Below are 113,816 nucleotides of genomic sequence, written 5' to 3'. Positions count from 1 at the left end.
CGGTGAGCTGGCCGCTATCGGCTTCATCAACGCCGAACATGAGAAGCGCGGTCTCGGTGCGGCCCGAACCGAGCAAGCCTGCAATGCCCACAGCTTCGCCGGGCTTGATGGCGAGATCGAATGGCGCAACGCTGCCTTTCTTGCCGTAGCCTGCAAAGCGGATCGGCGCGACCGTGTCGTCGCTGACCTCCTCGGTCAGCTGACGGCGCACGGTTTCCTGCAACTGGTGGCCGAGCATCATGGAAATGAGATCGGTGCGCGGCAGTTCCGACAGGTTGCGGCTGCCGACCAGACGGCCATTGCGCAGTACGGTGGCGCAATCGGCAATCGCATAGACCTGATCCAGAAAATGCGTGATGACGATGATGCCGAGTCCTTCGGCCTTCAACTGGCGCAGAACCGTGAACAGCATTTCGACTTCGCGCGCATCAAGGCTGGCGGTCGGCTCGTCAAGGACAAGCACTTTGCCCGACAGATCGACGGCGCGCGCAATCGCGATGATCTGGCGTATGGCCACGGAATAGGCCGACAGCGGCGCGCTGACGTCGATGTCGAGACCATAACGCGCGAGGAGCGCCGTTGTGTCCTTTTCCATGCGCCGACGATCCACGAAGCCGAAGCGGCGCGGCTGGCGACCGAGAAAGACATTTTCGGCGACGGTGAGGTTTTCCAGCAGGTTTACCTCTTGATAGACGGTGCCGATGCCGAGCGTCTGCGCTTCCGCTACGGAGGCAGGCGCAATGGGCTGGCCGTCAAGCAGGATCGACCCGTCAAAGCCATGATAGGCGCCGGTCAATATCTTGATGAGGGTGGATTTGCCCGCACCGTTTTCACCAAGCAAGGCATGGATTTCGCCGCGTTTGAGCGCGAAATCGACATGGTCAAGTGCGGTGACGCCCAGAAAGGATTTGGTGATCGAGCGAGCTTCGAGAAGCGGTATAACCGACGCCGGTTGAGCGCCTGTTTCGGGGCGAGCCATGGCAGTCTTCCGTTTGCGAATTGCAACGATACCCTTCGCCAAAACGGGCCGAAGGGAAACCGGGCCGCCGAAAGCTGGCGGCCCGAATGACACGAAGATTAGTAGCCGAGGCCCTTCTTGGCTTCGTATACGGCCTTCGGATCGTCAGCCTGTGTGTAGAGCTTGGATTCCGTCTGGATCCACTTCGGCGGAACGGTGCCCTTATCCTTGAACGCCTCGATGGCGTCGAAAGCCGGACCGGCCATGTTCGGCGTGAGTTCCACGGTGGCATTGGCTTCGCCATTGGCCATGGCCTGGAAGATATCCGGCACGGAATCGATCGACACGATCTTGATGTCGGTGCCCGGCTTCAGACCGGCTTCCTTGATGGCCTGAATGGCGCCGACGGCCATGTCGTCATTATGGGCATAGACTGCGCAGATATTCTTGCCGCCGCCTTCAGCCTTGATGAAGCTTTCCATGACTTCCTTGCCCTTGGTGCGGGTGAAGTCACCGGTCTGCGAACGGGAAATCTTGATGTTGTCGTGACCCTTGATCGCTTCCTCAAAGCCCTTCTTGCGGTTGATCGCAGGCGACGAACCGGTCGTGCCCTGAAGTTCGACCACATTGCAGGACTTGTCGCCGATATCCTTCACCAGCCAGTCACCGGCAACCTTGCCTTCATGGACCTGATCGGAGGTCACGGCGGTGAGATAGAGATCTTCCGGCGAATCAATCTGGCGGTCGAGCAGGACGACAGGAATTTCAGCTTCCTTGGCTTCCTTGAGGACCGCGTCCCAGCCGGTGGAGACGACCGGGGCGATCAGGATCGCATCGACGCCCTGTGCGATGAAGCCGCGCACGGCCTTGATCTGGTTTTCCTGCTTCTGCTGGGCATCGGCGAATTTCAGCGTATAGCCGCGCTTTTCAGCTTCCTGCTTGGTCAGGGCGGTTTCTGCGGCGCGCCAGCCCGATTCCGAACCGATCTGCGAGAAACCGACAGTCAGCGATGCGGCGGATGCGCTTGAAATCAGTGCGAGCGAAAATGCGGCTGACAGAGCCGCGAGACTGCGTTTCATAATATTTCCTCCCAATAAGGCCCTCCCGGCCTTGAGGGATATGAAGCATATAATATTACTTTATGGCAAGCACCTTTGAAGAAAATTGCGCGATAATCGCCTGCGACAAACAGGCATTTTGATTATTAGAATATTAAAATCAATGAGTTGAATCTTGTGGAGGGTGTTGAAGACTGCAAGCCTGTGTATGTGGGGTCTTCGCTTGCTTGACAAAGGCGGCCTTGGCAAAATAGTCATATTAATAAGGTGAGCCGTCGCAAGGCATGAAAGTGTTTTCAAACGGCCGGTATGGAGTTTCCGCGATTCGTCGCGGTCTGGGAGGTTTAATGTTACGTCTGGTACAGTTCCGCGATGCGGGCGGTGAAACGCGTGTGGCTGCATGCGGTGATGAGGGTGCGGCCCATATCGTCAAAGGCGCTTCGACGACCTATGAACTGGCCTGGGCGGCAATTGGCGCGGGAATCAGCCTTGCAGAGCAGGTGGAGCGCAATGGCAAGGGCGAAGCCGTCGATATCGACGCCGCTCTGGCTGCGGGCCGCGTGGGCCTGCCGATCACCCATTCCGATCCAGCACATCTGATCGTTGCAGGCACGGGCCTCACGCATCTTGGTTCTGCTGATGGTCGCGACAAGATGCACAAGGCTGCGCAGGCTGCCGAAAAGCCGACCGATTCGATGCGCATGTTCCTGATGGGCGTCGAGGGCGGCAAGCCGAAGTCCGGTCAGACGGGCGTGCAGCCGGAATGGTTCTACAAGGGTGACGGTTCTGCGCTCGTCGCCACCGGTGGCGAACTGGTTTCGCCTTCCTTCGCGGAAGATGGTGGCGAAGAGCCGGAACTGGCGGGCATTTATCTGATAGGCCCGAATGGTCAGCCGCATCGTATCGGCTTCTGCCTTGCCAATGAATTTTCCGACCATGTGACCGAAAAGCAGAATTATCTCTGGCTTGCCCATTCCAAGCTGCGTCAGGCATCGCTTGGACCGGAGCTTTATGTGGGCGCACTGCCGGATCATGTCGAAGGCGTTTCGCGCATTCGCCGCGGCAATGACGTGATCTTCGAAAAGCCGTTCCTGTCCGGCGAAGCGAACATGTCGCACACAATAGCCAATCTTGAACATCACCATTTCAAATATGAGCTGTTCCGCCGCCCGGGCGATATTCACGTGCATTTCTTCGGCACGGCGACCCTGTCCTTCTCGGAAGGCGTGAAGACGCAGACCGGCGACCAGTTCGAAATTTCCGCCAAGCCGTTCCGTTATCCGCTGGTCAACAAGCTGGCTCAGGCGACGGCCAAAGACGTTGCCGTGAAAGCGCTTTGAACATGGCTATCCAATCCAACATCGCCTTAGCAATCGTCGGTCTCGGCAAGATCGCGCGCGACCAGCATCTGCCGTCCATCGAGGCGGTGGATGGTATCGCGCTTGCCGCTGTCGCCAGCCGCAATGCCGGACTGGATAGCGTGCCGTCGTTCAACGATATCGAGCAGTTGCTGGCATCCGACGTGGCCATCGATGCCGTGTCGTTGTGCACGCCGCCGCAGGGTCGCTTCGCCCAAGCCTATGCCGCTTTGAAAGCGCGCAAGCATGTGATGCTGGAAAAGCCGCCCGGCGCGACCATTTCCGAGGTGCAGGCGCTGGACCGTCTGGCCAAGGCGGAAGGGTTGTCGCTTTACACCACCTGGCATTCGCGCGAGGCGGCTGCGGTGGAACCGGCCCGCGAGTTTCTCAAAGATGCCGTGATCCGTTCGGTTGCCGTTGCGTGGAAGGAAGACGTGCGCCATTGGCATCCCGGCCAGCAATGGATCTGGGAGCCGGGCGGGCTCGGTGTATTCGATCCGGGCATCAATGCGCTGTCCATCGTGACGCATATTCTGCCGGAACGCTTTTTCCTCACGCAGTCGGACCTCTATTTCCCGGAAAATCGCGCCGCGCCGATAGCGGCTGACCTTCAGTTCCAGACGGAAAGCGGCATCCCGGTTTCGTTTGAGCTGGATTGGCGCCAGACTGGCCCGCAGACCTGGGATATTCGCGTCGAAACCGACAAGGGTACGCTTCAGCTCAGCCATGGCGGCAGTCGCCTGACTATTGCTGGCGATGAAAAAATGGCTGAGCCGGACCGCGAATATCAGCGCCTTTACAAGCATTTTGTGCAATTGATCGGTGAGGGGCGTTCGGATGTCGATCTCGCTCCCCTGACTCATGTGGCCGATGCGTTCCTGTTCGGAAAGCGCCACGCGGTCGAAGCATTTGTAGATTAGGAAACGGGGTCGTTCGCGGCCTCTTACCCAGCAGGACAAAGACATGAACAAGCCCGTCACTCCGAAAACGCCAAAGTTCCGCTCGCGTGCATGGTTCGACAATCCGGACAATGTCGATATGACGGCGCTCTATCTTGAGCGCTACATGAATTATGGCTTGAGCCAGGAAGAATTGCAGTCGGGCCGCCCGATCATCGGCATCGCGCAGACGGGTTCGGACCTGTCGCCCTGCAACCGTCACCATCTGGAACTGGCCAACCGCGTCCGCGAAGGCGTGCGTGAGGCGGGCGGCATCGTCATCGAATTCCCGGTGCATCCGATTCAGGAAACCGGCAAGCGTCCGACCGCCGGTCTCGATCGCAACCTTGCCTATCTCGGCCTCGTGGAAGTGCTTTACGGCTATCCGCTCGACGGCGTCGTTCTGACAATTGGCTGCGACAAGACCACGCCTGCCTGTCTTATGGCTGCGGCGACGGTCAATATTCCGGCGATTGCGCTTTCGGTCGGCCCGATGCTGAACGGATGGTTCCGTGGCGAGCGCACCGGTTCGGGCACCATCGTCTGGAAGGCGCGCGAATTGCTGGCCAAGGGCGAGATCGATTATCAGGGCTTTGTGAAGCTGGTTGCGTCCTCGGCCCCCTCCACCGGCTATTGCAACACGATGGGCACGGCCACGACCATGAACTCTCTGGCCGAAGCGCTCGGCATGCAGCTTCCGGGTTCCGCCGCCATTCCGGCACCTTACCGCGACCGGCAGGAAGTGGCCTATCTGACGGGCCGCCGTATCGTCGAAATGGTCTATGAAGACCTCAAGCCGTCGGATGTTCTGACCAAGGATGCGTTTGTGAACGCGATCCGCGTGAATTCCGCCATTGGCGGTTCGACCAATGCGCCGATCCATCTGAACGCACTCGCCCGCCATGTCGGCGTTGAGCTGACCGTGGACGACTGGCAGAAATATGGCGAGGAAATTCCGCTTCTGGTCAATCTCCAGCCAGCCGGTGAATATCTCGGTGAAGATTATTACCATGCCGGTGGTGTGCCAGCAGTCGTCAACCAGCTGATGGGGCAGGGCCTCATCAACGAGGATGCGCTGACCGTCAACGGCAAGACCATCGGTGAAAACTGCAAGAACGCCACCATTGAAGACAGCAATGTCATCAAGACCTATGACCAGCCGCTGAAGAAACATGCCGGTTTCCGCGTGCTGCGCGGCAATCTGTTCTCGTCTGCGATCATGAAGCTCAGCGTTATTTCGGACGAATTCCGCAATCGCTACCTTTCCGACAGCAAGGACCCGAATGCCTTTGAAGGCAAGGCGGTCGTTTTCGACGGACCGGAGGATTATCATCATCGCATCGACGATCCGTCACTGGAAATCGACGAGCATACGGTTTTGTTCATGCGCGGCGCTGGCCCGATCGGCTATCCGGGCGCTGCGGAAGTCGTCAATATGCGCGCACCGGATTACCTCTTGAAGAAGGGTATCAGCTCGCTGCCATGCATCGGCGACGGTCGCCAGTCGGGTACGTCGGGTTCGCCGTCGATCCTCAATGCTTCGCCGGAAGCGGCGGCTGGCGGCGGTCTGGCCATCTTGCGCACCGGCGACCGCGTGCGCATCGATCTCGGTCGCGGTACGGCGGATATCCTGATCTCGGATGAGGAACTGGCCGAACGCCGCAAGGCTCTGGAAGCCGCTGGCGGCTACAAATATCCGGAAAGCCAGACGCCTTGGCAGGAAATCCAGCGTGCCGTCGTCGGCCAGATGGAAACGGGCGCGGTTCTGGAAAACGCGATCAAGTATCAGGACATCGCGCATACGCGTGGCCTGCCGCGCGACAACCACTAAGGCTTGTTCGGATGGCTCTCGATAAAAAGCCGTTTGCAGCCGTCGCCGACTGGGGCACAACCCGGTTGCGGCTCTGGACGCTGGATGCGGACGGTGCCGTGCTGGGCGAAAGCCGCGGCGATGACGGTCTGCTGCGGGCGAAGGAAGCCGGTTTCGAGCCAACGCTTGAACGGCATCTGGCTACGCTCAGTGCGCCCGACGATCTGCCTGTGGTGATCTGCGGCATGGCCGGATCGCGCACCGGCTGGATCGAAGCGCCCTATATGAGCCTGCCTGCCGGGCTGGACGGCATCGTCAGGGCTGCGGTGCGCGTGCCTGCGCGCCGTCATGTCATCATGCTGCCGGGCGTTGCGCGGCGGGATGAGGCGGCGCCGGACGTGATGCGCGGCGAGGAAACAAAACTGCTCGGCCTCGTGCATCGCGGCACGCGTGATGCGGTGGTCGTCATGCCCGGCACCCACGCCAAATGGGTGCGGATCGCCGATGGTGGTCTTGCCGATTACCGGACTTTCATGACGGGCGAATTGTTCGCGCTTTTGAAAGACAAGTCGGTGCTGGCCGGGGCGCTGGAAGGTGCAGGCGCGGTTGACCCGCACGGCGCGGCTTTCGCGGCAGGTGTGAAGGCCTCGCTCGAAACGCCTGAACTGATCGCCAATGCGCTGTTTTCGGTTCGCGCGGGCTGGCTTGTGCATGACCGCAAGCCGACCGACCAGCTGGCGCGGCTTTCCGGCCTGTTGATCGGGCTGGAAGTTGCAGGCGGACGCACGCTTTATGGCAAGCCGCAGCAGGTGCTGCTTTTGTCCGATGGCATGATGGGTGCGCTTTATGCCAGCGCGCTTGACATTGCCGGGCTGGCCGTCAAGCGCATCGAGGCGGACGAACTGGTGCGCGACGGTCTGTTCATGGCGGCAAGACACGCTTTTGCGGGAGTTTTACAATGAGCGCGCGTGTTGCATGGCCAAAGCTGCGCTATCCGCTGGTCGCGATCCTGCGCGGCATTCGTACCGAAGAAACCGAAGCAATCGTCGAAGCGCTGATTGAGACGGGTTTTGAAGCCATCGAAATCCCGCTCAATTCGCCGGACCCGTTCGTGTCGATTGGCAAGGCTGCAAAGCTTGCACCGGCCAATGTGCTGATCGGTGCGGGCACTGTGTTGAGCGTCGAGGATGTGGACCGGCTGCACGATGTTGGCGGCAGGCTGATGGTCAGCCCCAATGTCGAGCCGGACGTCATTCGCCGCGCAAGCGGCCATGGCATGGTGACGATGCCGGGCGTGTTCACACCGACGGAAGCCTTTTCGGCAATCCGCGCAGGCGCATCGGCACTGAAATTTTTCCCGGCCAGCGTGCTGGGCGCAGATGGGATCAAGGCGGTTTCCGCCGTCTTGCCGAAGGATGTTCCGCTTGGCGCTGTGGGCGGCGTTTCGGAAAGCGATTTCGCAACCTATGTCGCGGCTGGCGTGAGCTGCTTCGGCCTTGGATCGAGCCTTTACAAGGCTGGTTTCACCGTGGCCGATGTGCGCGAGCGCGCCCGGCGCGCTGTGGCTGCATGGGAGGCAGTTGCGGGCTGAAGGAGGCGCGCAATTTGTTAGGGTTTAGGCATTTTTGAAGAGGGGTTAAACCCTTGTTCAGAAATGGACTTGGAGGCATTCCGCAATCTGCAGGCCAACAATTTGGGCGGGGCGCGGGAGTTTGGGAGAACGGCAGGTTTCGAGGCGAAGCCTGTCCCAATTTTTGGGAGTGTAACAATGGCAGGTATGAAAACTCTAACCCTGGCAGTCGCGATGGCCGCGCTTGCCTTCACGGGCATGGCCCGCGCCGAAGACAAGGGTCTTGTGGCGGTTGCCATGCCAACGAAGTCGTCGGCGCGCTGGATCGCCGATGGCGACAACATGGTCAAGGTTCTGAAGGAACGCGGTTATCAGACCGACCTTCAATATGCTGAAGATGATGTGCCGAACCAGCTGGCGCAGATCGAAAACATGGTGACCAAGGGCGCCAAGGTTCTCGTCGTTGCGTCCATCGACGGCACCACGCTGTCCGACGTGCTGGCCAAGGCGCACGACGCAGGCATCAAGGTTATCGCCTATGACCGTCTGATCCGTGACACGCCGAATGTCGATTACTATGCGACCTTCGACAATTTCCAGGTCGGCGTGTTGCAGGCACAGTCGATTGAAAAGGCACTCGACCTGAAGAACAAGCCGGGCCCGTTCAATATCGAACTCTTCGGCGGCTCGCCTGACGATAACAATGCCTACTTCTTCTACAATGGCGCAATGTCCGTGTTCCAGCCTTACATCGACAGCGGCAAGGTTGTGGTCGCCAGCGGCCAGACCGGCATGGACAAGGTTGCAACGCTGCGCTGGGACGGCGCAACGGCTCAGGCCCGTATGGACTCCATCCTGTCCGCTTTCTATTCGGACAAGCGCGTCGATGCAGTTCTGTCGCCTTATGACGGCATCTCCATCGGCATCCTGTCGTCGCTGAAGGGCGTCGGCTATGGCAGCGGCGACATGCCGATGCCGATCGTTTCCGGTCAGGACGCCGAAGTGCCTTCGGTCAAGTCGATCCTCGCCGGTGAACAGACCGCGACGATCTTCAAGGACACCCGCGAACTGGCCAAGGTCACGGTCGATATGGTCGATGCGCTGATGAGCGGCAAGGAACCGGAAGTCAACGACACCAAGACCTATAACAATGGCGTCAAGGTTGTCCCGGCCTACCTGCTCAAGCCGGTGATCGTCGACAAGTCGAACTGGAAAGAAGTCCTGATCGACAGCGGTTACTACAAGGAAGACCAGATCAAGTAATCTGGTCCTGACAGGGCGTGTCGGCGTGCCGTCCAGCACGCCCGACACCGCCCCTTGCATATGCGCGGTTTCGGGCCGAAAATCCGGTAGTTTTCCGGCTTCGTCCGAAACAGCATCGAATTTCTGTAATGCCATTGCCTCAATCCCAGGCTTACCTCAGTTTTGAACTGGGGTAGGCTGCTAGATTGACAGCGTTGTCTTTTTTAGGCTGTGCTTTGAAAGAAGGCTTTCGCCTGTGCGCAATGGCATTCGGAAAACCTGCGGCATCGCGTGAAGCAACCGGAACGGTTCTTCGGATGGGCAGGTTCAACAGGGTTTGGAGCGTCGTGGTCAGCACCCGGAGGGATGCGGGGCGCTCTATCGGGAGTGAGCGATGAATGTAGCCAATCCTGTCCCGCTTGAGGAGCAGGGCGGCCAGCTGAATGCGGCTGGCAAACCTATTCTTGAAATGCGCGGCATCAGCAAATCCTTCGGGGTCGTGAAGGCGTTGAGCGACGTCAATTTCACGGTCATGCCGGGGGAGATTCACGCATTTGTCGGCGAAAACGGCGCGGGCAAATCCACACTCATGAAGGTGCTGTCGGGCGTTTATCCGCATGGCAGCTATGAAGGCTCGATTTTCTTCGACGGGGAAGAACGACAGTTTCGCGACATCAACGATTCCGAAGCGCTCGGCATTGTCATCATCCATCAGGAACTGGCGCTGATCCCACTGATGTCGATTGCGGAAAATATTTTTCTGGTCAATCCACCGGCCAGCCATGGCGTCATCGACCGCAGTGCGGTGCATATGCGCACGCGGGAACTTTTGAAAAAGGTTGGCTTGTCGGAATCGCCCGACACGCTGATCACCGATATCGGCGTCGGCAAGCAGCAGCTGGTGGAAATCGCCAAGGCGCTGTCGAAGCGCGTACGCTTGCTGATCCTCGACGAGCCGACGGCCAGCCTGAACGAGACGGACAGTGCAGCGCTTATGACGCTCCTGAAAGAGTTTCGCGCGCAAGGCATCACGTCGATCCTGATTTCGCACAAGCTCAATGAAATTCGCGAAGTCGCCGACAAGATCACCGTGCTGCGCGACGGCAAAGCCGTGGCGACGCTCGATTGTCATGCAGGCGAGGTCGAGGAAGACGATATCATCCGCAAGATGGTCGATCGTGATCTGGAAAGTCGCTATCCGAAGCGCGAGCCGAAGATCGGCGATGTGATTATGGAGGTCGACAACTGGTCGGTCTATCATCCGCTGCATCCGGAGCGCCATTCGGTCAAGAACGTGTCGTTCCAGGTCAAGGCGGGCGAAATCGTCGGCATTGCAGGCCTGATGGGCGCGGGCCGCACCGAATTCGCCATGAGCCTGTTCGGGCGCTCCTGGGGCACGAATATCACCGGCGAGGCCCGCATCAATGGCAAGGCTGCGGATATTTCCACGGTGGCGCGGGCGATCAAGTCCGGGCTTGCCTATGTGACCGAGGATCGCAAGAAGCTCGGCCTCGTACTGGGCGAAAACATTTCGCGCAACATATCGCTGGCTAATCTGCGCGGTGTCAGCCCGAAGGGCGTCATCGACGATATTCGCGAAATGAAGGTTGCCGGTGATTATCGCAATCAGATGAGCATCCGCAGCCACAACGTCTTTCAGCAAACGGGCACGCTTTCCGGCGGCAACCAGCAGAAGGTGGTGCTGTCGAAATGGCTGTTCACCGGGCCGGATGTGCTCATCCTCGACGAACCGACGCGCGGCATCGATGTCGGCGCGAAATACGACATTTACACCATCATCAATTCACTGGCGGAGAGCGGCAAGGGCGTGGTCGTCATTTCTTCGGAAATGCCGGAACTGATCGGCATCTGCGACCGCATCGTCGTCATGCATGAAGGCGCTTTCGTCGGCGAAGTCGCCGGCGAGGAAGCCACGCAGGAAAACATCATGCGCGCCATCATGCGGAACAAGGGAAAACGGCAATGAGCGAGACTATCATCGGAAGCAACCAGACCAGTAGTGTGGGGCGTTATCTCAAGAACAATCTGCGCGAATCCGGGATGCTGCTCTCGCTCGTCGCGATCATGATCTTCTTCCAGATCGTCACCGGCGGCGTGCTGATGAAGCCGCTGAACCTGACCAATCTGGTGTTGCAGAACAGCTATATCGTCATCATGGCGCTCGGCATGCTGCTCATCATCGTGACCGGCCATATCGACCTGTCGGTCGGTTCGGTGTGCGGTTTCATCGGCGCGCTGGCCGCGGTGATGATGGTGAAATGGGGCGTGCCTTTCCCGATTGCCGCCATTCTCTGCCTGCTGGTCGGTGGGCTGATCGGCGCGTTGCAGGGTTTCTGGGTCGCCTATTTCAACATACCGTCCTTCATCGTCACACTGGCGGGCATGCTGGTGTTCAAGGGCCTGATGCTGGCCGTGCTCGGCGGCCAGTCGGTCGGTCCGTTCCCGGTCGTGTTCCAGAAACTTTCCTCGGGCTTCATTCCTGAAATCATCGGCACCACCGCGGGCGGCGTCTATCTCACCTCGCTGATCATCGGCGTGCTTCTGGCCGGTTTCATGATCTGGCAGAATGCCAAGTCCCGTGCGCGCCATATCGCCCATGAGGTGGAAACGGAGCCGTTCAGCCTGTTCGTCATCAAGAACATCCTGTTCTTCGCAGCGATTGCCTATCTGTCGCTCTTGATCTCCATGCATCGCGGCCTGCCGAACGTGCTGATCATCATGGCGGTGCTGATTGCAGCCTATGCGTTCCTCACCAACCGCACGGTGATCGGTCGCCAAATCTATGCGGTCGGCGGCAACCGCCATGCGGCCAAGCTCTCCGGTGTGAAGACCGAACGGCTGACCTTCCTTGCCTTCGTCAATATGGGCGTGCTGGCGGCCCTAGCCGGTCTGGTTTTCGCAGCGCGTCTCAATACGGCAACACCCAAGGCCGGTATCGGTTTCGAACTGGACGTGATCGCGGCCTGCTTCATCGGCGGCGCATCGGCCTATGGCGGTGTCGGTCGCGTGACGGGTGCGGTGATCGGCGCGCTGATCATGGGCGTGATGAACAACGGCATGTCGATCCTCGGCATCGGCATCGACTATCAGCAGGTCATCAAGGGGATCGTGCTGCTGGGTGCCGTCTGCATCGACGTCTACAACCAGAAGCGTTGATATTTCGGCTCTGGCGGCCTGCAAATGGCGTTGTTTTGCGCTTCCGGTGCTCACGTACCTTTAAGTACGCTGCGCGCCGGTTCTCAAACTCCACCATTTTCGGCTCGCCATAACCAAAATACGCCTGATGTTTCGCCTTTGCGGGGGCTGGCGAAGCTCGAAACCGCGCCGGAAGCAATTCCGGCGCGGTTTTGTTTTGAGCGCGACGCATGTCCCTCATCCTGAGGTGCGGAGCGAAGCGAAGCATCATCCTGAGCTTGTCGAAGGGTCGAAGCACGAGGGCAGGCGCTGTGGGTTTTCCCTCAGCCCTTCGATCCTTCGACAAGCTCAGGATGAGGAGGGAGGGAAAATGGGTGCGTCACAACTCAGATCGCGGTGCGGCGTGCGTGGTTGAGATAGATCTCGCGCAGGCGCTGGGCGACCGGGCCGGGCTTGCCGGTGCCAATAGTCTTCTCGTCGATCACGGTGATCGGCGTGACGAAAGTACCTGCGCTGGTGAGAAAAGCTTCCTTGGCCGCATAGGCTTCATCGATGGTGAAGAGGCGCTCTTCCAGCTTCATGCCGGTCTCGGCGATCAGTTGCAGCAGCGACAGGCGCGTGCAGCCGGGCAGGATGGCATTGCTGTTGGGGCGTGTGACGACGACATCATCCTCGGTCACGATATAGGCGGTGGACGATGCGCCTTCGGTGACATAGCCGTCCTCGATCATCCAGGCTTCGTCGCAACCGGCATTATTGGCGATTTCCTTGGCGAGCGCTTGCGGCAGCAGGCACACCGTCTTGATATCGCGGCGCTTCCAGCGCAGGTCGCCCAGCGAGAGTACGCGCGCGCCGGTTTTCAGCGCAGGCTTGTCGAGCAGGTTCGCTGCCTGCGTGAACAGGACCACCGACGGTTTCAGGTCCTTGCCCGGCACGAAATCGCGGTCGCGACCATCGCCACGGGTGATCTGGAGATAGACCATGCCTTCGGTCAGACTGTTGCGGCGCACCAGTTCGCGCTCGATGGCGACGATTTCGTCTTCGCTCAACGGCATCGGAATGCCGATTTCGCCGGTGGAGCGGCGCAGGCGCGTCATATGCGGGCCGCTGTCAATCAGCTTGCCCTCCAGCACGGCGGTCACTTCATAAATGCCGTCGCCGAAGAGAAAACCCCGGTCGAAGATGGAAATGCGGGCATCGCGCGCGGCAACATAGTCACCGTTGACGTAGACAATACGGTTCTCGAGGTCTTCTGCTGAAACGGCCATTTGGGTTTGTCCTGAAAAGAAAGGGCCGCGACGGATGTCGCAGCCCTTTCATAGAGCATTTCCAGCAAAAGTGCGAAGCGGTTTTGCGTAGGATAATGCGTGAAAACAAATGGATAGAGCAGTTCCGACGTTTCCGTAAAATAGAAACGGCTCTATCCACCCGATATTCTCAAGAAACCGTTATTTTCAGGCAGCCTGTCTGGCTGCTTCAATGGCTTCGCTGCGGATTTCTTCCGTCAGTTTCAGGCGCAGTTCGGAAAATTCCGGGCTTGCCTTGATGTGGTAGGAACGCGGATGCGCGATATCGACCGGCGTGATCGATTTGATCTTGCCCGGCCGCGCCGTCATCGTGACCACGCGCGTGGCCATGAAGATCGCCTCTTCAATATCGTGGGTGACGAAGAGCACTGTCTTCTGCTCGCGTTCCCAGATGCCGAGCAGCAATTCCTGCATCAGACCGCGCGTCTGGTTGTCGAGTGCGCCAAACGGCTCGTCGAGCAACAGGATTTTCGGATCATTGGCCAACGCGCGGGCAATGGCTGTGCGCTGCTGCATGCCGCCCGAAAGCTGTTTCGGCCAGTGATTTTCAAAGCCGCGCAGCCCCACCTTGTCGATATAGCTATCGACGATTTCGCGGGCCTCCTTTTCCGGCGTACCCTTTTCGCGCAGGCCGAAGCCGACATTCTGGCGGATGGTGAGCCATGGAAACAGCGTATAGGACTGGAACACCATGCCGCGATCAGCACCCGGTCCGGTAACTGGCTTGCCTTCCAGCGTCACCGTGCCCGTCGTCGGCTTGTCGAGACCGGCGATGATGCGCAGAAGCGTTGACTTGCCGCAGCCCGAAGGGCCGAGAATGGTGACGAAGTCGTTCTTCGGAATGATGAGATCGGTTGCCTGTAGCGCCAGCGTCGGCTTACCGCCGTGCACGCCGGGGAAGGTACGGCTGACGCCCTTAACAACCAGTTTCTGATCGGTCTTGGGAGCCATTACGCGAACCTCCATGCAAAGAGCCAGCGGTTGAAATATTTGAAGGCAAGGTCGGAAATCAGGCCGATCACACCGATGACGATGATGCCGAAAATGATCTGGCCGGTGGCCATCAGCGCCTGACTGTTGATGATCATATAACCGATGCCCGACGATGCGCCGATGAGTTCGGCGACGATCACATAGGTCCACGCCCAGCCGAGCACGAGGCGCAGCGTTTCGGCAATGTCCGGAGCGCTGGCAGGCATAAGCACGCGGCGGATGATGCCGCTGTTCGATGCGCCAAGCGTATAGGCGGCCTCGACCAGATCGCGGCGGGTATTGGCGACGGTGACCGCGATCATGAGGATGATCTGGAACACCGCGCCGATGAAGATGACAAGCAGCTTTTGCGTTTCGCCGATGCCGGACCACAGGATCAAGAGCGGCACGAAAGCTGAAGCCGGCAGATAGCGCGCAAAGGAGACGAAAGGCTCCAGCAGCGCTTCGATGGGCTTATAGGCGCCCATGGCGACACCGAGCGGGATGGCCACGATGCTTGCAAGCACGAAGCCGCCCAGCACGCGCCAGACCGTCATGCCGATATCGGACAGGAAGCCCTGATTGGCAATGAGGTCATAGCCGTCTTTCATCATGGTGATGGGATCGGCGAGGAAGGTTGAGGAGACGAAGCCGCCAAGCGTGGCGATGCCCCAGAACACAAAAAATAGAATGAAAAACAGGATGCCCAGTAAGATCCGGGTCGTGTTGCCTATCGGCTGCAAAGGCTGCATGACATTGTCCGTTCAGTCGCGCGCCCGTCTTCACAGGAAGACGGAAGGGGAGAGGTCGGTCCGGGCGTCGCCGCCCGGAACTGTTGCAGAAACCGATCTTACTTGATGAAGCTCGTATCCACGATGTCATCGAGGTTCGGCTTCGACTTGATCACGCCAGCCTGCAACAGCAGATCAGCCGCTTCGGCGGAGAATGCCTTGAAATCGCCTTCGAAGAACTTGTGATTGGCGGCCTTGTCCTGCCAGCGCAGATATTCGGCAGAAGCACCGAATTCCTTGCCCGACTGCTTCACGTCCTTGCCCATGATTTCATAGGCCTTGTCCTTGTCGGCAGCGATCAGCTCCAGCGCTTCGAAATAGCTGTCGGCAAGCGCCTTGGCAGCTTCCGGGTTCTTTTCGAGGAAGGCAGGCGTGCAGCCAACCGTATCCGTCACAGCCGGATAGTCGAGCGTGGTGGCGAGAATCTTGCCCTTGTCGGGCGCAGCGCGCACGGTCGAGAGATAAGGTTCATAGGTCATGGCGGCGTCATTCTGGCCAGCCACGAATGCCTGTGCTGCCGGTCCCGGCTCCATGTTGACGACCTTCACATCCTTGGTGGTCATGCCGTTTTTGGCGAGCATGAAGGCCAGCAGGAAGTAAGGCGAGGTGCCCGGTGCGGAAGCGGCAATGGTCTTGCCCTTCAGATCGGCGAAGGAATTGACGTCGGCGCGCACGGCAATGCCGTCGGCACCGTAGGACTTGTCCATCTGAAAAATCTGCTTGGACTTCACGCCAGCCGCGTTCCAGACAATCCAGGTTTCAACGGTGGTGGCGGCGCACTGAATGTCACCCGATGCCAGCGCCAGATGGCGGCTTGCCTGCGGAATCTTGTTCAGCGTGACGTCCAGTCCGTGCTTCTTGAAAATGCCCGCTTCCTTGGCGAGCGTCAGCGGGCCAAAACCCGTCCAGCCCGAAAAGCCGATGGAAACGGCAGTCTCGGCCTGAGCGGCGGAAGCAAAAGCGAATGCTGCCAGTGCAACACCTGCAAACCACGATTTCTTCATGAATAGTACCCCTTTTATGTGATTATAAGCCTATACATATCGATCCGAGCAAATTAGCAGGACCGTCCTTCCTGTCCAGAGATGCCGACAAAGATTTCTTTGCGGGCATTTCTGTTGGAAATTATTTAAATCCCTGATCCGATTGCAATAATCGTAATCAGGAACAGGTCTCCCTTACCCTTTATTTCGATAGCGCTCGCCGCAAGACCGTCTAGGACCACCGCATCATGGGAACCCAGATGCGTGAGCCCGGTATCGGACTTGAGTGCAAATTCTCCTTCTGCACAGAAAATAAGCAGCGTTTCGCCCTTGGCCCTGGTTTCCAACGTCGCCGCAGCTTCGTTGCCGGTGATGCGGCGGACGTGATGTGTATAGCGGCCACGCCGGGTCATGACATTGAGGTCGGTGATGACCGAGCCGATCAGCTGCGCCGACGACTGGCTGTCGGCAGCAAAGGCAAAGGGTTCGCTTTCGCGGGTGAGGGTGCTTTTGTGGCCTTCGACATCAAGCACAATGCCGTCGCCCTCGAGCACCGACAAGCTGCGGTCGATGCCGGGAAAGAGGGAAAACGGACCGTCATTTGCGACGCTCGCCATGGAGACGCGCCAGTCGAAATCATCGACGGACGCCCCTTGCGGGTGGATCGCGATCTCGACCGTCACGCCGCCGCCATTTTTCCACGGCATGCGGCGATGATTTTCAGCTTTTAGAAGAGCGACGGCCATTCGACCTCAGTTCCCCAGAATGCCGGGCAGGCGCAGGCCCTGCTTTTTCGCCCAGTCGAGCGCTTCTTCATAGCCCGCATCGGCATGGCGCATGACGCCGGTGGCCGGATCGTTCCACAAGACGCGCTCCAGACGGCGGTTCGCATCTTCCGTGCCGTCGCAGCAAATGACCATGCCCGCATGCTGGCTGAAGCCCATGCCGACGCCGCCGCCGTGATGCAGCGACACCCAGGTCGCGCCCGAAGCGGTATTGAGGAGGGCGTTGAGCAGCGGCCAGTCGGATACGGCGTCCGAACCGTCCTTCATGGCTTCCGTTTCGCGGTTTGGCGAGGCGACGGAGCCGCTGTCGAGATGGTCGCGACCGATGACGATCGGCGCTTTCAGCTCGCCATTGCGGACCATTTCGTTAAAGGCGAGGCCGAGACGATGGCGATCACCAAGGCCAACCCAGCAAATGCGCGCGGGCAATCCCTGAAAGGCGATGCGGTCACGCGCCATGTCCAGCCATTTGTGCAGGTGCTTGTTGTCGGGCAGCAGTTCCTTCACCTTGGCGTCGGTCTTGTAGATATCTTCCGGGTCACCGGAAAGGGCAGCCCAACGGAATGGGCCGACACCACGGCAGAACAGCGGGCGAATATAGGCAGGGACGAAGCCGGGGAAGGCAAAGGCATTTTCAAGGCCTTCTTCCAGTGCCATCTGACGAATATTGTTGCCATAGTCGAGGGTCGGAATGCCCATGTTCCAGAAGTCGACCATCGCCTGCACATGGAGTTTCATCGAAGCGCGCGCGGCCTTTTCGACGGCTTTCGGGTCGCTTTCCTGTTTCGCGCGCCATTCGGCGACGGTCCAACCGAGCGGCAGATAGCCATGCACCGGGTCATGCGCGGAAGTCTGGTCGGTGACGATATCCGGCTTCACGCCACGCTTGACGAGTTCCGGGAAGATTTCCGCCGCATTGCCGATCAGCGCGATGGACTTTGCCTCGCCTGCCTTGGTCCAGGCTTCGATCTTGGCCAGCGCCTCATCGAGGCTGTCGGTCTTTTCATCGACATAACGGGTGCGGAGGCGGAAATCGGCGCGGGTTTCGTCACATTCCACGGCGAGGCAGCAGGCGCCAGCCATGACCGCCGCTAAGGGCTGCGCGCCGCCCATGCCGCCAAGGCCGCCGGTCAGAATCCACTTGCCGGTGAGGTTGCCGCCAAAATGCTGGCGACCGGCTTCGACAAAGGTTTCGTACGTGCCCTGAACGATGCCCTGCGCGCCGATATAGATCCAAGAACCGGCGGTCATCTGGCCATACATGGCGAGACCCTTCTTATCCAGTTCGTTGAAATGATCCCAGGTCGCCCAATGCGGAACGAGGTTGGAATTGGCGATCAGAACACGCGGCGCATCCTTGTGGGTGCGGAAAACGCCGACCGGCTTGCCGGACTGTACCAGCAGGGTTTCATCTTCATTGAGCGTCTTGAGGGTCGCGACGATGCGATCGAAATCGTCCCATGTGCGGGCCGCGCGGCCAATGCCGCCATAAACCACCAGCTCATGCGGACGCTCGGCCACATCGGGATCGAGATTGTTCATCAGCATGCGCAGCGGCGCTTCGGTCAGCCAGCTCTTGGCGTTGAGTTCGTCTCCGCGCGGCGCTCGGACTTCGCGCTCGTTATGGCGTGGGTTCGACATGGTGTTCTCCTCAGGATTTCAGGTCGTGCGCGAGCTTTTCCAGCCGCTGCAAAAGGGTTTTGAGATGGACGCGCAGCCTGTCCGCCTTGGCCTCGTCATAGGCGAAGGGAACGGCTTCCGTCGCAAGATGGGTCGATTGGGCAAGCTCCATTTGGATGGCGTGGACGCCGGTTTCCGGCTTGCCGTAATGGCGTGTCGTCCAGCCGCCCTTGAACCGGCCATTGAGGATCGACGTGTAACCTTCCGCCTCGCCGGTCACTTCGACGACCGCCGCCTCGATCTTGGGATCGCAGGTCTTGCCCATATCCGTACCGATGTTGAAATCGGGCAATTTGCCTTCAAACAGGAAGGGAATATGCGACCGGATCGAATGGCAATCATAGAGGATGGCGACGCCGTGGATTGCCTTCACACGGCTGATCTCGGCGGCCAGCGCCGCGTGATAGGGGGCGTGAAAGCGGGCGACACGGTCGGCAATGTCGGCTTCGGTCGGCGCTTCTCCATCCTTCCAGATCGACAGCCCGTCAAAGTCGGTTTCCGGGATCAGCGTGGTGGTGTTCTGCCCCGGATAGAGGCTCACACCTTCCGGGTCGCGATTGGCGTCGATGCAATAGCGGTGGAAGGTGGCGCGCACCATGGTCGCGCCGTCGATGAGACCGTCATAAAGCCTGTGAATATGCCAGTCGGTGTCGGCAAGAATTTTGCCATTGTCGTTGAGCCGCGCAAAAATATCCTGCGGCACATCGGTTCCGGTGTGTGGAAGGCCAAGAATGACGGGCGAAGTGCCCTGACGAACTTCGAACGGGCTCATGATCACGCCTCCAGCGCTGGCAGGATGCGGTCCGAAACCGCCCCGGCAAGCGCACCGTCAGCCACCAGCTCGGCGGCATTCTTCAGGTCGTCGGCCATATAGCGGTCGTCCTCCAGTGTCGGCACGCGCCCGCGCAACACGGCGATGACCTTGGCCAGTTCCGGGCTGGTGGTCAGCGGCTCGCGCAGCTCGACGCCGAGTGCGCCGGTCAGCGCCTCGATGCCGATAATGGCATTGAGATTGGCCGTCATCTGCAACAGGCGGCGCGCACCGTGGCAGGCCATGGACACATGGTCTTCCTGATTGGCCGAGGTCGGCGTGGAATCGACCGACGCCGGGTGCGCCATCTGCTTGTTTTCGCTCATCAGCGCGGCGGAGGTGACTTCCGCGATCATGAGGCCGGAATTGAGGCCCGGCTTGCGGGCGAGGAAGGCCGGAAGGCCAAACGACAGCGCCGGATCGACCAGTAGCGCGATACGGCGCTGGGCGATAGCGCCGATTTCGCAGACGGCAAGCGCAATCTGGTCGGCGGCGAAGGCAACCGGTTCGGCGTGGAAATTGCCGCCCGATACGGCACGTCCGTCCGAGAGAACGAGCGGATTGTCGGTAACCGCATTGGCTTCGATTTCCAGCGTGCGGGCTGCCTGCCGCAGAATGTCGAGGCAGGCACCATCGACCTGCGGCTGGCAGCGGATGCAATAGGGGTCCTGCACGCGCTGGTCGCCTTCGAGATGGCTCTGGCGAATGACCGAGCCCTCGAGCAGGCTGCGCAATGCCCGGCCCGCATCGATCTGTCCCTTATGACCGCGCAGCGTATGGATTTCCTCATGGAACGGCGCATCCGATCCCATAGCCGCATCGGTGGACAATGCGCCGGTGATCAGTGCCGTCTGCGCGGCACGATGGGCGCGGAAAAGCCCGGCCAGCGCAAGGGCAGTCGAAGTCTGCGTGCCGTTGATCAGCGCCAGACCTTCCTTGGCGGCAAGCACGACAGGCTTCAGACCGGCCTTTTCCAGTGCTTTTGCGCCGGAGAGGCGCTCGCCCTGATAGAAGGCTTCACCTTCGCCAATCATGGCGGCAGTCATATGCGCCAGCGGTGCAAGGTCGCCTGACGCGCCGACGGAACCCTTTTCGGGGATCATCGGGATCACGCCTTTTGCCAGCATGTCTTCGAGAAGCGTGATGACTTCAAGCCGCACGCCGGATGCGCCACGACCGAGCGAAATCAGCTTCAGCGCCATGATGAGGCGCACGATATTTTCCGGCAAAGCGTCGCCAACGCCGCAGCAATGCGACAGGATCAGGTTGCGCTGAAGCGTGGCGACATCGCCCGCCGCAATGCGGATCGAGGCGAGTTTTCCAAAGCCGGTATTGATGCCGTAAACAGGTTCGTCACCGGCTGCGATTTCGGCAATGCGCGCAGCCGCCTTTTCGACACCGGCATGAAAGGCGGGGTCAATGCGCACGGGAACCGCAACGCGATAGATGGTTTCCAGCGTTTCAAGCGGGACAGAACCAGGCTTGAGGATGATGGTCATGACAGGCTCCGTTGCGGATAGTTAGATATGGCCCTTGAAAACCCGCTTCCACAGCGGGTTGAAGCCAATGCGATAGACGAGTTCGGCGGGGCGCTCGACGTTCCAGATGGCGAGATCGGCGTCCTTGCCGGTTTCGAGCGTTCCGGTCTGGTTGAGAATGCCGAGCGCCCGCGCAGCCTCGCGGGTGACGCCCGCGACGCATTCATCCACCGTCATGCGAAACAGCGTCGTGCCCATATTCATGGTGAGCAGCAGCGAGGTCAGCGGCGATGTGCCGGGATTGTTGTCGGTGGCAAGCGCTATCCTTGTGCCCGCTGCGCGGAAGGCTTCGACTGGCGGCTTCTGGGTTTCGCGGATGAAATAGTAAGCGCCGGGAAGCAGCACGGCGACTGTTCCGGCCTTGGCCATGGCGGCGGCACCATCCGCATCGGTATATTCGAGATGGTCGGCGGAAAGCGCACCATAGGATGCGGCAAGGGCTGCGCCATGAAGATTGGAAAGCTGGTCGGCGTGAAGCTTGACCGGAATGCCATGCGCCTTGGCCGCATCAAACACACGGGCGATTTCATCCGGCAGAAAGGCGATGCCTTCGCAGAAACCATCCACCGCATCGGCCAGTTGTTCAGCTGCGATGGCGGGCAGCATATCGTTGATGACGCGGTCGATATAAGCGGCCTTGTCGCCGTTCATTTCCGGCGGCAAGGCATGGGCGCCAAGGAACGTGGTGCGGATTGCAACGTCGCGTTCTGCACCCAGCCGACGGGCGGCTTTCAGCGACTTGATTTCGCTGTCGCGGTCGAGACCGTAACCGGACTTGACTTCAACCGTGGTGGCGCCTTCGGCGATCAGCGCATCGAGACGGGGCAGGGTTTCACGCACCAGATCGTCTTCGCTGGCCGCGCGCAGGTTCTTGACCGATGAAACAATGCCACCACCGGCGCGGGCAACTTCTTCATAGGAAGCGCCCTGCAAGCGCAGCTCGAATTCATGCGCGCGATTTCCGGCATGGACGAGGTGCGTGTGACAATCGACGAGGCCCGGCGTGATCAGCCGGTTTTCGCAATCGATTCTCTCATAAGACGCATAGTCTTCGGGCAGAGCGGACTGCGGGCCGACATATGCGATCTTGCCGTCCTTAACGGCAAGCGCTGCATTCTCGATGAGGCCAAGGCCGTCCGCGTCTTCCTCCAGCGTCGCAATCCGCGCATTGATAAAAACGATGCCTGAATTCTTGAGCATGAGCGTTTTCTCGCTTCCCCTGTTTTTTGATAATGTATATACATATCAGAGGCGCAGCCAAGAGAAAAAATGCGCGGGAACATTCGAGGAGTTAATTTTCATGTCAGCAGCCAAGTCTGAACAGCGTTTCATCCATGCCGGTCAGGCGCTTCTCGATAATGGCTGGGCTGAGAATGTTCGCATTGGCATTGCCGGTGGAAAGATCACCTCGTTGGAGGCGGATAAAGCGGCGGGAGCTGGGGACGAGCGCCACGCGGCGATCATCGCAGGCGTGCCGAACCTGCACAGCCACGCTTTCCAGTACGGGATGGCGGGGCTTGCCGAAAGTCGCGGGCCGTCTGCCGATTCGTTCTGGAGCTGGCGCGAGATCATGTACAAATTCGCGCTCGCCATGTCGCCCGAACAGGCCGAAGCTGTGGCTCTGCGACTTTACGTCGACATGCTGGAAGCCGGATTTACCCGCGTTGGCGAGTTTCATTATCTGCATCACGACCGCGACGGAACGCCTTACGCCAATCTCTCCGAGATGGCCGACCGCATTGTGGCTGCTGCCAGCGCGGCGGGCATCGGCCTGACGCTGCTTCCGGTTTTCTATGCGCATTCGGGTTTCGGCGGCAGCGCGCCCAATGAAGGCCAGCGGCGGTTTATCAACGATCCCGAGCGTTTTGCGCGACTGATCGAAGGCTGCAGCCGAGCGCTGGCCAATTTCGACGGCGCAGTTTTGGGCGTTGCGCCACACAGCCTGCGCGCCGTAACGCCGGATGAACTGGACGTCGTGACGAAGCTTTTGCCCGATGCGCCGGTGCATATCCATGTGGCCGAACAGGTAAAGGAAGTGGAAGACTGCATTGCCTGGGCGGGCAAGCGTCCTGTCGAGTGGCTTCTCGATAATCAGGAGTTGTCCTCGCGCTGGTGCCTCATCCATGCGACCCATATGACCGACGATGAAACCCGGCGCATGGCCGCAGCCGGTGCTATTGCCGGTCTTTGCCCGGTGACGGAAGCCAATCTCGGCGACGGAACCTTCAATGCGACGGTTTTTGCGGAAGCAGGCGGCAAGTTTGGCGTCGGTTCGGATTCCAATGTGCTGATCGGTATTGGCGACGAGTTGCGGCAGCTTGAATATTCGCAGCGCCTCCAACATCGCGCCCGCAATGTGCTGGCCGAAAGCGAAGCCTCCACGGGGCGCGCCTTGTTCGAAGGCGCGGTGCGCGGCGGCAACATCGCGATGGGTCGCGCCGATGACGGGTTGAAGCTTGGCGCGTCGGCGGATTTTGTCGCGCTGGATATGGCGCGGCTGCCCCATGCCAAGGGCGATGCCGTGCTGGATAGCTGGATTTTTGCCGGTCGAGCCCAGGTCAGTGACGTGTGGGTACGCGGCGTGAAACAGGTGGAGGGCGGTCGTCACCGCTTGCGGGATCAGGCCGAGCGTGCTTTTCAGAAAACGATTGGCGAATTGCTCGGCTGAAGAAATTCCTGCAAAAGTGGGAAACAAAGGGGGAATAGCATGGCGGATGACGGTTCAGCGGCAAAAGACGGCCCGGTGCTTTCACTGCATCAGCGTATTTTGGACGATATTGAATCGCGCATCCTGTCTGGAGAGTGGGCGCCGGGGCACCGTATTCCGTTCGAACATGAACTGACCGAGCAATATGGCTGCTCGCGCATGACGGTCAACAAGGCGCTGACTCAGCTTGCCAAGGCCGGTCTGATCGAGCGCAAGCGCAAATCGGGCAGCTTCGTTTCGTTTCCTCGTTCGCAGGCCGCCATTCTTGAGATTCATGATATTCGCGATGAGGTGGCTGCACTCGGTGCGCCCTACCGGTTCGAACTGCTCAAGCGCTGGGACCGTCTGAGCGGGCCAGCCGACGCGCAGAAGATCGATATTCCGCGCCACACGCAGATCATCGATCTGGTCTGCCGTCATCATGCCGGGCAGCGGGTGTTTGCGCTGGAAGAACGCATCATCAATCTGGCCGCCGTGCCGGATGCGGCGGGGGCGGATTTTTCCGAACACTCGCCCGGTCCATGGCTCGTGGCCTGCGTGCCGTGGAGTAGCGCCCAGCACTCCATTCGCGCCATTGCCGCTTCTCCGGAAAATGCCGCATTGCTCGATATTGCGCCGGGCTCGCCCTGTCTGGTGATTGAACGCCAGACCTGGAATGCCGATCTGCCGGTGACGCATGTGCGCTTCACCTATCCCGGCGACAGCCACGCGCTGGTGGCCAGATTCACGCCGTCGCAGGGGTAATTCCAAAAAGAAAAAAGCTGGCGCAGTGGGAGCGGCGGCCAAGAGGCGGCGTGATCGGGGTGGCGATCACACCGCGCGTTTCACTACGCCTTAAGCGGCGCGCTTCAGGGCGTCGCGGATGACCGAAACGATCGTGTCGATCTGTTCCTTTTCCACGATCAGCGGCGGCGACAATGCAATCACATCGCCGGTGACGCGGATCAGCAGACCCTTCTTGAAGCAATCCACGAAGACGTCATAGGCGCGCGCGCCCGGTGCGTCCTTGCGCGACGACAATTCGATGGCGCCGACCAGACCGAGGTTACGGATGTCGGTGACATTCGGCGCATCCTTCAGCGAGTGCAGCGCTTCCTGCCAATGATCGGCAAGCTGCGCACCACGGGTCAGCAGGCCTTCCTCGGCATAGATTTCCAGCGTTGCGAGACCAGCAGCGGAAGCGACCGGATGGCCGGAATAGGTGTAGCCATGGAATAGTTCGATGGCGTTTTCCGGGCCGGTCATCAGGCCGTCGTGAACCTTGCGGCTTGCGAAGACGGCACCCATCGGGATGGCACCGTTGGTGAGGCCCTTGGCGGTGGTGACGAGATCGGGAATGACGCCGAAATAATCGACCGCGAACGGAGTGCCGAGACGACCGAAACCGGTGATGACTTCATCGAAGATCAGCAGGATGCCGTGCTTGTCGGCGGTGGCGCGGATGCGTTCCAGGTAGCCCTTCGGCGGCAATATGACGCCAGCGGAACCGGACATGGGTTCGACGATAACGGCGGCAATCTTTTCAGCGCCGTGTAGTTGGACCAGACGTTCCAGATCGTCGGCCAGTTCGATGCCATGCGCCGGCAAGCCCTTCGAGAAGGCATTGCGCTCGATATCCAGCGTGTGGCGCATATGGTCGGCGGGAATCTGCGGGAAGACGCGGCGGTTGTTGACCAGCCCGCCAACCGAAATGCCGCCGAAACCAACGCCGTGATAGCCTTTTTCGCGACCCAGAACCATGGTGCGGGTGCCCTGACCGATGGCGCGCTGATAGGCGATGGCGATCTTCAGCGCGGTATCGACCGATTCCGAACCGGAATTGGTGAAGAATACGCGATCAAGCTGCGCAGCCGGACCACCCGGCGCAATCGCGGCGAGTTTTTCGGCAAAGTCGAAAGCAACATTGTGGCCCATCTGGAAGGTCGGCGCGAAGTCCATCGTGGAAATCTGGCGCTCAACGGCTTCAGTGATCCGCTTGCGGCCATGACCGGCATTGCAGCACCAAAGACCTGCCGTCCCGTCGAGAACCTGATTGCCGTCGGTGTCGGTGTAATACATACCCGAAGCGCTGGCGAGCAGGCGCGGCGCGGCCTTGAACTGCCGATTTGCGGTGAACGGCATCCAGAAGTTTTCAAGGCTGGGCGCGTTGGTTTTGGTGAGCATGGGAACCTCCTATTTTCAGGCAGGAGGACACGCTTTCTTGAAGGCAACAAGCCCTTTTCTGCAAGGATTTAAGCTGTTGATTTTATGAGGATGGTTTCAGAAAATTATGCTATATCGAACATGATAAACACAAAGGGGAATGCCCGATGAGCATCGATATCGGCGGAAGGTTACGCTATGTGCGCATGCGGCAGAATCTGTCGCAGCGGGAGCTTGCAAAAAGGGCTGGTGTGACCAACTCGACCATATCGCTGATCGAGGCCAACCAGTCCAATCCGTCGGTCGGCGCTCTCAAGCGTATTCTCGATGGTATTCCCATCGGCATGGCCGAGTTTTTCGCGCTGGAGCCGGATACGCCGCACAAGGTATTCTATCAGGCGGAAGAGCTGGTGGAAATCGGCAAAGGTCCCATTTCCTACCGGCAGGTGGGCGACCATCTGTTTGCGCGCTCGTTGCAGATATTGAAGGAGCGGTATGAACCAGGCTCCGATACGGGCAAGGTGCTGCTGATGCATGAGGGCGAGGAGGGCGGCATCGTCATATCGGGCCGCATCGAAGTGACGGTGGGCAGCGACCGGCGCATATTGGGACCGGGCGACGCCTATTATTTTTCCTCAAAACTGCCGCATCGCTTTCGCTGTATCGGACCGACAGCCTGCGAGGTGGTCAGCGCCTGCACGCCGCCGAGTTTCTGACGGCGCGCAGGCGGGTCTTTTAGTTGTAGCGCGAGATACCGAGATCGTCGGCGCGGATGTCGGGCTTATTGCCGCTGACCAGATCGGCCAGAAGCTTGCCCGAGCCGCAGGACATGGTCCAGCCCAGCGTACCGTGACCGGCATTGATGAACACATTGTCGTAGCGGGTTCCGCCGATGATTGGCGTGGAATCCGGTGTCATCGGGCGCAGGCCCGACCAGAAGGTCGCGGCCTTGAGGTCGCCCCCGGGGAACAGATCGCTGACCGACAGGTCGAGCGTGGCGCGGCGCGCTGCCGGAAGGTCTTTGGTGAAGCCGGACACTTCGGCCATGCCGCCGACACGGATACGGTCGCCGAGGCGCGTGATGGCGATCTTGTAGCTTTCGTCCAGAACCGTCGAGACCGGTGCGCGGCTTTCGTCGATGATCGGTGCGGTGATCGAATAGCCCTTCACCGGATAGATCGGCGCGTTGAGACCCAGCGACTTGATGAGCGCGGGCGTATAGCTGCCGAGCGCGACCACATAGCGGTCGGCTGTCAGAATACCGTCTGACGTTTCCACGCCGGAAACGCGCCCGCCGGATAGAACCAGCGACTTGATATTCACGCCGAAGCGGAATTTTACGCCCATACCTTCGGCAATCTTGGCCAGCGCATTGGTGAATTTGAAGCAGTCGCCGGTTTCATCATGCGGCAGGCGCAGGCCGCCGACGAACTTGTCCTTCACGCGGGCTAGCGCCGGTTCGATTTTCGCGCAGTCGTCGCGGTCGAGCACTTCGAACGGCACGCCGTCCTGACGCAGCACCTCGATATCCTTGCCGATGCCGTCGAGCTGGTATTGCTCGCGGAAAAGCTGCAACGTGCCCTGCATACGCTGGTCATATTCGATGCCGGTATCCTTGCGCAGCTCCACAAGTACATCGCGGCTATATTCTGCCACGCGCACCATGCGGGTCTTGTTGACCTTGTAACGGCTGTCCGTGCAGTTGGCGAGCATCTGCATCAGCCACACATACTGCTTGGGATCGGAAGTCGGGCGAATGACGAGCGGCGCATGTTTCTGGAACAGCCACTTTGCTGCCTTCATCGGAATGCCGGGCGCGCCCCATGGCGAGGCATAACCGGGCGAAACCTGACCGGCATTGGCGAAGCTGGTTTCCAACGCCGGACCTTCCTCGCGGTCGATGACCGTCACTTCATGGCCGAGCTTGGCCAGATAGTAAGCCGTTGTGACGCCAATAACGCCGCTGCCGAGTACGGTAATCTGCATGTTCGCCTCTTATTGTTATGTGTTTTGGCTCGACAGCGCACTATCCACGTAGATACGAGCATAGCGATGACCGAGCGCAGTCAGAATTTCATAAGGGATCGTGTCGCATTGGCTGGCCACGTCTTCCAGCCGCTGGTGCGGGCCGATCAGTTCCACGAGACTGCCGAGCTTGAGCGTGCCTTCCGGCAGCGCGCTGACATCGAGCGTGATGGAATCCATCGAAACGCGCCCGACGATGGGCAGCCGGGTGCCGCCGTAAAAGGCCGAACCCTTGTTGCTGAGCGCGCGGAACCAGCCATCGGCATAGCCCACCGCAATGGTGGCGATCCGCATGGGCGCTTGTGCGATATAGGTGCCGCCATAACCGATGGCCGCGCCCTTATCCACGTCGCGCACCTGAATGACGCGGGCCGACAGTGTCAGCACCGGCACGATAGCGCTTTTGGGGCCGACGCCATAAAGCGCGACACCGGGGCGGGCGAGGTCGAAATAATAGGCTTTGTCGAGAAAGCTGCCGCCCGAATTGGCTAAGGCCACCGGCAGCTTCGGCAGCCGAGCCAGAGCGGCGCGCATGGTCGCAAGCTGGCTTGCATTGGCCGGATTTTCCGGTTCGTCGCCGCTCGCCAGATGGCTGATGATGAAGCGTACGTCAATGCCGTCGAGAAGCGAAAGATTGTCCGCCAGCCGGTCTAGCTCTTTGGCCGAAAGGCCGAGGCGCGACATGCCGGTATCGACCTGCAAAAGTGCTGGCAGTTTCTTGCCGCTGCTGGCCGCGAGTCTGGCCCAGTTTTCCACCTGTTCCAGCGAGTTGAGCACCGGCACGATGCCTTCGCGGGCGCAGGCAGCTTCCGTTCCGGGCTGCAAGCCGTTCAGGACATAAAGTGTGGCGTCAGGGTTCAGGGCAGGCCGCAGCGCGATGGCTTCGCCCAAATGCGCCACAAAGAAGTCGCGGCAACCCGCTTCATAAAAGGCAGGCGCAACGCGATGCGCGCCAAGGCCATAGGCATCGGCTTTGACGACCGCCGCCGCACGGGTCGGCGCGATATGGCGGGCGACGGCAGTATAATTGTGCCGCAAGGCCGCAAGGTCGATGGTCAACACGCCGCCAGCGGCGAGATCGCTTTGCTCTTTCGAAAAATGCATCGACATTTCAACCATATCCATTGCGCAACGGTCATTGCCCTTATCCTCCGAACGCGTTGCCGCATCCCGACAGGGTATCGAAATATATTAATCGAAGACTATTCGAATGTTTTTGCTATCTATCGCAGATTATGCGAATTTTGGCACATCTTGCGCACATTTTAGCTTTTCATTCGAAGAATCTGCATGGCCGCACTCGACAGTATAGACCGGAACATCATTCGCTGCCTGCGCCGCGACGGGCGCATGACCAACAGCCAGCTTGCCGCCGAGGTGGGGCTGTCCCAGTCCGCCTGTCTGCGGCGGGTGCAGATTTTGGAAGAGGGCGGTGTCATCCGTGGCTATACGGCCATTGTGGGTTCATCGGGTGGTGACGAACGGCTGGTCGCAATCGTGCGCATCACGCTCGACCGGCAGACGGAAGAATATCTCAACCGCTTTGAAGAGGCGGTGCGCCGTCACCCGGAAGTGCAGGAATGCTATCTGATGACGGGGGATGCAGATTATATTCTGCGCGTTGAAGCCGAGAATGCGGCGGCTTACGAGATCATTCACAAGGAAATCCTGTCGCGCTTGCCGGGCGTGGCGCGCATCCATTCCAGCTTCGCCATTCGCACGGTGCTGCTTTCGAAAGCGCCGTCATCGCGGGCGTAAAATGCAAAAGCCCGGCATCGCCGGGCGTTTTCAACGCATGTGCTGATCAATGTAGCTGCCACGCATCCCCCCTCATCCTGAGGAGCCTCTCCTGAGCTTGTCGAAGGAGAGGCTCCTCAGGGTGAGGGAAGAAGAGGCGTGGTCGTTTAAAAATCGACCGAGTGCAGGACCGATGCGTCAATGGTGTTGATATCGCGCTTGCCGCAAAGAGCCATGGTGACGTCGAGTTCCTTACGGATGATTTCGAGCGCCAGCGTGACGCCTTCCTTTCCCATGGCGCCGAGGCCATAGAGGAAAGGGCGACCGATGAAGACGCCCTGAGCGCCAAGCGCGCGGGCCTTCAGCACGTCCTGACCGGAGCGGATGCCTCCATCGACATGCACTTCGATCTGATCGCCAACGGCATCGACAATCGGCTTCAGCATGGAGATGGACGACGGCGCGCCGTCGAGCTGGCGACCGCCATGGTTGGACACGATGATGGCATCGGCGCCGGTCTTGGCGGCCATCTTCGCGTCTTCCACATCAAGGATGCCCTTGAGGATCAGCTTGCCGCCCCATTGTTCCTTGATCCAGGCCACGTCGTTCCAGTTCATCTGCGGGTCGAACTGTTCTGCCGTCCAGGAGGACAGCGAGGACAGATCGGTCACGTTCTTGGCGTGGCCGGCAATGTTACGGAAGGTGCGGCGCTGCGTACCCATCATGCCCATGCACCAGCCCGGACGGGTCGCCATCTGCCAGATATGCTTCGGGGTGAACTTCGGCGGCGCGGACAGGCCGTTGCGGATATCCTTGTGGCGCTGGCCGAGAATTTGCAGATCGAGTGTCAGCACCAGAGCCGAGCAGCCTGCCGCCTTTGCGCGACCGATCAGGTTCTTCACGAAGTCGCGGTCCTTCATCACATAAAGCTGGAACCAGAACGGCTTCTTCGTCACCGAGGCAACATCCTCGATGGAGCAGATGCTCATGGTGGAAAGCGTGAAGGGCACGCCGAAAGCTTCCGCAGCCTGTGCGGCCAGCATTTCGCCATCGGCATGCTGCATGCCGGTAAGGCCTGTCGGCGCAAGCGCGACCGGCATGGCCACATCCTGACCGATCATGGTCGTTGCCAGCGAACGGTTGGTCATGTCGACCAGCACGCGCTGGCGAAGCTTGATCTTCTTGAAGTCGTCCTCGTTGGCACGATAGGTCGACTCAGTCCAGGCGCCCGAATCCGCATAATCGAAAAACATTTTCGGGACGCGGCGCTGGGCGAGCCGCTTCAGATCGGCGATTTCAACGATGTTGGACATGACTCTTGCCCCTTGTGGTAAGTTTTCTTGACCAATCGCATGAAGGATCGCGCGACCGAAATCAAGTGCGAAGCTACAAAACACCGACATCAATTGGTCGTCAATTGAAGGGAGCGGCAATTCTGCTTATGCTATTTGCTTCATGGTATGCGTTCGCAGTGCAACAAGGATTTCGAGATGAGCAAGGATGGCAAGGGTTCCAAAACCGGTTTCATCGGCAAAAGCTCAAGTGCTGCCGGTGGCTGGGGCGCTCTGAAAAGCTGCGGCAAGCAGTTGCTTGCCAGCGGCGCGCCTCTGACGGGCGCCCGTGCCTTGCTCAAGGCCAACCAGCCCGATGGTTTCGACTGCCCCGGTTGTGCATGGGGCGATCCGGAACATGGCTCATCCTTCGAATTCTGCGAAAACGGCGTCAAGGCGGTGGCATGGGAGGCGACCGACCGGCGCACCACACCCGCCTTTTTCCGCGAGCATACGGTTTCGCAATTGCGCAACTGGACCGATTACGATCTGGAAAACACTGGTCGTCTGACGCATCCGCTGCGCTACAATGCGGCGACTGACAAATACGAGGCCGTCGAATGGGATGCTGCGCTCGCCCGCATCGGCGAGCTTCTGCGCGCCTTCGACAACCCCAATCGGGTAGAGTTCTATACGTCGGGTCGAGCCTCCAACGAGGCCGCCTTTCTCTATCAGCTTTTCGTGCGGTCCTATGGCACCAATAATTTCCCTGACTGCTCCAATATGTGCCACGAAGCGAGCGGCGTGGCGCTGAAGCAGTCGGTCGGCGTCGGCAAGGGCACGGTGCTGCTGGAAGATTTCGAACAAGCCGATGCGATTTTTGTCGTCGGGCAAAACCCCGGCACCAATCATCCGCGTATGTTGGGCGATCTTCGCCGCGCTGCCGAACGCGGCGCGCGCATCGTTGTGTTCAATCCGATCCGCGAGCGCGGGCTGGAGCGTTTTGCCGATCCGCAAAACAAGCTTGAAATGCTGCATGGCGGCAGCGAAGCGATAGCCAGCGATTATTTCCAGCCACGTCTGGGCGGCGATCTGGCGGCGTTTCGCGGCATGGCGAAGGCAGTGTTCGCAGCCGATGACGCGGCGCTCGCCGCAGGTGAGCCGTCCATTCTCGACCGGGAATTTCTGAGCGCCCATACCGCCGAGCTCGAAGCCTATCGCACTGCCGTGGATGCGACGACGTGGGAGGAGATCGAGGATCAGTCCGGTCTGTTGCCGCAATCGCTGGAGCGGGCGGCAGAGATTTATATGCAGGCGGAAAAGGTCATCTGCACCTGGGCCATGGGCGTGACCCAGCATCGCCATTCGGTGATCACCATCCGCGAGATCACCAATTTCATGCTGTTGCGCGGCAATATTGGCAGGCCCGGCGCTGGCCTTTGCCCGGTGCGCGGCCATTCCAATGTGCAGGGCGACCGCACGGTCGGCATTAACGAAAATCCGCCGCAGGCATTTCTCGATGCGCTGGAAAAGGAATTCGGTTTCGATGTGCCGCGTGAGCCGGGCCATAACGTCATCGGCGCCATTGGCGCCATGCTGGACGGAACGGCACAGGCCTTTATCGGGCTTGGCGGCAATTTTGCCCGCGCGACGCCAGACAGCCCGATCATCGCGAAAGCACTGTCGAGCCAGCGTCTGACCGTGCATATCGCAACCAAGCTCAATCATTCGCATCTGGTGCCGGGTCAGGAATCCTTCATTCTGCCGTGTCTCGGACGCACTGAAATCGATCTGAATTCCAAGGGTGTGGCGCAGATCGTCACGGTTGAGGATTCCATGAGCATGGTGCATGGATCGGGCGGCATCAATTCGCCAGCCTCGCCGCATTTGCGTTCGGAAGTGGCGATCATTGCGGGCATGGCCAATGCGACGCTCGGTCCAAAGCCCGTCAACTGGCTGGAAATGGCTGATGATTACGACCTGATCCGCGACCGCATTGCGCGGGTGCTGCCAGATTTCTACGATTTTAACAAGCGTGTGCGTGTGCCGCGCGGTTTCCACCTGCGCAACACGGCGCGTGAACTGGAATGGAATACGACGAACGGCAAGGCCACGTTCTGGACCGGCGCGCTGCCGGAAGCCATCGAGCATCAGCAGGCGCGGGGCAAGCCGGGCCGCTATGTGTTGCAGACCTTCCGCAGCCACGACCAGTACAATACGACCATCTACGGCATGGACGACCGCTATCGCGGTGTCTATGGCGAGCGGCAAGTCGTGTTCATGAACCCGCTCGACATGGCTGATATCGGTGTCGAGGCGGGCGACCGCGCCGATATTGTCGGCGAATTCGTCGATGGTCTGGAACGGGTCGCGCGCGATTTCCGTTTCGTACCCTATGATATTCCGCGCGGCTGCATCGCTGGCTATTATCCGGAAATGAATGTGCTGGTGCCGCTTGGCAGCTCCGGCGACGAGAGTTTCACGCCGACCTCGAAATCGGTGATCGTTTCGTTCCGACCGGTACAGCCCGTCGCCGCTTGATGGATGAAGCTGCTGCCGACTATATGGCGCTGGTCGAAAGGCTGGTTGCCACGTCCGAAAATCTTTCACCATTTGGCGCGGGCATCATCGCCGCACTGGCGCTGGGCGTTGCCGCCGACAGTCGGACTTTTGGCCGGGTGCTGGGTATCGAGCATGCGCTAGTGCTGCGTGAGGTGAATCTGCTGGGCGCAGACGGTGGCTATATCCTGATTACGCAGCGCGACCCGCGAACCCAGCGCACACGCTACGAACTCAGCCCTGTTGGTCGGCAGCTGGTTGATAAAATCTAGAACCAATCCGCTTCCAATTTAAACAGTCCTTCGGGTGCGTCCTGCTTGACGCGGCCCTATTGCGCCAAGCGTTTGCAAAAATAGCCAGCGGGAATGGGCGCTTGCGTATTTCATAAAAACATCACTTGCTATTGGTTCTATATAGGTTCTATTATGTCGGGCATGAATAGAACCACCTTAATCACATCCATCGAAGAGCGCGGCCTGCACGATCCGCAGCGGACGGGGCCGCTTTATCGCAATCTGGCGCGTATTCTCGGTGAACTGATTGAAGAGGGGAAACTGGCCCCCGCTGTCGGTCTGCCGCCGGAGCGCGACCTGGCCGAGGAGCTTGGGCTGGGGCGCATCACGGTGCGCAATGCCTATAAGGAATTGCTGGCGCAGGGTGCGGTTGAATCAAGGCGCGGCAGCGGTACATTTGTTGCGGAGCGCCCCGCGCGCATCAGCCAGCATTTGTGGCGGCTGACATCGTTTTCGGAAGACATGCTGTCGCGTGGCAAGGAGCCGGGCGCGCGCGTGGTGACGAACCGCCTCGACAAGCCGTCGCCGGATGAAGCCTTTCGGCTCGGCGTCGGCGTGGATACGTCCATTGTGCGGCTCGACCGCCTGCGTCTTGCCGATGGCGTGCCGATGGCTTTTGAACGCGCCGTGGTGCCGCGCCATTATCTGGATACGGATCGTGTCGATGAAGCGTCGCTTTATGGCGCGCTGGCGCGGCGCGGTTACAAGCCGGTGCGCGCCTTGCAGCGGTTGACCGCCGTGACTCTCGATCCCGGCACCGCGCGCCTTCTCGGCGTGCATCGCGGCGCTCCGGCGCTTTTGATTGAACGCATCTCGCATCTCGATGACGACCGTATCGTCGAATACACCCGCTCGCATTATCGCGCCGACGCCTATGACTTTGTCGCCGAACTGAAAATTGGAGAATGACCATGGTAAGCCAACCATCCCTGATGTTGCAGGAAACCGAGCAATCGCCTGCGGTGGTTGCAACGCTTCTGGAAAAGGAAGCCGGCACGCTGGCCGAGATCGCAAAGATTTTCGCGAAGAATGAACCGGCAGTCATCACCACGGCGGCGCGCGGTTCTTCCGATCATGCGGCGACATTCTTCAAATATCTGATGGAAATCACGCTCGGTATTCCGGTCGCCTCCATCGGGCCTTCGGTTGCTTCGGTCTACGGCTCGAAGCTGAAGCTTGCGCGCGGCGTGCATTTTACCGTTTCACAGTCCGGTGCCAGCCCCGACATCGTGGCAGCACAGGCCGCAGCCAAAAAGGGCGGCGCGACGACGATTGCCGTGGTCAATGTGGTGGACAGCCCCCTCGGCAAAGAGGCGGATCTCGTGCTTGCGCTGAATGCCGGTGAGGAAAAGAGCGTCGCGGCCACAAAGTCCTTCATTGCCGCAGTGGCTGCCCTGTCGGGCGTGGTCGCGGCTGCAAGCGGCGATGCCGATCTGCGCGCCGGTTTAGAGCGTCTGCCGGAAGCGCTTGCCACAACCCGCCCCGATGGGCGTGAAGCTGTCGAAAACCTTCTTTTCAATGCGCGCTCGCTTTACACGGGCGGTCGCGGCACGGCCTATGCCATCGCGCTGGAAGCCGCCCTGAAGGCCAAGGAAACCGCCAATATTCATGCGGAAGCCTTTTCGCTGGCCGAACTGATGCATGGCCCGATGCGACTGGTGGAAGAAGGTTTCCCGATTATCTCCTTCCTGCCGCGCGACGAGGCTTTCGACACCAATATTGCGGCCTTGAAGCGGTTGCATTCCTTCGGCGCCAGCATCGTGACCTTGTCCGATGCCGAAACGCCGGGCTTCCGTCTGCCATCGGCCAGCACGGGCAGCCCGCATCTTGATCCGCTGGTTTCGCTCATCAATTACTATCGTGTCATTGAAGCGGTGACGCGCCGCAAGGGTTTTGATCCCGACAAGCCGCGCAATCTCAACAAGGTGACGGTGACGGTATGACAAAAAAATCAGCAATAGCCGGTGCGCGGATTTTCGACGGCGAGCGGTTTCACGATCAGTCTGCCCTTGTTTTCAGCGACGGCAAGGTCGAGGCCATTGTACCGGAGGCGGCACTTGGCGAGGCCCATCAGGTCGAGCGCCTGAAGGGTGGCGTCATTGCGCCGGGTTTTATCGATGCGCAGGTCAATGGCGGCGGCGGGCGGATGCTCAACGATCAGCCGACGCCGGAAACCATGTTCGTGATTGCCGAAGGGCATCGCAAATATGGCACGACCAGCCTGCTGCCGACGCTCATTACCGATACGACTGTCGTGCGTGACCGCGCCATTGAGGCGGCCGTTGAAGCGGTGAAAGCCGACAAGGGTGTCGCAGGCCTGCATCTTGAGGGGCCGCATCTGGCGCCTGCACGCAAGGGCGCGCATCTGGCCGAACTGATGCGTCCGGTCGATGACGCCGATATCGCTCTTTATATCCATACGGTCGAACAGATCGGTACATTATTGGTGACCATGGCCGCCGAACAGGTGACGCCGGAACAGGTGCTCCGTTTGAGCGATGCCGGTGTGGTGGTCAGCATTGGCCACAGTGACACGACGGCGGAAGAAGCTTTCAAGCGTTTCGATGCCGGTGCGCGCAGCGTTACCCATCTCTTCAACGCGATGAGCCAGATCGGCCATCGCGCGCCGGGTCTGGCGGGGGCTGCACTCGACCATCCGGATATATGGTGCGGGATCGTTGCCGATGGCCACCATGTTGATCCGATGGCGCTGCGGCTCGCGCTGCGCGCCAAGCGCGGCGACGCGCATCTGTTCTTCGTCACCGACGCCATGGCGCTGGTCGGCTCCAATGCGGAGAGCTTTGAGATCAACGGTCGCGCCGTGCGGCGCGTACCGGGTGGCATCTGCTCCAAGCTGATCCTGTCCGATGGCACCATTGCCGGTTCCGACCTCGACATGGCCTCGGCGGTTCGGTTCGGCGTGGCGGAACTGGAATTGACGCTAGCCGAAGCCCTGCGCATGGCAAGCCTTTATCCGGCACGTTATTTGCGGCTCGCTGATCGCGGATTGCTGCGTCCCGGCACGCGCATGGATGCGGTGCATCTTGATGACGGGTTGTTTGCCAAGACAACCTGGCGCTCCGGCGTGAAACAGGCAGCCGGGTAAGGGGCAGACCGATGACAGCTATTACCGACCGTTATTTCAACGATCTGATTGCCCGTCTGGCGAGCCTGCGTGACCGCCTGGCCGAACCGATGGAAAAGGCCGCTGACCTGATTGCCACCGCCGCGCGGGCGGACCGTCGGGTCTATGTGTTCGGCACCGGCCATTCCCACATGATGGCGGAAGAGCTGCATTATCGCGCCGGTGGTCTGGCGATCACCGTGCCGATCCTTTGCGGCGCGATCATGCTGCAGGATGGGGCCGTAGCCAGCTCGCATTTCGAGCGCATCGAAGGCGCGGTGCTGCCGATCCTCGACCGCTACGGCATTCAGGAAGGCGATGTGCTGATCGTCGTGTCCAATTCCGGCGTCAATGCCGCGCCGATCGAAGCTGCGCGCTATGCCCGCGAGAAGGGCGCTGCGGTGATCGCAGTCACTTCGGTGACTTATTCCAGCGCGATTGCCAAAGGACGCACGCAATTGCTTTCGCTGGCCGATGTCGTTCTCGACAATGATGCGCCTGCGGGCGATGCCGTGCTGGAAGTGGAGGGCAGCGCCCTGAAAGTCGGGCCGGTTTCAACGGCACTGGGCGTTACGATCCTGAATGCGATCTTTGCCGATGTTGCGTCCCGCCTCGTGGATGACGGCAGTGCGCCGATCTATCTCAGCGCCAATATGCCGGGGGCAAGCGACGTGAACCGGGAACTGGTCGCGCGGTACAGGGACCGCAATCCGCATCTTTGATCAAATAAGAGCAATCTTTCCTCCAAAGTTGCTTGATAGCGCAATCCGGTCAGTGCATTACGCATTCTGGCATGGCGGAGACCGCATCGTGAACTAGTTTCAAGGCGCGCGCTTTGGCCTGCGCCTTCGAAAACTGAGGAAGTCCGATGCATAATTTTGTCCTGACCGTCACCTGCAAGTCCACCCGCGGCATCGTTGCCGCAATTTCGGGTTACCTTGCGGCTAAGGGTTGCAACATCATTGATAGCGCCCAGTTCGACGATCTCGATACGGGTCGTTTCTTCATGCGCGTCAGCTTCATTTCGGAAGAAGGCGTGGCGCTCGAAACCCTTAGCGAAGGCTTCCAGCCGGTTGCGGCACCATTCGAAATGGATTTCGATTTCCACGACAACGCCAAGCGTACCAAGACGCTTCTGATGGTCTCGCGTTTCGGCCATTGCCTCAACGATCTGCTCTATCGCTGGAAGATTGGCGCACTGCCGATCGATATTGTTGGCGTGGTGTCGAACCATTTCGATTATCAGAAGGTGGTGGTGAACCACGATATTCCCTTCCATCATGTGGCCGTCACCAAGACCAACAAGCCGGAAGCCGAACAGCGCCTGATGGATATTGTCAACGATACCGGCACGGAACTGGTCGTGCTGGCGCGTTACATGCAGGTTCTGTCCGACCAGCTTTGCAAGCAGATGTCTGGCAAGATCATCAATATCCACCACTCGTTCCTGCCATCTTTCAAGGGGGCGAACCCCTACAAGCAGGCCTATGAGCGTGGCGTAAAGCTGATCGGCGCGACGGCGCATTACGTCACCGCCGATCTCGACGAAGGCCCGATCATCGAGCAGGACGTGGCGCGCATTACGCACGCGCAGAGCGCTGCCGATTACGTCTCCATCGGTCGCGATGTCGAGGCGCAGGTACTGGCCCGTGCAGTCCATGCGCATATCCACCACCGTTCGTTCCTCAACGGTAATCGCACGGTGGTCTTCCCGGCGAGCCCCGGGTCGTTCGCTTCAGAGCGCATGGGGTGATATTACCGCTCTGGCGGCCTGCAAATCGCGTCTTTTTGCGCTTCCGATACTCACGTGCTTCAGTACGTTGCGCGCCGGTTCTTAAAAGCCACGATTTTCGGCTCGCCATAACGACAATCTCGCTAGTCGCCAATACAAAGCCAATAAAGAACCTCGCTTTTGCGGGGTTTCTTTTTATCAATATTTGTGAGTGAGTTCTTGGAGTGGATTTTAAGAAAAATTAATATAAAATCTAAAATGTAAATAAATATTAGAGGGTTTTATGAAAAAGTATTCCTTATTTTTCTTTGCATTGTCGACTTTTATCGCGTCAGGATATGCTTATGCGGGAGAGCAGGCTTCAGTACAGATGGCATCATCATCGATAGGCAACACATTTGTATATCGCGATTCCCAAGCCATTCCTCAGACACTTCTTTTGGCTTCAGCTGAGGAGGACCCGTATGAGGGAACGTTCTTTGATAAGCAAGTTGACTGTGAGGCGAAGTGTGCCGGGCAATGCCTACAGACGAGCCACCGCTGGATGTGCTCCCATATTCCTAAGCGGTGATGTCGATCTCCTCTAAGCTCGGATTGAAACATGATAAAAAACCCCGCCGAAGCGGGGTTTTCTTTTGAGCTTATTTCAAGATCAGTCGATGTCGAAGGAAACGCCCTGTGCCAGCGGGAGTGCCTTCGAATAGTTGATGGTGTTGGTTGCGCGGCGCATATAGCCCTTCCACGCATCCGAACCGGACTCACGACCGCCGCCGGTTTCCTTTTCACCGCCGAATGCGCCGCCGATTTCGGCGCCCGAGGTGCCGATATTGACGTTGGCGATGCCGCAATCCGAACCTTCAGCCGAAAGGAAACGTTCCGCTTCCTGCAGGTTTAGCGTGAAGATCGAGGACGACAGGCCGGCGCCAACTTCGTTATGGCTCGCCAGAACGTCGTCGAAGTCGGAATATTTCATCACATAAAGGATCGGAGCGAAGGTTTCTTCGAGAACCGGGCCTTCCTGTTTCGGCATTTCGACGATGGCCGGACGCACATAGTAAGCGTTTTCATGGCCGGTATCGACGCGCTCGCCGCCCTGAACCTTACCGCCGTGAGCGGAAGCTTCCTTGAGGGCCTTCTGCATGTTGTCGAAGGCAACCTTGTCGATCAGCGGACCGACCAGAGCGGTGGTTTCAAGCGGCGAACCGACGGAAACGCTGGCATAGGCTTTCTGCAGACGTGGGACGAGGGCGTCATAAACGCTTTCATGAACGAACAGGCGACGCAGCGTGGTGCAGCGCTGCCCAGCGGTGCCCATGGCGCCGAAAGCAATTGCGCGCAGCGCCATGTCGAGATCGGCCGACGGGCAGACGATACCGGCATTGTTGCCGCCGAGTTCGAGGATCGCGCGAGCGAAACGCTTGGCAAGACGCGGACCGACTTCGCGGCCCATGCGGGTCGAGCCAGTGGCCGAGAGAACCGGAACCTTCGGGCTGTCCACGAGGACTTCGCCGATTTCGCGGTCGCCGAGCAGGACCTGCGAGAGGCCTTCCGGCGCATCGCCGAAACGCTTCAGGGCGCGCTGGAAGATCGCGTCGCAGGCGAGAGCGGTGAGGAGGGTCTTTTCAGACGGCTTCCAGACAACCGAGTTGCCGCAAACGATGGCGAGAGCCGCGTTCCACGACCAGACGGCCACAGGGAAGTTGAAGGCGGAGATGACGCCGACAACACCGAGCGGATGCCAGGTTTCCATCATGCGATGGCCAGCGCGTTCGGTTGCGATGGTAAGGCCGTAAAGCTGGCGCGACAGACCGACGGCGAAATCGCAGATGTCGATCATTTCCTGCACTTCGCCGAGGCCTTCCGAAGTGATCTTGCCAGCTTCGATCGAAACGAGACGGCCCAGATCTTCCTTGGAAGCGCGCAGTTCTTCGCCGAGCAGGCGGATCAGTTCGCCGCGCTTCGGCGCCGGAACGTTGCGCCAGACGCGAAAGGCTTCATCGCCCTTGTCGATGATCTTGGCGGCGTCGTCCTTGCTGTGGGTCTTGACCGATGCGATTTGCTCGCCCGTGACCGGGCTGAAACCGGCAAGGTTGCCTGCGGTGTAAACGGCAGCGTCAACACCGAGCTTGGCGAGAAGCTCTGCGGCTTCCTTCTTCACGTCGACTTTTCTGACAGCGGTGTTCATAGCTTTCCTCTCTATGTCTTAACTTTATTCTGCCGCTTCAAGGCCGCCGAGGCGGGCCTGTACGGCTTCGATGGATTCGCGTTCGATGCGGGCATAATGCTCGAATTCGTTGAGAACCTTGGCGCCAAGGTCTTCTTCAAAACGCTTCTGGTTCGGGCTTTCCACGAATTCCTGCGTGTCGTCATCGCCCAGATTGGACTGGAATATACCGGCTGCACTGACCGGCAGGAAGTCTTCATAGGTCAGCGGGTCGAACTGCACCGCGCCAGCGGCGACGAGAAGCTCGATATCGGTGTTCGGCTTGAAACTTGCAAGCTTCGCGGCATCTTTGACCGAATAGGCGAAGTAGCCGAGACCCGCTTCGCGAATACCAGCCCAGGTGTCCGGAAAAGCCGCAAAGGTGTCGCTCAGCGCTTTGACGTAAGCGCTTGCATTGGAGCCATCCGGGGCCGGACGGGCAATGGCGCGTGTGTCGTTGAGAAGCTTGTCATAAAGGCCGCGACCTTTGGGCGTCAGCGCAATGCCGCGCTGTTCGATTTCACCGAAACGGGCAGTGTGCGAACCGGCGGTCCACTGACCGTCGCTGCCGATGAAGGAGACTTCTTCTTCCAGAGCCTTGAACGAGGTCTGGCGCAGAAGGATCGGGCAGTTGCGAGTCGGCGGACCTTCGACGACAGCCTTCGGATTGATGCCGCGTTCCGGCATCTGGTCCTGCACGGCGTCGATGTCGAGCGTGCGCGGCGTCAGATGGTTGATGTGCGGACCCTTGAACGACACAACGTCGGCAATCAGGCGATGCGCATCATGCAGGCGATGGTAAAGCTCGGCGGAAACATTGGCGTGGTCGTGCCAGCGGAAGGTTTCCAGCACTTCAGCCACGAAAGCCTTGGCGTCGGCATCGTCGAGGCCGCCATTGGCTTCAGCCTTCTCGACCAGAGCAACGGCGCCTGCGGTGAAGATGTTGCGCTTGGCAAGAACGTCTTCAGACTCTGCGCGCAGCTGCTCGTCGGCAATAAGGTCGAGACGCAGAAGCGACGTGAAGACGCGGAACGGATTGTGTTTCAGCGCGGCGTCGTCGATCGGACGGAAAGCGGTGGAATGCACGGGAACGCCAGCCGCACTCAGATCGTAATAGCCGACAGGGAACATGCCCATCACCGCGAAGACGCGGCGCATCATGGAAAGTTCGGCGGCGGTGCCGAGACGGATGGCGCCATGGCGCTCTTCGGAAATACGCTCCAGCGAGTCAGTTTCCGTCAGGCGTTCATGCAGATGCCTGTCGTCGGCCAGAACCCTGGCGTTCACATCCGCGACGAGTTCCATCAGCGTGCCGTAGGCAGGCACTTCTTCCCTGTACATGCCGGACATCGCAGCTGAAAAAGCGGAACGAATGGCGTCTGGCGATACGAATTTCTGCGCGTTCATGGCGTATGCTTCCGTGGAACCTAAACTGTCTTTGTAGGGGTCATATTCAGCAATGCGAAAACATGACGGGATTATGATGAAAATGTATCATATCAGCCGTTTTCCGGTTATGATCGCGCTGAAAGCAACTATGTTAATGCGAGATTGGAATGAAGCTAAGCAGGAGACTGATTCCGGACATCGCCACTTTGCAAGCCTTTGAATGTGCTGCGCGCCATGGCAGTTTCACCCAGGCAGCCAATGAACTCAATCTCACCCAGAGCGCCGTCAGCCGCCAGATCAAGGATCTGGAAAGCCAGCTCGGCGTGCTTTTGTTCGAGCGTATCCGCCAGCGCATTCTCCTGTCCGATGCCGGGCGCAAGTTTCTGCCGGAAGTGCGGCGTCTTCTCAACCAGACCGAAGATACGATGTTGCGCGCGATGGCTTCAGCGCAGTCCACGTCTTCGTTCAGCGTCGCGACCTTGCCGACATTCGGCTCGCGCTGGCTGATGCCGCGTATTCCGGATTTTGTCGAGAAGCACCCGGGGATTGCTATCAATGTCGCGTCACGTTCCGGCGTGTTCGATTTCGAGGAAGAGCCGCACGATCTTGCCATCCATTACGGCCAACCAGTCTGGGCGCATGCGACCTGCAGCTTTTTGTGCAGCGAGGTGATTGTGCCGGTTGCAAGCCCGCGCCTGCTGGAAACCCGCCATCCTTCCGCGCCGGAAGAACTTGAAAGCGAACCGCTTCTGCATCTGGCGACGCGACCGAAAATGTGGGCGCAATGGTTTGAAAGCTGCGGTGTCGAGGGGCAGTCGGCCTATCGGGGGCATCGTTTCGACCAGTTCTCGATGGTGATTGGCGCGGCTTTGGCCGGTCTCGGCTTTGCGCTTCTGCCGCTTTACCTGATCGAGCAGGAATTGCGCGATGGCGAGCTGGTGCTGCTTTTCGAGAAGCCCATGCGGACGGAGAATGACTATTATCTCGTCGTGCCGGAAGGAAAACTGGAAAATCCGCTGACGCAGATATTCTGCCAGTGGATTGCCGGCCAAGTCGGCAATACGGACTATTCGGCACTGGTTCATTCCAAACCGGAATGAATTGTTGCGCAATTAGCGCTGTCCAACCGGCTTTCGCGGCGTGAAATAGATGCAGTCCGGCACGCGATGTGCCTTCCACGATACGAAATGGTTGTTGCTCTCAATGTTGAACGATCCGCGCTCTCATGGTCTTTGGGAAAAGACCGCTCCGGCTGCTCCGAAGACGACCTCGCTGCAAGGCGATCTGACGGCGGATGTGGTGATTGTGGGCGGCGGTTTCTCCGGTCTTTCCACGGCCTTGCATCTGGCGGAAAAGGGCGTCAAGGCGATCGTCCTTGAAGGCATCGAGATCGGCTATGGCGGTTCAGGCCGCAATGTCGGTCTGGTCAATGCGGGCATGTGGGTGATGCCCGATGATCTGCCGGGCGTTCTCGGCGAAAAATACGGTGCGCGCCTGCTCGATGTTCTAGGCAATGGCCCGAAGCTGGTTTTCGAAATAATCGAGAAAAACAAGATTGCCTGCGAAGTCGAAAAGCAGGGCACGCTTCATTGCGCTGTGGGCGCGAAGGGTCTCAAGGAACTGGAAGACCGCTGTGAGCAATGGGCGCGCCGTGGCGCCAATGTGAAGTTGCTGGACGCGAAGGAAACGGAAGCCAAGGTCGGCACCAGGGCCTATGCGGGTTCGCTGCTTGATCTGCGCGCCGGAACAATCCAGCCGCTGGCCTATGTGCGCGGTCTGGCCCATGCGGCCGTTGCTGCAGGCGCACAGATTTTCACGGGCAGCCCGGTGGTCGGCGCAAGCGAGCAGAACGGCAAGTGGACGGTCAAGACCGCCAAGGGTTCGGTCACGGCGGATTGGGTGGTCGTCGCCACCAATGCCTATACCAACGCGCCATGGGCCGAAGTCCGAGCCGAACTGGTGCATCTGCCCTATTTCAATTTCGCGACCACGCCGCTCTCGGACAATCTGAAGAGGACCATTCTGCCGGAACGTCAGGGCGCATGGGATACGAAAGAAGTTCTGTCGTCCTTCCGTTTCGATCAACAGGGTCGTCTGGTTTTTGGCAGCGTCGGCGCGCTGCGCAATACGGGCGCTGCCGTGCACAAGGCATGGGCGAAGAAGTCGCTCAAGCGCCTGTTCCCGCAGATCGGCAATGTCGAGTTCGAGGCGGAATGGTATGGCAAGATCGGCATGACCAATGACAGCCTGCCAAAGTTCCATCGTCTGGCGCGCAATGTGGTGGGTTTCTCCGGCTATAATGGTCGCGGCATCGTGCCGGGCACCGTGTTCGGCAAGATACTGTCGCAGCTCGTTTCGGGCGAAATCACCGAAGACGATCTGCCGCTGCCGGTCAGCGATCCGAAGGCGCAGAATTTCCGGGGTGTTCGCGAAGCCTATTACGAGGCGGGCGCACAGATCGCGCATGTCGCAGAAATGGTCATCTGATTTTTTTGCCCCTCTGCGGCTTGTCATAAAACCGCAGCGCAAATCCTCTATTGCGGTGCGCATCGCCTTCATGTCGAAGGGATGCGGATCGCTGATAGGCAAAAATATTCAATGCCTTATAAGCCTTCCGATGGACGTGAATCCGCCGGAAGGCTTTTTGTTTTCCGCAGACCAGATCGCAGGATGTTTGACAGGTGCACCATGAATGGAAATGATCGTGCCTATCGCCATAACAGTATCTGCGCGCTATCAGTTCGCACGCGGCAGGGCTGCGCTGGCATTGCCGGCCATGCTGGCGAGCATTACACCGAAATCCGAGGAGCAAATCCCATGAACAAGATGCTGAAGCGGGCCGTTGCCGTACCTGCGCTTCTTGCTCTATCCATCGCTGTGGCACAGGCCGACACGCTGACGCTTTATACCTCGCAGCCCGAAGCGGATGCGACCAAGACCGTCGAGGCTTTCCGCAAGGCCAATCCGGAAACGGAAGTGCAGATTTTCCGCTCCGGCACCAGTGAACTCCTCACCAAGCTTGCCGCCGAATTCGCCGCCGGTGCGCCGCAGCCCGATGTGCTTTTGATCGCCGATGCCGTGACCATGGAAGGACTGAAGAAGGACAAGCGCCTGCTCGCCTATCCGGAAGCCAAGGTCGATGGTTTTGCCGCCGACTCCTATGACGCCGACAAGACCTATTTCGGTTCCAAGCTGATTACCACCGGCATTGCCTATAACACCGGCGCTACGCAGAAGCCGGAACATTGGGCCGATCTCGCCAAGGCCGAGTATAAGGGGCAGGTGGTGATGCCGAGCCCGCTTTATTCGGGGGCTGCGGCCTATCTCCTCAGCGGCTTTGCGCTCAACAAGGATCTGGGCTGGGATTATTTCAAGGGCCTCAAGGCCAATGAACTGGCAAGCGTGAAGGGCAACGGCGCGGTACTGAAGTCGGTTGCCAGCGGTGAAAAGCCTTATGGCATCCTCGTCGATTTCATGGCGCTCAACGCCAAGGCCAAGGGCTCGCCGGTCGAGTTCGTGTTCCCGTCGGAAGGCGTGCCAGCCGTGACCGAGCCGGTCGCCATTATGGCCACCGCCAAGAATGTCGATGGTGCCAAGAAGTTCGTTGAGTTCATCCTCTCCGACGACGGTCAGAAGCTGGCGCTGGAACAGGGCTATCTGCCTGCCAAGGAAGGCGTTGGCCGTCCTGCCTGGCTGCCGGAAGGCACCAAGATCAACATCATGTCCATCGACACCCAGAAGGTTCTCGATCAGACTGATGCCGACAAGAAGCAGTTCTCCGAGCTGTTTGGCGGATAAGGCATTTCGATGCGTATCAAAAAAGACCTTCAGGGCCGCGATGCGGCCCTGATTGTTGGCGTAACGCTGATCGTGGCGGTTCTGTCGCTTCTGCCGATGGGCCGACTGCTGGTGGAACTTGTTGTGCCGCAGGGGCAGTTTTCGACTTCCGTTCTGGTGGAGACACTGGGCCGCCAGTCGACATGGGTTGCAACCTGGCATTCCCTGCAAATCGGCATTGGCGGCACGGTGCTGGCGCTTGCCTTTGGCATTACCGCGGCCTTGCTGGTGGGCCTCACCAATATGCGCGGGCGCAATGTCTTCGTGCTTTTCTATGTGACGCCGCTTCTGATCGCGCCGCAGGTGACGGCGCTGGCCTGGCTCCAGCTTTTCGGCCCGTCGAGCCAGTTTCTCAAACTTCTCGGCATGGCGCCGCCGCTTGGCAGCCGCAATCCGCTCTATTCCGTCTGGGGCATTATCTTTCTGCTCGGCGTGCAATATGGGCCGCTGGTTTTCCTCATCGTGCGGGCGGGTCTGCGCAAGCTACCGCGTGAACTGGTCGAGGCGGGCTTGAGTGCCGGTGCCGGCAAATGGACCGTGCTGCGCACCATCATATTGCCGCTGATGACGCCGTCGATCATCGGCGCTGCCGCTCTGGCCTTTGTATCCTGTGTCGGCAATTTCGGCATTCCGGCCTTTCTTGGCATTCCGTCGAATTATCTCGTCCTGCCGACGCTTATTTATCAACGCCTTGCCGGTGGCGGGCCATCGGTTCTGTCGAGCGTTGCTGTGCTGTCGGTGCTGATTGGGCTGATCGCCATGGCGGGCATCGCGGCGCAGGACTATGCGTCACGCAGGCGCGATTTCCGCATCGTCTCCACATCGCTGCCCGCAGCGCCCTTTGCGCTCGGACGCTGGCGACTTCTGGCGGAAGTGGCGGCATGGCTGATGATCGTCATCGTGCTGCTGCTGCCGCTGATCGGACTGACGCTTTCGGCGCTGGTCCCGGCCTATGGCGTACCGTTGACTTTTGCCACCGCGACATTTGAAAATTTCCGCTTTGTGCTCATGGAACATGGTGGTGCGGCACGGGCCTTCGGCAACAGCATTCTGCTGTCGCTGATCGCAGCACTCTTTGCGGTTCTGATCGCCGTACCGCTCGCTTATATGCTGGCATGGCGCAAACGGCGCTGGACGCCGGTGCTCAATTTCGCAGCCGAGCTTCCCTATGCGCTTCCGGGCGTCGTGCTGGCGATTGCCTGCCTGTTGATGTTCCTGAAGCCGCTGCCCGTGATCGGCGTCAGCATCTACAACACGCTCTGGATCATCCTTTTTGCCTATCTGGCGCGGTTCTTCGTGCTGGCACTGCGGCCGACGGTTGCCGGTCTGCACCAGATCGACCGTGCGATGGAGGAAGCGGCACGGGTTGCGGGCGCAGGGCTTTTCTATCGGCTGCGCACGATTATATTTCCTCTTGTCGCACCGGCGACGCTTGCAGGCGGCGTGCTCATCTTCATGACCGCGTTTTGCGAGCTGACGGTTTCGGCACTTCTCTGGGCGTCGGGGTCGGAAACGCTGGGTGTGGTGATGTTTTCTTTCGAACAGGCGGGTGATTCCGCCTATGCGGCTGCCATATCCATTCTGGCCGTTGCGGTGACATTCATGCTGATGCTTGCAACAAATCTGTTTGCGCGGCGTCTTCCAAACGGAGTCCTGCCATGGCGCGACTGAAGATCGACCAGGTATCCAAGACGTTCAACGGGTTTCAGGCCCTGTCCGGCGTGACGCTGGATGTGAATGACGGCGAGTTCGTTGCCATTCTCGGGCCTTCCGGCTGCGGCAAGACCACATTGCTGCGCATGATTGCGGGCTTCGAAGAAGTGGACGGCGGCGAAATCCATATTGGTGACAGCTGCGTTTCCCATGCGAGCGGCAATGTGCCTCCGGAAAAGCGGCAGGTCGGCATCGTCTTCCAGAATTATGCGCTCTGGCCGCATATGAACGTGGCGGAAAATGTCGGTTACAGTCTGCGCGTGGCCAAGGTCGCCAAGGCCGAGCGTGAACGCCGGGTGAGGCAAGCACTGGCGCTGGTCGATCTCGACGGGTTCGGTGATCGCCGCCCCGCCAATCTTTCCGGCGGGCAACGCCAGCGCGTGGCGCTCGCCCGCTGTCTGGTGGCAGCACCGTCGCTGGTACTGTTCGATGAGCCGCTGGCCAATCTCGACGTGCATCTGCGCGCTTCGATGGAAGACGAGTTTGCCGCTTTCCATAAGCGCACCGGCACGACGATCATCTACATCACCCACGATCAGGCGGAAGCCATGGCGCTGGCCGACCGCATCGCGGTGCTCGATCACGGCAAGCTGCAGCAGTTCGATACGCCGCGAAAGCTCTATGAAGAACCCGCCAGTGAAATGGTGGCCTCCTTCATTGCGCATGGCATGGTTCTGCCTGCCGAAGTGCTATCTTTTGCGCAAGCGGGCCATTGCGAAGCGCTGGTGCTTGGCAGCCGCGCGAAGGTGCGGTGTTCAGGCATCGAAATGCCGCGCGCCAATGCGCAGCTTTGCGTGCGTGCGGCCGATCTGAAGCTTACCGAGACCGGCGGCATTCCGGTCCGCGTGAAGCGTTCTGTCTATCGCGGCGGCGGCTCGCGCCTTGAGGCCGAAGTCATCGCCAAGCCAGAGATTTCCTTGCATTTCGAAGTGCGTGATCCCGTCCGGCTGGAAGAGGGCGACGAGGTGCGCATCGCCATTTGCGGCGGCTGGATCATCCCCACCGAGGACATGCCGGTGAGAAAAGCCTCAACCGGCTTTCCGATCGGCAACAAGATCTAACTTAACTCCAACAGACTGATCGTGAGCTTGGCTCAGCCCTAGCCACAGCCCAGCCCCTCATCCTGAGGGGCTCCTTGAGTTTTGCGAAAGGAGCCGTCTCGAAGGAGAGCGGCGGTTTCTGTGTTTTCCCTCGCCCTTCGACCCTTCGACAAGCTCAGGGTGAGGGCGAGGGGGAAGCTGAGGGGTGAGGGCGGGCGGAGGCTCAGCGCGAGAGCGAGCCAACGCCCGGTAGACTGCCTTATTTCTTCTTCATCGCTTCCAGTAGCGCTGCGCCAAAACCGCCGGTCGAAGGCTGTTCCTGTTTGCGTTGCGGCGTGAAGTTCTTGGCAGGCCTTGGATCGCGTTGCGCGTTGTTGCGCGGGGCAGGCGCTTCGCCGCCATCCTTGCGCATGGAAAGGCCGATGCGCTTGCGCGGCACATCCACTTCCACCACGCGCACCTTCACCACATCGCCCGCTTTCACCACTTCATGCGGGTCCTTGATGAAACGGTCGGCCAGTTGCGAGACATGGACGAGGCCGTCCTGATGCACGCCGATATCCACGAAGGCACCGAAGGCGGCCACGTTTGTCACGGTGCCTTCCAGCATCATACCGGGCTTCAGGTCCTTGATATCGTCGATACCGTCGGCAAAGGTCGCGGTCTTGAACTCCGGTCGCGGATCGCGGCCCGGCTTGTCCAGCTCGGCAATGATATCGCGCACGGTCGGCAGGCCGAAACGTTCATCCACGAAAACACGAGGATCGAGGCTTTTCAGCGCCACGCTGTCGCCCATCAGCGAGCGCACATCGCGACCGCAGGCGGCAACGATCTTCTTCGCCACCCCATAGGCTTCCGGGTGAACCGATGATGCGTCGAGCGGTTCGGTGCCGTTCGGAATGCGCAGGAAGCCCGCGCATTGCTCGAAAGTACGGTTGCCAAGGCGGGCGACTTTGAGCAGTTCCTTGCGGTTCTTGAACGCGCCTGCGGCATCGCGATGCGCCACAATGGCCTCCGCAATCGATGCGCCAAGTCCCGAAACGCGGGCAAGCAACGAGGCGGAAGCCGTATTGAGATCAACACCAACTGCATTCACCGCGTCTTCCACCACGGCGTCGAGCGCACGGGCGAGGCGTATCTGATCGACGTCATGCTGGTACTGGCCGACGCCGATGGATTTCGGTTCGATCTTGACGAGTTCCGCCAGCGGGTCTTGCAAGCGGCGCGCGATGGAAACCGCACCGCGCAGGGACACGTCCAACTGCGGGAATTCGGAGGCGGCAGCTTCAGACGCCGAATAGACCGATGCTCCCGCTTCCGACACGATGACTTTCAGCGGTTTTGGAGCTGGCATGTCCGACAGCATGTCCACCACGAGACGTTCCGTCTCGCGGCTGCCGGTGCCATTGCCAATCGCGATCAGTTCGATCTTGTGTTTGCGGACAAGGCTTGCCAGTTCCGCCTGTGTGCCGCGCACATCATTCTTCGGCGGGAAGGGGTAGACCGTGGTGGTGTCGAGCAGCTTGCCCGTGCCATCGACCACTGCCACCTTGACGCCGGTGCGGATGCCCGGATCGAGACCCATGGTGGCGCGGGAGCCTGCGGGCGCGGCCAGCAACAGGTCTTTCAGATTGCGGGCGAAAACATTGATCGCTTCTTCTTCGGCGCGCTCGCGCAGGTCGCGCATCAGATCGAGAGACAGCGAGAGAGAAAGCTTCACGCGCCATGCCCAGCCTGCCACTTCCATCAGCCAGCGGTCGCCCGGAAGCGTGCCGCCAATCGCATAGGCGGCGGCGATCTTGCGCTCGACCGGTTTCACGGCTGAGGTGTCGTCGGCATCGATTTCAATGTCGAGCGACAGGAAATCCTCGTTGCGTCCGCGCAGCATGGCGAGCGCACGGTGACCCGCAACGGTGGCCCAGCGTTCGAAATGATCGAAATAATCGGAGAACTTCGCACCCGCCTCCCGCTTGCCGTCCACGACACGCGAGCGCAAAACAGCGCGATCTTTCAGATAGTTGCGCAAATTGCCGATCAGCTCGGCATTTTCCGCAAAACCTTCGGCGATGATATCGCGTGCGCCATCGAGCGCGGCTTTCACATCAGCAACTTCGCCGCTGACATAGGACGCGGCAATGTCGGCGGGCACAAGGCTGCGGTCTGCGAGGATCGCTTCGGCCAGAGGGCCAAGCCCGCGCTCACGGGCGATTTCCGCACGGGTGCGGCGCTTCGGCTTATAGGGCAGATAAAGATCTTCCAACTCAGCCTTGGTCTGGACATTGGCAATCTTCAATTCCAGTTCCGGCGTCAGCTTTTCCTGACCGCGGATCGATTCCAGAATGGAGGCGCGGCGCGCTTCCAGTTCACGCAGATAAGCGAGGCGTTCAGAAAGCTGACGCAGTTGCGTGTCGTCCAGCCCGCCGGTGACTTCCTTGCGGTAGCGCGCCACGAAGGGCACGGTCGCGCCTTCGTCCAGAAGGCCGATGGCGGCCATTGCCTGTTCCGGCTTTGCGTTGATTTCCGCCGCGATAATCGCGGCAATGCGCCTGCTGTCGTCCGCCATATGTATTCCAATCCCAAATATTTGCAGCGAACATAGTCGGATGTCTGTTCGGCGCAATCAAGGCGATATCGATGTTCCACAGGAAAGGCGGCAGTTTGGCCGTTCACGCGCATGTGAACACTGCGCCTCTTTTTAAATCGAAACTAAGCGATATCTATATCGTGAAATGACGATATGCATCGGATCAGCGAGGTGAGTGCAATGTCGAAAGTTCAATCGATAAAGCAGCAGACAGCCTTGCCAGTGCCCCTGGATGAGATGCTGAAAGCGCTTAGTCATCCGGTGCGTCTCGACATTTTGAGCTGGCTCAAAGAGCCGGAGAAACACTTCTCCGCTCAGCACATGCCATTGGAGATGGGCGTGTGCGCGGGCCAGTTCGAGCGGTGCGGTCTTTCCCAATCCACCGTTTCAGCCCATTTGTCCGTGCTGACAAAAGCGGGGCTGATCACGCCCCACCGCGTCGGCCAATGGACGTTTTATAAGCGCGACGAAGAGGCGATAGCCGCCTTCATCGCAACCCTATCCGATCTTTGACCAACTTTTCCAACTTGCCCACCTTTTCCAACTTGAAGGAAATGCCCATGGCCACCTTGTTCGATCCTGTCACCGTTGGTGATCTGAAGCTTGCCAATCGCGTTGTGATGGCGCCGCTGACGCGCAATCGCTCGCCGCGCGCCGTGCCGAACGATCTCAATGTTACCTATTACGAGCAGCGCGCCAGCGCTGGCCTCATCATCACCGAGGCAACGCCGATCAGCCATCAGGGACAGGGCTATGCCGATGTTCCGGGCCTTTATTCGGCCGAGCAACTGGCCGGCTGGAAGCGGGTAACCGATGCCGTTCACACCGCCGGCGGCAAAATCGTCGTGCAGATGTGGCATGTGGGCCGTATTTCCCACAACACCTTGCAGCCGAATGGCGGCAAGCCGGTTGCGCCGTCCGCGATCACCGCCAAGTCGAAGACCTATCTGGTCCATCCCGATGGCACGGGCGAATTCGCACCGACCTCCGAGCCGCGCGCGCTGGAAAAAAGCGAGATCGCAGACATCGTTGCCACCTATGCCAAGGCAGCGAAGGACGCGATTGACGTTGCCGGTTTCGACGGTGTCGAAATTCATGCGGCCAATGGCTACTTGATCGACCAGTTCCTGCGTTCTGGCAGCAATCACCGCACCGACGAATATGGCGGCTCGATTGAAAACCGCGCGCGCTTCCTGTTCGAAGTGGTCGATGCAATCACCAAGACGGTGGATGCAGGCAAGGTCGGTATCCGCCTTTCGCCGGTTACGCCCGCCAATGACGCATCGGATTCCGATCCGCAGCCGTTGTTTGACTATGTGGTCGACAAGCTTGCGCCTTACGGTCTTGCCTATGTTCATGTCATCGAAGGCGCAACCGGTGGTCCGCGTGACTTCCAGCAGGGCCCGCAGCCGTTCGATTATGCGCGTCTGAAGCAGGTCTATCGTGACGCTGGCGGCGATGCCGCCTGGATGGTCAATAATGGCTATGACCGTGAACTGGCGGAGGAAGAAATCACCAGCGGTCGCGCCGATTTGGTTGCTTTCGGCAAGCCGTTCATTTCCAATCCGGATCTCGTGCGGCGTCTGAAGGAAAATGCGCCGCTCAACGAGCTGGATCAGCAGCATATGTATGGTGGTGGCGCAAAGGGCTATACGGATTATCCGGCTCTCGCCTAATCCTCAGAATGAAAAAGCCCGGTCGCGAGACCGGGCTTTTTCTTTGCACATGCGTGAATAGTTAGAGCCGCGCCCGGGTGGAACGCGGTGTGGCAAGCAATAAGTTTGTTTCGCTGGCCTTGATGCCGGGCACGAGGCGGATACGGCGCAGCACCGCATCGAAATCGGCGAGGGTCGCGGCGCCCAGTTCGACCACCAGATCAAAACGACCATTGGTCGTGTGGACGGCGGAAATCTCCGAGAAACCACCAAGGGCCTTGACCACACGGTCGGCGACATGACCTTCGATTTCGATCATCATGATGCCGCGCACCGGCAGGTCCACGGCGTCCGAGCGCAGAATGACCGTATAGCCCAGAATATCGCCGGAGCGTTCCAGCCGTTCCATGCGCGCGCGGATCGTTGCGCGGGAAACGCCAAGATCGATCGCAATGTCGGAAATGCTGCGGCGACCATTATGGCGCAAAAGCGTAATGAGCTTTTCATCCAGATCGTCCATAGTTTCTCCAATTTGAAAAGCCAATCCGACATTCTGATAAACCAAACCGATAAAATTGCCAATCCGGTTGGTTCACATCGCCAAATAAAAATGATGAATCTTATGACAATAATCAGAAGGAACCTTGTTTTATGCATTGCAAGATTTTGGGACTACCCGTTCAGGAAGGCACTGGCCGCGCAGGCTGCAATATGGGTCCCGATTCCTACCGTGCCGCAGGCATTGCCGATGCCATACGCGAGCTTGGTCACGGTTTTACGGATCTCGGCAATCTGGTTCCAAGCCCGGCTCAGATCAAGCAAGCGTCGCGCGAACATCCAAACCATGCGATCAAGGCGCTGCCAAGCGCTGTTGCCTGGATTGAAGCAATCAGCGAAGCCGCTTTCCGCGAGAGCGAAGAGGGCTTCCCGATTTTCCTTGGCGGCGATCATCTTCTGGCTGCCGGAACGGTTCCGGGCATTGCGCGCCGCGCCGTCGCAAAGGGCCGCAAGCAGTTCGTGCTCTGGCTCGATGCGCATACGGATTTCCACACGCTGGAAACGACAACCAGCGGCAATCTGCATGGAACGCCGGTTGCCTATTACACCGGCCAGAAAGGCTTTGACGGCTTTTTCCCGAAGCTTGAAGCCGCCATCGATCCGCACAATGTCTGCATGATGGGTATTCGAAGCGTCGATCCGGCGGAACGTCTGGCTATCCAGAAGACCAAGGTTTCGGTTTTCGACATGCGCATGATTGACGAGCATGGCGTTGCCGCGCTGCTGCGCCGTTTCCTCGACCGTGTGAAAGCGGAAGACGGCCTGCTGCATGTCAGCCTTGACGTTGACTTCCTTGATCCGTCGGTGGCGCCAGCTGTCGGCACCACGGTGCCGGGCGGCGCGACTTTCCGCGAGGCCCATCTCATCATGGAAATGCTGCATGACAGCGGTCTCGTCACGAGCCTCGATCTGGTTGAATTGAACCCGTTCCTGGATGAGCGCGGCCGCACGGCTACCGTCATGGTGGACCTGATGGCCAGCCTTTTGGGCCGCAGCGTCATGGATCGTCCGACGATCAGCTATTAAGGCGCGTCTTGCCGAATGACGCTCCGATCATTGTATCAATGCGCAATACGCTCCGAAGGCCGTGTCAGCCTTTCGGAGCGTGTTTAAGGAGAATATGAATGACCCAGCCGAAACTCAACATCGTCCCCTTCGTCAGTGTCGACAACATGATGAAGCTGGTGCTTTCCATCGGCGTCGAGACCTTCCTGAAGGAACTGGCCGCATATGTGGAAGAGGATTTCCGCCGCTGGGAAAATTTCGACAAGACGCCGCGTGTCGCGTCCCACTCCCGCGAAGGCGTGATCGAGTTGATGCCGACGAGCGACGGCACGCTTTATGGCTTCAAATATGTCAACGGCCATCCGAAGAACACACGTGAAGGTCTTCAGACTGTCACGGCTTTCGGCGTTCTGGCCGATGTGGGCAGCGGTTATCCGATGCTCCTGACCGAGATGACGATCCTGACGGCGCTGCGCACGGCTGCCACGTCAGCGGTTGCCGCCAAATATCTGGCGCCCAAGAATGCCCGCACGATGGCGATCATCGGCAATGGCGCACAGAGCGAATTTCAGGCCATAGCATTCAAGGCGCTGCTCGGCGTGGACAAGCTTCGCCTTTACGACCTCGACCCGGAAGCGACCGCAAAATGCATGCGCAATCTTGCCCATGCAGGTTTCGACATTGTCGCCTGCAAGTCGGTGGAAGAAGTGGTCGAGGGCGCCGATATCATCACGACGGTCACGGCGGACAAGGCCAATGCCACCATCCTGACCGACAATACGGTTGGCGCTGGCGTGCATATCAATGCGGTGGGCGGCGATTGCCCGGGCAAGACCGAATTGCACGGCGATATTCTCCGCCGCTCCGACATTTTCGTCGAATATCCGCCGCAGACCCGCATCGAAGGTGAAATCCAGCAGCTCCCGGCAGACTATCCGGTCAACGAGTTGTGGGAAGTCATCACCGGCAAGGCGCGGGGCCGCAAGGATGCGCGCCAGATCACGCTGTTTGATTCCGTCGGCTTTGCCACGGAAGATTTTTCGGCTTTGCGTTATGTGCGCGACAAGCTGAAGGATACGGGCCTGTATGAGCAGCTCGACCTTCTTGCCGACCCGGATGAGCCGCGCGATCTGTTCGGCATGCTGCTGCGTCACGAAAAGCAGCTGGAAGCCGAAAAGTCGAAGCCTGCCGCCTGATCAGGCTGATCAATCAGAGCGGACGGCGCGCATGACGCGGGGCGGCGATACGCCCCGCTTGAGTTGCAATGGCCATTTCAAAACTGTCGGCAATGCGCCGCGCTCGATCGATGAAAATGATCGCCGCTTCCGCAGGATAAATCTCGCGTGCGGTTTGCTCGAACAAGGCAAGCCAGCGGTCGAAATGCTCGCCCTTCAGGTTGAGCTTCAGATGCGGCGCCATGGGTCGCCCGTCATAACCGCCGGTTCTCAAGATGACCGACGACCAGAATTGCGCAATCTGCGCGATATGGTGATCCCAGCCATGCACGGCTTCCGCAAAAATCGGCCCGAGCAGCTCGTCCGCCCGCGCGCGTCCATAAAATGTCGCCACCAGTTCCTGAATGGATGCGGGGTCAATCGAGGGATGCGGCTGGTTGATGAGCAGGGTCATGGCGAGGCTTTCCGGGTTGTTCCAGCCGGATATAGGCGCTCGTCACCTGCTAATCCAGCGCAGCTTTGCCGCATACCGGCGCTATTCCTCGAAGCGGCCATCATTTTCGCGGTCGCGCTCATAATGCTTTTTCAGCGGAAATGGCGGCAACCAGCTTTCGCGGCGGATTGTCCACAATTCGTAGGTCGGCACCAGCTGGTCGGGAGCATCGAGCGAACCCAGATGCACCTCGATTTCGTCATCGGAACGGGAAAAGACCGAGGAACCGCAGCGCGGACAAAAATGACGCCCGGCATAATCGCGTGTTTCGCCATCGATCGTGACCGCATTCTGCGGGAACATTGCTGATGCCAGAAAAAGCGCCCCATGATGTTTGCGGCAGTCGAGACAGTGGCAAAGGCCGACCCGATAGGGACGCCCCGTGGCGACAAGCCGGACATCGCCACACAGACAGCCACCAGTAAATTGATCCATGGTTTTCCTCCTCAATTCAACCGGATCATGCTTTTCAGAAGAAATATATGAAGCGGTCAACCAGTAATTCAACCGGCACGGCGCGCGTCTAAATAGGCTTTTTGTGACTCGCTCCGCATGGGCCCGCGATCATCTTTCAGAGCGGCGAATGCCGCAAGGCGGCGGGTGTCTTGATATTGATATGTAACGGTTTTTTTGGCTTTTCCAGAGTGAAATGTCAGCTATGGTGAATCTGGAGGGCATTGGGATTTATCGAAAGAAATCAACGGCTTATTTGCTGTTAAATCATTTCCTCTAATTTTTGTTTATCTTTTATGATGTTTTGAAATTCTCTACTGGGAATTTAAGTATTGCCCATCAAAATAAATTCGTTTTTTAATGTCGCGGGGGCTTTATGCAATGAACTGAGGGGTTTCGATGCATTTAGGTATTCGCAGGGTTTCGGCCACCCTGCTGCTTTCCACGACGGCACTGTTCACGGTGGGTGCCGTGCTTTTGCCATCTGGAAATGCGCAGGCCGCATGTTCGTTTTCACCAACGGCCGGTGATGACGTTTTCATCTGCGACAGCGGTACATCCGCATCCGGTCTGACCGATACGAGCGGCAACAACACGCTCCTTCTGCCCACAGGCGGCAGCGGTACGGTCAATGGCAATGTGACCTTCGGTGCCGGAACGGACCGCGTCGAGTTACATTCGGGATCGATTGCGGGAAGCATCGATCAGGGCGATGGCGCGGATGCATTCATTATTTCTGGCGGCTCGGTTGTCGGTAATGTGCAACAGGGCGGGGGCATCGACGATTTTCAGATGACGGGCGGCCAGATTATCTCGCTCAATCAGGGCGACGGGCTCGACACGTTTTTCATGTCCGATGGCCGCATTATCGATGCTTTCGACGATGGCGATTATGCTGTGATGACTGGCGGGCGCATCGGTCGCGTCAACATGAAGCTGGACAACAATTATTTCAACATGTCCGGCGTTACCATCGATCGCAATCTGGTGACCGGTTTCGGCAATGATACGATCATCATCTCCAGCGGCATGATTGGCGGTAGTATCAGTGTCAGCGGTGGCACCGACAGCGTGACCATTACCGGTGGTACGGTTGCCGGTGACATCATGCTGAGCTTCGGCACCGACACGTTCAGCTGGAACGGCGGCGGCATTCTGTATGGAAATGTCGATCTCGGCGCGGATGACGACGTAGCCACGCTGACCAATCTGACCGACGCCAATATGGGGACGACCAAGTTCATCACCGGTGGCGAAGGCACCGATAGTCTGAGCTTCAGCAATGTCAAAACCGGCGCGGTTTATCGCTTCGGCGGATGGGAAACCATCAATCTCACCAACGATACGCGTCTGGTTTTCAATGCTCCGCTGACGCTTGGCGATGCGGGAACCGGAAAGGGCACGCTCAACATCGATGCGACCAGCACCATTTATGGTGGTTCGGCCCAGTCGGTTATCAAGCCCTATGCCGCAACGCAACTGACCAATGTGTTTAATGCAGGCCGCATCGACCTGACCAATGGCGGCTCCAGCACGACCGATAGCCTGACCATTCGCGGCAACTATACCGGGCAAAATGGCCTGCTGTTCCTCGACACGGTGCTTGCGGGTGATGCGTCGCCTTCGGACAAGCTGGTGATCGATGGCGGTTCGGCTTCCGGCAATACCGGCATTGTCGTGGAAAATATCGGTGGCGCAGGTGCTTCGACAGTGTCGAATGGCATCATGGTCGTTGAGACGCTGAATGGCGCAACCACCACTGCGGGCGCCTTCACCTTGAATGGCCGTGTCGCGGCTGGCGCCTATGAATATTATCTGTTCAAGGGTGGTGTTTCTGCCGGAACGACAGAAAACTGGTATCTGCGCTCAACGCTGGTGAACGGTAGCCAACCGGCTGCCGTGGGGTCGGACGCGCCGGAACCAGAGGCTCCGGAAACGGTGGCCGCTCCGCCGCCATTGGATCAGCCGGCTGCGGTGCTGCCAGTCGATCCGAACGATCCCGACCCGCAGGACAATTCTGCGCCGGTCGCCGGAAACTCCGCCGCGCCCACTGCGCCTCCGGCTCCCCAGGCCGCAGATGTTGCCGACCCGCCAGACAATTCCGTTGATGGTTTGATGCAGCCTCCACTGCCCGGCAACGGCGTCGCGCCGCCGTCAGCAGGGGCGACGCGCGTGGAAGGCGATGTCGTCAATCTCTATCGTGAAGAAGTGCCGGTCTATTCGGCTCTGCCGCCCGTCGCGCATCATCTGGCGCTGTCTACGCTCGGCACATTCCATGAGCGCCGGGGCCAGCAGGACCTGCTCGAGAGCGGTGGCTATCTGCCGTCGAGCTGGGTGCGGGTGTTCGGTCAGGACATCCACATGAAGTGGAGGGGCACCGTTGCGCCGGGGGTCGATGGCAGTCTTCTCGGTATTCAGGCCGGGCAGGACCTGTTCGGACGTGAATCCGACGGCGGCCATTTCGACCGTTTCGGCGTCTTCTTCGGTTATGCGCGCGCCTCGGGCGATATTACCGGGCAGGCGCTCGGCTGGAACGATCTTGCCGTCGGCGACCTTGACGTTACCGGCACCAGTTTCGGCGGCTATTGGACCCATATCGGCCCGCAAGGCTGGTATCTCGATGCGGTGGTGATGGGAACATGGTTCGATGGCAGCGCCAGCTCCAATGCGCAGCAGGGCATAGACCTTGACGGCCACGGGGTGACGGCCTCGCTGGAAGGCGGCTATCCGGTGGCACTCGGCGGCAACTGGACGCTGGAACCGCAGGCGCAACTGATCTGGCAGCATCTCTCGCTGGACGATCAGGCTGACCGTTATTCCACGGTGACGTTCGATTCCGACAATGCGTGGACGGGCCGTATCGGCATGCGGTTGCAGGGCGCGGAAGAAACCTCGTTAGGCAAGCTGCGCCCCTATCTGAAGGCCAATCTCTGGCAGAATTTCTCATCGGACGAGACCGTATCCTTCGGCACCGATCCGATTGTTACCGATCTGAAAGGAACGTCGCTGGAAGTCGGCGGCGGGATAACGGTCGATATCACGGAAAAGGCCAGCCTTTTTGCAACTGCCGACTACACAACCAATCTCGGAGGAGAGCGAACGCGGATCTGGGAAGGCAATATCGGACTGAATGTAAAATGGTGATTCCAGAGCACATTCCGAAAAGTGTGAAACGGTTTTCGGAGCAGATGTGCGTCTAATGTGGCGGCTGACGGCGTCGCCATTGCATTTTGAAGGAGAGGGAAAACGTCAATGGGCAGACGGGCTTATGACAAACTTGCGAAGATTTGTGCATCTCTGAAGACCTCTGAACAGGAACTGGCTTACGCGCTCGGCATATCGCGCATCGCGCTAAAGGCAATCCATCGTCCAGATACCCCCCTTTATCTGCGTCTGGCGCTTGCTGCACTCCTGTCGGAAATCGACCCGGATAAGGTGCTGAATGCGACGCATTCGCCTCCTGCAATGGAAGTGCCAGTGCATCTTCTGTAACCCCGATAGAAAGTCTCAAGTCATCCCCCAGGGCTGAGGATAGTATCGTGACTAAGTTTTACGTCCTGCTTTTTCTGATAGGTCTTGTGAGTTACCCGCAACTGGCCGCTGCGGCCTGTTCGGGTGCTGCCAGCGCTGCCGATCTGGCAGCGCAAAGGCAACTATCCGCCCTGCGCGCCATGGAGCGCGGGCGTGGCTGCAAGGGTGATGGCGGCGGGGGCTTGTTCAATGCCTGCCGCGATCTGTCGGTGCGCATTGCGGAAGTGCAGCGGCAGATTTCCGCCGGGCTGGCCGCAAGGTCATGTTCCGAACCATCGGCCACGACACAACGCAGCGCGCGACTGGATCGGCCAAAGGTGACACCGGCAGCTGTCACGTCGAATGCGACCGAGAAACCCAAATCCTGGGCCGGCAAAGGCGCACTGACCTATTGCGTGCGCCTTTCGGACGGTTATCTGTTCCCGGCGCCGCACTCTCAATTCGACAAAACGGAAAGCACAACGGAAACGCTGGCTCAATGCCGCTTCATCTGCCAGAACGAGAGCGTCGATCTCTATGTTCTCAATGATGTGAATGGCGAAACGGCGGATATGATTTCCGCGACCAGCGGCAAGTCCTATGCGGAACTGCCGACGGCCTATAATTATCACGAGAGCAGCGATTTCAAAAAATGCGACTGGGCGGGTTATGTCGCCAAGGTCAGCGAACTGCGCGCCAGCAGTCGGTCGGCGAGAGCCATGCGCAATGTCGTGATGCCGATGCCGGACAGCCGGCCGAGCCGCAATGCCGATATGGTCGATACGGTTGCGACGGCAACCTTTGCGCCGCTGACGGACCGAAAGGTGCGGGTGGTCGGCCCGGCCTTCATCTTCGATCAGGGCATAGCACCGGAAACTGTCCAGCAGTAGCTGCGAGCAGGACCGGCGCTGGTCCAGTCCAGAAAATCGCCCCGTGGATAACGACAAGATATGGCGCGGGGGCGCTTTTCTCCATTGGTTGTTTTTCACCCCCCTATGTCCTAAGAGGTGCGCGACAAGGGGGCTGAAGTGAAGTGCTATTTGATAAATCTGGAGCGGAGCCAGGACCGTCTGGCCTATATGGCATCCCAATTTAATCGCATGGGTCTAGAATTCGAACGTGTTGAGGCTGTCAATGGTCGGGTTATGCCCGAACAGGAGCTGGCTTCATTTAACACGTTCAGCAAAAACTGGCCCGATCCGCTTTCGCCAGCGGAAATTGGCTGTTTCCTGTCTCACCGCAAGTGTCTAGAAATTATAGCGACCGGTATCGATGCTTACGCGGTCATTTTTGAAGATGATATCAAGCTGAGCAGCGGGGCTGCGCAGTTGTTGCCTTCAGACAAATGGATACCGAAAGACGCGGATATTATCAAAATCGATGCCTACGGGCATGAGGTCTTGATATCCCGTTCGGTTGCAAGCGAAGGACCCTATGCGGTGGCGCGGCTTCGCTCCAGACATTTGCTGACGGGAGGCTACGTCGTGTCTCGCGACGCTGCGCGCAAACTTCTGCCGCTTATGCAGAAAGCGCCTGCTCCCATCGATCATTTCCTGTTCGACCCCAATGATGGTCCTTTCGACGAATTGAATATCTACCAGATCACGCCAGCCATTTGCCGACAGGCAGGATTGGAAAGCACGATCGGCAAGAACCGACGTGAGCAAAAGCGGCCGGCGCTTTTTCGACTGGTCATACGGGAATTGAAAAGGTTCGGGACGCGCACAATGCGCAATTCCCTCGGCTTATGGGTGAACTTCACCAAAACCGGACGTTGGGGCCCCATTCCCTATGACCACGATATCCGATAGCCAGTGAGCGGGCCTTCAGGCCCATCAATATTTAGCGGGCCACTTGTCATCGGATGAGTCGGCATCACAACGGCAGCTCTAAAGCCGTGCGAAAGGCTGCGAGCGCAACTACCTACGATGATGTTGGAAAGAGAATTTTTCGGTAGCGGTTAGCGAATGGTAGCGGAGGAGGGATTCGAACCCCCGACACAAGGATTATGATTCCTCTGCTCTAACCTACTGAGCTACTCCGCCACGCGTCGCTTTGCAGAAGTTTTGTCGTCGCCGTTTCCGGTGGGACAAAGCATTGTTCCTGCAAGGAATGGCGGCGGTATATGTGGGGAATGAAACCCTGTCAAGCACTCTTCGCACAGGTTTCGTCTTGTTTTCCATCATTTGCACCGATAAGGAACTGTGCATAAGCAAAGGCATAGTTTCATGGCACCTCGTATTGCGGTTTTGGGTTGCGGCTATTGGGGCGGCAACCACATTCGTACCCTGAAGAGCCTCGGCGCCCTTCAGGCGGTCTCCGACGCCAACCCGGCAAATGCCGAACGATTCGCTTCCGAATTTGGCGTTCCCAATGTTCCGGTTGATGAATTGTTCACCCGTCCCGACGTGGACGGCATCGTTCTGGCCCTGCCTGCACAGTTCCACGCGCAATATGCGACCGAAGCTGTGAAGAACGGCAAGGATGTTCTCGTCGAGAAACCTATTGCGCTCGACGTCCCTTCGGCGGAAGCCGAAGTTGAAGCCGCGCGCGAAAATGGTCGCATCTTCATGGTCGGCCATGTTCTGCGGTTCCATCCGGCCTTCGAAAAGCTTCTCGACATGGTCAAGAGCGGTGAACTCGGCGATATCCGCTATGTTCATTCGCATCGCGTCGGTCTTGGCAAGTTTCACGCGCAGTTCGATGCGCTGTGGGACCTGGCGCCGCACGATCTGTCGATGATTCTCGCCATCACCGGCGAAGAGCCCAGCGCCATTCGCGGCGAAGGCACGGCCATCATCGACCATCTGAACGATTTTGCCCATGTTCATCTGGAGTTCCCGGGCGGCATTCGCGGGCATCTTTTTGCCTCGCGGCTCAATGCCTATCGCGAGCGGCGCCTGAGCGTGACCGGCACCAAGGGCATGGCCGTTTTCGACGACGGCGAGCCGTGGGACCGCAAGCTTGCCTTCTACAAACACGAAGTCTGGCGGGAAAACGACCAGTGGGCTTTCAAGTCGGCAGAGCCGATCTATATACCCGTCGAGGAAGGCATGCCGCTCACCCGCGAGTTGCAGCATTTCCTGCATTGCATCGAAACCCGTGAAACCCCGCGGACTGACGGCAAGGAAGCCATCAGTGTCTTGCGGATCTTGACCGAAGGTTCGGTGCAGCACACCAGATAAGGCGTTCGCGGACGGAGCTTTACGTTTCGTCAAGCGGTGTTACAGCATTCGCAAAACTTTGAACGCCCCGGCCATGGCAGGACGGCGCGCAAGCGAATAAATAGGTGCCAAGGATTCGCACGTTGGTTCGTGCGAGGCCAACTCTATGGAGCCAACATGCAGTTTATTGATCTTGGGGCGCAGCGCGCGCGTATCGAAGACCGTCTCAATGCCGCCATTTCCAAGGTTGTTGCGGAAGGCCGCTATATTCTCGGGCCTGAAGTGGCGGAGTTCGAGAAGAAGCTCGGAGAATATCTGGGCGTTGAACATGTGATCGCCTGCGCCAATGGCACCGACGCCTTGCAGATGCCTCTGATGGCGCGCGGCATCGGTCCCGGCCATGCTGTTTTCGTTCCGTCCTTCACCTTTGCTGCGACTGCGGAAGTTGTGGCGCTGGTCGGAGCAGAGCCTGTTTTCGTCGATGTCGACGCCAACAGCTACAACATGAATGTCGAACAGCTTGAAGCTGCCATTGCCGCTATCCGCAAGGAAGGCCGTCTGGAGCCGAAGGCAATCATTCCGGTCGATCTGTTTGGACTTGCTGCCGACTATAACCGCATCACCGCGATTGCCGAGCGCGAAGGCCTGTTCATCATCGAAGACGCTGCGCAGTCCATCGGCGGAAAGCGCGACAATGTCATGTGCGGCGCATTTGGCCATGTGGGCGCGACCAGCTTCTACCCGGCCAAGCCGCTCGGTTGCTATGGCGACGGTGGCGCGATGTTCACCAACGATGCCGAGCTTGCGGATACGCTGCGTTCGGTGCTGTTCCACGGCAAGGGCGAAACCCAGTACGACAATGTCCGCATTGGTATCAATTCGCGTCTGGACACGATCCAGGCTGCCGTTCTGCTGGAAAAACTTGCGATTCTCGAAGACGAGATGGAAGCGCGCGATCGTATCGCCAAGCGTTACAACGAAGCGCTGAAGGATGTGGTGAAGGTTCCGGCTCTTCCCGCTGGCAACCGTTCTGCCTGGGCGCAATATTCCATCGAAAGTGAGAACCGCGACGGGTTGAAGGCGCATCTTCAGGCCGAGGGCGTACCGTCGGTAATCTATTATGTGAAGCCGCTGCATCAGCAGACGGCCTATAAGCATTATCCGGTTGCGCCGGGCGGCCTGCCGGTTTCTGAAGCTCTGCCATCGCGCATTCTGAGCCTGCCGATGCATCCCTATCTGTCGGAAGCCGATCAGGACAAGATCATCGGCGCCATCCGTGGTTTTCACGGTAAGAAGGCCTGATCTGATCAGTTCGTTGAAGAAAAAACCCGGCGAAAGCCGGGTTTTTTATTTGCCAGTTTTTTCCAGCCGTTTTTCGACGCGTTTGGCGACGAAGCGGGCAATCGCCGGTCCGGCGAAAAGCACCACGAAGAACCGGCTTGTCTGCATGGCGATGATGAAGGGCAGGTCGACATTGGTGGATGCCGCGATAATGGCAACTGTGTCTGCGCCACCGGGGCTTGTCGCGAGGTAAGCGGTGAGGGGATCAAGATCGAGCATATGGCCAAGCGCCATGCCGAACAGACCGCAGACGGCGATCAGGATCAGTGTCGAAGCCAGAACGGCGGGAAAAGCCCGCGCCGCATGGGCGATGATTGCGCGTGAGAAGCCAAGCCCGATGCGCCAGCCAATCAACGTATAGCTGATGGCCAGCAGCCATGGCGGCAGATCGATGGTTATGACGCCGGTATCTTGCAGGATCGCGCCCAACACCAGTGGCACCAGCATGGCGCCCGTTGGTATGCGCGAGATATGCCCCAAAAAGGCACCGCCAAGGACGAGAAGCAGCGTTGCGCCGAGGCTGGACGGGTTGAGCGGTGGGAACCAGTCTACCGCGGCAGGGGCCGCCATCTCCACGCCCGCGCCAAGGCGCACGACGAGCGATGCCGTGGTCGCGACCAGCACGACGCGGAGATACTGCATGAAGGCGACGAGGCGCGCATCCGCGCCGAAGGATTCCGCCATCAGGGTCATGGCGGTGGCAGCACCCGGTGACGAACCCCACACGGCGGTGGTTCCCGGCAGGACGCGGAACCGCGCCAGCAGATAGCCGATCAGTGTGCTGGCAAAGAGCACGAAGAGCATCGAGACCAGGATAATCGGCAGGTGCCTGCCCATATTGGAGAAGAACTCGGGCGTGATGGCGCGGGCAATCAGCAGGCCGACCACCGCCTGCGCAAGTGTCGAAAGCTGGCTGTGGACGCGCACGGTACTTTCGCCAGCCGCCATCAGGATGCCGCCGACCATTGCGCCCAGCAGCAGGGCTGCCGGAAGATGCAGAACTTCGCCTGCAAAAATCAGGACAGCCGACACCAACAGAAGCAGGCCCCACTGGAGCAGCTTCGGGATTTTCCTGAAATTGAATTTGTCTGGGGCTGGTTGAAGCCCTGAGGGGGCGGATTTCTGCATTGCCCTTCTTCCCTACATGCGGGTGAGGCGGGATGCAAACCAAGTTTCCATGACTGCGACGGCGTTTGTTGGTAACGGATTGCCGTTCGGTGGGCAGGCTATGCATAGACGAAAAGACGCCGCCCCTCGCAAGAAGGGCGGCGCCTGAAAAAGAACAATCGTTTTGCCGTGGATCAGCCGATCATGGCGCGACGCTGATTGGCCGGGCGCTCGACGACTTCGCGTGGCGCCTTGCCGCCGTCGCGCTCCTCCAACGCTTCCGCCTTGGAGAGTTCGATCTCGGCCACGGCCAGTTCTGCCTCGGCTGCTTCCTTCTGCGACATCAGATCGCCGATCGAACCGAACAGGTTGTCACGCCGCTGGCGTGCAGCCTTGGCGAAGGTCGGATAGGCGAAATGATTGATATCGGTGATGCCAGCCTTCTTTTCTTCCGACAGGATCTGAGCGTCGAGTTCCCCCGCCATTCGCTCGAACTCGCCGATCATCAGGTCAAGCTGGCCCAGTTGACGGCGCTTTTCCTTCACCTGGAACAGTTTAAGCCTCACCAGGCTTTCACGTGGCTTCATACGCAATACTCCTTGAACACCAACCAGCTTCCATGTGTTGGGGCGTTCCCCCCGGACTTGAAGCACAATCGTATCGACTTCATTTCAAGTCGATCTGATTGGGCTTTATTAACAGGTGTGAATAAACAAAAAACGTCCGTTCACACCGCGAATCCCCCGCGAATCCAGCCCCTACAGGGGGAAAGCGTCGCGGCCGTTGTCAGAAATCACCGTTTACAACGAAACAAAAAGTTAAGATTTTGCTCGTTTGGTAACCATTCCTTTACCGGCGAGGTTAATCATACGCGTTAGGACTTAAGGCTCGGTAAACCTAATGTGCTTTTTGAGCAACAGGTGAAAGCTAGAGTCGAATGAATCGCTTAGCGAAGATTCTTAAAGCGATGCTTTAGAGTCAGGGAGACGTGAATCTCTTTATGATTCAAATCGCTATAAGAATTTTCTAAACAGGGCATAAATATGCTTGCCAACCAGAATCATATTTTGTTAACCATTTGCTGGCACCTTCATACAGAGGCAACGACGGTTCCGTGTGCCGCCTTGAGGGACATCTGGTCGGCTGCGGAAAGGGGATAAGAGATGCGCGTCCTTTTGATTGAAGACGACAGTGCTATCGCACAGAGCATTGAGCTGATGCTCAAGTCCGAGAGTTTCAATGTCTACACGACCGATCTGGGCGAGGAAGGCATCGATCTCGGCAAGCTTTATGACTACGACATCATCCTGCTGGATTTGAATCTGCCGGATATGTCTGGTTACGAAGTTCTTCGTACATTGCGCCTTTCCAAGGTGAAAACGCCGATCCTGATCCTCTCCGGCATGGCCGGCATTGAGGACAAGGTTCGCGGCCTTGGCTTTGGCGCCGACGATTACATGACCAAGCCTTTCCATAAGGATGAGCTGATCGCGCGTATTCATGCGATTGTTCGCCGCTCGAAGGGCCATGCACAGTCGGTCATCACCACGGGCGACCTGATCGTCAATCTGGACGCAAAGACGGTGGAAGTTTCCGGCCAGCGCGTTCACCTGACGGGTAAGGAATACCAGATGCTCGAGCTTTTGAGCTTGCGCAAGGGTACGACGCTCACCAAGGAAATGTTCCTCAACCACCTTTATGGCGGTATGGACGAGCCGGAACTGAAGATCATCGACGTCTTCATCTGCAAGCTGCGCAAGAAGCTTGATGCGGTTTCCGGTAGCCAGAGCTACATCGAGACCGTCTGGGGCCGCGGCTATGTGCTGCGCGAGCCGGATGCCGAACTGCGCGAAAGCGCCTGATCGGTCCCGGCCTTACGGTCAACGAACAAAAAAGCTCCGCTTCGGCGGAGCTTTTTGCTTTTGGTCCTATTGGATCAGGCAGTCTTATCGCGGCGTTTCGCCAACAGTCGGGCGAGGGCGTTTTTGCGGCTCGGTGCTCATCAGAAGAGCGAATTGCTCGGTGAGATAAGCGCGGTCGAAGGGCTTCAATATATAGCCATCGGCGCCGGAACGCTTGGCGCGCATGATGCGCGTGACGTCGAGCTCATAGAGGCAAACGATAATGCGCGGATGCTGGCCGTCGGGCAGGGCGCGCAGGTCGGGAATGACTTCAAGGGCCGTCATATCCGGCAGATCGAAATCGAGAAGAATGATATCCGGCATGCGCGATGCGCAACTGTCGAGCGCTTCATGTCCGGTGGAGACTTCGGCAAATTCTGCAATGGAATCGGTCAGGATACGGCGCGCGACCTTGCGGATGACGGATGAATCGTCAACCAGCAGGCAATAACCGGCCATCGCTTCGTCTCCCATCGACTTTCCCCCAGAGCGGCAACGAAGCTGCCGAAACATCTTACCGCGACACGATATTTGCCTGCTGTCTTGTCAGCAGGAGCGCGGGCGGTCCCGCGCGCCTGATACGCTTACTCGGCGGAGAATACGATATCTTCTGCGGTTGCGTGAATGGAAATCGTCATGCCGGCTTCTTCAGCGAGCAGCAGGGTGTAATAAGGCTGGACGGAATGCGCGTCGATCGGCTCTTCCGGGGTGGCGCCGGAATGCAGCTCCAGGAACTTCGGCGGAACACGCAGCATGCGGCCCTTGACCGTGATGACAAAGCGCGGCTCTGTATCACCGCCTTCCAGGCGCACGGCCAGCGAGCCGCCACGCGGGATCGCGCCATTGGCGATCAGAAGCATGTTGAGCAGCAGCTTCACCTTGTTCTTCGGCAGAAGTACGCGGGTGCCTTCCCAGGTCAGCTCCGGCTTTTCATTCTTGAAATATTCGGTGGCGACAGTCTGCGCGTCGCCCGTGTCGATCTGCACGCCTGCCGAACCGGCGGCGCCAAAGGCAATGCGGGCGAACTGGAGGCGGGCCGAAGCGTTGCGGGCGCTCGACTTGATCAGCGCCATCGCATCTTCGTCTGCGCCGCCTTCTTCCAGCAGTTCAAGACCGTTGTTGATCGCGCCAACCGGCGAGATTATGTCATGACAGATCCGGCTGCACAGAAGCGCACCGAGGTCGAGTGCGGAAAGGGTAACGGGTAGTGGCATGGCGCTTTCTCCGGAACGCGGATGGACCCGGCTCCGCGGCGCTTCGGCCGGACGGTCGCGTCCTGATCGGTTAACGAAACCGCACGTAAACCTGTCGTTTCCCGCGCGGCATGATGGCGGGCGAATCGCCCTGAATGTCGGTTTAACTGGATACACGCCATGCTGGAAAGCCGCAACAAAGCTGTCTTTTTCGAAAGCCGGATCGCCTGTCGTGCGCTAATGTTTTCCGCGTCGGCTTTTCGCCTTTCAAACGCCAATTTCGTTTCATAAAGATTTGGACAACATATTAGCGCGTACAATATGCGCGATTCGACGCGAAAGCCCGGAAGAGGCAGCGTCATGCTTTTAACAGGGCGTCAGACAGAGAAGCGGTAGCCAGAAGGAATTAAAAATGGCCATACCATCCCTGTCGCAAACCAGTTTCCGCAATGCGGCGTATTCTATTGCGTTTCTTGCGGCACTGATTGTCTCCATCCTCGCTCTGCCGCATCAGGCACGGGCGCAGAACACCTACACCGCCGAGGAAATCGTCGATTCCGGTCATCGGTTTTTCGGTTCGGCTTCAGGCGGACTTGCCAGCGCTGTCGAAAAAGCGTTCCAGAGCTTCGGCCTGCCGAACGGCTATGTTCTTGGCGAAGAAGGTTCCGGCGCTTTCATCGGCGGCCTGACCTATGGCGAAGGCACGCTTTATACGAAGAATGCCGGTGACCATAAGACCTACTGGCAGGGGCCTTCCCTTGGCTGGGATTTCGGCGGTCAGGGCTCGCGCGTCATGATGCTCGTCTATAATCTGGACGATATCCAGAACCTCTACGGTCGCTATGCGGGCGTTGCCGGTTCGGCCTACGTGGTCGCAGGCGTCGGGTTCAACGTGCTGAAGCGCCAGAATATCGTGCTCGTACCGATCCGCACCGGCGTCGGCGCAAGGCTCGGCGTGAATATCGGCTATCTGAAGGTTTCAGCTGCCCCGACCTGGAATCCGTTCTAAGTCGTTGTGAATTGCTGGTTGCGCGAAGGCTGTTCTGCACCCGGAATGTTTCGGTGCTAGAAAGCCTTTTGCGCATTCCAGCCCTATGCGCTACCATCGCTTGATGGTTCTGTTTGGCTGCAAAAAGCTCAACTTCGTGTGAAACCTTGATCCAGTCGGCACTTTTCTTCCTGCTTGGCGTTCTTGTGACGGTTTTCGTCCTGATCCTGCTCGGGCCATCGGTCTGGCGGCGCGCTTTCTTTCTGGCGCGACGGCAGGTTCAGGCCGAGTTGCCGATTACGCTTGCGGAAATTCGTGCAGACAAGGACGGTTTGCGCGCCGAATTTGCCGTGGCCATCAGCAAGCTGGAGCAGCAGTTGAAGCGGGAACGCCAGAAGGCTGCCGAACAGGCCGTCGTGCTTGGCCGCCAATATGAAGAGCTGAAGCGCATTCCCTTGCTTGAGGAAGGCCAGTCCGCCATTGAAAAGAAACTGGCTGAACAGGATCAGATGCTGTCGGACGCCAGGGCGTCCCGGCAGGCGGCATCGGAAAAGTCTGAAATCCTGCAAGCCGAGCTAGAACGAATGCAAAGCCATTACACTGCGCTGGAGGGGCTTGCGGATACGCTGCGTATCGAGATAAGCGCTAACGAGGCCGAACGTGGCCGCTTGTCGAGCGAGATGACAGAAATGCGCCGTGACCGTAAGGAAGCAACTGCCCGCTATAACGAGCTTTCAACGCAGCTCACTTCGGCGCAAACGGAATTGAAGAGCGAGAAACGCCGGAATGGCGATTTGCAGCAGAAGCTGGAAAAGCTGATTTCCGAACTATCGGATGCACAGGAAAAGCTGGAACGTTTTTCGCGTGGTGGTGCCGTGGCCCATGCGCTGACCGATACGGATCAGGCGGAGATCATGCGCCAGAATGCAGCTCTTCGCGAAGAAATGGCGGAGCTTGCTGCGCGCATGGTCGCTGCAACCGCTGAAAAGGAAGGCCCCGATTCGCCCATTCATGGCATTCTGCAAGCGGCAGAAACAGCGGGCGGCCAAAGCGTGAAGAATGGCAAAGCCGTTTCCAAAAGTCTGGCAAGCCGCATTCAGGAATTGCCCAAAGCCTGATCGATCCCTGATCCGATTCTGATTCAAAAACACCGGGCCAGAGCGGTTACGATTAAGACGGAATCGTGGAACCGCACTATCTATTTGTTTTTACGCATTATCCTGCGCATCGAAGCGGGACCAGAAATCAGTCCAGTGGACTGATTTCCCCGCGTAGGCGCTACGCACTTTTGCTGGAAATGCTTCAAATGCGTCTGGCCGGTGTTTCTGTTGTTTGGCGATTCGTATCAGCCGTTGGTGATCACGTCCGACCAATCGGGGTGACGCGTTGCCTGCGCATGCATGAAGCTGCAACGCGGAATGATTTTCCAGCCATTACGGCGCGCATCAAGAATAGCGTTCTTGGCCAGCGCCTGTGCGGCACCTTTGCCACGCATCGCTTCCGGCACGCGCGTGTGATCGACGGAAATGAGGGACGGCCCCAGCCTGGTGTAGGTCATTTCGGCTTCGCTGCCATCCAGCGACGCCACATAGCGTCCGCCATCGGAACTGTCTTCCTTGCGAATGTCGATATTTCCGCTCATGCCATCCTCCAGTGTGAACGCATACAGTCTTCAACATAGCACTACAGTTGCATTCTTCGTGATGCCGGACTGCAAAGAGCAATTTTCTGCGTTCCGGTGCTCACGTACCTTGAAGTACGCTCCGCTCCGGTACTCGAAAATCACTCTTTTCGCCACGGCCTGACGAATTTGCAACTGTAGTGATAGGAATGAATTGCGCAAACAAAAACCGGCCCAGTGGGCCGGTTTTCAATTTATCAGATCCATAGGCCGGATTGGCGCGGATGATTGAACACAAGGGTTCAATCCCGGCCCGATCCATCAGTGCCGATATTGCTGAATTCTGGTCGTCCTGAGACCGGCGAGACCATGCTCGTCGATTGAGGATTGCCAGCCAAGGAACTCCTCCACCGTCAATGTATAACGCTGGCATGCCTCCTCAAGGCTCAGAAGCCCGCCGCGAACAGCAGCGACAACTTCGGCCTTGCGGCGGATGACCCAGCGCCTTGTATTGGCGGGGGGAAGGTCCGCAATGGTCAGCGGGCTGCCATCGGGACCAATTACATACTTTATACGCGGTCTTACCAGATCGGTCATTGTACTCTCTACACAACACTCAAGGACCTAATCGAGTGTGAGACTAGCGCCACAGCTTTAAAAATTACCTAAACCGCCGGTAACACTCTGGTAACACTTGAAAAAATTTTGACGAAAAATGAGCCGACCGAAGCAATTCGGCCATTTTTCTGCGAATTTCACGGGGAAGTGTGGGGGGCCGGGTCGCAATTCGACCAATGTTTATTCTGCGACACCTTGGCAAATTGCCGCAGTTTCGCCTATATAGGCCTTAGAAATCTGAATTTCGAGAAGCAGGGCGCATGCCCGGAAGCTGGAATCAATCATGAGCCTGAACAGCCTCGATCTGCCGGGAAAGCCGGAAGACACGCGCGTTGTCGTCGCCATGTCGGGCGGCGTCGATTCATCTGTTGTGGCCGGGATTCTCAAACGTGAAGGTTATGACGTCGTTGGCGTGACGCTGCAGCTTTATGATCATGGCGCAGCAGTTCATCGCGCCGGCTCCTGTTGTGCAGGACAGGATATCGAAGACGCCCGCCGCGTTTCGGAAAGCCTCGGCATTCCCCACTACGTCCTCGATTACGAAGCGCGTTTCCGCGAAGCCGTGATCGATCCGTTTGCGAATTCCTATGTCAGCGGCGAGACGCCAATCCCATGCGTTTCCTGTAACCAGACGGTCAAGTTTGCTGACCTTCTCCAGACCGCGCGCGATCTTGGCGCCGACGCTCTGGCGACCGGGCATTATATTCGCAGCCGTGCAAATGGTGCGCATCGCTCGCTCTATCGTCCCGTCGATACCGACCGCGACCAGAGCTATTTCCTTTTTGCGACCACGCAGGAGCAGATCGACTATCTGCGTTTCCCGCTCGGCCATCTGCCAAAGGCGCAGGTGCGTGAAATCGCCGAGGAAATGGGCCTGACGGTTGCCAAGAAGCAGGATAGCCAGGATATCTGCTTCGTGCCGCAGGGCAAATATTCCGACATTATCTCCCGGTTGAAGCCGGAAGCAGCCAATCCGGGCGATATCGTCCATATCGACGGTCGCACGCTTGGCCGTCACGACGGCATTGTGCATTACACGGTCGGCCAGCGCCGCGGCATCGGCGTGGCCACCGGCGAGGCGCTTTATGTCGTGCATCTCGATGCCGCCAATGCGCGCGTCATCGTTGGTCCGCGTGAGGCGCTGGAAACGCACAAGGTGTTCCTGCGTGATATCAACTGGCTGGGTGATGGCCCGATCAGTGATCTGCCAGAAGGTGGAATGGAAGTTTTCGCCAAGGTTCGCTCCACGCGTCCGCCGCGCCCTGCCGTTCTGCGTCATGGGGATGGCAAGACCTGGGTTGAACTGGTCGATGGCGAAAGCGGTATTGCTCCGGGACAGGCCTGCGTGCTTTATTCCGACGAAAGCAATACGGCACGCGTCTTCGGCGGCGGCTTCATTGGCCGGTCCGAACGCGAACCGCAGGCGGAAGAAATGCTGCGCCGTCTGGTGGCCGGAACGGCAAACGCTTCGGCAGCCTGACTCGTTTCAGAAGCGATTGAAAAACATCAAGGCGGGTGTGAAAGCGCCCGCCTCTTTCTTTGCGCGCGAATTATTGAAACCGGCTGAAGCGCGACAGGGCGATGCCGGAAGCGGTGGCGACATTCAGGCTATCGAATTCCTTCGACATGGGAATGCGGGCCGTCTGCAGACGCGCCAGAAGCCGTTGCGGCAGTCCTTCGCCTTCTGTGCCAAGCAGCAGCGCCTGACGATCAAGTCCGGTTGCCTGATAGATGCTGGTTTCCGACGACGGGCTCAGCGCCAGCACGTTGAAATCTGCATCTTGGAGCGCACCAAGAATCTCATCGATACGCCCGCCATGAAAATAGGGTACTTTCAGCGTTGCGCCGACTGAAACACGAATGGCCTTGCGATAAAGCGGATCGCAGCAGGTTTCATCCATCAGCACACAATCGGCCTCGAAGGCGGCAGCGTTGCGGAAAATGGAACCGACATTGTCGTGATTGGATATGCCGCACAGCACCGTGACCAGCGACCGTTGCGGAAGCGTGGCCAGCAAGTCAGCCAATTCCGGCTGCGGCTTGCGGCGACCAACGGCGAGAATGCCGCGGTGAACGTGAAAGCCCGCGACGGCATCCATGACGGTCTGCGGCACGCAATAGACCGGGGTGCCCGCAGGGATCTGTTTCAGCTGTTCCGTCAGTCCGTCGAGACGATTTTCCAGCACGAGCAACGATTCTGTCTCAAAGCGCGCGGTGGAAGAGAACAGCACATTGATGACGACCTTGCCTTCGGCGATGAAACGCTTCTGGCGTCCGACGAGGTCTTTTTCGCGAATGTCGCGATAGGGGGAAAGACGTTCGTCAGCCGGATCGTCTATTCTTTGAAGACAGCCGTGCAAATGATCTTCTTGTTTCATTGCACGGCTGTAACCTCATGCTTTAGGCGATGGCTAATACCGGCTGTTCCTGCCGGCGCGGTGTCGGACTCATATAGAGACTTGAGAGCGTCGACAACATCAACTCGATATGCGGTGACGAAACCATGTAGTAAATGGTCTGGGCATCGCGTCGGGTCGAAACAAGGTCGAGAGCCCGTAATTTGGCCAGATGCTGCGACAAAGCCGACTGACTGAGGTCAATGGCTTTGGCGAGCGCGCCAACAGACATTTCATTGTGTAGCAGCTTGCATAAAATCAATAGTCGCTTGTTGTTTGCGAGTGCTGAAAGAAAATCTGCTGCCTGATCTGCATTTTCTGTTAAATCACAAAAAGTATGTTCTTTATTCATCTGCTGTCATACCCCCGTAAGACCGCTGGTAGGTTCAAATGACGTTTCCATTTTGGAACACGCAGGTCAAATTTAATGGTTGGTATTTGGTTTGAAAAGACCTTGCTTAAATTCGCCCATGTTTAAATCGCGCAAATTTGTCCCAAAAAGAGCATGAATCCGTTTCAGGCGGGCGAGGCGGTCATTTTTAGCAGTTCTGCGCGCACTTCGGCTGCGCTGGCGCAGCTCCGCGAGAAGGGGAGTCGAACGATCTCATTGCCAGCTGCGATGTCGAGACCATCGGGGTCTATCCCCACCACCTTCAACGGCCTAGTCGCTGTGCCGGTCATCTGGCTGATGCGGGCAGCGATGGCATCTTCTCCGTTTTCTTTGACACTATCAAGAATGTCCTGTTCGTTGGGAGCTATACTTTCGGCGGTGGCTGCGGGACAGATCAGGTCCTCGGTTGCGAGGATGAAGGCTTTGCCGAAGCCGCCATTCAGGCTGGCGCCAAGCACATTCATGCGGAAGAACGCGAAGTCGCCAAGATCGACATAAAGCGCGCCTTTTGGATTGTGGTTGAGATAGCGGCGGCGCAGGCGTGGATAATCATCCGCTGTCCGCTCGACCCTTTCGGCGTCGCAATGCAACGTAATGCGCGGATGGGCAAGCGGGTCGCCCTTGCCGGGTTCGCCCAGCAGCAGAGAGCAGGCGGGATTGGCGATGAGGCCCGGCGTGTGCGCGGCCAGCCCCGAAACCAGAATGAGCGGCGTGCCGTCCGTGTCGGTCGCGACTGCAACGCGGCTTGCCAGCGGGCGACCTGTTTTCGCATCCAGCACTGCCAGCGCGCCATAACGCGCCGTGCGCATCAGCGTCTTTGCCAGCTGAATGGCTTCCGGCGTTGTCGGCCTGATGGGAGAATCGATTGGCTCTTTGGTCTGGTTCATCGCGCTGTCATAAACTTGAGTATGATAATCCGCTATTAGCTGGTTTCTGCACAATGGAACAGGCCTGCGCACTGATATTGCCCGCAATTTCAGCGATTCCAAAGATGCCGTGCAACCGCTGCGTGACGTTATGCGAAAATTTGCGCAAATAATATTATGATTTGACCGCCTTTAGCGCAATATTCCGCAATATGGCAATTTGAAGAAATTAAAATCTAAAAATATAGGTGATAAACGCATAAGAATGTGAACTGGTTCTAACAATTGCGCTTGCAAAGTGGGGAACCAAGCGTTTCGATAGGCCAGGCTGCGGGCAATGGGGCGCGCGCGGCACACTTTTCCGTGGAGGCGGACAATAAATGAAAATGTACAAAACACTCCTGGCTGCAACCGCGCTGGTGGCTCTTATGAGCGGTGCTGCTTCGGCAAAGACTTTTGTGTATTGCTCTCCGGCATCGCCAGAAGGCTTCGATCCGGCGGCATATACGGGCGGTGACACGTTCGATGCGTCTGCGCATCCGGTTTATAATCGTCTTGCCGAATTCGAGAACGGAACGACCAAGGTTGTGCCGGGTCTCGCTGAAAGCTGGGACGTTTCCAGCGACGGTCTGGAATACACCTTCCATCTGCGCAAGGGCGTGAAGTTCCATTCGAACGACTATTTCACGCCGACCCGCGAATTCAATGCGGATGACGTGATCTTCTCGTTCGATCGCATGCGCAACAAGGACAATCCATGGCACCAGTATACCGCAGGGATCACCTACGAGTATTTCGACAGCATGGAAATGGGCGCGCTGATCAAGGACATCGTCAAGGTTGACGATTACACCGTCAAGTTCGTGCTGAACCGTCCGGAAGCACCGTTCCTCGCCAATATCTCGATGCCTTTCGCTTCGATCATCTCGAAGGAATACACCGACAAGCTGGCTGCCGACGGCAAGAAGGACGATCTCAATCAGATTCCGGTCGGCACTGGCCCGTTCCAGTTCGTCGCCTACCAGAAGGACGCCGTCGTTCGCTTCAAGGCCAATCCCGACTATTGGGGTGGCAAGCCGAAGATCGACGATCTCGTCTTCGCAATCACGACCGATCCAGCTGTGCGCGCGCAGAAGTTGAAGGCTGGCGAATGCCACCTGATGTCCTATCCGGCTCCGGCTGACATCAAGGGCCTTCAGGCCGATTCCAACCTCAAGGTTGACGAACAGGCTGGCCTGAACGTGGCTTACTTCGCGTATAACACGCTGAAGGCGCCTTACGATAAGCCGGAAGTCCGCAAGGCCCTGAACCAGGCTATCAACAAGCAGGCCATCGTCGATGCCGTGTTCCAGGGTCAGGGCCAGGTTGCCAAGAACCCGATCCCGCCGACAATGTGGGGCTATAACGACAAGGTCGAAGACGACAAGTACGATCCGGAAGCTGCCAAGAAGGCTCTTGAAGCCGCTGGCGTCAAGGATCTCAAGATGAAGCTGTGGGCGATGCCTGTCAGCCGTCCGTACATGCCGAACGCTCGTCGTACTGCCGAACTCATGCAGTCCGATCTTGCCAAGGTTGGCGTCAGCGCCGAAATCGTTTCGATGGAATGGGGCGAATACCTCAAGAAGTCGTCCGACAAGGACCGCGACGGTTCCGTCATCCTCGGCTGGACCGGTGACAATGGCGATCCGGACAACTTCATGGGCACGCTTCTCGGCTGCGCCGGCGTTGGCAACAACAACCGCGCCCAGTGGTGCTACAAGCCGTTCGAAGACCTGATCCAGAAGGCCAAGGTTTCGACCAGTCAGGAAGAACGCACCAAGCTTTACGAAGAAGCGCAGGTGATCTTCAAGGAGCAGGCTCCTTGGAACACCATCGCTCACTCGACGGTCTTCGTGCCGATGTCGGCCAAGGTTACGGGCTTCAAGCAGAGCCCGCTTGGTGACTATCGCTTCGAAGATGTCGATATCTCCGAGTAAAGTCTAACAACACCAGCGGCCGGGTGTGGAGGGTTCCTCCGCACCCGGTCGGAGTTTTTGTATGTTTCGTTTTATATTAAACAAACTCATCTATCTGGTGCCGACCTTCATTGGCATCACGATCGTTGCTTTCGCTTTCGTCCGGGTCCTGCCCGGCGATCCCGTCCTGCTGATGGCAGGCGAGCGCGGCGTCAGCCCGGAACGCCATGCAGAACTGATGGCGCAGCTCGGCTTTGACCGCCCCATCTGGCAGCAATATCTGGATTATGTCTGGAACCTGCTGCACGGCGATTTTGGCCAGTCTCTGGTGACCAAGAAGCCCGTTCTCGTTGAATTTTTCACGCTGTTTCCAGCTACGGTAGAGCTGTCGATCTGCGCGATCATTGTGGCGATCTGCCTTGGCATTCCGGCAGGCGTCATCGCCGCCGTCAAGCGCGGTTCCTGGTTCGATCAGGGCCTCATGGGCATTTCCCTGGTTGGTTACTCGATGCCGATTTTCTGGTGGGCGCTTTTGCTCATCATCTTCTTCTCGGGCATATTGCAGTGGACGCCGGTTTCAGGCCGCATTTCGCTCCTCTATTTCTTCCCGTCGGTGACGGGTTTCATGCTGATCGACAGCCTGATGTCGGACCAGAAGGGCGCGTTCCTTTCGGCGGTCTCGCATCTCATCCTGCCGACCATCGTGCTGGCGACCATTCCGCTCGCGGTCATTGCGCGCCAGACGCGCTCGGCGATGCTGGAAGTGCTGGGTGAGGACTATGTGCGCACCGCCCGCGCCAAGGGTCTGCCGACGCGCCGCGTCGTGGGCATTCACGCGCTGCGCAACGCCATGATCCCCGTCATCACGACAATCGGCTTGCAGGTCGGTGTGCTGATGGCCGGTGCGATCCTGACGGAGACCATCTTCTCCTGGCCTGGCATCGGAAAATGGATGCTCGATTCCATTTTCCGCCGCGACTATCCGGTCGTGCAGAGCGGTCTGCTGCTGATTGCCGCCATTATCATGGTGGTCAATCTGGTGGTCGATCTGCTGTACGGCCTGATCAATCCGCGTATCCGGCATAAGTGAGGGTATCATGACACACTCAGCTATTCAGCCGGAAGCCGCAAACGACATCGGCAAGATGCGCGCGCTGAAGGATTTCTGGTTCTATTTCAGCGTCAATCGCGGCGCGGTTATCGGCCTCTACGTCTTCATGGCGGTCATTCTCGTGGCCATTCTGGCGCCGGTCATTGCACCGCATAGTCCTGTCGATCAGTTCCGCGACTACATCAAGCTGCCGCCTTTCTGGCAGGAAGGCGGTTCGACCCAGTTCCTGCTTGGAACGGATGAGGTGGGCCGTGATATTCTGTCCCGCCTGATCTATGGCGCACAATATTCGCTGCTGGTCGGTTTCGTCATCGTCATCATTTCGATGTGCCTCGGCATCACCATCGGCCTCATCACCGGCTATTTCGGTGGCGGCGTCGATACGGTGTTCATGCGCATCATGGACGTGATCCTGGCATTCCCGTCGCTGCTGCTGGCGCTGGTTCTGGTGGCTATTCTGGGACCGGGCCTCATCAATGCCGTGCTTGCGATCACGCTTGTCTTGCTGCCGCATTTTTCTCGTCTCACCCGCGCCGCCGTCATGGCGGAAAAGGAACGCGAATACGTGACCGCGGCCAAGCTTGCCGGAGCAAGCAGGCTGCGCCTGATGTTCAAGACCATCCTGCCGAACTGTCTCGCGCCCCTCGTGGTGCAGGCGACGATGTCGTTTTCCAACGCCATCCTCGACGTGGCGGCATTGGGCTTCCTTGGCATGGGCGCACAGCCGCCAACGCCGGAATGGGGCACCATGCTCGCATCGGCGCGCGAGTTCATCACCAGCGCCTGGTGGATTGTGACCTTCCCGGGTCTGGCAATCCTGATCACTGTTCTCGCCATCAATCTGATCGGCGACGGTCTGCGCGATGCGCTTGACCCGAAACTCAAGAGGAGCTGATCGATGGCTTTGCTTGAAATCAAGAACCTTACGGTTTCGTTCGATACTTCGACTGGTCCTTTCAAGGCGGTCGATGGCATCGATATCACGGTCGACAAGGGCGAAGTTCTGGCCATTGTCGGCGAGTCCGGTTCGGGCAAGTCGGTCGGCATGCTCGCAGTGATGGGCCTTCTGCCCAAGACCGCGACCGTGACGGCGGACAAGATGTCGTTCGACGGCAAGGATTTGCGCACGCTTTCCAGTTCGGAGCGCCGCCAGATCATTGGTCGCGACATTTCGATGATCTTTCAGGAGCCTGTTGCGAGCCTCAATCCGTGCTTCACGGTCGGTTATCAGCTTGAAGAAGCGCTCAGGCAGCATATGGGCATGAATGGTTCGGCGAGCCGTGCTCGCGCGATCGAGCTTCTCGAACTGGTTGGAATCCGCGATGCCTCTGAGCGTCTCGGCAGCTTCCCGCATCAGATGTCGGGCGGCCAGTGCCAGCGTGTTATGATTGCTATCGCGATTGCCTGCAATCCGAAGCTACTGATCGCTGATGAGCCGACCACGGCTCTCGACGTGACGATCCAAAAGCAGATCCTCGATCTGCTGATGCGGCTTCAGGTGGAGCATGGCATGGGCCTGATCATGATCACCCACGATATGGGTGTCGTCGCTGAAACGGCGGATCGTGTCATCGTGCAGTATAAAGGTCACAAGATGGAGGACGCCGACGTGCTGTCGCTGTTTTCCGCACCGAAAAGCCCTTACACGCGCGCGCTTCTGTCGGCTCTGCCGGAAAATGCCACAGGCGACCGTCTGCCGACGGTGTCGGATTTCGCTTTTGACGAGACCAGTGCAGGAGAAGCGCGATGAGCGAGATCGTTCTCGAAGCGCGCGATATCAAGCGCGATTACCATGTCGGCGGCGGCCTGTTCGGCAAGCCGAAGGTGGTTCATGCCGTCAAGGGCGTCAGCTTCAAGCTCGAAAAGGGCAAGACGCTGGCAATCGTTGGCGAATCGGGTTGCGGCAAGTCCACACTGGCGCGCATCCTCACCATGATCGATCCGCAGACTTCCGGCGATCTGATGATCGGCGGCAAGGATGTGAACATCGCTCGTGACGGGCTGACCGCCGAAATGCGCCAGAAGGTGCAGATCGTGTTCCAGAATCCTTACGGTTCGCTCAATCCACGCCAGAAGATCGGCGATGTGCTGGCCGAACCGCTGCTACTGAACACGAATATGTCGGCGGAAGAGCGTCGCGCCAAGGCGATGCAGATGTTGTTGAAGGTTGGTCTCGGTCGCGAGCACTTCAACCGCTATCCGCATATGTTCTCGGGCGGCCAGCGCCAGCGTATCGCCATTGCGCGCGCGCTGATGCTCAATCCGAAGCTGCTGATTCTCGACGAGCCGGTTTCTGCGCTCGATCTGTCGGTGCAGGCGCAGGTGCTGAACCTGTTGTCCGACCTGCAGGAAGAGTTCGGTCTCACCTATGTCTTCATCAGCCACGACCTTTCGGTGGTGCGCTATATCGCTGACGAGGTGATGGTGATGTATTTTGGTGAGGTGGTTGAATACGGGTCGCGTGACGACGTGTTCAACAATCCGCAGCACGATTATACGAAGAAGCTGTTTGCCGCGACGCCGCGTGCGGATGTGGATGCCATTCGCGCCCGCGTCGAGGCGCGTGCCGCCGCCAGACAGGCCGCACAGGCTTAACGGGTTACCGCAAATCCTGAAACAAAAACGCCGCCTGTAAAGGGCGGCGTTTTTGTTTGTTCAGCCAGCGCGTTGTTGGTGCCAGGCGAGCGCCCGGACGATATCATCGGCCGCGACCTTTCCGATGATGTTGCCATTCTCGACGATGCCGACATCGCCGCTGCTGTCGGCAACGGCATTCATCAGCTCGCGCACCAGCGTTTCCCGTCGCGCTGTGGCCGCAAAGGGGCGAGGGGCGGCGTTACGGTCGAACGGCGTCATGATATCGCCCGCGCGCAGCACGCCAAGCGGATTCATGTGAGCGACGAAATCGGCGACATACTGGTCGGCGGGTTGCAGCAGGATTTCCTGCGGCGTTCCGCATTGCACGATGCGCCCACCCTCCATAATGGCGATGCGATTGCCGATCTTCATGGCCTCATCAAGATCGTGACTGACGAAGACAATGGTTTTCTTTAAGCGCGACTGGAAGGCCAGAAGCTCGTCCTGCAACCGCGTGCGGATCAGCGGATCAAGCGCCGAGAAGGGTTCGTCCATCAGCAGGATCGGCGCGCCGGTGGCAAAGGCGCGGGCGAGACCGACGCGCTGCTGCATGCCGCCGGATAATTCACCGACCTTTCGCTTGGCCCAGTCCTGAAGCCCGACTAGTTCGAGCTGCTGGCGGGCCTTGGAAGTGCGCTCTTCTTTGCCCATACCGGAGATTTCCAGCCCGAAGGCGACATTCTCCTCGACGGTGCGCCAGGGCAGCAGGCCGAATTGCTGAAAGACCATCGAAACAAGTTCGGTGCGCAGATGGCGCAGCGTGTTGCGATCCGCCTTGCCGACGTCGATGCCCCGGTCGCCATCCCGCACCGTGACGCGGCCGCGCGAAATCGGGTTGAGCCGGTTGATGGCGCGCAGCAGCGTGGACTTGCCGGAACCGGACAGGCCCATCAGAACAAGGATTTCGCCTTCCTCGATATTCAGCGTGCAGTTGTGCACACCCAGAACATGGCCGGTTTCGGCCTGAATCTGGGATCGCGTTGCACCGCGATCAGCAAGCGCCAGCGCATTATCCGTGTTCTTGCCGAAAATGATGCAGACATCTTCAATTGCGATAATGGTCATCCGCGATCTCCTATTTCTCGCGCCCAGCGCGGAAGATGCGGTCGAGCACAATGGCGACCACGACGATGACAAGGCCAGCCTCGAAGCCGAGCGCGGTGTTGACCGAGTTCAGCGCGCGGACGACCGGAACGCCAAGACCATCGGCCCCCACGAGAGCGGCGATAACCACCATCGAAAGCGACAGCATGATCGTCTGGGTCAGGCCCGCCAGAATTTGCGGCATGGCATAGGGCAGCTCAATCTTCCAGAGAAGCTGGGACCGGGAAGCGCCGAAGGCTTCGCCAGCTTCGATCAAGGAGGATGGCGTGGACGAAACGCCGAGATGTGTCAGACGCACCGGCGCGGGCAGAACGAAAATGGCTGTGGCGAGCAGGCCGGGCACCATGCCAATGCCGAAAAAGACGATGGCCGGGATCAGATAGACGAAGGTGGGCAGCGTCTGCATCAGATCGAGCACCGGTCGCATGGCCGCGTAAAGCGTCGGACGATGCGCTGCGGCAATGCCGAGCGGAACGCCGATGGCCATGCAGAGAACACAGGACGAAAGCACAAGCGTCAGCGTTTCCAGCGTGCGGTCCCAGTAACCCTGATTGAGAATGAACAGAAAGCCCAGGATCGTCAGCACGACCACCGAAATGCGGCGCTGGATCAGCCAGGCAATCACTGCGAATATGGCGATCAGCAGCAGCGGGTGCGGCAGTTTCAGGACGAAAAGCAGGGCGTCGATCATGCTTTGCATGACCGCTGCCAGCAGGTCGAAAAAGCCACCCATATTGTTCGTCAGCCAGTCAACGACCGTCTTTGCAGTCGGTCCAACCGGAATTTTATAGTCCGTCAGCCAGTTCAACGATGAAGTCTCCTGCTGCGTGCCTGAGTATCTACAGATGGAAAGGCCGCGGGTTTAACCGCGGCCTGCGAGTGCTTCACATCAAAGGCCGAGGGCCGATTTAACGGCAGGCAGACCATCCTTGCCGTCAACCGTCGTCACGCCTGCGAGCCACTTGTCGAGCGCGGCGGGATTGGCCTTGAGCCAGTCGGTCGCAGCCTTCGAAGGCTCTGCGCCATCGTCCAGAATCTTGCCCATGATCTCGTTTTCGAGGTCGAGGTTGAATTCGAGATTGGTCAGGAACTTGCCGACATTTGGGCATTCCTGCGTGTAGCCTTTGCGCACATTGGTTTCGACCTTGGCGCCGCCGAGGTTCGGACCGAAGAAGTCATCGCCGCCGGTGAGATAAGTGATCTCGAAGCGCTTGTTCATCGGATGCGGTTCCCATGCGAGGAACACAACCGGCTCTTTGCTCTTGATGGCGCGCGCAACCTGCGCAAGCATGCCCTGTTCGGAGGATTCCGCCAGTTCGAACGACTTCAGGCCGAAAGCGTCCTTGTTGATCATGTCAAGGATCAGGCGATTGCCGTCATTGCCCGGCTCGATGCCGTAGATCTTGCCGCCGAGCTTGTCCTTGAAGGTGGCGATATCCTTGAAATCCTTCAGGCCTTCGTCGGCGGCATATTTCGGCACGGCAAGCGTATACTTCGCGCCGGTGAGGTTGGTACGCAGCGTCTCAACGCTCTTGTCATCGAGATAAGGCTTCAGATCGGCACTCATGGAAGGGTTCCAGTAGCCGAGGAAGACGTCGATGTCCTTCTTGCTCAGCGACGCATAAGTCACCGGCACGGATAGAACCTTGATATCGGTCTTGTAGCCGAGGCCTTTGAGAATTTCGGTCGCAACCGCAGTTGTCGAGGTGATGTCGGTCCAGCCGACATCGGAAAAGCGCACGGTCGAGCAGCTTTCCGGTTCGGCCGCGAAGCTGGCAGCAGGTGCCGCGAGCATTGCCGTTCCCGTGGCAAGCGCAGCAAAGGCAAGCGTATAGGTCAGTTTCATTGTTCTCTCCATTTCCGGGCCGTTTTGACGGTTTGCTTATTTTTCCGGTTCCGGCTTTAGCAAACACCAAAGATTGCGCCGTTCAAGTACCACAGCGGCGAAAATATTCTCGATTGCGACGTCTGTCTCTTTTGTCGTGATGAGAACGAAAAAATATCCCGCACTTTTACCGGAACGGCTCCAAGTTGCGCCATGTTACGGATCGGCCCCCCGGTTTCAACCCTGTCGCGCCAAAATGCCGGATAAAATCAGTTGGATGAGCGATCGCGGTTGTCGAAAAGACGAGCGCACTCTATTTGAAGAGGAACAGCGTTTCTTGCTCGCTGCTTTTCGGGAAACGGCGTTTTTTACGACGGCCCGATGTGCGAGCGAGAATGGTTCGAAGCCCCGGAATTGCGGGCCAATGGAAGGATGATTGATAGTGTGGAATGCAGTACGGGCCGTTTTCTCCTTCCTTGGTCGCATGATTGCGGGTTTGGCCCGGCTGATAGCCGTTCCACTGGCCGCTTTATGGCGGGTTTATCTGAAGTTCGGAATATTGTGGAAAGCCGTGATTGGCGTCGTCGTGGTCGGTCTGGCCGCGCTCTATATTTATTTTATCTGGCAGACTCAGGTCTGGACCAATTTCGACCCGGACTATCCGGCAAAGTATAGCTATCAGACGGCGAACACGCCGGGCGAGGAAGTGAACTCGACGCCTGCCGTCGCGCCGGAGCCAGCACCTTCCACCGCGCCCGCGACCGAGAACAGCAATCAGCCATCTGCTGAAACACCGGCGGCAAGCCAGCCGGTTCAGGCGGCGCAGATACCGTCATCGGCCCGCAAGTGCTCGCGTTCGGCGATTGCCGAGGTTGCCGCCGACCTTACCGATTTCAACGTGAACCAGAATGCGTGGATTTCTTCCATGCTGCTCTACAAGACCGGTTTCTTCGGTCTGGACTGGGATCGCACACCGTTCCTCGATAATAAGGCTTCGTTCCAGCGCGGCATCAATGCCGCTGTGCGCCGCACGGCGATTGAACTGGTGGACAATATCGGTCGTCTGCGCGGCACGTCGCAGATTGATGGCGATCTGCAAAAGGCCCGTGGCAATCTGCAGTTTGCGGAGGATTCCTGGTATTTCGGCCTGAGTCCGTTCGGCCCCAAGACCCCGACGCCCAGCTATTATCGCTCGGCGATCAAGGATCTGCGTTCGTTCAATACGCGTCTTGAAAACTGTCAGGCGACCTTTGACGCCCGCGCCGACAATCTGATCCAGTTTGTCGATCGCATCGCCAGCGACCTTGGTTCGACGTCCGCAATTCTCAAGGACCGGGCGGAAAACTATCATAATGGCTGGTTCGACACCCGTGCGGACGACCGTTTCTGGTTCGCCTATGGCCAGCTATACGCCTATTACGGCCTGCTCCGCTCGGCGCATTCCGATTTCCGCGGCGTTTTGGCCGAAAAGCACCTTGATGGCGTGTGGGACGAGATGGAAAAGCAGATGCGCTCGGCGCTCGACATGCAGCCTTTCATCGTTTCCAACGGTAGCCCGGATGCATGGTTTACACCGTCGCATCTGACCACGATGGGCTTCTATATCCTGCGCGTTCGTTCCAATCTGGTCGATGTGAAGCAGGTTCTGGAGCGCTGACGGGCAATGGAACTGCCTCCGATTTTGCGTCAGGCGGTAGATGCCGCGCTTGAGGGCGTGGCATTGGCCGATCTCAAACGCGCTTCCGATCTTCTGTCGCGCCGCTATCGCGCGGAGACCCGGGACGGTCGCCTGCATATTTCCGACGATCTGGCCGCGAAGGCCTATCTGGCGGCGCGTCTGCCCGCGACTTATGCGGCGGTGCGGGCCAGTCTCGACAGCGCTGCGGAAGTCTGCCCGGACTTTGCGCCGCAATCCATGCTCGATGTCGGGGCAGGGCCAGGGACGGCCCTGTGGGCAGCCCGCGGATGCTGGCCGTCGCTTGAAAACGCCACGATGATCGAGGCCAGCCCGGCCATTCGCGCGGTCGGCAGCAGCCTTGCCGGAAACAGTGGCTTTGCATCGCTGGACTGGCGGGCGGGCGATGTGGTGAAGGAAAAGCTCGATTTTCCGCAGGCCGATCTCGTCACCATCGCCTATGTGCTCGATGAACTGGCCCCCGATGACCGTCGCAAGCTGGTTGCGCAGCTTTGGGCGTCCACGCGGCAGATGTTCGTGATTGTCGAGCCAGGCACACCTGCGGGCTGGCAGCGTATTCTTGATGCGCGCAGGGCGCTGATCGAATTGGGTGCTGTGATTGCCGCGCCCTGTCCGCATCAGCTGGAATGCCCGCTGGTCGCACCGGACTGGTGCCATTTCTCGCGCCGTGTTGCCCGTTCGCGCATTCACCGCATGACCAAGGATGCGGAAGTGCCTTGGGAAGATGAGAAATTCATCTATCTGGCGGCAGTGCGCCAGCCGTCCGTGGCGGTTGAAGCGCGGGTCATTGCGCCGCCGCGGGTCGGCGGCGGCAAGGTTTCAGTGAAGCTCTGCAAGGGTGACGGAACAGCGGAAGAGCGCCTGTTCACCAAACGCGATGGCGTTTTCTTCCGCTGGGCGCGCCGCGCCGATTGGGGCGACGCTTATTTTGAAGAGCCTGCGCGTTAGAGCGGTTCCTGTTTTGATGGAATCGTCGGAACCGCTCTATCTATTTGTTTTTACGCATTATCCGACGCAAAACCGCTTCGCACTTTTGCTGGAAATGCTCTAGGAAGCCTGCAACACCACACGCGGGGCAGGGCGGTTGATGATGAACACCATCGCCGCCGCCGCAAGGCACATGGCGCCAGCCAGAACGAGCGCCGGCGTATAGCTGTCATAGTCGGTGCGGACGAATCCCGCAAAACCGGCAGCCGCTGCCGCGCCGATCTGGTGTCCGGTGAACACCCAGCCAAAGACCAGACCGGCCTTTTCCGGGCCGAAACGTTCGGCGGCGAGCTTGACAGTCGGCGGCACCGTTGCGACCCAGTCCAGACCGTAGAAGACGGCGAACAGCGCCAGTTCATAGACCGAGAAGTCCGTGAAGGTCAGATAGATCAGCGACAGGCCGCGCAGCGCATAGAACCAGAACAGCAGCCAGCGATTGTCGAAACGGTCCGACAGCCAGCCGGACATGATCGTGCCGATCAGGTCGAAGGCGCCGATCACCGCGAGAATGCCTGCGGCACCGACCGGCGCGATGCCATAGTCGCCGCAAAGCGTGATCCAGTGGGTCTGGATGAGGCCGTTTGTCGAAAAGCCACAGACGAAGAAGGTCAGGAACAACACCCAGAATGTTGCCGTCGAGGATGCTTCACGCAGGGTGACGAGTGGCGAGGCGAGCATGGCGCCAAAGCTCTTCTTCGGTTCCGGTGCGGGCAGCGGTGCCGTGCGGCCATAGGGCTTGAGGCCGATATCTGCCGGGTGATCGCGCATCAGCGCCAGAACCAGCAGCAGCGCAACGGTTAGAAACCCGATGACGATGGTGAGCGATGTGCGCCAGCCGATGGTCTGGCTGACACTGGCGAGGATCGGCATGAAGACGAGCTGGCCGGTTGCATTGCTGGCCGTCATCAGGCCAACAACGAGGCCACGGCGCTTTTCGAACCAGCGCGCGGCAACCGTCGCGCCCAGCACAAGCGCAGTCATGCCGGTGCCGACGCCGATGACGATGCCCCAAAGGCCCACCATCTGCCATTCCTCAGTCATGAAGATGGAGCCGACGAGGCCGCTGGCGATCAGGATCAGCGCTGCGGTTACAACGCGGCGCAGGCCGAACTGGTTCATGAAGGCCGCCGCGAACGGCCCCATCAGGCCGAACAGAACCAGACGCAGCGCCATGGCGAAGGAAATATTGGCGTTGGTCCAGCCGAATTCGCGCTGGAGCGGTTCGATCAATATGCCTGCCGAACCCATGGCGGCAGCCGTTGCCAGCATGGTCAGGAAGGTGATGGCGGCGACAACCCATCCGTAATGGATGTTTCTCTGTTCGAGAACGCGTGCGAGGCGGGCAGATATCATCTTGAGCGCTTTCGGTTGGGACCATTTTTGCAAAAATGGCCACGGATAGGAAGGCGAGCAGCGGCGTTCGTAGCGATCACAGCCCGCTCCGTCATTGTTTCCAGTCAATTTTAAGTAGGGGACGCGTCCGGCTGGCTTCAGAGCGCCTGAAGCAGCGCCTGCAACTGTTCGACCCCGTCATTTCCAAGTTTGGTCTCGATTTCTTCCTGGGCTTTGTCCCAGAGCGGACCGCCACGGGCGAGAAGGTCCCGGCCCGTATCGGTCAATCTGATATTGGTTTCGCGGTGATCCTGACCGTCGCCGGGCTCGATCAGGCCCATCCGCTGCAGCACCTTGGCATTGCGCCCCATGGTTGAACGATCAAGCTCCGCCATGCGCGCCAGTTCGGTGATCGACAGCGTTCCCGCACGGTCGAGCCGACGCAGCAGACTGAACTGTGCGACATTGATGCCAAGCGGTGCCAGCGCCTCGTCATAGATGGCGGAGGTCTTGCGTGATGCCTGACGCAGAAGGATACAGAAACAGGAATGTGCCATGATGCGGGTATATACCCGTAATCATCTTTTGACAAGCACTCTCTTGCAGGGAAGGTGATGATCCTGACAGCAGCTGACCGCGATAAGCGGCCTTTTAAACCGCGATATGCGCGGTTTCCTTGACTTCTTCCATGACGGCATAGGTGTGCGATTCCCGCACACCGGGCAGCGAAAGCAGCGCTTCGGAGAGAAAACGACGATAATGGTCCATATCGGAAACGCGGGCTTTGACGAGATAGTCGAAGCCGCCCGCCACCATATGGCATTCCAGAACGTCGGGATTGTTGCGCGTAAAAGTCGCAAAGGTCTCGAAGACTTCCGGCGTCGTGCGGTCGAGTTTGATCTCGATGAACACAAGCATGGCGCGGTCGAGCATCTTGGGCGACAGCCGTGCCGAATAGCCCAGAATGTAGCCTTCGCGCGTCAGGCGCTTGACGCGTTCGGCTGTGGCTGTCTGCGAGAGATTGATGCGATCGGCAAGCTCGGTATTGGTCAGGCGCCCGTTCTCCTGAAGGGCCTGCAGGATATTCCGGTCCATGGCATCAAGGTTCTTCATGCGTGTGTCCCCAAATGGTCGCCTGTTCGTGGCGACTCTTTTCTTCATGCATTCATTCTGAATTAAGTCACGGGAATGAATCTGAAATCGGGGCTGGGCGCAAGACGAAACTTGGTGGAAGGCCGACAAATTTACGGGGGCAGTCGCGGCCTGTGTCAAATACGAACAGGTAAGATCGAATCAATTACTAGTTGCCAAGAATATGCAACCCATGGTAGTGTTTGGCCATACTAAAAATCGTATTACACTTATAAATTTAGTCATTTGGGGGGCGAGGAGCCTCGTTGTGATCAGGCAAGGCACCCCGCTTCCTTGTCTGTATGTCCTCATTAAGGACAGGGGAAAGTCCGGACCTTCCGTGGTGTCCGGACTTTTCTTTTGCCCGCTGCGCAGGTCTAGCAATAATTCTGACAGGTGTATGCCTGACAGAATTATCAGGTATCGCATTGCTGCCGCCGTGGAAAAAGCGGGCTTGAAATTTTCCGGTTGCAAGGGGCGGGGCGGAGCGCTAACACTAGCGCCCATGAACATTTCGCACATTCGCATCAACGGTTGGTGGTGGGCTCGCTAAAAGCGGCCACGCAGGCGTTTGCGCATATGCGTTCAGGAGACAGGGCCGCTGGGATTATCCGGGCGGCCTTTTTGTTTGGCTGCCCGAATGGGACCGAAGCCCGGAAATATTCGAAAAACCAAAGCAATTGGGATTAGCCGACCATGAATGCGAAGATAGCGGATAGCGAGATATTTCAGCACGAAACGGCCGGCGGCATTGTCGTCGAGCGCGTGCGCCATCTCACTGCGTATAAGGGCGCCATCGAAACCTACATCGATGTGCTCAATGAAAGACGCGGTGCAGTGTTCTCGTCCAATTACGAATATCCGGGCCGCTACACGCGATGGGATACGGCAATCGTCGATCCGCCGGTGGTCATCACCTCGCGCCAGCGCACCATGCGCATCGAGGCATTGAACGCCCGCGGCGTGATCCTGCTGCGCCCCATTCTGGAGACCGTGCAGGCCTTGGGCGAAGTGACGGTGGACGCCTCCACCGAGGACCGCATCGAACTGACCATCGCGGAGCCGACAGGCGCATTCACCGAAGAAGAGCGCTCGCGTATGCCTTCGGTATTTACCGTACTGCGCGCCATTGTCGGGCTTTTCTTCTCGGAAGAAGACGCCAATCTCGGCCTCTACGGTGCTTTCGGCTATGATCTGGCATTCCAGTTCGATCCGATCCAGTACAAGCTGAAGCGCCCCGAAACCCAGCGCGATCTGGTGCTGTTCATTCCCGACGAAATCTTCGTCGCCGACCATTACGCCGCACGCGCCTGGGTGGATCGCTATGAGTTCAGCTGCGGCGGGTCTTCCACGCATGGTCTGGCACGGGCAACGCCTTCCGAGGCGTTCAAGCCATCGGAGCGCACCTTGCCGCGCGGCGATCACAATCCGGGCGAATACGCAAAGCTCGTCGAGCGTGCCAAGGATAGCTTCAAGCGGGGCGACCTGTTCGAAGTGGTGCCGGGCCAGACTTTCTATGAGCGCTGCCACACCGCACCGTCGGAAATCTTCCGCCGCCTGAAGACGATCAATCCGTCGCCTTATTCCTTCTTCATCAACCTTGGAGAAAACGAATATCTGGTCGGCGCATCGCCGGAAATGTTCGTGCGCGTCAATGGTCGCCGCATCGAGACCTGTCCGATTTCGGGCACGATCAAGCGCGGCGAGGACGCGATTTCGGATTCGGAGCAGATCCTGAAACTGCTCAATTCAAAGAAGGATGAATCCGAACTGACCATGTGTTCGGATGTGGACCGCAACGACAAAAGCCGCGTCTGCGAGCCGGGTTCTGTGCGGGTGATCGGTCGCCGCCAGATTGAAATGTATTCGCGCCTGATCCACACGGTCGATCATATCGAAGGTCGCCTGCGCGACGGCATGGACGCCTTTGACGGCTTCCTCAGCCACGCATGGGCTGTGACCGTGACCGGCGCGCCGAAATTGTGGGCGATGCGTTTTCTGGAAGAAAACGAGCGCAGCCCGCGCGCGTGGTACGGTGGTGCCATCGGCATGATGCATTTCAACGGCGACATGAATACCGGCCTGACGCTGCGCACCATTCGCATCAAGGATGGCGTGGCTGAAATCCGCGCCGGTGCGACGCTGCTGTTCGATTCCAACCCGGAAGAGGAAGAAGCCGAAACCGAGCTGAAAGCATCGGCGATGATCGCGGCTGTCCGTGAGGCACAGAAGAGCAATCAGATCGCGGAAGAACGCGTTGCCGCCAAGGTGGGCGAGGGCATCTCGGTCCTGCTGGTGGATCACGAAGATTCCTTCGTGCATACGCTGGCCAATTATTTTCGCCAGACGGGTGCAACCGTATCCACGGTGCGTTCGCCGGTTGCCGACGATATTTTCGACCGCGTCAATCCTGATCTCGTGGTGCTTTCGCCCGGACCCGGCTCGCCGCAGGATTTCGACTGCAAGGCGACCATCGACAAGGCCCGCAAGCGCGAACTGCCAATCTTCGGCGTCTGCCTTGGGCTGCAAGCGCTGGCTGAAGCCTATGGCGGCACGCTGCGCCAGTTGCGCATTCCGATGCACGGCAAGCCGTCGCGCATTCGCGTGTCGAAGCCGGAACGCATTTTCTCCGGTCTGCCGAAGGAAGTGACGGTCGGACGTTATCATTCGATCTTTGCCGATCCGGAGCGTCTGCCGGACGATTTCCTCGTCACGGCGGAAACCGAAGACGGTGTGATCATGGCTTTCGAGCATAAGAAGGAGCCGGTGGCGGCTGTTCAGTTCCACCCGGAATCGATCATGACGCTCGGCCATAATGCTGGTATGCGCATGATCGAAAATGTGGTCACGCATCTGGCGGGCAAGCATAAGAAGCGTCGCAGCAACTACTGACCAGGCCCGTAATCGTCAGCATACTCAACCGGTCGCAGGCACCCTGTGGCCGGTTTTGTTTTGGGGTGTCGAAGGCGCATTTTCGCTGCTTGCTGTAGCAACTCATTTGCAACTGTAATGCCTTGCATTTGCAGAAGAAAATTAAATGCGATAACTGAAAAAACAGGGGTACGAACTTGGACCAAACTGGGCTATAGAGCGGTCATTAAAATGCTATTGCATAGGACTTGACCGGCTTCGGGAAGTTATCCCGGGTTCGAGTCGATACGCATGAGTGATGGGCCTCGAATTGGCCAATTCCCGATTTTCGGGCCGTAATTAGGACAAATCAAAGGTTCGTCATGGACGCGAGTGCAAGAGTTCGGCGGCTAGCCGCTTGGTCGATTCCGGTTGCTCTGGGAGTGATGGGTCTGAAATATGTGGCCTATCTGCTCACAGGCTCCGTGGCCCTTTATTCGGATGCGCTCGAATCCATCGTCAATGTAATTGCGTCCATGGGCGCGTGGTGGGCGATCAGCGTCAGCTATAAGCCCGCCGACGAAAACCACCCCTTCGGCCATCATAAGGCAGAATATATATCGGCTGTTGTTGAAGGCGTGCTGATCAGTGTCGCGGCGCTGTTGATCTTTCGGGAAGCCTGGTTTGCACTGGAAACGCCACGCCAGCTCGAAGAGCCATGGCTTGGCCTTGGCATCAACGCTGTCGCTGCCGCCATCAACGCTGTTTGGGCGATGCTGCTGATCCGCATCGGGCGCAGCGCGCGCTCCCCGGCGCTGGAAGCCGATGGCAAGCATATCATGACCGACGTTGTCACCTCGGCTGGCGTGCTGGTTGGCTTGGTTGGGGCGATCGTCACCGGCTGGGCGATACTTGATCCACTGCTCGCCATTGTCGTGGCGCTTAATATTCTGTGGCAGGGCTGGCATGTGATCAATTCGTCGGTGCAGGGCCTGATGGATATTGGCGTCGAGCCTGTCGAAGAAATGCGCATCCGCGATGTCATTTCGGCCAATGCCGCCGGCGCCATCGAAGTGCACGACCTGAAAACCCGTATTGCCGGACGCGTCACCTTCATCGAGTTTCATCTGGTTGTCGCGGCCAACATGAGCGTTGGCGATGCGCATGTGATCTGTGACCGCATTGAGGATGCGCTGAAGCAGCAGATCAGTAGCGCCCGCGTGGTGATCCATGTCGAGCCGGAGGACGAAGCGAAGCTGCCTTTGGGGACAAGTGCTGTGCCATTCGCCTGATTTAAAAACAGGTATGACTGAGGCAGCTGTCGTAAATCCATCTTGCGTCGGCCAAATCGCGCGTGTAAAAGCTTGACCATGATGACGAAGAACGCAACATCTCTGGAACATTCGGCTGCCGCCACTGGCGCGCGCGTCGATGTTTGCGTTCTCAACTCGCTTCTTACCCTCGGCCTTAGCGGCGATCGCCGGGCTCGTTGAAGGAGCGTCCGGCGGTCGAAAACGGTCCCGCTGGCCTGTGCTCCTTTTCAGAAAACCCTTATAATCGATCATGAATATCCGTGCTTGACGAGCTGTAATGCCGTCCAGAAGCCGGGAGGAAACGAGAAATGAACCAGTCCGTTATCACGCCGCAATCCGTAGCCGAAGCCGAACGTAAAGGCATGCGGGACGCAGCCACCAAATATTCGCCGTTCCCGGCCCCGAAGCTCGATGACCGTACCTGGCCATCGAAGCGGATCGAAAAGGCGCCGATCTGGTGTTCGGTCGATTTGCGCGACGGCAATCAGGCGCTGATCGACCCGATGGGCCACGACCGCAAGGAGCGCATGTTCCGTTTGCTGGTCGATATGGGTTTCCCGGAAATCGAGATCGGCTTCCCATCGGCCTCGCAGACGGATTTCGACTTCTGCCGGTGGGCGATTGAACAGGGCAATGTTCCGGACGAACTGGATTTGCAGGTCCTGGTGCAGTGCCGCCCGGAACTGATCACCCGCACATTTGAGGCTTTGGAAGGCGCAAAGACGCCGATCATCCATTTCTACAATTCGACCAGTGAATTGCAGCGCCGCGTGGTTTTCGCCAAGGATGTGGGCGGAATCAAGCAGATCGCGACCGATGCCGCCAAGATGATCATGGATATGGCTGCCAAGGCAGGCGGCGGCTATCGCTTCCAGTATTCGCCGGAAAGCTTTACCGGCACGGAACTGGATGTGGCGCTGGAAATCTGCAATGCGGTCATCGAGATCGTGAAGCCGACGGCGGACAACAAGCTGATCGTCAATCTGCCGTCCACGGTGGAAATGAACACGCCGAATGTCTATGCCGACCAGATCGAATGGATGTGCCGCAATCTCGACAATCGCGAGAACCTGATTATTTCGCTGCATCCGCACAATGACCGCGGTACGGGCATCGCTGCGACGGAACTGGGCCTGATGGCCGGTGCCGACCGCGTGGAAGGCACTTTGTTTGGCAACGGCGAGCGCACCGGCAATGTGGACGTGGTGACGCTGGCGCTGAATATGTACACGCAGGGCATCGATCCCGAGCTGGATTGCACCGACATCAATCGGATGAAGGATGTCTATGAATATTCGAACCAGCTGAAGATCGCGGAGCGCCACCCCTATGTCGGCGAGCTGGTCTATACCGCCTTCTCCGGTTCGCATCAGGATGCGATCAACAAGGGCATGAAGGCGCGCAAGTCGGCCAATTCGCCGGTTTGGGAAGTGCCTTATCTGCCGATCGATCCGCAGGATGTAGGTCGCTCCTATGAAGCGATCATCCGCATCAATTCGCAGTCGGGCAAGGGCGGCATCGCCTATATCCTGCAGGCCGATTACGGCTTGAACCTGCCGCGCAATCTGCAGGTCGAGTTCCGCGAAATCATCCAGCAGATCACCGACGACGAAGGCAAGGAATTGCCGTCGAAGCGCATTCATGAAGAGTTCCAGAAGCTCTATGTGACGCAGTCCGATGCCCGCATCAAGTTCGTGGATCACCACACCATTCCCGATCCGGAACAGAAGGGCCGCCGCATTCTCACCGCCGAAATCACCGATAACGGCGTGACGAAGAATATCGAAGGCAAGGGCACCGGTCCGATCGACGGTTTTGTCGACGCGCTGTCCAAATATCTCGGGGTGAAAATGTCGGTGGTGGATTATTCCGAACATTCGCTCCAGCAGGGTTCGGACGCATCGGCCATCTCCTATGTCGAAATGGCGCATCCGGGTGGCAAGCTGTTCGGCGCGGGCATCAATGACAATATCGTCAGCGCCTCGCTGGAGGCCATCGTATCGGCGGCTAACCGCGTGATCGGCAAATAGGCCGAACGTCTGTACGAGTTGAAAAGGCGGCCATTGGCCGCCTTTTTCATGTGTAGAGTTCCTGTTCGGAGATCTTGAAAATGCGCTCGCTCACATCTTCAATGCCGTGCTGTTCCCACAGGCAATGCCAGCCGCCGTCCGGTTTGCGTTCAATGTTGAAAATATTGTAGCGGGCAGGAGGCTTGTGGCCGCCATAGTTCTGGCTGGCCGACGGGACGCAGATCACCGGTACTTGGCCGTTCGGTCCGTCGATTTCATATTTCGTCGCCAGATGGGTGTGGCCGTGAATGACCAACTCCGCGCCGTGCTTTCGAATGATCTTCTGAAAACGGCGGATACCGTATAGGCGCTTGTGCGTCGGCGTTGCGCCGTGGATCGGCGGATGGTGGATCATCACAACCCGGAAAAGCCCGCGCGCGCCTGCCTCATCCAGTGCTGCGGCGAGGCGTTTGGCCTGCGCGGAGCGAAAATCGCCGCTCGCCATGAAGGGTGCTGTGGCGCGCGCCGACGAGACGCCGATCATCGCGACATCATCGCGCACCCGCATATAGGGAAATTGTGGCCGCTTGCCCTTGTTGTCGATGCCGTCGCCGCGCATCCACGGCTCCCATTTGCGGCAGGACCGGTCGAGTGCGCCGGGCACATAGGCGTCGTGATTGCCGGGCACGACCGAAACATCGTCGGGATTGCCCAGCTTCGACAGCCAGTCGGAGGCGATGTCTATTTCCAGATTGAGAGCCAAATTGACCAGATCGCCGGTGACGGCAATATGATTCGGCGCTTGCGCCAGCATGTCGGCTACAAGTTTATCGAGTACCGTTCCATGCATTGCACCCTTGCGGTTGCGCAGCCAATTGATATAACCAGTGATGCGCTTTGATGCCAATTCGCGATATCTCACACGCGGCAGTGGCGAAAGGTGGATATCGGAGATGTGAGCGAGGCGAAACATATGGCCCGTTTACTGGATAATTTCTGAAATAGAAACCGTATTTAGCGACTTTTTGTTGATGCGATTGCTGCATTGATAGCTGCATATAATGTTTGCTGGAGAGTCGGAATGCGCTTTCGTCATTTTATATTTCATTCATATTTTCTTTTGCGACGCCCCATGACCCTTGGGGTGAGGGCAATTGTGTATGATGAAAAGAATAACTCGGTTTTTTTAGTGAGACATACTTACGTGCCGGGTTGGCAGTTACCAGGCGGCGGTGTTGATAGTGGGGAGACTTTTCAACAGGCGCTGGAAAAAGAACTGCGGGAAGAAGGTAATATTATCCTGAAAAGTCGCCCGCAACTTCTTGCTCTTTACAAGAATGCCCATGCTTCGCCACGCGATCACGTTGCACTTTATGTATGCCGTTCCTTTGAACAACTTGCGCCCAAAGAGCCGGATAGAGAAATCGCCGAAAGCGGTTTCTTTCCTCTGGATGATCTACCAGAAGGCACCACGGCCTCCACCAAGCGGCGCTTGCAGGAAGCGCTGTATGATCTGGAACCGCTGCCGATGTGGTAATACCACTGGCGCCCAGCGTTATTGTTTGATTCTGAGCGGGGATACTGAGTAATACTTTGGTATAAAGGGCGCGCAGCGCGCGCCCTTTTTAATAGCACTGAATTAAAAGCGGTAGGTAATACCTGTACCGATCAACCAGGGGTTGAGCTTGGCCTTGCCGCTCAATTCCTGCCCGCCGACGGTGACGTCGAATTTCGGTTCGAGGAACAGTTTCTTCACGTCGAAGTTCAGGCCCCAATGTTCGTCGATCATATAATCGACACCGAACTGGAGCGCGCCGCCAAACGTGTTCTTGACCTTCAGATAATCCGCGCTGCCCGCATCCTGATTGTAGAAGATCGTATAGTTGACGCCTGCACCGACATAAGGCTTGAACGCGCCGAAATTGGTGAAGTGGTACTGTAGCGTAAGCGTCGGTGGCAGAATCCACGTTTTGCCAACCTTGCCCAGACTGCTGATCGAGCCTGCGCCATTGATATTGGCATAGGTCGTGCCGAGAATGAGTTCGGCGGCGATATTGTCGGTGAAATAATAGGTGATATCGAGTTCCGGCGTGATCGACTTGGAATAGTCGAGATCGGAACCCGGAACGCCGTTCACATGACCCTTGTTTTCCGCAATCACGCCGAGCGCGCGCACGCGAATCTGCCAGGGTGAAAGCGCTTCAGGCACCGCCTGAATTTCAGAGGCCGGCGGGGCGACCACACTATCGGCGGCAAAGGCTGCCGGTGCGGCAAAGGCCAGCGCGGTTGCTGCGAGCAGCCCTTTCGCAAAACGGTTCATCAAATCTCTCCTTGGTCACGGTCTCAGTCTTGGATTTCGTCCTTGGGGGATGCATCCAATCTGAACTGCGTCGCCTGGCGCCCCATTGATCGAGATCAAAGGGGCACGAGAGAATGAGAGAGAACTGAATTAGGAATCCGGACTGTTGCAGGAAAGGCGCAGTGCGGGTCGGAAGGGTTAGCTCTTTGAAAACCGATCCCGGTCATGCGGGGCGGTAAAGTCTATCTCAGGGCCTGTTGGCACAATGCCGGTCGGGTTGATCGTCTTGTGACTGCGGTAATAATGGCCCTTGATGTGCTCCATATTCACCGTCGAGGCAACGCCCGGCACCTGATAAAGCTCGCGCGTATAGTTCCACAAGTTCGGATAATCGGCGATCCGGCGCAGATTGCATTTGAAATGGCCGACATAGACCGGATCAAAACGCAGCAGCGTCGTGAACAGACGCCAGTCTGCTTCCGTCAGGCTTGATCCCGCCAGGTAGCGCTGGCGGGACAGACGGTCCTCCAATGTGTCGAGTGCGGCGAACAACTGCTTGAACGCTTCCTCATAAGCATCCTGCGAGGTGGCGAAGCCTGCGCGGTAAACGCCGTTATTGATATTGGGATAGATGAAATCGTTGAGCGCATCGATCTCAGCCGCCAGCGCGTCCGGGTAGAAGTCGAGCGAGGCATCGCCGAATTCATTGAACGCTGTGTTGAGCATACGGATGATTTCTGACGATTCGTTGGAAACAATCGTCTGGCGCTGCTTGTCCCACAGAACCGGCACGGTAACGCGACCGGAATAATTCGGATCGGCGCGGGTGTAGATTTCATAAAGGCGCTTGGAGCCGTACAGATCATCACCGGTGCTGCCGGTGGTGCCGTAAAAGGTCCAGCCTTCTTCCACCATCAGATAGTCCACGACCGAAACTGAAATGACATCTTCAAGCTTCTTCAGCGCGCGGAAGATCAGCGTGCGATGTGCCCATGGGCACGCATAGGAAACATAAAGATGGTAGCGCCCCGGTTCAGCCTTGAAGCCGCCTTCGCCAGTTGGGCCAGCGCTGCCATCGGCGGTTACCCAGTTGCGGAATTGCGATTTCGAGCGCTCGAAGCGGCCTTTTGTGCTTTTGGTGTCGTACCAGACATCCTGCCACTTGCCATCGACCAGAAGTCCCATGTGATTTCTCCTTTTGGAACTCAAAATAGAGCGAAACCGGCGATTTTACAGCACGACAAGTCGTGAACAGTGCGTCACGCTGCCAAAAAGAGAAGCAGAAACTGCCAATTTGAAAAAAATGGTTTTACCGCTGCTCAATTTGGTGTAATGGGGTTTCCAATTTGCGATCATCCAAATGTTAGGTCGCCCAGGAGACACATAATGGAAATGCTTTTCATCCGACGATGAAACTCAAACCGCGCTGCGAGCGCGGCATGCATTCCATTGACCTGACGGTCCCCGAAGTCTCCAATTGTGATCTTAAGCCCATGCAGCAGCTTGAACTGACCTACGCGCAGGAATGCCCGGCGCACGACATTGAAATCGAAGCCATCAATGCCGAAGCTTTCGGACCAGGGCGCTTTACCCGCGCTGCGCATTTCATCCGCGAAGGTGGCCCGCATGATCTGAACCTCTCCTTCGTTGCCCTGATGGGCGGCATCGTGGTGGGTTCGGTACGGCTGACGCCGGTGGTGATCGGCAAGACGCCAGCGCTTCTGCTGGGTCCGCTTGCCGTGCGGCCGGAATGGAAGAAGCGGGGCATTGGCGGCACGCTGATGCGTCTATCGCTGGAAGCGGCGACGAAGTCCGGTCACAAGCTGGTTATTCTGGTCGGTGACGAACCTTATTATGGACCGTTCGGCTTCAAGATGGTGCCTTCTGGCACCATGGTGATGCCAGCGGCGGTCGATCCGCGCCGGATGCTCGCCTGCGAACTCACCCCCGGCGCCGCAAGCGGCGTCAGCGGCATTGTGCGCCACGCCAACCGGGCCTGATTTCAGTTCAGCGAAAACGTTTGCTTTTCCCCTCATCCTGAGGAGCCGTCGAAGACGGCGCATCATCCTGGGAGCCTGTTCCAAAAGTCGCCCTGTGCGGCTGCAAATGGCAATTTTCCACGTTCCGGTGCTCACGTACCTTAAGTACGCTCCGCTCCGGTACTCGAAAATCACCATTTTCACACACACATGCCGCTTTTTGATTCAGGCTCTGAGATTATCGAAGGAGAGGGGAAATCAGCGCGTGCCCTCGCCCTTCGACACGGTGCTTCGCACCTGCTCAGGATGAGGGGGCAACGGGGGTGTCAGACGAGGAACGGTGCGCGAGGGCGGATTACCGCCCTTCGCGATACCACATGCCGCCGAAGACGAGCAGCAGAGCGGCGAGCGCCAGAAAGCCGGAGAATAGCGGCAGACGGTTCACGCTTTTCAGCTGCGTATCGGCGGTTTCGCGCAGGCCGATCCAGTCATTGCCACTGGCGGTACGATTGGCGGCGACAGCCGTAATCGCTGGCACCCGCACTGCGCTGTCGGCGCTTGCATGAACCCGATAGACCGACCCGCCGGTCGCCTCGGCGAGCGGCTTCAGACGATCGACCGTCGAAATGCTGTCGGCAAATTCCGGCGCATCTACGGGCCCGACATGGGCCAATGTTTCCAGATCGCCATTCCTGATCCTGAAGACACCGATTTCGTCGGTCTGCAACGACCCTTCGAACAGCCCCGGCTTGCTCTGGGCGAGATTGACCGGCAATTCCTTGCCCGAAGGCGTGCTGACGGTCGCGGTGCCGGGATTGTCCCCCATGGTCTGGCGGCGGATGGAAAGCACACGGCCATTGCCTGCTGCGGTGAGCGCTTCTTCTTCCAGCTCCGGCTCCTGCATCAGCCAGTGGGCGATGCGGCGATAGAGCGCCGCATAGGGACCACCGCCCTCAAAACCGCGCGCCCATAGCCAGCCCTGATCGGACAGGAACATGCCGACGCGGCCTTTCCCGACGCGGTTGAGAACGAGAAGCGGCTTGTTGTCGGCACCGCTCATCACCGTTTCACCCTGCGGCGCGGTGATGTCGATGGTGCGGAACCAACGGCTCCAGCGTGGTGGCTCCTGCTCGCTGCCGTCCAGACCGCGCGTGACGGGATGGCGTTTGCCGAGATCGGTCAGGCGCGGATAGAACGCCTTTTCGGTTACAGTGCCGGTCGGCATGGCGGGCAGGGCGTTATAAAGCGGTGTGCGGGCAATCGACATTTCGCCCGCATATTCCGGCCCGGCAGCGACCAGCAGCGCGCCGCCATTTTCCACATATTGCGCGATGTAATCGTAATAGAGCAGCGGCAGCACGTCGCGATGCTGGTAGCGGTCCAGAATGATGAGATCGAATTCGTTGACCTTGTCCACGAACAGCTCACGCGTCGGGAAGGCGATCAGCGACAGTTCGTTGATCGGCGTGCCGTCCTGCTTTTCTGGCGGGCGCAAAATGGTGAAGTGGACGAGATCGACCGCAGCGTCGGATTTCAGCAGATTGCGCCAGGTGCGCTCGCCATTATGCGGCTCGCCGGAGACGAGCAGCACGCGCAGATTTTCGCGAATGCCGTCAATGGTTGCGACCGCGCGATTATTGGTGTCGGTTACTTCACCGGGAATTCCAGGCGTAGCGATTTCAACGATATTCACACCAGCGCGGGGCAGGGTGATGGTGACAGGGGTTTCCTGTCCCACCTGCGCGTCTTCCTGCGAAACTGCTTCGCCATTGACGCGGATTTCCACGCGAGCCGGGATGCCGAGGTCTTTGCCCTCGTCAATGACCGTGAACGACATTTCCAGCGGTTTGCCGCTGATGCCATAGCGCGGGGCTTTGTTGAAGCGAATACGGCGGTCGAATTCGTTCGGCTTGCCGGTCACCAGCGCATGCAAGGGCGCGTCGAAGCCCAGCGCGTTCTTGTTGGCGGGGGTATCGTGCACCTGCCCATCGGTGATCATGATCGCGCCCGCGACACGCGTGGGCGGCACGTCGAGCAGGGCGCGGGCCAGCGGCCCGAAAAGCCGCGTCGCATAACCGTCCTCGTTTTCGCCCGGCTTGCCGGTTTCCACCACGCGCGTTTCGAATTGCGGCATGGTGGCAAGCTGATCCTGCACGGCTTTCAGCGCGGCATCGGTATCGGCGCGGCGCTGTCCCAGTTCCTGGCTCTGGCTGCGGTCCACCACGACGGCGACAACGCTTTTCAGCGGCTCGCGTTCTTCATTGATCACGACAGGGTTGAAGAGCGCCAGCGCCAGCGCCGCGGCGGCCAGAAGACGGATCAATCCCCCGCGCATGCGCAGGGCGACAGTTGCCAGCACCAGCAGCGCCAGTGGAACCAGAATGCCAATGAGCCACGGCGTGGAAAGGAACGGTTCGAATTCGATATTCATGCCCGCCTCCTAATCCCGTAGGTTCCTATCTTTACGGATTGCAACGCTCCCCCCTCATCCTGAGGTGCGGAGCGCAGCGAAGCCTCGAAGGATCGAGGGCCGGCGCGCCGTGCGTTTCCCCTCGCCCTTCGATCCTTCGACAAGCTCAGGATGATGCGCCGTCTTTGACGGCCTCTCAGGATGAGGGGAAAAGGGAACCTGGATCTGCTGACGGCTTCGCTAAAAAACATCATGCTCTAATTCCCCAGCCGTTCGAGCAGGGCCGGGACATGGACCTGATCGGACTTGTAATTGCCGGTGAGCATATACATCACGATGTTGACGCCGCCGCGAATCGCATAGATGCGCTGCATCGGGTCGTTTGGCACGGTGGGGAGCAGGGGATTGCCCTGATCGTCTACGGCCCATGCGCCCGCCAGATCATTGGCGGTGATCATGATCGGCGTCACGCCGTCGCCGGTTCTGACCGGGCGGTCACGCGGCGAGGCATTGGGTGCGGTCGCTTCCACCCAGAGCGGGCTTCCCTCATAGCGGCCCGGAAAATCCGGCATGATGAAAAAGGATTTCGTCAGGACATGATCATCCGGCACCGGTTCGAGCGGTGGCACATTCATGTCGTCCAGAATGGCGCGCAGGCGCTGGTTGGCGGGTGAGACCGACGGATCGAGGCTCGCGCCCGACTGCAACTGGTCGCGCGTGTCGAACAGGACCGTCCCGCCCTGCTGCATATAGGCATCCACCCTGGCGATGGCTTCCGGGCTCGGCATCGGTGCATTCGGATCAATCGGCCAATAGATCAGCGGATAGAAGGCCAGTTCATCCTTGGATGGATCGACGCCGATCGGGTCGCCCGGTTCCAGCGCGGTCTTGTCGGTCAGTGCAAAGGTCAAACCTTTCAGTCCGGCCTTGCTGATATTGTCGGTTTCCGCGCTGCCGGTGATGATATAGGCAAGATGGGTCTGCGAAACCGAGCCGATGATCGCCTCATCGCCGGGCTTGCTGTCGTCATGAATTTGTGGCGGCTGCGGCGAGGGTGCTTGCGCAAAGGCGCGGTCATGACCGGCAGACAGGACAGCAAGACTGCCTGCGAGGAGCAAAGCAATCCCCGCCGTTTTGGCACGCACCTTCATGCGGCGGCGGAATGCGCCGCGCAGCCAGAGCATCAGCAGTGAATCGAGCGCCAGAAGCATGGCGGCGGCGGCAAAGAACGGGCCTGCCAGCGATATCGACTGATCTGCCGTATAAGAGACAGGCGTGACGCTGACCGACAGCGTCGGCTGCTTGATCGGCTCCAGCTTGGTGTTGCTGTCGGCAAAAATGTTGAGTGCTTTCAAACCGTCCTCATTGCCGTAGAAACCGGGCGGCGTGTTGATGCTGACACTGGCTTGCTTATTGCGCTCGACGATCAGCGGCTTGGCTTCCGAGGTCGGCGGCGCCAGCGCACCGGCAGCCGAAAGCAGCTGGAACGGCGGCAGCGAAACGGCATCCTGATTGCCCTGCGCGCCGGTGCGCTGCGACAGAGACACGATGCGGCGGAGCATTTCCACGAAGGAGCCGGAAATCGGCAAGCTCGACCAGGTGGCGTCCGGCGCGATATGGAACAGCACGATATTGCCACGCCCGCGCTGCTGGCCTGTCACCAGCGGGGTGCCGTCCTGAAGGATGGCATACGCCTTGTCGTTGAGGTCGAAGGACGGTTCGGCAAGCACCTGTCGGTTGACGTTGACATCTTCGGGGATTGGCAGCCCGGCAAACGGACCCTTTTCCGGAAAGGCGCGCAGCTGTTGTGGTTCAGACCAGGACAAGGTGCCGCCAAGCGCGCGCTCGCCCTTGCGCAGCCGCACCGGCAGCAACGTATCGTTGTCGCTCGCGCCCGCCAGACGCGGCCCGGCAAAGCGCACCAGCGTACCGCCTTCTTCCACCCATGCAGAAATCTGCTCGGCGACCGGCTGCGGCAAGGTGCCGATATCGGCCATGATGAGAATGGACGGCTTGGCATCCAGCAATTCCGGCACCGACTGAAGCAGATCGGCGGAACGTGGCTCGATCAGATTGGCGTAGGGCGACAATGCGCGCTTGATATAATGCAGTGGTGACAGAAGCGGCTGCGCGACATCGCCGTCGCCGCTGGCAATCAGGCCGATGGTGCGGCGCTCGGACCCAGCGTCGATCAGATGGGTGGCACCCGCCTGTTCGATACCATCAACGCGGATGAGGCGGAAATCATTGCGCAATTCGACCGGCAGGTTGAAGCGCGTCCTGCCTTCGGCGCTGCCCAGCGCAAAGGACAGCGGCGCTTCGGCGATGCGGCGGCCCTTGTCGTCATAGGCGGCAGCCGTCAGGCTGCGCGGCATGGTCACGCCTTCCGGGCGGATGGCGATGGCTTCGAGGCTGTCGGCCTTGTTGTCCACCCCGGTCAGCGCAAGGGTGCGACCGAGATCGGCACCATACCACAGGACACTCGCCAGATGGCCGGTCTTGTCCAGCGCGGCAAAGGTTTCGCTGTCGGCCGCGGTCGCCAGTCCGTCATTCATGAAGGCAAGGCGCACTTTCTCGCCATCGGACAGGGCGGATGCCAGCCGTTCCATCGTCGCCTTGCGGTCAACGGGGATCGGGCGTGGCTGCATGGCCTGCAAACGTTCCGTGGCGCGGGTGCCTTCATAGGGGCCGATTTCCGCATTGGCCGGCTCGGCGGTGCCAAGGATGTAAATCTGCGCGTTGGCGCTTTCCGCGTCGTCGATCAGCTTTTCAGCGGCGTTGACGCGTTGCTGCCAGTCTTCGGCGGCGGCCCAGCCATTGTCCACCACGATGGCCAGCGGTTCATTGCCGGTCAGCGCGACTGGACGCGGGTTCCAGATCGGCGCTGCCAGCGCCATGATCACGAGTGCGGCGATCAAAAGGCGCAGAAGTGTCATCCACCACGGGCTTTTGGAAGGGACTTCCTCGCGCTTGAAAACCTGCGCCAGAATGCGCAGCGGCGGGAAGGTTTCCTCCTGCGGGCGCGGCGGTGTCATGCGCAGCAGCCACCAGATCACCGGCAGGGCAACCAGACCGGCGAGGATCAGCGGTGAGCCGAAGGCGAGCGGCAGAAAATTCATGCGCCAGCCCCCGTTGCGCCCAATGCCCCCGTTGCGCTTAATGCATGATGCAGACGCGCAAGGGCTTCCGCCGCCGGACGGTCGGTGCGATGCACAGAATAGCTCCAGCCGAGCCTCTTGCAGAAGTCCGAGAGGGTTTCGCGCCGGGCCGTGTAAAGACGGCGATAATCCTCGGCATAGGTTTCGGCGCGACCGGCAACCAGCGTTGCACCCGTCTCGGGATCGCGAAATTCGGTGCGCCCGGAATAGGGAAAGGTTTCTTCTGCAGGGTCGGCGACTTCGACCAGATGCGCACGCACGCCGCGTTTCGCAAGGCGGTCGAGAAGTTCTGTCAGTTCATCGAACGGGTGCAGGAAATCGGAGACAAGAACGACTTCCGAAAAACGGCGGATCTGCGCGATATCCGGCAATACGCTTACAGGCGCTTCATGCATGAGCGCGCCGGCAAGACGTTCTGCGCCGTTGCGGGCGGCAAAAGGCGGGATGAGCGCTGGAAAAGCAATGCGTTCACCGGAACGCGACAGGATTTCCGCCAGCGCCAGCGTTAGCACTAACGCGCGGGCTTCCTTGGAAACAGGCGACATCTGCGAGCGATAGAGCATGGAGGGCGAGAAATCGCACCACAGCCAAACCGTATGCGCTGATTCCCATTCGCGGTCGCGCACATAGGTATGATCGTCACGGGCGGAACGCCGCCAGTCGATGCGCGAAAGCTGCTCGCCCTGCACATAGGGGCGAAATTGCCAGAAGTTCTCACCGGGACCGCGTTTGCGCCGTCCATGCCAGCCATTCATGACGGTATTGACGACACGCTGCGCTTCGACCAGCAGATCGGGGATCGCCGCTGCCCGCGCACGTGCGCGGGCCAGCGTATCCTTGCGATCTGCGGTGGAAACTTGCGTGCCGATCACCATCAGACGGCGGCCTTTACCAGATTGGCGATGACATCGCGGATATGCATGCCATCGGCGCGGGCGGCGAAATTGAGCGCCATACGGTGTTGCAGCACCGGCTCGGCGAGCGCCTTCACATCGTCCACCGAAGGGGCGAGGCGGCCATCATAAAGCGCACGGGCGCGGGCGCAGAGCATCAGCGCCTGACTGGCGCGGGGGCCGGGACCCCAGGCGATATGCTGCTTCGCATGATCGTTGTCGGCATCCGGGCGCGCCGAACGGACAAGTTTCAGGATCGCTTCGACGACACTTTCGGAAACCGGCATGCGGCGCACCAATGTCTGCATCTGCCTCAATCGTTCCGCATCGAGAATCTCATAAGGCTTCGCCTCAGCGACGCCGGTGGTTTCAAGAAGAATGCGGCGCTCGGCTTCCAGTTCCGGATAGAGAATGTCGATCTGCATCAGGAAGCGGTCGAGCTGCGCTTCCGGCAGGGGATAGGTGCCTTCCTGTTCCAGCGGGTTCTGCGTTGCCAGAACGTGGAACGGCGCGGGCAGGTCATAGCGCTGGCCTGCGACCGTGACGTGATATTCCTGCATGGCCTGCAATAGCGCGGACTGGGTGCGTGGGCTGGCGCGGTTGATTTCGTCGGCCATCAGCAGTTGGGCGAAAATCGGCCCCTTGAGATAGCGGAACGAACGGCGCCCGTCGGCGTCCTGTTCCATGACTTCAGACCCGATAATGTCGGATGGCATCAGATCAGGCGTGAACTGGATGCGCTGGCCGGAGAGACCGAGCACCACGCCCAGCGTTTCCACCAGCTTGGTCTTGGCAAGGCCGGGTACGCCGACCAGAAGCGCATGACCGCCAGCCAGAATGGCGACGAGCGTGCGCTCGATCACACTTTCTTGTCCGAAGATGACGGTGCCGACGCCTTCCTTGATGCGCGCAATATCTGCGAGCGCCCGTTCGGCTTCCGCAACAATCTGCTCGGAATTGGCGGTTTCAGGCGTGATGACGACGCTCATGGTGACCTCGCAATGTGTAACCGCTTTGGCGGAAGTGCCTTGGTGTCTTATCTAAAAGTCGCCATTCACGGCCTGACGCTTTTTGATTCAGACACCTATAAATCGCATATAGTGCTGACAAGCCGTCAAACGGTGACTATTTCATGACTTCCATCATATTAAGCACATTCGAACAGGAATAACCGAGTCGGATGACAAAGAGCACCCCTATAGGCAAAGTTGCGCCGCAAAACGCGCTGCAAGACGCCGGGTCGACCGGCGGTCTGGAAGCCCTGATTGCACGCGCGCATGCCGATGCGCAAAGCGGACCGTCAACGAAAGAGCGCGGCATTCCGCCCGTCGAGCGCTGGAATCCCGATTTCTGCGGCGATCTCGACATGGAAATCAAGGCCGATGGCACTTGGTTTTACATGGGCTCGCCGATTGGCCGCAAACAGCTGGTGCGGCTGTTCTCCACCGTGCTGCGCAAGGACGCGGACGGCCAGACCTATCTCGTCACGCCGGTGGAAAAGGTCGGCATCAGGGTTGAAGATGCGCCATTCATTGCCGTTGAAATGCAGGTTTCCGGTGAAGACGCGGCACAGACACTGACATTCCGCACCAATGTGGGCGACGTGGTGGAAGTCGATGCCGAGCATCCGTTGCGATTTGTCGTTGAAGAAGCAAGCGGCGGGCTGAAACCTTATGTGCTGATCCGCGGGCGTCTGGAAGCGCTGGTGACGCGCTCCGTGATGTATGATCTGGTCGCGCTTGGCGAGGAAATCGAGATGGACGGTGTGGCCTTGTTTGCCGTGCGATCCGGCGGGGCGATATTCCCGATCATGCCTGCCGATGCGCTGGAGGCTGCCCTAAAATGATGGAGCGCGGCTTGCATTCCCTTTCGGCGTTTTCCGCCGGTGATTTTGCCGAGCGCGTTCGCAACTGGCAGCCGGATCACAGTGACATTACCGGCGATCACGCGCTGAACCCGGAATTCGAGCAGGCCATGGTCACCGCAAAGATGCGCGATGCGGCGGTGCTGGTGCCGGTGGTGGATCGCGGTCCCGGTGCGACGGTGCTTCTCACCCAGCGCACCGATCGTTTGCGACAACATTCGGGCCAGATCGCCTTTCCGGGCGGCGCCATCGACCCGGAAGACGGCACGGCGGAACATGCAGCGCTGCGCGAAGCCAACGAGGAAATCGGGCTCGCAGCCGAGCGTGCCGAAATCATCGGCAATCTGCCGCGTTATCTAACCGGCAGCGGTTTTTCGATCACGCCGGTTCTGGCTGTGGTCAAAACCCCGTTCGACCTGCATCCGAACCCGGATGAGGTGGCCGATATTTTCGAGGTGCCATTGTCTTTCCTGATGAATCCGGCCAATCACCGGCGCGAAAGCAGGATACTCAACGGCAAGGAACGCTTTTATTACGCCATGCCCTATAACGAGCGATTCATCTGGGGAATTACCGCCGGGATCATTCGCGGACTTTATGAAAGGCTCTACGTTTGAGCGACAGTGTGAACATTGCCGACACGGCGCCCTGGTTGAAGTCGAAGTCTTTGCAGGCGCTGTTCAAGGCCTTGAACCGTGATGGCGGGGAAGCGCGTGTGGTTGGCGGTGCGGTGCGCAACACGCTGCTTGGAACCGCCGTCAGCGACGTCGATCTTGCCACCACGCATGTGCCGCAGGAAACAATCCGGCTGGCCGAGGAAGCGGGGTTCAAACCTGTCCCGACCGGCATCGAGCATGGCACCATCACCGTTGTCGCGCATGGACATGCCTATGAAGTGACGACATTGCGCAAGGATGTCGAGACCGATGGTCGCCATGCCAAGGTTGACTTCGGGACCGACTGGAAAGCCGATGCCGAGCGGCGCGATTTCACCATCAATGCGCTCTACGCCACCGCTGACGGCACGATCATCGATCATGTCGGCGGACTTGCCGATATCGAAACCCGGACGCTGCGTTTCATCGGCGATGCGGAACAGCGCATCCGCGAGGACTATCTGCGCATCCTGCGTTTTTTCCGCTTCTTTGCCTGGTACGGTTCCGGGCGACCGGAGGCTGACGGTCTGCGCGCCAGCGCAAGGCTGAAGGACGGTATCAGTCAGCTTTCCGCTGAGCGGGTGTGGTCGGAATTGAAGAAACTCCTGTCGGCTCCCGACCCGTCGCGCGCCCTTTTGTGGATGCGGCAAGGCGGCGTCTTGAACCTTGTTTTGCCTGAAAGCGAAAAATGGGGCATCGACGCCATACACGGCCTCGTGCGTTCCGAAGGCGATCTTGGCTGGTCCGCGGATCCGCTGCTGCGGCTTGAAAGCATCGTGCCGCCGGACGCTGTGCGCATGGAAGAAATGGGCAAGCGCCTCAAAATGTCCAATGCAGAGCGGGCGCGGCTCGAAGCATGGGCGCGGGCCGATGCCGTCAAGCCAGAGCTTTCCGAGCAGGCCTTGAAGAAGGTCGTCTATCGCGGCAGTATGCAGGCGGTGGTGGATCGGATCAAGCTTGGTTATGCGGCGGCGCGGGCTGATGCGGCAGGCAGCGACGATGCGATGATTCGCGCCGGTGGCTTTTCGCGTTTGCTGGAAACGGCGGAGAAATATGAAGCCCCGGTCTTTCCCGTGACGGGGAGTGATCTTTTGGCGCTCGGCATGAAAAAAGGCCCCGGTCTCGGACAGGCACTGCGGTCGCTCGAAACTTTCTGGATCGACTCCGGTTTTAGCCTTGACCGTGCAGCGCTTCTGGAGAAACTTGATCGCGATAAAATGAACAGCTGACCGCTTGTTTGCAAAATTCAGCCGTAGTTTCATCAGTTTATGGCTGGGAATCTTTTCAGCGCCGATTTTGAAAGAGCATGAAATGTCCAATCCCGATACATCGATCCAAGATAAGGCAGCCTCTGATCCGAAACAGAAATTCGGCACGGAAGGTCTGGCCGCAATGGACCGCCCGAGCAAGATCACCCGGTTTTTCATGGGGATTGTTTCGTGGGCCGAAGGTCTCAATCTTAAATATGCCAAGCTGGGCAATCCGCCGGTTTATGACAACGCAACCTTCCCCTGGGCGGCGGAGATCGAAAAGGAATGGCCAGCCATCCGCAAGGAACTGGACACGATCCTGCTGCGCCAGAGCGAGCTTCCGTCCTTTCAGGATATTTCAACCGACGTGAAGACGATTTCGACCGATAATCGCTGGAAGACCTTCTTCCTGCTCGGTTTCGGCGTGAAATCGGAACAGAACATCAAGACCTGTCCGGAAACCTGGCGCATCGTGAACAAGATACCGGGCCTGACCACGGCGATGTTCTCGATCTTCGAACCGGGCAAGCATCTGCCGCCGCATCGTGGGCCGTATAATGGCGTGCTGCGCCTGCATCTCGGCCTCATCGTTCCGGAGCCGAACGACAAGCTCGCCATTCGCGTGGACAAGCAGGTCTGCCATTGGCATGAGGGCAAGGTTCTCATTTTCGACGATGCTTACGAGCATGAAGCCTGGAACCACACTGACAAGACCCGCGTGGTTCTGTTCGTTGACTTCGTGAAGCCGCTGAAATTCCCGGCCCGTTTGGTCAACTGGTGCCTGATGAACCTCGCCATCTTCACGCCCTTCATCAAGGAAGGACTGGACAACCACAATGAGTGGGAAAAGAAGTTCTATGCGGAAGCCGAAAAGCTCCGCAACCAGCCAAAAGCCTGATCGGGTTTGACTTTCGCCCCGTGCGATCTTACATGCGGGTCAGAGGGCCGACCGGCCCTTTGACCTATCCACCTCTGAAAGAGGAATTGTTGATGCTGGAGATCGTTGGAAGCCTTTAATCGTTCCGGACAAGGACTGCATGACAGGCGCTGATTGCGTCTGATCGGCAGATGTTCAGGGACGGGAACGGCATTGGCCGTGGATAGCCATACGCTGTCTGCGCGCGCTGGTGCTTGTCATGGTTTCCATCCAGGCATGAACAACAATGAATATCTCACGTATTGAACAGCGCGTGTTACACGTGCTGGCGCAAGGTGGCCATATCCGCCACTTGCGCGAAGACGGACGCGTCTGCAACATAGAATGCTATACCCGTGAGGGTTACCTGCTCGCCGATTGTACAATGGCTGTGTTCCAGCAATTGCGGCGCAAAAGGCTGATCGAATCCCGATCAGGCAGTCCCTATCGCATTTCGCTGAAAGGGCGCGAAAACGTTCGCGCTCAGCTCAATAACCGTTGAGGGAGCGCGTCATGTATCTTCGCAAGGAAAAGCCCGATGATAGTGCTGCAATCCGTCAGCTGACGGATGAGGCGTTCAGCAAGGTTCCTTATAGCAACCAGCGGGAGGGGGAGATCGTCGATGCGCTTCGCGCGGCCTCGGCGCTCACCTTGTCGCTGGTTGCCGTGGACGGGGATGCTGTCCTCGGCCATGTGGCCTTTTCGCCGGTTCTGATCGGAGGCGAGGACAAAAGCTGGTATGCGCTTGGCCCCATCTCGGTTCAGCCCGAAAGGCAAGGCGAGGGGATTGGCGGGGCGCTCGTCCGTGAAGGTCTCGCCTTGTTGCGGGCCGACGGTGCAAAGGGATGTGTTCTGGTGGGCGATCCTGGCTATTACAGACGGTTCGGTTTCAAAGCCGATGCGCGGCTGAAAATGCCGGATGTGCCCGCAGAATATGTGCAATGTCTGGCCTTCGGGCCGGACATGCCGCAAGGCGATATCACCCATCACCCCGCTTTTGGCATATAAGAAAGGGCCGGTTATCCGGCCCTTTCCTTTTGGTTCATGTGCTGGAAATGCTTTAAGGCCATTTCACAACGGGGGGCATAGACGACAGAATGGAGTTCACATTGCCGCCGGTCTTGAGGCCGAAGATCGTACCGCGATCATAGAGCAGGTTGAACTCGACATAGCGGCCACGGCGCACGAGTTGCTCGTCACGGTCAGCCTGCGTCCAGTCCTGATTGAAGTTCTGGCGCACAAGATGCGGATAGACGACGGAAAAACCGCGTCCCACATCCCGCGTATAGGCGAAATCGGCGTCCCAACCGCCTTTCTCATCCGACGAATGCAGCCAGTCATAGAAGATGCCGCCGGTGCCGCGCGGTTCATTGCGATGCGGCAGGAAGAAATACTCGTCGCACCAGTCCTTCACGCGCTGGTAGTCGACGACATTCTTGTGCTTTTCGCAGATGAAGCGGAACGCCTTATGGAAAGCGAGCGTGTCGGCATCTTCCTGCGTGCGCCGGCGGTCGAGAACCGGGGTCAGGTCGGCACCGCCGCCAAACCACTGGCGGCTCGTCACGACCATGCGCGTGTTCATGTGAACGGCTGGCACATGCGGGTTTTGCGGATGCGCGATCAGCGAGATGCCGCTTGCCCAATAACGCGGGTCTTCTTCCGCGCCGGGGATTTGCTTGCGGAATTCCGGCGAGAATTCGCCATAGACGGTGGACACGTGAACGCCGACTTTTTCAAAAACGCGCCCGTGCATGATCGACATGACACCGCCGCCGCCCTTGCCTTCTTCCTTCAGCCAGGGCGTGCGCACGAAGCGGCCGGGCTCACGGTCGGACAGGGGGCCTTGCAGCTCGTCTTCAAGCTGTTCAAAACTTGCGCAGATGCGGTCGCGCAGTTCTTCGAACCAGCGTTGCGCCGCCTGCTTCTTTTCCTCGATATCGTGGGGGATGATCGCAGGAATTTCATCGCGTTGCATTTGTTATTTCCTCTCGGCGCAATCTGCCGGATCGCTGCGTGCAGCCAAGGTTAAATGGCAAGGTGAAATAGACTTTGCTATATCCGTTGGCTTAGCAAGTTCCGTCAGCCGCGCATAGGGCGAAGAGGGACTTCGCTGCCGTCGCAAAATCGCTCTCCCCAAGAAAAGACTCGTCTTTGTAAAATCGCTACCCTATCTTTTGTGGTCAAGGGGCTGGAAGTGTGTGTTTCCAGCCAGCCGGGAGGCAATCGCATGACAGCAGCACCGCCCCGTCCTCCGCTCGAAGGCTTGCGCAAGCAGCTTGAGAAGAGCCGCGCCGAAAAGAACCGGATGCCGCGCGACGGCTTCATCCGCGAAACCTTCACCCTGCCGCGTCAGGCAGCACGCGACAAAGCGCGCGAATGGTTCGACACATTTCCGAAATCCGCCTACTGGACCGAGATTGAAAGCTGGTGCGAACGGCCCGACGACGTGATCGAATTCACCATGCGCCGCCTGCCAACCGCAGATTGAAGATCTGAATCAATATCTGCCGCCAAGTGGTTGAAAGAAGATTCAGATTTGCCCGCAATTACAAAGGCACCCGATGTTTGATGCATCGGGTGCCTTTTATCTTGAGTCGTTATACCGTTACCAGCTTATTGCGCAGCGCGTTGCGGCGCCTTTTCCCAGGCATCCCACTTGCCGATGATGCTGTCTGCATAGGCCTTGCCGACGC

At 58.7% G+C, this 113,816-nt stretch carries 104 protein-coding genes and 1 tRNA gene (2 of these 105 only partly in view); 59 read left to right on the top strand and 46 right to left on the bottom strand.

Features of this window, described 5'->3' with window-relative positions; all coding sequences use genetic code 11:
• Positions 1-979: the 5' portion of a sugar ABC transporter ATP-binding protein gene (locus ABWW11_RS09930; protein WP_109369595.1), read on the bottom strand. The gene continues 593 nt to the left of window position 1, outside the view; the window shows 979 of its 1,572 coding nt (coding positions 1-979); the start codon lies at positions 977-979; its stop codon lies off the left edge, out of view.
• Between the two features lie 98 nt (positions 980-1,077).
• Positions 1,078-2,037 (bottom strand): galactofuranose ABC transporter, galactofuranose-binding protein YtfQ, encoded by a 960-nt coding sequence (gene ytfQ / locus ABWW11_RS09925; protein WP_109369594.1) that lies wholly within the window; start codon positions 2,035-2,037, stop codon positions 1,078-1,080.
• 326 nt (positions 2,038-2,363) lie between these two features.
• Between ytfQ and araD1 the strand changes: the two genes are divergently transcribed.
• The 8 genes from araD1 to mmsB all read left to right on the top strand — a co-directional run bounded on the left by araD1 (position 2,364) and on the right by mmsB (position 12,111).
• Positions 2,364-3,356, top strand: a complete 993-nt coding sequence (gene araD1 / locus ABWW11_RS09920) for an AraD1 family protein (protein WP_109369593.1) — start codon at positions 2,364-2,366, stop codon at positions 3,354-3,356.
• A gap of 2 nt (positions 3,357-3,358) precedes the next feature.
• A complete protein-coding gene (locus ABWW11_RS09915; RefSeq protein WP_109369592.1) occupies positions 3,359-4,294 on the top strand; it encodes a Gfo/Idh/MocA family protein in 936 nt (311 codons plus the stop codon).
• Between the two features lie 43 nt (positions 4,295-4,337).
• Positions 4,338-6,143 carry an IlvD/Edd family dehydratase gene (locus ABWW11_RS09910; RefSeq protein ID WP_121536612.1) on the top strand — a complete coding sequence of 602 codons (1,806 nt, stop codon included), beginning with the start codon at positions 4,338-4,340 and terminating at the stop codon, positions 6,141-6,143.
• Positions 6,144-6,154: 11 nt separating this feature from the next.
• Positions 6,155-7,084 (top strand): 2-dehydro-3-deoxygalactonokinase, encoded by a 930-nt coding sequence (locus ABWW11_RS09905; protein ID WP_121536610.1) that lies wholly within the window; start codon positions 6,155-6,157, stop codon positions 7,082-7,084.
• Positions 7,081-7,713: a 2-dehydro-3-deoxy-6-phosphogalactonate aldolase gene (locus tag ABWW11_RS09900; RefSeq protein ID WP_109369589.1), complete on the top strand. Its 633-nt coding sequence runs from the start codon at positions 7,081-7,083 to the stop codon at positions 7,711-7,713. The genes ABWW11_RS09905 and ABWW11_RS09900 overlap by 4 nt, the downstream gene beginning before the upstream one ends.
• 177 nt (positions 7,714-7,890) lie before the next feature.
• Complete coding sequence (gene chvE, locus ABWW11_RS09895) at positions 7,891-8,955, top strand: multiple monosaccharide ABC transporter substrate-binding protein (protein WP_109369588.1); 1,065 nt, start codon at positions 7,891-7,893, stop codon at positions 8,953-8,955.
• 373 nt (positions 8,956-9,328) lie between these two features.
• Positions 9,329-10,921 (top strand): multiple monosaccharide ABC transporter ATP-binding protein, encoded by a 1,593-nt coding sequence (mmsA, locus tag ABWW11_RS09890; RefSeq protein WP_109369587.1) that lies wholly within the window; start codon positions 9,329-9,331, stop codon positions 10,919-10,921.
• Entirely contained in the window at positions 10,918-12,111 is a 1,194-nt protein-coding gene (gene mmsB / locus ABWW11_RS09885; RefSeq protein ID WP_109369586.1) for a multiple monosaccharide ABC transporter permease, read from the top strand. The genes mmsA and mmsB overlap by 4 nt, the downstream gene beginning before the upstream one ends.
• 365 nt (positions 12,112-12,476) lie before the next feature.
• Here the strand turns inward: mmsB and ABWW11_RS09880 are convergent, their stop codons facing one another.
• The 9 genes from ABWW11_RS09880 to hutI form a co-directional block, all read right to left on the bottom strand.
• A complete protein-coding gene (locus ABWW11_RS09880; protein ID WP_319081354.1) occupies positions 12,477-13,358 on the bottom strand; it encodes a D-amino-acid transaminase in 882 nt (293 codons plus the stop codon).
• A 186-nt stretch (positions 13,359-13,544) separates the two neighbouring features.
• Positions 13,545-14,348 carry an ABC transporter ATP-binding protein gene (locus tag ABWW11_RS09875; protein WP_109369584.1) on the bottom strand — a complete coding sequence of 268 codons (804 nt, stop codon included), beginning with the start codon at positions 14,346-14,348 and terminating at the stop codon, positions 13,545-13,547.
• Complete coding sequence (locus ABWW11_RS09870; protein ID WP_109369583.1) at positions 14,348-15,121, bottom strand: ABC transporter permease; 774 nt, start codon at positions 15,119-15,121, stop codon at positions 14,348-14,350. The genes ABWW11_RS09875 and ABWW11_RS09870 overlap by 1 nt, the downstream gene beginning before the upstream one ends.
• Before the next feature lie 98 nt (positions 15,122-15,219).
• Positions 15,220-16,164, bottom strand: a complete 945-nt coding sequence (locus tag ABWW11_RS09865; RefSeq protein WP_109369582.1) for an ABC transporter substrate-binding protein — start codon at positions 16,162-16,164, stop codon at positions 15,220-15,222.
• Between the two features lie 125 nt (positions 16,165-16,289).
• Complete coding sequence (locus ABWW11_RS09860; RefSeq protein ID WP_109369581.1) at positions 16,290-16,889, bottom strand: HutD/Ves family protein; 600 nt, start codon at positions 16,887-16,889, stop codon at positions 16,290-16,292.
• A 6-nt stretch (positions 16,890-16,895) separates the two neighbouring features.
• On the bottom strand, positions 16,896-18,569 hold the full coding sequence (hutU, locus tag ABWW11_RS09855) for a urocanate hydratase (RefSeq protein WP_109369580.1): 1,674 nt from the start codon (positions 18,567-18,569) through the stop codon (positions 16,896-16,898).
• Positions 18,570-18,579: 10 nt separating this feature from the next.
• The gene (hutG, locus tag ABWW11_RS09850; RefSeq protein ID WP_109369579.1) at positions 18,580-19,380 is read right to left on the bottom strand and encodes an N-formylglutamate deformylase; all 801 of its coding nucleotides are present in this window, start codon (positions 19,378-19,380) and stop codon (positions 18,580-18,582) included.
• Positions 19,381-19,382: 2 nt separating this feature from the next.
• Positions 19,383-20,918 (bottom strand): histidine ammonia-lyase, encoded by a 1,536-nt coding sequence (gene hutH / locus ABWW11_RS09845; RefSeq protein WP_109369578.1) that lies wholly within the window; start codon positions 20,916-20,918, stop codon positions 19,383-19,385.
• 21 nt (positions 20,919-20,939) lie between these two features.
• Complete coding sequence (gene hutI / locus ABWW11_RS09840) at positions 20,940-22,157, bottom strand: imidazolonepropionase (protein WP_319080627.1); 1,218 nt, start codon at positions 22,155-22,157, stop codon at positions 20,940-20,942.
• 100 nt (positions 22,158-22,257) lie between these two features.
• Between hutI and ABWW11_RS09835 the strand changes: the two genes are divergently transcribed.
• Together ABWW11_RS09835 and hutC are read left to right on the top strand one after the other, a co-directional pair.
• Complete coding sequence (locus ABWW11_RS09835) at positions 22,258-23,625, top strand: formimidoylglutamate deiminase (RefSeq protein ID WP_319080628.1); 1,368 nt, start codon at positions 22,258-22,260, stop codon at positions 23,623-23,625.
• Positions 23,626-23,664: 39 nt separating this feature from the next.
• On the top strand, positions 23,665-24,408 hold the full coding sequence (gene hutC / locus ABWW11_RS09830; protein ID WP_109369575.1) for a histidine utilization transcriptional repressor HutC: 744 nt from the start codon (positions 23,665-23,667) through the stop codon (positions 24,406-24,408).
• A gap of 90 nt (positions 24,409-24,498) precedes the next feature.
• Here hutC and aptA read toward each other — a convergent pair whose 3' ends face one another.
• Entirely contained in the window at positions 24,499-25,827 is a 1,329-nt protein-coding gene (gene aptA, locus ABWW11_RS09825) for an omega-aminotransferase AptA (protein WP_109369574.1), read from the bottom strand.
• A gap of 146 nt (positions 25,828-25,973) precedes the next feature.
• On the opposite strand from aptA, the gene ABWW11_RS09820 reads away from it, so the two are divergent.
• Positions 25,974-26,522, top strand: a complete 549-nt coding sequence (locus tag ABWW11_RS09820) for a cupin domain-containing protein (RefSeq protein WP_078338831.1) — start codon at positions 25,974-25,976, stop codon at positions 26,520-26,522.
• Between the two features lie 19 nt (positions 26,523-26,541).
• On the opposite strand, the gene ABWW11_RS09815 is transcribed toward ABWW11_RS09820, so the two are convergent.
• Together ABWW11_RS09815 and alr are read right to left on the bottom strand one after the other, a co-directional pair.
• Positions 26,542-27,792, bottom strand: coding sequence for a D-amino acid dehydrogenase (locus ABWW11_RS09815; protein WP_109369572.1), 1,251 nt, complete (start codon positions 27,790-27,792; stop codon positions 26,542-26,544).
• A 15-nt stretch (positions 27,793-27,807) separates the two neighbouring features.
• Positions 27,808-28,950: an alanine racemase gene (gene alr, locus ABWW11_RS09810; protein ID WP_109370286.1), complete on the bottom strand. Its 1,143-nt coding sequence runs from the start codon at positions 28,948-28,950 to the stop codon at positions 27,808-27,810.
• Between the two features lie 171 nt (positions 28,951-29,121).
• Here alr and ABWW11_RS09805 point away from each other — a divergent pair, with 171 nt between their 5' ends.
• Entirely contained in the window at positions 29,122-29,589 is a 468-nt protein-coding gene (locus ABWW11_RS09805) for an Lrp/AsnC family transcriptional regulator (RefSeq protein ID WP_109369571.1), read from the top strand.
• 146 nt (positions 29,590-29,735) lie between these two features.
• On the opposite strand, the gene ABWW11_RS09800 is transcribed toward ABWW11_RS09805, so the two are convergent.
• Positions 29,736-30,881 carry an alpha-hydroxy acid oxidase gene (locus ABWW11_RS09800; protein WP_109369570.1) on the bottom strand — a complete coding sequence of 382 codons (1,146 nt, stop codon included), beginning with the start codon at positions 30,879-30,881 and terminating at the stop codon, positions 29,736-29,738.
• Positions 30,882-31,058: 177 nt separating this feature from the next.
• Between ABWW11_RS09800 and ABWW11_RS09795 the strand changes: the two genes are divergently transcribed.
• The 7 genes from ABWW11_RS09795 (at position 31,059) to purU (ending at position 38,568) form a co-directional block, all read left to right on the top strand.
• Entirely contained in the window at positions 31,059-33,380 is a 2,322-nt protein-coding gene (locus tag ABWW11_RS09795) for an FdhF/YdeP family oxidoreductase (protein WP_109370285.1), read from the top strand.
• Positions 33,380-33,670: a hypothetical protein gene (locus ABWW11_RS09790; protein ID WP_371831114.1), complete on the top strand. Its 291-nt coding sequence runs from the start codon at positions 33,380-33,382 to the stop codon at positions 33,668-33,670. Before ABWW11_RS09795 ends, ABWW11_RS09790 begins: the two co-directional genes overlap by 1 nt.
• A 162-nt stretch (positions 33,671-33,832) precedes the next feature.
• Positions 33,833-34,600 (top strand): GntR family transcriptional regulator, encoded by a 768-nt coding sequence (locus tag ABWW11_RS09785; RefSeq protein WP_109370284.1) that lies wholly within the window; start codon positions 33,833-33,835, stop codon positions 34,598-34,600.
• A gap of 2 nt (positions 34,601-34,602) precedes the next feature.
• Positions 34,603-35,634 (top strand): SIS domain-containing protein, encoded by a 1,032-nt coding sequence (locus tag ABWW11_RS09780; RefSeq protein WP_109369568.1) that lies wholly within the window; start codon positions 34,603-34,605, stop codon positions 35,632-35,634.
• Complete coding sequence (nagA, locus tag ABWW11_RS09775; protein ID WP_319080629.1) at positions 35,631-36,797, top strand: N-acetylglucosamine-6-phosphate deacetylase; 1,167 nt, start codon at positions 35,631-35,633, stop codon at positions 36,795-36,797. The genes ABWW11_RS09780 and nagA overlap by 4 nt, the downstream gene beginning before the upstream one ends.
• A gap of 11 nt (positions 36,798-36,808) precedes the next feature.
• Positions 36,809-37,537 (top strand): SIS domain-containing protein, encoded by a 729-nt coding sequence (locus ABWW11_RS09770; protein WP_109369566.1) that lies wholly within the window; start codon positions 36,809-36,811, stop codon positions 37,535-37,537.
• A gap of 146 nt (positions 37,538-37,683) precedes the next feature.
• A complete protein-coding gene (gene purU, locus ABWW11_RS09765) occupies positions 37,684-38,568 on the top strand; it encodes a formyltetrahydrofolate deformylase (RefSeq protein ID WP_109369565.1) in 885 nt (294 codons plus the stop codon).
• Positions 38,569-39,199: 631 nt separating this feature from the next.
• On the opposite strand, the gene amaB is transcribed toward purU, so the two are convergent.
• Together amaB and hglS are read right to left on the bottom strand one after the other, a co-directional pair.
• Entirely contained in the window at positions 39,200-40,732 is a 1,533-nt protein-coding gene (gene amaB / locus ABWW11_RS09760; RefSeq protein WP_109369564.1) for an L-piperidine-6-carboxylate dehydrogenase, read from the bottom strand.
• A 24-nt stretch (positions 40,733-40,756) separates the two neighbouring features.
• A complete protein-coding gene (gene hglS, locus ABWW11_RS09755) occupies positions 40,757-42,157 on the bottom strand; it encodes a 2-oxoadipate dioxygenase/decarboxylase HglS (protein WP_109369563.1) in 1,401 nt (466 codons plus the stop codon).
• 149 nt (positions 42,158-42,306) lie between these two features.
• Here hglS and ABWW11_RS09750 point away from each other — a divergent pair, with 149 nt between their 5' ends.
• From ABWW11_RS09750 to ABWW11_RS09720, 7 genes are all read left to right on the top strand, one after another.
• Positions 42,307-43,239 carry a LysR family transcriptional regulator gene (locus tag ABWW11_RS09750; RefSeq protein ID WP_121536588.1) on the top strand — a complete coding sequence of 311 codons (933 nt, stop codon included), beginning with the start codon at positions 42,307-42,309 and terminating at the stop codon, positions 43,237-43,239.
• Between the two features lie 103 nt (positions 43,240-43,342).
• The gene (locus ABWW11_RS09745; RefSeq protein WP_109369561.1) at positions 43,343-44,626 is read left to right on the top strand and encodes an NAD(P)/FAD-dependent oxidoreductase; all 1,284 of its coding nucleotides are present in this window, start codon (positions 43,343-43,345) and stop codon (positions 44,624-44,626) included.
• Positions 44,604-44,831, top strand: coding sequence for a hypothetical protein (locus ABWW11_RS09740; RefSeq protein ID WP_109369560.1), 228 nt, complete (start codon positions 44,604-44,606; stop codon positions 44,829-44,831). The genes ABWW11_RS09745 and ABWW11_RS09740 overlap by 23 nt, the downstream gene beginning before the upstream one ends.
• A complete protein-coding gene (locus ABWW11_RS09735; protein WP_268967176.1) occupies positions 44,832-44,960 on the top strand; it encodes a hypothetical protein in 129 nt (42 codons plus the stop codon).
• Entirely contained in the window at positions 44,957-45,937 is a 981-nt protein-coding gene (locus ABWW11_RS09730) for an ABC transporter substrate-binding protein (RefSeq protein ID WP_109369559.1), read from the top strand. The genes ABWW11_RS09735 and ABWW11_RS09730 overlap by 4 nt, the downstream gene beginning before the upstream one ends.
• Before the next feature lie 9 nt (positions 45,938-45,946).
• The gene (locus tag ABWW11_RS09725) at positions 45,947-47,647 is read left to right on the top strand and encodes an ABC transporter permease (RefSeq protein ID WP_124915836.1); all 1,701 of its coding nucleotides are present in this window, start codon (positions 45,947-45,949) and stop codon (positions 47,645-47,647) included.
• Positions 47,635-48,750: an ABC transporter ATP-binding protein gene (locus tag ABWW11_RS09720; RefSeq protein WP_109369557.1), complete on the top strand. Its 1,116-nt coding sequence runs from the start codon at positions 47,635-47,637 to the stop codon at positions 48,748-48,750. The genes ABWW11_RS09725 and ABWW11_RS09720 overlap by 13 nt, the downstream gene beginning before the upstream one ends.
• Before the next feature lie 238 nt (positions 48,751-48,988).
• Here ABWW11_RS09720 and ABWW11_RS09715 read toward each other — a convergent pair whose 3' ends face one another.
• Positions 48,989-51,292: a Tex family protein gene (locus ABWW11_RS09715; RefSeq protein ID WP_124915835.1), complete on the bottom strand. Its 2,304-nt coding sequence runs from the start codon at positions 51,290-51,292 to the stop codon at positions 48,989-48,991.
• A 201-nt stretch (positions 51,293-51,493) separates the two neighbouring features.
• Between ABWW11_RS09715 and ABWW11_RS09710 the strand changes: the two genes are divergently transcribed.
• Together ABWW11_RS09710 and ABWW11_RS09705 are read left to right on the top strand one after the other, a co-directional pair.
• Entirely contained in the window at positions 51,494-51,826 is a 333-nt protein-coding gene (locus ABWW11_RS09710; RefSeq protein ID WP_109370283.1) for an ArsR/SmtB family transcription factor, read from the top strand.
• 47 nt (positions 51,827-51,873) lie between these two features.
• Entirely contained in the window at positions 51,874-52,989 is a 1,116-nt protein-coding gene (locus ABWW11_RS09705; RefSeq protein WP_109369555.1) for an alkene reductase, read from the top strand.
• 61 nt (positions 52,990-53,050) lie between these two features.
• Here the strand turns inward: ABWW11_RS09705 and ABWW11_RS09700 are convergent, their stop codons facing one another.
• Positions 53,051-53,488, bottom strand: coding sequence for an Lrp/AsnC family transcriptional regulator (locus ABWW11_RS09700; RefSeq protein ID WP_109369554.1), 438 nt, complete (start codon positions 53,486-53,488; stop codon positions 53,051-53,053).
• A gap of 131 nt (positions 53,489-53,619) precedes the next feature.
• Between ABWW11_RS09700 and rocF the strand changes: the two genes are divergently transcribed.
• Positions 53,620-54,552: an arginase gene (rocF, locus tag ABWW11_RS09695; RefSeq protein WP_109369553.1), complete on the top strand. Its 933-nt coding sequence runs from the start codon at positions 53,620-53,622 to the stop codon at positions 54,550-54,552.
• A 98-nt stretch (positions 54,553-54,650) separates the two neighbouring features.
• Positions 54,651-55,727, top strand: coding sequence for an ornithine cyclodeaminase (gene ocd / locus ABWW11_RS09690; RefSeq protein ID WP_109369552.1), 1,077 nt, complete (start codon positions 54,651-54,653; stop codon positions 55,725-55,727).
• 13 nt (positions 55,728-55,740) lie between these two features.
• Here the strand turns inward: ocd and ABWW11_RS09685 are convergent, their stop codons facing one another.
• Both ABWW11_RS09685 and ABWW11_RS09680 read right to left on the bottom strand, forming a co-directional pair.
• Positions 55,741-56,160 carry a group III truncated hemoglobin gene (locus ABWW11_RS09685; protein ID WP_109369551.1) on the bottom strand — a complete coding sequence of 140 codons (420 nt, stop codon included), beginning with the start codon at positions 56,158-56,160 and terminating at the stop codon, positions 55,741-55,743.
• A gap of 81 nt (positions 56,161-56,241) precedes the next feature.
• A complete protein-coding gene (locus tag ABWW11_RS09680) occupies positions 56,242-56,634 on the bottom strand; it encodes a GFA family protein (RefSeq protein ID WP_109369550.1) in 393 nt (130 codons plus the stop codon).
• A 417-nt stretch (positions 56,635-57,051) separates the two neighbouring features.
• Here ABWW11_RS09680 and ABWW11_RS09675 point away from each other — a divergent pair, with 417 nt between their 5' ends.
• From ABWW11_RS09675 to ABWW11_RS09660, 4 genes are all read left to right on the top strand, one after another.
• The gene (locus tag ABWW11_RS09675; RefSeq protein ID WP_319080630.1) at positions 57,052-59,796 is read left to right on the top strand and encodes an autotransporter outer membrane beta-barrel domain-containing protein; all 2,745 of its coding nucleotides are present in this window, start codon (positions 57,052-57,054) and stop codon (positions 59,794-59,796) included.
• A 108-nt stretch (positions 59,797-59,904) separates the two neighbouring features.
• Entirely contained in the window at positions 59,905-60,144 is a 240-nt protein-coding gene (locus ABWW11_RS09670) for a hypothetical protein (protein WP_319080631.1), read from the top strand.
• Positions 60,145-60,191: 47 nt separating this feature from the next.
• The gene (locus ABWW11_RS09665; RefSeq protein ID WP_235858888.1) at positions 60,192-61,052 is read left to right on the top strand and encodes a DUF2865 domain-containing protein; all 861 of its coding nucleotides are present in this window, start codon (positions 60,192-60,194) and stop codon (positions 61,050-61,052) included.
• A 138-nt stretch (positions 61,053-61,190) separates the two neighbouring features.
• Positions 61,191-61,973, top strand: a complete 783-nt coding sequence (locus ABWW11_RS09660; protein ID WP_124915832.1) for a glycosyltransferase family 25 protein — start codon at positions 61,191-61,193, stop codon at positions 61,971-61,973.
• A gap of 157 nt (positions 61,974-62,130) precedes the next feature.
• Here the strand turns inward: ABWW11_RS09660 and ABWW11_RS09655 are convergent.
• Positions 62,131-62,207 (bottom strand) — tRNA-Met (locus ABWW11_RS09655).
• Positions 62,208-62,390: 183 nt separating this feature from the next.
• Here ABWW11_RS09655 and ABWW11_RS09650 point away from each other — a divergent pair.
• Complete coding sequence (locus tag ABWW11_RS09650) at positions 62,391-63,347, top strand: Gfo/Idh/MocA family protein (RefSeq protein WP_109369546.1); 957 nt, start codon at positions 62,391-62,393, stop codon at positions 63,345-63,347.
• Positions 63,348-63,503: 156 nt separating this feature from the next.
• Positions 63,504-64,628, top strand: coding sequence for a DegT/DnrJ/EryC1/StrS family aminotransferase (locus tag ABWW11_RS09645; protein WP_109369545.1), 1,125 nt, complete (start codon positions 63,504-63,506; stop codon positions 64,626-64,628).
• Positions 64,629-64,673: 45 nt separating this feature from the next.
• Here the strand turns inward: ABWW11_RS09645 and ABWW11_RS09640 are convergent, their stop codons facing one another.
• A complete protein-coding gene (locus ABWW11_RS09640) occupies positions 64,674-65,795 on the bottom strand; it encodes an AbrB family transcriptional regulator (protein WP_109369544.1) in 1,122 nt (373 codons plus the stop codon).
• Positions 65,796-65,968: 173 nt separating this feature from the next.
• On the bottom strand, positions 65,969-66,361 hold the full coding sequence (locus tag ABWW11_RS09635; protein WP_078338800.1) for a flagellar export protein FliJ: 393 nt from the start codon (positions 66,359-66,361) through the stop codon (positions 65,969-65,971).
• A gap of 576 nt (positions 66,362-66,937) precedes the next feature.
• On the opposite strand from ABWW11_RS09635, the gene ctrA reads away from it, so the two are divergent.
• Positions 66,938-67,636 carry a response regulator transcription factor CtrA gene (gene ctrA, locus ABWW11_RS09630; protein WP_078338799.1) on the top strand — a complete coding sequence of 233 codons (699 nt, stop codon included), beginning with the start codon at positions 66,938-66,940 and terminating at the stop codon, positions 67,634-67,636.
• A gap of 84 nt (positions 67,637-67,720) precedes the next feature.
• Here the strand turns inward: ctrA and ABWW11_RS09625 are convergent, their stop codons facing one another.
• Together ABWW11_RS09625 and chpT are read right to left on the bottom strand one after the other, a co-directional pair.
• Entirely contained in the window at positions 67,721-68,149 is a 429-nt protein-coding gene (locus ABWW11_RS09625) for a response regulator (RefSeq protein ID WP_109369543.1), read from the bottom strand.
• 110 nt (positions 68,150-68,259) lie between these two features.
• Positions 68,260-68,889 carry a histidine phosphotransferase ChpT gene (gene chpT, locus ABWW11_RS09620; RefSeq protein WP_109369542.1) on the bottom strand — a complete coding sequence of 210 codons (630 nt, stop codon included), beginning with the start codon at positions 68,887-68,889 and terminating at the stop codon, positions 68,260-68,262.
• A 391-nt stretch (positions 68,890-69,280) separates the two neighbouring features.
• Between chpT and ABWW11_RS09615 the strand changes: the two genes are divergently transcribed.
• Both ABWW11_RS09615 and ABWW11_RS09610 read left to right on the top strand, forming a co-directional pair.
• Positions 69,281-69,877 (top strand): DUF1134 domain-containing protein, encoded by a 597-nt coding sequence (locus ABWW11_RS09615; protein WP_109369541.1) that lies wholly within the window; start codon positions 69,281-69,283, stop codon positions 69,875-69,877.
• A gap of 170 nt (positions 69,878-70,047) precedes the next feature.
• The gene (locus ABWW11_RS09610) at positions 70,048-70,974 is read left to right on the top strand and encodes a hypothetical protein (protein ID WP_319080632.1); all 927 of its coding nucleotides are present in this window, start codon (positions 70,048-70,050) and stop codon (positions 70,972-70,974) included.
• A gap of 227 nt (positions 70,975-71,201) precedes the next feature.
• On the opposite strand, the gene ABWW11_RS09605 is transcribed toward ABWW11_RS09610, so the two are convergent.
• Both ABWW11_RS09605 and sciP read right to left on the bottom strand, forming a co-directional pair.
• Positions 71,202-71,498: a GNAT family N-acetyltransferase gene (locus ABWW11_RS09605; RefSeq protein ID WP_109369539.1), complete on the bottom strand. Its 297-nt coding sequence runs from the start codon at positions 71,496-71,498 to the stop codon at positions 71,202-71,204.
• A 300-nt stretch (positions 71,499-71,798) separates the two neighbouring features.
• Positions 71,799-72,074, bottom strand: coding sequence for a CtrA inhibitor SciP (gene sciP / locus ABWW11_RS09600; RefSeq protein ID WP_010659559.1), 276 nt, complete (start codon positions 72,072-72,074; stop codon positions 71,799-71,801).
• Between the two features lie 304 nt (positions 72,075-72,378).
• On the opposite strand from sciP, the gene mnmA reads away from it, so the two are divergent.
• Positions 72,379-73,575 (top strand): tRNA 2-thiouridine(34) synthase MnmA, encoded by a 1,197-nt coding sequence (gene mnmA / locus ABWW11_RS09595; RefSeq protein ID WP_180917913.1) that lies wholly within the window; start codon positions 72,379-72,381, stop codon positions 73,573-73,575.
• A 70-nt stretch (positions 73,576-73,645) separates the two neighbouring features.
• Here mnmA and ABWW11_RS09590 read toward each other — a convergent pair whose 3' ends face one another.
• From ABWW11_RS09590 to ABWW11_RS09580, 3 genes are all read right to left on the bottom strand, one after another.
• Entirely contained in the window at positions 73,646-74,473 is an 828-nt protein-coding gene (locus tag ABWW11_RS09590; protein ID WP_109369538.1) for a TrmH family RNA methyltransferase, read from the bottom strand.
• Between the two features lie 22 nt (positions 74,474-74,495).
• Positions 74,496-74,843 (bottom strand): ArsR/SmtB family transcription factor, encoded by a 348-nt coding sequence (locus tag ABWW11_RS09585; protein ID WP_109369537.1) that lies wholly within the window; start codon positions 74,841-74,843, stop codon positions 74,496-74,498.
• Between the two features lie 164 nt (positions 74,844-75,007).
• A complete protein-coding gene (locus ABWW11_RS09580; RefSeq protein ID WP_109369536.1) occupies positions 75,008-75,769 on the bottom strand; it encodes a HugZ family pyridoxamine 5'-phosphate oxidase in 762 nt (253 codons plus the stop codon).
• A 359-nt stretch (positions 75,770-76,128) separates the two neighbouring features.
• On the opposite strand from ABWW11_RS09580, the gene ABWW11_RS09575 reads away from it, so the two are divergent.
• From ABWW11_RS09575 to ABWW11_RS09555, 5 genes are all read left to right on the top strand, one after another.
• Complete coding sequence (locus ABWW11_RS09575; protein WP_109369535.1) at positions 76,129-77,724, top strand: ABC transporter substrate-binding protein; 1,596 nt, start codon at positions 76,129-76,131, stop codon at positions 77,722-77,724.
• A 61-nt stretch (positions 77,725-77,785) separates the two neighbouring features.
• Positions 77,786-78,793, top strand: a complete 1,008-nt coding sequence (locus tag ABWW11_RS09570; protein ID WP_109369534.1) for an ABC transporter permease subunit — start codon at positions 77,786-77,788, stop codon at positions 78,791-78,793.
• Between the two features lie 7 nt (positions 78,794-78,800).
• On the top strand, positions 78,801-79,709 hold the full coding sequence (locus ABWW11_RS09565) for an ABC transporter permease subunit (protein WP_104756074.1): 909 nt from the start codon (positions 78,801-78,803) through the stop codon (positions 79,707-79,709).
• A 3-nt stretch (positions 79,710-79,712) separates the two neighbouring features.
• Positions 79,713-80,564 carry an ABC transporter ATP-binding protein gene (locus ABWW11_RS09560; protein ID WP_109369533.1) on the top strand — a complete coding sequence of 284 codons (852 nt, stop codon included), beginning with the start codon at positions 79,713-79,715 and terminating at the stop codon, positions 80,562-80,564.
• Entirely contained in the window at positions 80,561-81,409 is an 849-nt protein-coding gene (locus ABWW11_RS09555) for a dipeptide ABC transporter ATP-binding protein (RefSeq protein ID WP_124915830.1), read from the top strand. The genes ABWW11_RS09560 and ABWW11_RS09555 overlap by 4 nt, the downstream gene beginning before the upstream one ends.
• Positions 81,410-81,469: 60 nt before the next feature.
• Here ABWW11_RS09555 and choV read toward each other — a convergent pair whose 3' ends face one another.
• From choV to ABWW11_RS09540, 3 genes are all read right to left on the bottom strand, one after another.
• Positions 81,470-82,516, bottom strand: a complete 1,047-nt coding sequence (gene choV / locus ABWW11_RS09550) for a choline ABC transporter ATP-binding protein (protein WP_109369531.1) — start codon at positions 82,514-82,516, stop codon at positions 81,470-81,472.
• 10 nt (positions 82,517-82,526) lie between these two features.
• Positions 82,527-83,363 (bottom strand): choline ABC transporter permease subunit, encoded by an 837-nt coding sequence (gene choW, locus ABWW11_RS09545; protein WP_109369530.1) that lies wholly within the window; start codon positions 83,361-83,363, stop codon positions 82,527-82,529.
• Between the two features lie 81 nt (positions 83,364-83,444).
• Complete coding sequence (locus ABWW11_RS09540; RefSeq protein WP_109369529.1) at positions 83,445-84,413, bottom strand: choline ABC transporter substrate-binding protein; 969 nt, start codon at positions 84,411-84,413, stop codon at positions 83,445-83,447.
• A gap of 403 nt (positions 84,414-84,816) precedes the next feature.
• On the opposite strand from ABWW11_RS09540, the gene ABWW11_RS09535 reads away from it, so the two are divergent.
• Positions 84,817-86,037: a DUF2333 family protein gene (locus ABWW11_RS09535; protein WP_109369528.1), complete on the top strand. Its 1,221-nt coding sequence runs from the start codon at positions 84,817-84,819 to the stop codon at positions 86,035-86,037.
• Between the two features lie 6 nt (positions 86,038-86,043).
• The gene (locus tag ABWW11_RS09530) at positions 86,044-87,024 is read left to right on the top strand and encodes a small ribosomal subunit Rsm22 family protein (protein ID WP_109369527.1); all 981 of its coding nucleotides are present in this window, start codon (positions 86,044-86,046) and stop codon (positions 87,022-87,024) included.
• Between the two features lie 99 nt (positions 87,025-87,123).
• Here the strand turns inward: ABWW11_RS09530 and ABWW11_RS09525 are convergent, their stop codons facing one another.
• The 3 genes from ABWW11_RS09525 to ABWW11_RS09515 form a co-directional block, all read right to left on the bottom strand.
• Positions 87,124-88,416, bottom strand: coding sequence for an MFS transporter (locus tag ABWW11_RS09525; RefSeq protein WP_109369526.1), 1,293 nt, complete (start codon positions 88,414-88,416; stop codon positions 87,124-87,126).
• Between the two features lie 137 nt (positions 88,417-88,553).
• On the bottom strand, positions 88,554-88,952 hold the full coding sequence (locus tag ABWW11_RS09520) for a MarR family winged helix-turn-helix transcriptional regulator (protein ID WP_109369525.1): 399 nt from the start codon (positions 88,950-88,952) through the stop codon (positions 88,554-88,556).
• Between the two features lie 94 nt (positions 88,953-89,046).
• Complete coding sequence (locus ABWW11_RS09515) at positions 89,047-89,508, bottom strand: Lrp/AsnC ligand binding domain-containing protein (RefSeq protein ID WP_078338776.1); 462 nt, start codon at positions 89,506-89,508, stop codon at positions 89,047-89,049.
• Between the two features lie 714 nt (positions 89,509-90,222).
• On the opposite strand from ABWW11_RS09515, the gene ABWW11_RS09510 reads away from it, so the two are divergent.
• The 3 genes from ABWW11_RS09510 (at position 90,223) to leuA (ending at position 95,719) form a co-directional block, all read left to right on the top strand.
• Entirely contained in the window at positions 90,223-92,418 is a 2,196-nt protein-coding gene (locus ABWW11_RS09510; protein ID WP_109369524.1) for an anthranilate synthase component I, read from the top strand.
• Positions 92,419-92,759: 341 nt separating this feature from the next.
• Positions 92,760-93,668, top strand: a complete 909-nt coding sequence (locus tag ABWW11_RS09505) for a cation diffusion facilitator family transporter (protein WP_109369523.1) — start codon at positions 92,760-92,762, stop codon at positions 93,666-93,668.
• A gap of 329 nt (positions 93,669-93,997) precedes the next feature.
• On the top strand, positions 93,998-95,719 hold the full coding sequence (gene leuA / locus ABWW11_RS09500) for a 2-isopropylmalate synthase (protein WP_109369522.1): 1,722 nt from the start codon (positions 93,998-94,000) through the stop codon (positions 95,717-95,719).
• A 46-nt stretch (positions 95,720-95,765) separates the two neighbouring features.
• On the opposite strand, the gene ABWW11_RS09495 is transcribed toward leuA, so the two are convergent.
• Positions 95,766-96,671 (bottom strand): metallophosphoesterase family protein, encoded by a 906-nt coding sequence (locus tag ABWW11_RS09495; protein ID WP_109369521.1) that lies wholly within the window; start codon positions 96,669-96,671, stop codon positions 95,766-95,768.
• A 108-nt stretch (positions 96,672-96,779) separates the two neighbouring features.
• Between ABWW11_RS09495 and ABWW11_RS09490 the strand changes: the two genes are divergently transcribed.
• Complete coding sequence (locus ABWW11_RS09490; RefSeq protein ID WP_109369520.1) at positions 96,780-97,235, top strand: NUDIX domain-containing protein; 456 nt, start codon at positions 96,780-96,782, stop codon at positions 97,233-97,235.
• A 102-nt stretch (positions 97,236-97,337) separates the two neighbouring features.
• Here ABWW11_RS09490 and ABWW11_RS09485 read toward each other — a convergent pair whose 3' ends face one another.
• Both ABWW11_RS09485 and ABWW11_RS09480 read right to left on the bottom strand, forming a co-directional pair.
• A complete protein-coding gene (locus ABWW11_RS09485; protein ID WP_109369519.1) occupies positions 97,338-98,018 on the bottom strand; it encodes an OmpW/AlkL family protein in 681 nt (226 codons plus the stop codon).
• 177 nt (positions 98,019-98,195) lie between these two features.
• Positions 98,196-99,182, bottom strand: a complete 987-nt coding sequence (locus ABWW11_RS09480) for a glutathione S-transferase family protein (protein ID WP_109369518.1) — start codon at positions 99,180-99,182, stop codon at positions 98,196-98,198.
• 308 nt (positions 99,183-99,490) lie between these two features.
• On the opposite strand from ABWW11_RS09480, the gene ABWW11_RS09475 reads away from it, so the two are divergent.
• Complete coding sequence (locus ABWW11_RS09475; protein WP_109370280.1) at positions 99,491-99,997, top strand: GNAT family N-acetyltransferase; 507 nt, start codon at positions 99,491-99,493, stop codon at positions 99,995-99,997.
• 334 nt (positions 99,998-100,331) lie between these two features.
• Here the strand turns inward: ABWW11_RS09475 and ABWW11_RS09470 are convergent, their stop codons facing one another.
• The 4 genes from ABWW11_RS09470 to ABWW11_RS09455 all read right to left on the bottom strand — a co-directional run bounded on the left by ABWW11_RS09470 (position 100,332) and on the right by ABWW11_RS09455 (position 107,426).
• Positions 100,332-102,407: a hypothetical protein gene (locus tag ABWW11_RS09470; protein ID WP_109369517.1), complete on the bottom strand. Its 2,076-nt coding sequence runs from the start codon at positions 102,405-102,407 to the stop codon at positions 100,332-100,334.
• Between the two features lie 236 nt (positions 102,408-102,643).
• A complete protein-coding gene (locus tag ABWW11_RS09465; protein WP_109369516.1) occupies positions 102,644-105,505 on the bottom strand; it encodes a DUF4159 domain-containing protein in 2,862 nt (953 codons plus the stop codon).
• Entirely contained in the window at positions 105,502-106,419 is a 918-nt protein-coding gene (locus ABWW11_RS09460; RefSeq protein WP_109369515.1) for a DUF58 domain-containing protein, read from the bottom strand. The genes ABWW11_RS09465 and ABWW11_RS09460 overlap by 4 nt, the downstream gene beginning before the upstream one ends.
• Entirely contained in the window at positions 106,419-107,426 is a 1,008-nt protein-coding gene (locus ABWW11_RS09455) for an AAA family ATPase (protein ID WP_109369514.1), read from the bottom strand. The genes ABWW11_RS09460 and ABWW11_RS09455 overlap by 1 nt, the downstream gene beginning before the upstream one ends.
• 191 nt (positions 107,427-107,617) lie before the next feature.
• Between ABWW11_RS09455 and ABWW11_RS09450 the strand changes: the two genes are divergently transcribed.
• The 6 genes from ABWW11_RS09450 (at position 107,618) to ABWW11_RS09425 (ending at position 112,131) form a co-directional block, all read left to right on the top strand.
• Positions 107,618-108,283, top strand: a complete 666-nt coding sequence (locus ABWW11_RS09450) for a DUF1285 domain-containing protein (RefSeq protein ID WP_109369513.1) — start codon at positions 107,618-107,620, stop codon at positions 108,281-108,283.
• Positions 108,283-108,918 carry a CoA pyrophosphatase gene (locus ABWW11_RS09445; RefSeq protein ID WP_109370279.1) on the top strand — a complete coding sequence of 212 codons (636 nt, stop codon included), beginning with the start codon at positions 108,283-108,285 and terminating at the stop codon, positions 108,916-108,918. Before ABWW11_RS09450 ends, ABWW11_RS09445 begins: the two co-directional genes overlap by 1 nt.
• Positions 108,915-110,186: a CCA tRNA nucleotidyltransferase gene (locus ABWW11_RS09440; protein WP_109369512.1), complete on the top strand. Its 1,272-nt coding sequence runs from the start codon at positions 108,915-108,917 to the stop codon at positions 110,184-110,186. The genes ABWW11_RS09445 and ABWW11_RS09440 overlap by 4 nt, the downstream gene beginning before the upstream one ends.
• Positions 110,187-110,268: 82 nt before the next feature.
• Positions 110,269-111,105 (top strand): ornithine lipid ester-linked acyl 2-hydroxylase OlsC, encoded by an 837-nt coding sequence (gene olsC, locus ABWW11_RS09435; RefSeq protein WP_109370278.1) that lies wholly within the window; start codon positions 110,269-110,271, stop codon positions 111,103-111,105.
• Between the two features lie 265 nt (positions 111,106-111,370).
• Complete coding sequence (locus ABWW11_RS09430; protein WP_109369511.1) at positions 111,371-111,625, top strand: YjhX family toxin; 255 nt, start codon at positions 111,371-111,373, stop codon at positions 111,623-111,625.
• Positions 111,626-111,636: 11 nt separating this feature from the next.
• On the top strand, positions 111,637-112,131 hold the full coding sequence (locus ABWW11_RS09425; protein WP_109369510.1) for a GNAT family N-acetyltransferase: 495 nt from the start codon (positions 111,637-111,639) through the stop codon (positions 112,129-112,131).
• A gap of 52 nt (positions 112,132-112,183) precedes the next feature.
• On the opposite strand, the gene hemF is transcribed toward ABWW11_RS09425, so the two are convergent.
• Positions 112,184-113,098 (bottom strand): oxygen-dependent coproporphyrinogen oxidase, encoded by a 915-nt coding sequence (gene hemF, locus ABWW11_RS09420; protein WP_121536516.1) that lies wholly within the window; start codon positions 113,096-113,098, stop codon positions 112,184-112,186.
• Positions 113,099-113,350: 252 nt separating this feature from the next.
• Between hemF and ABWW11_RS09415 the strand changes: the two genes are divergently transcribed.
• Entirely contained in the window at positions 113,351-113,611 is a 261-nt protein-coding gene (locus tag ABWW11_RS09415) for a hypothetical protein (protein ID WP_109369508.1), read from the top strand.
• Positions 113,612-113,736: 125 nt separating this feature from the next.
• Here the strand turns inward: ABWW11_RS09415 and ABWW11_RS09410 are convergent, their stop codons facing one another.
• On the bottom strand, positions 113,737-113,816 hold the end of the coding sequence (locus tag ABWW11_RS09410; protein ID WP_319080670.1) for a purine-nucleoside phosphorylase. Its footprint extends 958 nt past the window's final position; only the last 80 of its 1,038 coding nucleotides appear in the window; the start codon falls outside the window, past its right edge; the stop codon is at positions 113,737-113,739.

This window comes from Brucella sp. NBRC 113783 (assembly GCF_040372265.1).
GTDB classification, from domain to species: Bacteria; Pseudomonadota; Alphaproteobacteria; order Rhizobiales; family Rhizobiaceae; genus Brucella; species Brucella teleogrylli.
Note: the sequence above shows the minus strand (reverse complement) of the source record. Positions and strands in the feature narration are given on the sequence as shown.

What these genes read in the sequence shown, in the direction of transcription:
- ABWW11_RS09585 (WP_109369537.1), bottom strand. Translation starts at nt 74,843, where the DNA reads ATGAATAAAGAACATACTTTTTGTGATTTAACAGAAAATGCAGATCAG.
- ABWW11_RS09485 (WP_109369519.1), bottom strand. Translation starts at nt 98,018, where the DNA reads ATGAACCGTTTTGCGAAAGGGCTGCTCGCAGCAACCGCGCTGGCCTTT.
- olsC (WP_109370278.1), top strand. Translation starts at nt 110,269, where the DNA reads ATGTCCAATCCCGATACATCGATCCAAGATAAGGCAGCCTCTGATCCG.
- ABWW11_RS09560 (WP_109369533.1), top strand. Translation starts at nt 79,713, where the DNA reads ATGGCTTTGCTTGAAATCAAGAACCTTACGGTTTCGTTCGATACTTCG.
- ABWW11_RS09835 (WP_319080628.1), top strand. Translation starts at nt 22,258, where the DNA reads ATGTCAGCAGCCAAGTCTGAACAGCGTTTCATCCATGCCGGTCAGGCG.
- ABWW11_RS09650 (WP_109369546.1), top strand. Translation starts at nt 62,391, where the DNA reads ATGGCACCTCGTATTGCGGTTTTGGGTTGCGGCTATTGGGGCGGCAAC.
- leuA (WP_109369522.1), top strand. Translation starts at nt 93,998, where the DNA reads ATGAACCAGTCCGTTATCACGCCGCAATCCGTAGCCGAAGCCGAACGT.
- ABWW11_RS09635 (WP_078338800.1), bottom strand. Translation starts at nt 66,361, where the DNA reads ATGAAGCCACGTGAAAGCCTGGTGAGGCTTAAACTGTTCCAGGTGAAG.
- ABWW11_RS09565 (WP_104756074.1), top strand. Translation starts at nt 78,801, where the DNA reads ATGACACACTCAGCTATTCAGCCGGAAGCCGCAAACGACATCGGCAAG.
- rocF (WP_109369553.1), top strand. Translation starts at nt 53,620, where the DNA reads ATGCATTGCAAGATTTTGGGACTACCCGTTCAGGAAGGCACTGGCCGC.
- nagA (WP_319080629.1), top strand. Translation starts at nt 35,631, where the DNA reads ATGACAAAAAAATCAGCAATAGCCGGTGCGCGGATTTTCGACGGCGAG.
- amaB (WP_109369564.1), bottom strand. Translation starts at nt 40,732, where the DNA reads ATGAACACCGCTGTCAGAAAAGTCGACGTGAAGAAGGAAGCCGCAGAG.
- ABWW11_RS09710 (WP_109370283.1), top strand. Translation starts at nt 51,494, where the DNA reads ATGTCGAAAGTTCAATCGATAAAGCAGCAGACAGCCTTGCCAGTGCCC.
- ABWW11_RS09675 (WP_319080630.1), top strand. Translation starts at nt 57,052, where the DNA reads ATGCATTTAGGTATTCGCAGGGTTTCGGCCACCCTGCTGCTTTCCACG.
- ABWW11_RS09745 (WP_109369561.1), top strand. Translation starts at nt 43,343, where the DNA reads ATGTTGAACGATCCGCGCTCTCATGGTCTTTGGGAAAAGACCGCTCCG.
- ABWW11_RS09430 (WP_109369511.1), top strand. Translation starts at nt 111,371, where the DNA reads ATGAATATCTCACGTATTGAACAGCGCGTGTTACACGTGCTGGCGCAA.
- purU (WP_109369565.1), top strand. Translation starts at nt 37,684, where the DNA reads ATGCATAATTTTGTCCTGACCGTCACCTGCAAGTCCACCCGCGGCATC.
- ABWW11_RS09735 (WP_268967176.1), top strand. Translation starts at nt 44,832, where the DNA reads ATGGAAATGATCGTGCCTATCGCCATAACAGTATCTGCGCGCTATCAG.
- chpT (WP_109369542.1), bottom strand. Translation starts at nt 68,889, where the DNA reads ATGCCACTACCCGTTACCCTTTCCGCACTCGACCTCGGTGCGCTTCTG.
- ABWW11_RS09455 (WP_109369514.1), bottom strand. Translation starts at nt 107,426, where the DNA reads ATGAGCGTCGTCATCACGCCTGAAACCGCCAATTCCGAGCAGATTGTT.
- hglS (WP_109369563.1), bottom strand. Translation starts at nt 42,157, where the DNA reads ATGAACGCGCAGAAATTCGTATCGCCAGACGCCATTCGTTCCGCTTTT.
- alr (WP_109370286.1), bottom strand. Translation starts at nt 28,950, where the DNA reads ATGGTTGAAATGTCGATGCATTTTTCGAAAGAGCAAAGCGATCTCGCC.
- ABWW11_RS09910 (WP_121536612.1), top strand. Translation starts at nt 4,338, where the DNA reads ATGAACAAGCCCGTCACTCCGAAAACGCCAAAGTTCCGCTCGCGTGCA.
- ABWW11_RS09720 (WP_109369557.1), top strand. Translation starts at nt 47,635, where the DNA reads ATGGCGCGACTGAAGATCGACCAGGTATCCAAGACGTTCAACGGGTTT.
- ABWW11_RS09815 (WP_109369572.1), bottom strand. Translation starts at nt 27,792, where the DNA reads ATGCAGATTACCGTACTCGGCAGCGGCGTTATTGGCGTCACAACGGCT.
- ABWW11_RS09820 (WP_078338831.1), top strand. Translation starts at nt 25,974, where the DNA reads ATGAGCATCGATATCGGCGGAAGGTTACGCTATGTGCGCATGCGGCAG.
- ABWW11_RS09490 (WP_109369520.1), top strand. Translation starts at nt 96,780, where the DNA reads ATGCGCTTTCGTCATTTTATATTTCATTCATATTTTCTTTTGCGACGC.
- ABWW11_RS09575 (WP_109369535.1), top strand. Translation starts at nt 76,129, where the DNA reads ATGAAAATGTACAAAACACTCCTGGCTGCAACCGCGCTGGTGGCTCTT.
- ABWW11_RS09780 (WP_109369568.1), top strand. Translation starts at nt 34,603, where the DNA reads ATGGTAAGCCAACCATCCCTGATGTTGCAGGAAACCGAGCAATCGCCT.
- ABWW11_RS09615 (WP_109369541.1), top strand. Translation starts at nt 69,281, where the DNA reads ATGGCCATACCATCCCTGTCGCAAACCAGTTTCCGCAATGCGGCGTAT.
- hutU (WP_109369580.1), bottom strand. Translation starts at nt 18,569, where the DNA reads ATGTCGAACCCACGCCATAACGAGCGCGAAGTCCGAGCGCCGCGCGGA.
- ABWW11_RS09790 (WP_371831114.1), top strand. Translation starts at nt 33,380, where the DNA reads ATGGATGAAGCTGCTGCCGACTATATGGCGCTGGTCGAAAGGCTGGTT.
- ABWW11_RS09670 (WP_319080631.1), top strand. Translation starts at nt 59,905, where the DNA reads ATGGGCAGACGGGCTTATGACAAACTTGCGAAGATTTGTGCATCTCTG.
- ABWW11_RS09645 (WP_109369545.1), top strand. Translation starts at nt 63,504, where the DNA reads ATGCAGTTTATTGATCTTGGGGCGCAGCGCGCGCGTATCGAAGACCGT.
- ABWW11_RS09470 (WP_109369517.1), bottom strand. Translation starts at nt 102,407, where the DNA reads ATGAATATCGAATTCGAACCGTTCCTTTCCACGCCGTGGCTCATTGGC.
- ABWW11_RS09880 (WP_319081354.1), bottom strand. Translation starts at nt 13,358, where the DNA reads ATGGCCGTTTCAGCAGAAGACCTCGAGAACCGTATTGTCTACGTCAAC.
- sciP (WP_010659559.1), bottom strand. Translation starts at nt 72,074, where the DNA reads ATGACCGATCTGGTAAGACCGCGTATAAAGTATGTAATTGGTCCCGAT.
- ABWW11_RS09870 (WP_109369583.1), bottom strand. Translation starts at nt 15,121, where the DNA reads ATGCAGCCTTTGCAGCCGATAGGCAACACGACCCGGATCTTACTGGGC.
- ABWW11_RS09570 (WP_109369534.1), top strand. Translation starts at nt 77,786, where the DNA reads ATGTTTCGTTTTATATTAAACAAACTCATCTATCTGGTGCCGACCTTC.
- aptA (WP_109369574.1), bottom strand. Translation starts at nt 25,827, where the DNA reads ATGCTCACCAAAACCAACGCGCCCAGCCTTGAAAACTTCTGGATGCCG.
- ABWW11_RS09680 (WP_109369550.1), bottom strand. Translation starts at nt 56,634, where the DNA reads ATGGATCAATTTACTGGTGGCTGTCTGTGTGGCGATGTCCGGCTTGTC.
- ABWW11_RS09860 (WP_109369581.1), bottom strand. Translation starts at nt 16,889, where the DNA reads ATGGCCGTCGCTCTTCTAAAAGCTGAAAATCATCGCCGCATGCCGTGG.
- ABWW11_RS09750 (WP_121536588.1), top strand. Translation starts at nt 42,307, where the DNA reads ATGAAGCTAAGCAGGAGACTGATTCCGGACATCGCCACTTTGCAAGCC.
- hutC (WP_109369575.1), top strand. Translation starts at nt 23,665, where the DNA reads ATGGCGGATGACGGTTCAGCGGCAAAAGACGGCCCGGTGCTTTCACTG.
- ctrA (WP_078338799.1), top strand. Translation starts at nt 66,938, where the DNA reads ATGCGCGTCCTTTTGATTGAAGACGACAGTGCTATCGCACAGAGCATT.
- ABWW11_RS09425 (WP_109369510.1), top strand. Translation starts at nt 111,637, where the DNA reads ATGTATCTTCGCAAGGAAAAGCCCGATGATAGTGCTGCAATCCGTCAG.
- ABWW11_RS09495 (WP_109369521.1), bottom strand. Translation starts at nt 96,671, where the DNA reads ATGTTTCGCCTCGCTCACATCTCCGATATCCACCTTTCGCCACTGCCG.
- ABWW11_RS09465 (WP_109369516.1), bottom strand. Translation starts at nt 105,505, where the DNA reads ATGAATTTTCTGCCGCTCGCCTTCGGCTCACCGCTGATCCTCGCCGGT.
- ABWW11_RS09915 (WP_109369592.1), top strand. Translation starts at nt 3,359, where the DNA reads ATGGCTATCCAATCCAACATCGCCTTAGCAATCGTCGGTCTCGGCAAG.
- ABWW11_RS09715 (WP_124915835.1), bottom strand. Translation starts at nt 51,292, where the DNA reads ATGGCGGACGACAGCAGGCGCATTGCCGCGATTATCGCGGCGGAAATC.
- ABWW11_RS09805 (WP_109369571.1), top strand. Translation starts at nt 29,122, where the DNA reads ATGGCCGCACTCGACAGTATAGACCGGAACATCATTCGCTGCCTGCGC.
- ABWW11_RS09795 (WP_109370285.1), top strand. Translation starts at nt 31,059, where the DNA reads ATGAGCAAGGATGGCAAGGGTTCCAAAACCGGTTTCATCGGCAAAAGC.
- ABWW11_RS09555 (WP_124915830.1), top strand. Translation starts at nt 80,561, where the DNA reads ATGAGCGAGATCGTTCTCGAAGCGCGCGATATCAAGCGCGATTACCAT.
- ABWW11_RS09700 (WP_109369554.1), bottom strand. Translation starts at nt 53,488, where the DNA reads ATGGACGATCTGGATGAAAAGCTCATTACGCTTTTGCGCCATAATGGT.
- araD1 (WP_109369593.1), top strand. Translation starts at nt 2,364, where the DNA reads ATGTTACGTCTGGTACAGTTCCGCGATGCGGGCGGTGAAACGCGTGTG.
- mmsA (WP_109369587.1), top strand. Translation starts at nt 9,329, where the DNA reads ATGAATGTAGCCAATCCTGTCCCGCTTGAGGAGCAGGGCGGCCAGCTG.
- ABWW11_RS09510 (WP_109369524.1), top strand. Translation starts at nt 90,223, where the DNA reads ATGAATGCGAAGATAGCGGATAGCGAGATATTTCAGCACGAAACGGCC.
- ABWW11_RS09740 (WP_109369560.1), top strand. Translation starts at nt 44,604, where the DNA reads ATGTCGCAGAAATGGTCATCTGATTTTTTTGCCCCTCTGCGGCTTGTC.
- hutH (WP_109369578.1), bottom strand. Translation starts at nt 20,918, where the DNA reads ATGACCATCATCCTCAAGCCTGGTTCTGTCCCGCTTGAAACGCTGGAA.
- ABWW11_RS09445 (WP_109370279.1), top strand. Translation starts at nt 108,283, where the DNA reads ATGGAGCGCGGCTTGCATTCCCTTTCGGCGTTTTCCGCCGGTGATTTT.
- ABWW11_RS09505 (WP_109369523.1), top strand. Translation starts at nt 92,760, where the DNA reads ATGGACGCGAGTGCAAGAGTTCGGCGGCTAGCCGCTTGGTCGATTCCG.
- ocd (WP_109369552.1), top strand. Translation starts at nt 54,651, where the DNA reads ATGACCCAGCCGAAACTCAACATCGTCCCCTTCGTCAGTGTCGACAAC.
- mnmA (WP_180917913.1), top strand. Translation starts at nt 72,379, where the DNA reads ATGAGCCTGAACAGCCTCGATCTGCCGGGAAAGCCGGAAGACACGCGC.
- ABWW11_RS09785 (WP_109370284.1), top strand. Translation starts at nt 33,833, where the DNA reads ATGAATAGAACCACCTTAATCACATCCATCGAAGAGCGCGGCCTGCAC.
- ABWW11_RS09875 (WP_109369584.1), bottom strand. Translation starts at nt 14,348, where the DNA reads ATGGCTCCCAAGACCGATCAGAAACTGGTTGTTAAGGGCGTCAGCCGT.
- ABWW11_RS09705 (WP_109369555.1), top strand. Translation starts at nt 51,874, where the DNA reads ATGGCCACCTTGTTCGATCCTGTCACCGTTGGTGATCTGAAGCTTGCC.
- ABWW11_RS09770 (WP_109369566.1), top strand. Translation starts at nt 36,809, where the DNA reads ATGACAGCTATTACCGACCGTTATTTCAACGATCTGATTGCCCGTCTG.
- hutI (WP_319080627.1), bottom strand. Translation starts at nt 22,157, where the DNA reads ATGCTCAAGAATTCAGGCATCGTTTTTATCAATGCGCGGATTGCGACG.
- ABWW11_RS09460 (WP_109369515.1), bottom strand. Translation starts at nt 106,419, where the DNA reads ATGGTGATCGGCACGCAAGTTTCCACCGCAGATCGCAAGGATACGCTG.
- ABWW11_RS09590 (WP_109369538.1), bottom strand. Translation starts at nt 74,473, where the DNA reads ATGAAACAAGAAGATCATTTGCACGGCTGTCTTCAAAGAATAGACGAT.
- ABWW11_RS09905 (WP_121536610.1), top strand. Translation starts at nt 6,155, where the DNA reads ATGGCTCTCGATAAAAAGCCGTTTGCAGCCGTCGCCGACTGGGGCACA.
- ABWW11_RS09415 (WP_109369508.1), top strand. Translation starts at nt 113,351, where the DNA reads ATGACAGCAGCACCGCCCCGTCCTCCGCTCGAAGGCTTGCGCAAGCAG.
- ABWW11_RS09475 (WP_109370280.1), top strand. Translation starts at nt 99,491, where the DNA reads ATGCAGCAGCTTGAACTGACCTACGCGCAGGAATGCCCGGCGCACGAC.
- ABWW11_RS09800 (WP_109369570.1), bottom strand. Translation starts at nt 30,881, where the DNA reads ATGTCCAACATCGTTGAAATCGCCGATCTGAAGCGGCTCGCCCAGCGC.
- ABWW11_RS09520 (WP_109369525.1), bottom strand. Translation starts at nt 88,952, where the DNA reads ATGGCACATTCCTGTTTCTGTATCCTTCTGCGTCAGGCATCACGCAAG.
- hemF (WP_121536516.1), bottom strand. Translation starts at nt 113,098, where the DNA reads ATGCAACGCGATGAAATTCCTGCGATCATCCCCCACGATATCGAGGAA.
- ABWW11_RS09865 (WP_109369582.1), bottom strand. Translation starts at nt 16,164, where the DNA reads ATGAAGAAATCGTGGTTTGCAGGTGTTGCACTGGCAGCATTCGCTTTT.
- ABWW11_RS09540 (WP_109369529.1), bottom strand. Translation starts at nt 84,413, where the DNA reads ATGGAGAGAACAATGAAACTGACCTATACGCTTGCCTTTGCTGCGCTT.
- chvE (WP_109369588.1), top strand. Translation starts at nt 7,891, where the DNA reads ATGGCAGGTATGAAAACTCTAACCCTGGCAGTCGCGATGGCCGCGCTT.
- ABWW11_RS09730 (WP_109369559.1), top strand. Translation starts at nt 44,957, where the DNA reads ATGAACAAGATGCTGAAGCGGGCCGTTGCCGTACCTGCGCTTCTTGCT.
- ABWW11_RS09685 (WP_109369551.1), bottom strand. Translation starts at nt 56,160, where the DNA reads ATGACCCTGCTCATCAACCAGCCGCATCCCTCGATTGACCCCGCATCC.
- ABWW11_RS09900 (WP_109369589.1), top strand. Translation starts at nt 7,081, where the DNA reads ATGAGCGCGCGTGTTGCATGGCCAAAGCTGCGCTATCCGCTGGTCGCG.
- ABWW11_RS09525 (WP_109369526.1), bottom strand. Translation starts at nt 88,416, where the DNA reads ATGATATCTGCCCGCCTCGCACGCGTTCTCGAACAGAGAAACATCCAT.
- ABWW11_RS09515 (WP_078338776.1), bottom strand. Translation starts at nt 89,508, where the DNA reads ATGAAGAACCTTGATGCCATGGACCGGAATATCCTGCAGGCCCTTCAG.
- hutG (WP_109369579.1), bottom strand. Translation starts at nt 19,380, where the DNA reads ATGAGCCCGTTCGAAGTTCGTCAGGGCACTTCGCCCGTCATTCTTGGC.
- ABWW11_RS09725 (WP_124915836.1), top strand. Translation starts at nt 45,947, where the DNA reads ATGCGTATCAAAAAAGACCTTCAGGGCCGCGATGCGGCCCTGATTGTT.
- ABWW11_RS09530 (WP_109369527.1), top strand. Translation starts at nt 86,044, where the DNA reads ATGGAACTGCCTCCGATTTTGCGTCAGGCGGTAGATGCCGCGCTTGAG.
- ABWW11_RS09605 (WP_109369539.1), bottom strand. Translation starts at nt 71,498, where the DNA reads ATGAGCGGAAATATCGACATTCGCAAGGAAGACAGTTCCGATGGCGGA.
- ABWW11_RS09480 (WP_109369518.1), bottom strand. Translation starts at nt 99,182, where the DNA reads ATGGGACTTCTGGTCGATGGCAAGTGGCAGGATGTCTGGTACGACACC.
- ABWW11_RS09580 (WP_109369536.1), bottom strand. Translation starts at nt 75,769, where the DNA reads ATGAACCAGACCAAAGAGCCAATCGATTCTCCCATCAGGCCGACAACG.
- ytfQ (WP_109369594.1), bottom strand. Translation starts at nt 2,037, where the DNA reads ATGAAACGCAGTCTCGCGGCTCTGTCAGCCGCATTTTCGCTCGCACTG.
- choV (WP_109369531.1), bottom strand. Translation starts at nt 82,516, where the DNA reads ATGACCATTATCGCAATTGAAGATGTCTGCATCATTTTCGGCAAGAAC.
- ABWW11_RS09625 (WP_109369543.1), bottom strand. Translation starts at nt 68,149, where the DNA reads ATGGGAGACGAAGCGATGGCCGGTTATTGCCTGCTGGTTGACGATTCA.
- ABWW11_RS09450 (WP_109369513.1), top strand. Translation starts at nt 107,618, where the DNA reads ATGACAAAGAGCACCCCTATAGGCAAAGTTGCGCCGCAAAACGCGCTG.
- mmsB (WP_109369586.1), top strand. Translation starts at nt 10,918, where the DNA reads ATGAGCGAGACTATCATCGGAAGCAACCAGACCAGTAGTGTGGGGCGT.
- ABWW11_RS09640 (WP_109369544.1), bottom strand. Translation starts at nt 65,795, where the DNA reads ATGCAGAAATCCGCCCCCTCAGGGCTTCAACCAGCCCCAGACAAATTC.